Here is a 114068-nt window from a genome sequence, read left to right on the forward strand (position 1 = left end):
TGCGTGTCATAGGCGGTCAGGCCCGCGAACAGCAGCACGCCAAGGCAACTGATGACCAGGTCCATCGCGCTCGATTTCAGGAACAGGTTGATGAGCATCGCGACGAACAGGCCGACGACGCCCATGATGAGGAAAGTGCCGAAGCCCGACAGATCCTTCTTGGTGGTGTAGCCCCACAGGCTCAGGCCCGCGAAAGCCGCCGCCGTCGCGAAGAAGGTCTGCGCGATCGACGTGCCGGTATAGACCAGGAAGATCGACGACAGCGACAGGCCCATCACTGCCGCATAGACCCAGAACAGCCCCTGCGCCGCCGGGGTCGACAGCCGGTTGATGCCAAAGCTCAACACCATCACGAACACCAGAGGCGCGAACATGATGATATATTTGAGAATGCCGGGACCGGCGAGAATCTGCAGCGCCAGACCGCTCGACGCAAACAGCATCGCGACGAGACCGGTCAGCAGCACGCCGCTCGCCATATAATTGTAAACCGACAGCATGTAGCGGCGCAGCCCGGCGTCGAACGCCTCGCCGCGCGCGGCGGTGGCACCGCCAAAGCCCGCTATGTCGGAACGGGGGTCGGACCAGTTGGCCATGAAAATCATCTCCTTCACCAGCATTCCTCGCTGGTGCTGCTATTATCGGCTGATCGCCGTTCGACTTCAAGTCAAACCGGAAAGACCGTGGCAGATCATCCAGACGGGCCTTATATGAAGGCCATGCATCGCCTGTTCGTGGCCGCCCGCCCGCCCGCTCCCATCCGTTCGCAGCTCATGGCGTTGATGACCGGCGTCCCCGGCGCGCGCTGGCAGGATGACGCGCAATTGCACCTGACCCTGCGCTTCATCGGCGAGGTCGACCGGCATCAGGCCAACGACATCGCCGATGCGCTGGCCGCGATCCGCTTCGCCCCCTTCGCCATCAGCCTGTCGGGCGTGGGCAGCTTCGATCGCAAGGGGGCGGTGGACACGCTCTGGGCCGGGGTCCAGCCGCGCGATTCCCTCGCGCTGCTGCACAGGAAGATCGATCGCGCCTGCGTCTCGGCCGGCCTGCCGCCGGAGGGGCGCGCCTATCTGCCGCACATCACGATGGCGCGCTTTGGCCGGTCGGGCGGCATGGTGGACGGCTTCCTCGCCACCCATGCCGGCCTTGCCAGCCCCCCCTTCCCGGTCGAGGGTTTCAGCCTGTTCGAAAGCCGGATGGGGCATGACGGCGCCCGCTACGAAGCGGTCGCCGACTATGGCGGGGCGGGCGCCACCCCTTAGGGCGGATCGACGTTCACGGTTTAGGCACTTCCCAAGCCGTCATGCCGGACTTGATCCGGCATCCAGGGCATAAAGGGCGGCACCTGCGACTCTGGATGCCGGGGCAAGCCCGGCATGACGTTGAAAATGAAGCTGAGCCTTCTGCTTAAACCTGAATGTCGATCCACCTTAAGCCCCCACCCGGTTCCAGGCGCAGCGATCAGCCCGCCTTCAGCACGCCACAGGCGACGCGGCCGCCGGCATTGCCCGTCGGGTCGGTCTTATTGTCATCGGCCTGGGCATGGATCACCACCGCCGCGCCGTCGGCGTCGAGCAGCGGGGTCGCGCCGTCCTTGATGCTGCCATGCGGGACGACATATTCCAGATCGCCCGCGCCGTCCGGCCCGGCGAGCATGTTCGGCATGTCGCCCATATGCATACCGGCGGGATTGTCCTTGCCATGCTGGCGCCCGGTCGGGTTCCAATGGCCGCCCGCGCTGGTGAAGTCGGGACCGGTGCAGGTGCCGGTCGTATGGAGATGCACCGCATGGATGCCCGGCGTCAGTCCCTGCGCCTTGACCAGGACATGCAGCCCGTCGGGCGCTTCGGTCACGGTCGCCTGCCCGCGCGAACTGCCGTCACCGGCGACCAGCTTGGCATGGGCCGTGGGCGCGGCCTTGTCCGAAGCGGCGGTGGCGCAGGATGATGCAAGAAAGCCAAGCGGCAGGACGAGCAGAATGGGCGTGATCTTCATGAATGCTCTCCGGAAAGGGCGCGAAAACATCTGCGCGCCAAGAACTTCTGCGCGAACGCGGCAGACGGGCTTTTGTTGCCGATCCGAATCCATTTGTCACGTCACGGCTGACGGTTCTTCGGTCCTGTGGCAGACCGCCTCGATATTCAACCCGTCGGGATCGAGGATGAAGGCGGCATAATAGGTCGGTCCATAATGGGGCCGCAGGCCCGGCGCGCCCTGATCCGTGCCGCCCGCCGCCAGACCGGCTGCGTGGAAGGCCTGGACCATGGCCCGGTTCTCGACGCGAAAGGCGATATGTGTCCCCTGGCCCACCTGTTCCTTGTCGCCGATCCAGAAACAGGCGTCGCCGTCCCGGCCATAGCCATGCGCCGTCCCGCCGCTGCCATTTTCCGCCGCCGGGATAGTGGCCAATCGCGAGAAGCCGATCGCGCCCAGCAACAAGTCGTAAAACTCACCCGATCGTTCCGCATCGCTGACGGCGAAACCGACATGATCGATCATGACATTTTCTCCTGATCCAGGCCGTCTCAACCATCGACCGGGGCAAGCGTTCCCGCTTGCGCGACTCAGTATGTTCCGTTATTTCTGTTTTTACAGAAAGGAACGTCATGTCACTTCTCGACCATCCCGATGCCAAGGCGTTCCTGCTCCACTGGGGTGAAATGGGTACGCAATGGGGCGTCAACCGGTCGGTCAGCCAGGTTCATGCCCTGCTCTACCTGTCCGACCGGCCCCTGCCCGCCGATGAGATTGTCGACCAGCTTGGCCTTGCCCGTTCCAACGTCTCGACCGCGCTCAAGGAATTGCAGGGCTATGCCATTGTCCGCCGCGTCCATGTCGATGGCGACCGGCGCGACCATTTCGTGGCCGAACTGGACCTGTGGGAAATGCTCACCCGCATCGCGGCCGAGCGCAAGCGGCGGGAGATCGACCCGACCATCGCCCTGCTGGGCGAGCTTGCCCAACGACTGGCGCAGGACAAGAGCGCGCCCGCCCATGTCCGCGACCGGATCGTGCGGATGCATGAATTCATGTCGACGCTGGGCACCTGGTACGAACAGGTGCGCGTCCTGCCCAAGCCCACGCTTGTCACGCTGATGAAGCTGGGCGGCAAGATCGCCCGCTTCCTGCCCGGCGCGAAGGACAAGACCCCGCCCCTGGACTGAAAGGATCAATCCGCCCTATTTTTTTGTGATCTTGAATTTCTGTTTTTACCGAAATTATCGAAACGAAAGGAAATGCACCATGGTCGAATCCGCCTATGCCCTCTATCTGGTCATTACCCTCGCCATCACCATCTGGGTCGCGCGCACCCTGTCCAGAAATGGCGAAGTCTTTCTCATCCAATGTTTCGGCCACAATGCCGAACTGGCGCGCTCGACCAACCATTTGCTGGTCGTCGGCTTCTACCTCGTGAATATCGGCTTCATCACGCTGACGCTCAGCCTGGGCAAGGAACCGGTGACGGTCGCCGACACGATCCGCTTCCTCAGCAGCAAGGTCGGCCTGGCCGTCATCGTGCTGGGCGGGATGCACTTCTTCAACATGGGCGCCATTGCGCATTTCGGGCGCAAGGTGAACGGCTGGCTGACCGATGGTCATGCGCGAGCCGCGTGACCTTTCCTACCATGAGGGTGGTAGCCCCACCCTCCCCCTTTTTCGGGAGGACAGCATGTATTCGTCCCGCTCGACATCCTTCCGTGGCGCAAGCCGGGCAATCCTCTCCGCTGGCCCGGTCTTCGTCGCCGCCACCATGGCCGCATGGCTCTATTTGCAACTGCCCGCTCCTGTCCCGGTCGAAGCCGGAATGCTGATCGCCGTGCCGTTGATTATGTTGTTCGCCCTGATCTTCGGCCCGTTCGTGGCGTGTGTCCCCATCCTGCTCGGAACGGTCATGATGGATTGGCTGTCCTCCCGGTGCTGGCCCTGCGCACCCAGAATAACCTGGCTTGCCGTAGGCGTCGCGATCGGCACTGGCCTCGCCATCCTATTGGGCGCAACAAAGGACTCGCCCGAAATCGCCTTCGCCCTCACGGTCACCTGCGGCCTCAGCGCATGGCTGAGTCATAGCCGCAGCGCAGGCTAATCACCCTGTCCTGCCCGCCCCCTTGGCTATACTCCTTGCTACGAACGACGATATATCCCACTGGCGACCGGAAATCCCCGATCCTCACGGGACAATGCGAAGTTAAGGCGAAGACCATGTCCGATCATCAGGTTCATATCATCGGCGGCGGCCTGGCCGGCACCGAAGCGGCGTGGCAGTTGGCGCAGGCGGGCATCCGCGTCCGCCTGTCCGAAATGCGGGGAACGGGCGACATGACCCCCGCGCACCAGACCGACGGCCTGGCCGAACTGGTCTGTTCCAACAGCTTCCGTTCCGACGATGCCGACAAGAATGCCGTCGGCCTGCTGCATCAGGAAATGCGGCGGCTGGACTCGCTCATCATGGCGCAGGCTGAACCGGCCAAGGTGCCCGCCGGGTCCGCGCTGGCGGTCGACCGCCATGTCTTTTCGGGCGGCGTCACCCGCGCGCTGGCAGACCATCCCAATGTCGAGATCGTGCGTGAGCGGATCGACACGCTGCCGGGCGCGGGCATGACCATCGTCGCCACCGGCCCGCTGACCGCGCCTGCCCTCGCCACCAGCATCGGCGAAGCGGCGGGCATGGAGCATCTCGCCTTCTTCGACGCGATCGCGCCGGTCATCCATTTCGACAGCATCGACATGGACAAATGCTGGATGGCCAATCGCTGGGACAAGATCGGTCCCGCCGGCGGCGAGGGCAAGGATTATATCAACTGCCCGATGAACCGGGAGCAATATGAGGCCTTCGTCCAGGGGCTGCTCGACGGCGAAAAAACCGAATATAAGGAATGGGAGGCGAACACCCCCTATTTCGAGGGCTGTATGCCGATCGAGGTCATGGCGTCACGCGGGCCGGAAACCCTGCGCCACGGGCCGATGAAGCCGATGGGCCTCGACGATCCGCGCACCGGCCGCTGGCCCTATGCGGTCGTGCAGTTGCGGCAGGACAATGCCAGCGGCACGCTCTGGAACATGGTCGGCTTCCAGACCAAGCTGAAACATGGCGCGCAGGTCGAATTGTTCCGCACCATAGCGGGACTGGAAAAGGCCGAGTTCGCGCGGCTGGGCGGCCTGCACCGCAACACCTTCATCCAGTCGCCCAAGCTGCTCGATCCCACGCTGCGCCTGAAAAGCGCGCCGCATATCCGCTTCGCCGGGCAGATGACGGGGTGCGAGGGGTATGTGGAGAGCGCCGCCATCGGCCTGCTCGCCGGGCGCTTCGCGGCGGCCGAACTGCTGGGACATGTCCTGACGCCCCCGCCCGCCGACACCGCGCTCGGTGCGCTGCTGGGGCATGTGACCGGCAATGTCGAGACGGCGGACTATCAGCCGATGAACGTCAATTTCGGCCTGTTCCCGACGCTGGACGATGTGAAGAAGAAACAGCGCAAGGAAGCCTATACCTCCCGCGCGCGCGCATCGCTGGGCGCATGGATGGGGGAAATGGAGATCGCCTGAAATCCGTGCGCCGTGCTCCTGCGAAAGCAGGAGCCCAGAGCGGCAAGGTCATCCGTTCGACCCTGGGTTCCTGCTTTTGCAGGAACACATGACCATTCTAGCATTTGCACTTCGGCTTCACCGTCCGCTTGGGCGCGGTGGTGGCGAATTCCGCCGGGGTCAGCTTGCCGTCCTTGTCGGCGTCCGCCGCGCTGAAACGGTCCGACGTCGCCGCCGCCCATTCCTCGAAAGACAGAAGATTATCGCCATTCTTGTCCAGCGCCTTGAAGGCCTTGGTGCGGCTGCCCATCATCTCGACGCGGGTGATGACCCCATCCCGGTTCCGGTCGTAGCGGGCGAAGCGCTTCTCCTCACGGCTCTGCGGACTGGCCTCGCCGGGCATGGGCGGCGCTTCCCCTACCGCATCAGGATCGCCCTCCGGCAGGCTCTCCACTTCGGGCGGAGGCGGCGGCGCGACGGCCAGTTGCGGCACCGGCGCGGTGTCCGCCCGCCCCTGCCACCAGAACAGGCCGCCCGCAACCAGCAGCAGCGCCGCCATGCCCCCCGCCAGCATTCGCCCCATGATCGCCCCCCTCAGCTTCGGAACGCCAAACCTATCCCGACACGCTAGCGCCCGACAAGCGCGATCCGCAGCAGCCGCAGCGCCAGCCCGCGCGGCATCCCCGCAGGCGCGCCCCGCCCCGCCAGCACATCCGCCCGCGCCAGCGTGAAGGCGATCCGCAGCGGCTTCCATGCCCTCGGCCAGCGCGCGCCCTCGACCTGCGGCAACAGCTCGCGCGCCTGCCCCAGCGCGGCCTGCGCCAGCGCCACATCATCGACATGCCCCGCCAGATCCCACAGCGCCCAGACCTGCCCCGCCGCCGTCAGCCATGCGGGCGCATCCTCCGCATCGGCGAGCGCCCGGAACAGCCCGCCTCCACGCCCCACGGCATAATCGCGCAGGCCCTGCGCATCAATGTCCGGTTCGACCACCAGCACTTCCCAGCCGTCGATGATCGCGACCAGCCCCGGCGCGGCCATCGCCCCGGTCGCGCGCATCGCGTCGACCACCGGCTCGCCGCGTCCCTTGCGGTTGTCCGCGTCGTCGATCACATCATTCCACCAGGCCAGCCGCATCTGGCCGATCGTCCGATCGCTGGTGGTGCGGGCGACCTTCGCAAGCCGCCCGTCAAAGCCCCAGATCGCCCGATGCCGCTCCGCCTGCGCACCGGCATGGGCCGCCAGCAGGATCGCGAGCGGCGGCAAGCCATCCTCCGCCCCACTCATCGCACACCATGGGATATGCCAGGGGCTACGCGGATTATCGGTCCTTTAACCATCTTCCTCATACACATTCTAACCGGTCCGCACGCATAGGGCATGATTGCAACCGGCCCTGTCGAAAGGGCGTCGCGGGGATCGATGGGATAGCTATGGGTTGGGCATCTGACAATCATAAGGGTCTTCTGGCACGGCTGCTGCGAAATGAGGCCGGCAATACCATCGCCATCATCGCAGCGGCCCTGATCCCGCTCGCTGGCATGGTCGGCGGCGCCGTGGACATCAGCCGCGGCTACCTCGCCCAGACGCGCCTGCAACAGGCCTGCGACGCCGGCGTCCTCGCGGGCCGCAAGGCGATGGGGTCGAGCGGCGTGCTGAGCGATTCGGTGACGGGCGAGGTGACAAAATTTGTACGGTTCAACTTCCCCAGCACCTATCTGGGCACGCCGCCCAACATCACCGTCGCGCCCACGCTCGGCGCCAACGACACAATCCAGTTGACGCTGGCCTCCAGCGTGCCGACCGCAGTGATGGGGTTGTTCGGCAAGGCCAATATGGCAATCACCGCAAGCTGCACCGCGCGCAACGACTATAGCAATATCGACATCGTGCTGGTGTTGGACGTGACCGGATCGATGGGCTGCAAGCCGGAGTGGTCCGAACAAACATGCCAAAATAACGCAAAATACGTCACCACAAATATTCCAGGCATGGGCAAGTCCATGCGTTATGTCGAAGAGGTGGTAGAGAACTCCATCAACGTCTCGCGCATACAGGCGTTGCGCACGGCGCTCGCCAGCCTGCAAACGCAGATGGCCACGATCGAAACCCAGTTCAACATGACTGAAGAGGGCAAACGCAAGCGTGTCCGCTGGGCAATCGTACCTTTCGCGCAGATGGTCAATGCCGGCTTCAGCACCGGCAGCGCCGGCACAACGCTCTGGTCACGCCAGCCGAGTTGGTTCAATACCACGGGTACTTACTATAACGACCGCACGCCTGGCACCAGCGTTGGCCATAGCAATACGTGGATGACCAGCACATGGGACGGTTGCGTCGAAGAACGCCGGACGAGCAACACCATCACAAAGACATCGGGGCATTCCATTCCCGACAATCTTCCGAGCACGGCCGACGACCTGAAATTTGATACCAGCCCGACGTCAACCCAAACGCGATGGACGGTGGCTGATCCTGCCAGTTCAGGCAGTGCAGGCAGTACAGGTTATGCCTGCCCCAAGCCGATGCGTGAGTTGGCGCCGATGACAGCGACAGATTTCAACAATTATTTTGCGTTCGACAACGGTTTCATCGCCAATGGCGGCACCTATCTGGACACCGGCCTTCTTTGGGCTGCCCGCCTTCTGTCTAGGACTGGTCTGTGGCGAGACGATAATCCGACCCTTTATCATACCTTCCCCATCTCGCGTTACGTCATCTTCATGACGGACGGCCAAATGCAGACCGGCACCAGCACATATTCCACCAGCTACTCGTCCCATGGGCCGGAACGCTATGCCCTGCGTGTCACCACGAACGGCACGACCAGTCAGAATAACAGCAATCGCACGGCGCGGATGCTGATGACCTGCACGGCGATCAAGAATATGGACGTGAAGATCTATTCCATATCCTTTAGTTCCGGATCTACGCTCAGTTCTGACCTCATAAACTGTTCCTCCTCGACCAATACGATCAATCCGGAATTTGCATACAAGGCAGACAATAGCGCGCAATTAAACAAGGTCTTCCGCGACATCGGGGAGAATATCGGGTCGTTGAGGCTGTCGCAGTGACGATCCTCCCCTCCCGCCTCCGGCTGTTGCTTGGGGATCGGCGCGGCGCATCCGTTCCGGAATTCGCGCTGATCCTCCTGCCGCTCTGCTTCATCCTCTTCGGCGGGCTGGAAATGGGCTATCAGATCTATGTCCGTTCGGTCATGCTGGGCGCGCTGGAGCGCGCTTCCCGCCTTACCACCGTCCAGACCGTCGATAGCACAACGATCGAAAGCGACATCGAAACCACCATCAAGCGCGTCGTGCCCAGCGCTTCGGTCGAAACGACCAAGAGCAGTTTCTACCAGTACAGCAATATCAACGCGATGGAGCGGCTGACCAAGGACGCGAATGGCAATGGCGTGCTCGACAGCGGCGATTGCTGGGAGGATGTCAACAATAACGGGATACGGGACGTGGCGACGACCGGCCTCAACGGCATAGGCGGCGCCGACGACATCGTGCGTTACAATACGGTCGTCACCTATAACCGCATCCTGCCGCTCTTTCGCTTCATCGGCATCGGCAACATAGCGACGCTGACCGCTTCAACGATGATGCGGCGCCAGCCCTACGAAGTGCAGACCATCCCCACACCAAAGTGCAAGGCATGAACAGGATATATAAGAGGCTGCGGCGCAATGCCGATGGCGTGGCCGCGGTCGAATTCGCCCTGGCCCTCCCCGTGCTTGTAGGGCTGACCATGTATGGCATGGAAGCCGCCAACATGGCCTTCACCTCGCAGAAGCTGGGCGACATCGCCACGCTGACGGCGGACAGCGTCTCGCGCATCCGCCTGTCGATCAACAATGGCGACGTGACGGACGCGCTGGGCGGCATCAAGATATTGGGCGACACTATCGACCTGCGCAATCGGGGACGGATAATCGTATCCAGCGTCCAGCCGGTGCTCGACAATTCCGGCAATTTGACGAACCAGAAAGTGCGATGGCAGCGATGTGCCGGCGCGCTGGTCAAGGATTCGCCCTATGCGGTGAACACCAACCTGGGGGCGGAGGGCATCGGCGCCACCAATCGCAAGATTGCCGTGTCCAAGGACAGCGAGATGATCTTCGTCGAGGTTTATTATACCTACAGGCCGCTCGTTTCCTCGGCCTTTTTCGGCACGCCGCAAATGTCCGCGGTCGCCGCGATGAGCGTGCGCGAACGATCCAGCAACGATATCAACACGACCGGCACCAATTCGCCCTGCGGAACGGGAAGCTACGCCGCCTGACGGGCAGGAAGAGGGCGAGCATGGCGTTTGCAAACTCAGGCCCATGAAGCATTCGAGAAGGATCAAGGACGACCCTGAAAATCCTCCCCTGTAAGGGGAGGGGGACCACGAAGTGGTGGAGGGGTGTCACCCTATCGAGAGCGGGACACCCCTCCGTCAGGCGCTTCGCGCCTGCCACCTCCCCTGCCAGGGGAGGATTTTCTTATGGCTCGCCCCCCTATCCATATTTGGGGTGTATGTTTGCAAACGCCATAATCACCAAAAAAAAGGGGCGGTTCCATCGCATGGAACCGCCCTTTTTTCCTGTCGCCAATGAAGCGCCATGTTCGGCGCGTCACGCATCCGCCTTACTTGTAGCAGACCTTCTTCGCCGCCTCGACCACGCGGGCCGCGTCGATCAGCGCCGCCTTTTCAAGGTTGGCGGCATAGGGCAGCGGCACGTCCTCGTTGGTGACGCGCAGCACTGGGGCGTCAAGATCGTCGAAGCCCTTTTCCATGACCACGGCGGCGATTTCGGACGCGATCGAGCAGGTCGGCCAGCCTTCTTCCACCACGACCAGGCGGTTGGTCTTCTTCAGGCTCTCCAGCACCGTCGCCGTGTCGAGCGGGCGCAGCGTGCGCAGGTCGATCACCTCGGCATCGATGCCCTCGCCCGCCAGCCTCTCGGCGGCTTCGAGCGCCAGACCGACGCCGATCGAATAGCTGACCAGGGTCACGTCCTTGCCCGAACGCACGATCCGCGCCTTGCCGATCGGCAGGACATAATCGTCCACCTTGGGCACGTCGAAGCTGCGGCCATAGACCAGCTCGTTCTCAAGGAAGACGACCGGATCGTTGGAGCGGATCGCGGCCTTGAGCAGGCCCTTGGCGTCGGCTGCGTCATAGGGCGCGATGACGATCAGGCCGGGGACGGCCGCATACCAGGGACCATAATTCTGGCTGTGCTGCGCGCCGACGCGGCTGGCCGCGCCGTTGGGGCCACGGAACACGATCGGGCAGCGCATCTGGCCGCCGGACATATAGTTGGTCTTGGCCGCCGAGTTGATGATGTGGTCGATCGCCTGCATGGCGAAGTTGAACGTCATGAACTCGACGATCGGGCGCAGGCCGCCCATGGCCGCGCCCGCACCGATGCCGGCAAAGCCATATTCGGTGATCGGCGTGTCGATGACACGCTTGTCGCCAAACTCGTCGAGCAGGCCCTGAGTCACCTTATAGGCGCCCTGATATTCGGCCACTTCCTCGCCCATGACGAAGACGCGCTCATCCTTGCGCATTTCTTCGGCCATCGCGTCGCGCAGCGCTTCGCGGACGGTCGTCTTCACATATTCGGTGCCTGCCGGAATGGCGGGGTCCTGGACCGACGCCTTCACTTCGGACACCGGCTTAGCCGCGACAGGCGCAGGAGCCGCTTCCACCTTGGGCGCTGCAACTGCTGGCGCGTGAGCAGCTTCGCCGCCCTCGCCCGCCATCTCGGCGATGACGGTGCCGACCTTCACGCCCTCGGTGCCTTCGGCGATGACGATCTTGCCGATCTTGCCTTCATCGACGGCTTCGAATTCCATCGTCGCCTTGTCGGTCTCGATCTCGGCAAGAATGTCGCCGGACTTCACTTCGTCACCTTCCTTCACCAGCCACTTGGCCAGCGTGCCCTCTTCCATCGTCGGCGAGAGCGCCGGCATCTTGATTGCGATACCCATTAATATTGCTCCACCAGCACGTCGGTATAGAGTTCAGCCATCTCAGGTTCGGGCGAGGTTTCGGCGAAATCGGCCGCTTCGGCGACGATCTTGCGGATATCCTGGTCGATCACCTTGATGTCTTCCTCGCTGACGCCGGCCTCGATCAGATATTTCTTCACGCCTTCGATCGGGTCGCTATTGTCGCGCATCGCCTGCACTTCCTCACGCGACCGGTACTTGGCCGGATCGGACATGGAGTGACCGCGATAGCGATAGGTCTTCATTTCCAGCAGGATCGGGCCGTTGCCGTCCTGCACCCATTTCAGCGCCTCTTCGGTCGCGCCGCGTACGGCCAGCACATCCATGCCGTCGACCTGGATGCCGGGGATGCGGAAGCTTTCGCCACGGCGATAGAGCTGGTCTTCCGCCGACGAGCGGTTGACGCTGGTGCCCATGGCATACTGGTTGTTCTCGATCACGAAGATGATCGGAAGCTTCCAAAGCTCGGCCATGTTGAACGATTCGTAGACCTGGCCCTGGTTGGCCGCGCCGTCACCGAAATAGGCGACGCAGACGCCGCCATCATTGTTATACTTGTGCGCGAAGCCCAGGCCTGCGCCCAGCGACACCTGCGCACCGACGATGCCATGGCCGCCGAAGAATTTATGCTCGACGCTGAACATGTGCATCGAACCGCCCTTGCCGCGCGAAATGCCGGCTTCACGGCCGGTCAGTTCGGCCATGATGACCTTGGGATCGATGCCATAGGCAAGCATGTGACCATGATCGCGATAGCCGGTGATAACGCTGTCCTTGCCGGGCTGCAGCGCGGACTGGATGCCGACGGCAACCGCTTCCTGGCCGATATAGAGGTGACAGAAACCACCGATCAGGCCCAGGCCGTACAATTGGCCGGCTTTTTCCTCGAAACGGCGGATGAGGACCATCTGCCGATAAAATTCCAGCAATTCTTCCTTGCTGGCCTTATAGTCGGTGGGCGTTTCGGGGCGAGGCCGATTATGGTCCGCTCCGGCGGGCGCGTCGGCCTTTGCCTTTGCGCGCGAAGGACGCGGCGTCGTTGGTTTCGCCAAGGCTCTTATCCTTTTGCGTGGGTAGGATGGAAGGAAGGCCGATATAGCGGCAGAGTTGCATATATTGCAACTGCGCACGCCGCGGAATCCGGGCAGAAACGATAGATATAGCGCAAATTTAATGGGGCGCGACATGCCGTGCGGAGCGCGCGGCGAACCGGATGTTTCCAAGTTTTTGCCGGAACGCGATTTTTTGCGATCAAACGGATTCGCTCAGTTGAGCGGAACGATCACTTCATCATGGTGGATCACGCCCAGTTGGCGGCGGATCAATTCGTCCGACAGGTCGGGATCGACGCGGCGCGGGTCCAGCAAATCGACCCTGTTGCGCAGTTCCGCGCGGGCTTCCTGAGTCTTCTTGAGTTCGACCTGCGCCTGACGCAATTGGCGGGTATAATCCCCCCAGGCAAGGACGCCGTTCGACCCCAGCACGACATAGCCCGCGAAGAACAGCAGCAGCAAAAGCGCGATCGCCGGACCGAAGGCCGATGCCAATAGCAGTCGAAGTTTCGCGATATGCGCCATAGATCGATGGAATCACAGCAAAAGGCCGGCCGCAAGTGAAAAATCATCAACTTGCGACCGGCTGATCATATTGGCCATCAAGGACCGGGGATTAACGAAAGATCGAGCGCCCCGCATAGACGGCGATATCGCCCAGTTCTTCCTCGATGCGGATGAGCTGGTTATACTTGGCGAGCCGGTCAGAACGGGCCAGCGAACCGGTCTTGATCTGGCCGCAATTGGTGGCGACGGCGAGGTCGGCGATGGTCGCGTCCTCGGTCTCGCCCGAACGGTGCGACATGACGGCGGTGTAGCGCGACCGGTGCGCCAGATCGACGGCGGCGAGCGTCTCGGTCAGCGTGCCGATCTGGTTGACCTTGACCAGCAGTGAGTTGGCCAGCCCCTTCTCGATCCCCATCGCCAGACGCTTGGGATTGGTGACGAACAGGTCGTCGCCGACCAACTGGACCTTGCCGCCGATCTTGTCGGTCAGCGCCTTCCAGCCTTCGAAATCATCCTCGCCCATGCCGTCCTCGATCGACTTGATCGGATAGTCGGCACACAGCGCGGCCAGATAATCGGCCATCTCGACCGGCGAAAGCGACAGGCCCTCGCCCGAAATCTCGTACTTGCCGTTCTTGAAGAATTCGGTCGCAGCGCAATCCAGCGCCAGCACCACGTCGTCACCCGGCGTGTAACCGGCCTTCTCGACCGACTGCATGATGAAATCGAGCGCGTCGCGGGTAGAGGCGAGATTGGGCGCAAAACCGCCTTCGTCGCCGACGGCGGTGGCCAGACCCTTGTCGTGCAGGCCCTTCTTGAGCGTATGGAAGATTTCCGAACCGATGCGCACCGCGTCGGCCAGGCTTTCCGCGCCGACCGGCATGACCATGAATTCCTGGAAATCGATCGGGTTGTCGGCATGTTCGCCGCCGTTGATGATGTTCATCATCGGCACCGGCAGGACATGCGCCGACACGCCGCCGACATAGCGATAGAGCGGCAGGCCGCGCGCATCGGCGGCAGCCTTTGCGGTGGCCAGGCTGACGCCCAGGATCGCGTTGGCACCCAGGCGCGACTTGTTTTCCGTGCCGTCGAGCGCGATCATCGCGGCGTCGACTTCGGCCTGATCCTCGGCGTCGATGCCGATGATCTGCTCGGCAATTTCGGTGTTCACGGCATCGATCGCCGCCAGCACGCCCTTGCCCAGATATTTGCTCTTGTCGCCGTCGCGCTTCTCCACCGCCTCATAGGCGCCGGTCGATGCGCCCGACGGCACGGCGGCGCGCCCGAAGCTGCCATCTTCCAGCATGACATCGACTTCGACGGTGGGGTTGCCACGGCTGTCGAGTATCTGGCGGGCGTGGATATCGAGAATAGCGGTCATGATCGCTCCTGCTATGCGGCCTCACGGTGGCCGGACGCCTGTTTCGCGCCCCGCTTAGCCAGCACCTCCCGCCTTGGCAATGCGGGGGGTTGCCACGACGCAAAAAATGCCGATGCTCAAAATGTAACGGCAACGGAACTGTAGGCCGCCGCGAAGCATTAGGAGCATGACCCCGCCGCGTCCCGCGCGGCCGCCATGCTGGACATGAAAGGGAGATTGAGGACGATGGCCGACACACCGGAAACCCCGCCCGTCAAGCGCGTGAAGAAGACCCCTGCGGCCAAGCCCGCCGCCAAATCCGTAGCCAAATCCGTCGGGGCCAAGCCGGCCAAGGCCAGCGCCGCCGCCGTGAAGGCCGCGCCAGTCAAGAAGGCCGCGACCCGCAAGGCGCCCGCGCCCAAAAAGTCGAGCAATGGCACCGCCGCCGCCCAGGGCTGGACCGCGCAGATCGCCCCGATCAAGGAACAGGCCGAAAAGGCCGCGAAAGCCGCAGCCGACAAGATCCATTCGGTCGACTGGAAGGCGCATATCGACCCGATCAAGGAGCAGGCGGGCAAGACCGCCAAGTCCGCCGCCGGCGTCGCCAAGGACAAGACCGGCACCGCCATGCAAAGCCTGGCAAAGCTGATTTCCGACACCGCCGGCACGGTCGACGCCAAGCTGGGACCGCAATATGGCGACTATGCGCGCCAGGCCGCCGAGCAGGTCGCGGGCGCCGCGAACAAGCTGGAAAGCAAGGATGTCGACCAGTTGATGGGCGAAGCGCGCGATTTCGTGCGCAAAAGCCCCGCCGTCGCCATCGGCGCCGCCGCCGTGGTCGGCTATGTCCTGATGCGCCTTGCCAAGGGGTCCGACGACAAGGCATGAGAGCGGGCTTGAAATCAGGCCCGATTCATCGGACCTGATCGTCGGACACCTGTCCGGTCCCATCCCCACGCACAGGCCCGCTAGGCGGGGCGGAGGGTCGTTTGATTGAGCAGCCAGCGGAAACGGCGGTGACGCCGCACGCCGACGGGCAGGAAGAGGCCGCGCACGACGAATCGGTGCGCGACGCCTTCACGCGTCTTTATGAGGATGCGCGCGCCTATGCGGCCGCCGAAGCGGACAGGCAAAAGCTGCGCGCCGGCATCGTCGCGACGGCGGTGCGCAACGCTGCGATCTTCGGCCTGGTCGCGCTGATCCTGGTGTTCGCCAGCCTGCTCGCCTTACTGGTCGGCCTCATCCTGGCGCTGCAACCCAGCCTCGGCACGCTCGGCGCAACGCTGGCGGTGGTGGGCGGCGGGCTGCTGATCGCCGTCCTGCTGCTGCTGCTGGCCAGAGGTTGCATCGCCCGCATGAAGAAGACGATACTGCCATGAACCAAGAAACGGCCTATCGCGAAGCCTGCGCGCGCGCCGAGGAGCAGCGCGCCCGGCTGATCGACAGCACGCAGGCGGCGGTGGCAAGGGTCGCACCCGACCGGCTGAAGCAGGACGCAATCGGCAAGGCGAAGGCCAGCGCGCTCCAAGGCGTCGCTTTTGTCACCGCCAAGATGCAGAAGCGTCCCGTCGCAATCGGCGCAGCGGCCACCGCCTTCGGCCTCTTCCTCATGCGTCGGCCGCTGGCGGCACTTTTCAGTCGGCTGTACGTTCGCTTCAGGAACAGACAAACCGACCTTACGGAGATTGATTGATGGCTGATATTCGCGCTCAAATCACCCGCGTCCGTGATGCGGCGAACGATGTCGCCGTCACCGCGGCCGACCGGATCAAGGATGGCACCGAAAAAGCGCGCGAAGGCGCGGGTGAACTCATCCAGACGGGTAAGGACAAGGCGACCGACGCCTATGCCGACGCCCGCGACAAGACGCAGCGCGCCGCCGCCCGCGCCAACCAGATCGTGCAGGAGCATCCCGTGATCGCGGTGGCGGGCGCGGTCGCCGCCGGCGCGCTGATCGCCTGGATGTTCCCCAAGAGCCGCCGCGCGATGAAGGCGCTGCCCGGCCTTGCCGCCACGGCGGGCGCCAAAGTGGTGGAGGCCGCCGTCGCCGCGCGCAGCGTCGCAGCCGATGCCGCCAGCACCGCGCGCAATGCCGCGACCGAAGGCGCCGAAACGGTGAAGCAGGGCGCCAGCGACGCGCTTCAAGCTGCCGGCGATGCCGCATCGAACGCCAGGGACAGCGTCGCCTCGTCGGAACTGCCGGCCAAGGCGTCGAAGTTCGCCGATGACCTCGCCACGCTCGTCGCCGGCAGGGTCGATGCGATCGGCAGGGCGATCAAGGCGCGATTGCCGAAAAGCTAATCGCGATTGCGGCATACGCAATCGACGCCTGCCCCTCCTCTCCTTGGCTGATCGTGGACGCGATGCTAAGGCTCCGCGATCAGCCAAGGGAGAAGCATAAGACCATGAGCAAGTTGCATCTGGTGATGGGTGGTCGCGTCACCAACCCGCAAACGCTGGAATTTCAGGACCTGAGCCAGGTCGATCTGGTCGGCGTGTTCCCCGACTATGCCTCAGCCGAAAAAGCCTGGCGCGGCGCGGCGCAGCGCACCGTCGACGACGCCGAAATGCGCTATGTGATCGTCCACCTGCACCGCCTGCTGGAGCCGGAACTGCCGGGCGCCTGAGCAAGCAAACCTTCTGCCCGTTCGGGCTGAGCCTGTCGAAGCCCTGCTCTTCTCTTAAGAAAGAAAGGCCCTTCGACAAGCTCAGGGCGAACGGGAGTTGTGGTCAGTTCACCGCCCGCGGCTTCTTCCGGAACCGCCAGCGCAGCAGTGGGCGCGTCAGTATCAGCCCCGCCAGGAAACCGCCGATATGCGCGGCGATCGCGATCTGGCCCAGGTCGCCAAAGCCACCCGACGTCGCCACCCCGATCATAAGCTGGATCGCGATCCAGCCCGCCGCCAGCCACAACACGCGCACCATATTGGCCGACAGCGGCCCGACCTTGCGCACCTGCTGCTGGCTGTAGAGCAGCGCATAGGTGGCGATGATCGCGGAGATCGCCCCGCTCGCCCCCACCATCGGATTGGTTGACGCGGGGTCGATCGCCCATTGCGCCAGACAGGCCGCATAGGCGCCGACGCCATAGAGCAGCAACGTCCCGCCCCAGCCCAGCACATGTTCCACCTGCCGCCCGCAAAAGAGCAGCATCAGCATGTTGAAAGCGATATGCAGCCAGCCGGCATGGATCAGCGTGCAACTGAGTGGCGTCAGCCAATCGGGCACCGCCGCCATGCCCTGTAGCAGCGCCGGGTCGCCCAGGCGCGCGGGAATGAAGCCGCCGATGATGGCGGCGTCATCGACCCGCCCGGTCAGAGTGAGGATCAGGAAGGCGGCGATACTGATCGCCGCTATCCCGTTGGTGGCGCGACCGGCGGGCAGTCTCACGGCGTCAGATGAACTGGATCTTGTCGACCAGGTAGAATTTGTCGCCCGACGGGACCGACACTTCAACCTCGTCGCCGACTTCACGGCCGATCAGCGCCCGGCCCAGCGGGCTGTTATAGGAGATCATGCCAAGCTTGGCGTCCGCTTCGGCCTGACCGACAATCTGATATTTGATCGGCTTGTCTTCCTCATCCAGCAGCGTGACGGTCGCGCCGAACACGATCTTGTCGCCCGACAGGGTCTTGGGGTCGATCACCTGGGCGCGGGACAATTTGTCCTCCAGGTCGTTGATCGTCGCCTCTACCTGGCCCTGCCGTTCCTTGGCCGCGTGATATTCGGCATTTTCGGACAAGTCGCCATGCGCGCGAGCTTCCTCGATGGCGTCCACGATCAAAGGGCGTTCGGCCTTCAATTCGCGGAGCTGCGCATTGAGCTTGTCATAGCCCATCTGCAGCATCGGCATCTTCTCGACGGTCGCCATTAATGCAAATCCTTCGTCAAAACTTCCCTTTGGCGGCCCCGACCATGGGGCCACCCGCAGCGTGCTTCCTTATGCAGGGGATCAGGCTTGCGACAGAGGATAATAGGACTGGAGCGCGCGCACTTCAAGGGCATGGCCCCGAAGCGCCTCGATCGCGTCCGCCGCGGCCAGGCTCGCGGCCGCCGTGGTGAAGCTGGCGATCTTCGCGCGCAGCGCCGATGTGCGGATCGCCTTGCTGTCCTTCAAGGACTGCCAGCCTTCCGTGGTGTTGAAGATCAACTGCACGTCGCCGTCGGTGATGCGATCGACGATGTGCGGGCGCCCTTCGGCCACCTTGTTCACCGTTTCGACGGCGATGCCCTGTGCTTCCAGATAGGTTGCGGTGCCGCCGGTCGCGATGATAGTGAAGCCCATCCCGGCCAGTTTCTGCACCGCCGGCAGGATCACCGGCTTGTCGCTGTCCTTGACCGACACGAAGACGGTGCCCTGCGTCGGCAGAACCGTGCCCGCTCCAAGCTGCGCCTTGGCAAAGGCGGTCGCGAAATCGCTATCGATTCCCATGACTTCGCCCGTGCTCTTCATTTCCGGCGACAGGACTGGGTCGACGCCGGGGAAGCGCGCGAAGGGGAAGACCGCTTCCTTGACCGCGATGTGCGAAATCGCATGACGGTCGATCTTCGGCAGGTCTTTCAGCTTCTCGCCCGCCATGACGCGGCTGGCGATCTTGGCTATGGGCGTGCCGATCGCCTTGGCGACGAAGGGCACGGTGCGGCTGGCGCGCGGATTGACCTCGATCAGATAGACCGTGCCGTCCTTGACCGCGAACTGGATGTTCATCAGGCCGCGCACCGACAGCGCACGGGCCAGAACTTCGGTCTGCCGTTCGATTTCCGCGATGATATCGTCCGACAGGCTGTAGGGCGGCAGCGAACAGGCGCTGTCGCCCGAATGGACGCCCGCCTCCTCGATATGCTGGAGCACGCCGGCCACGACCACATCGTCGCCGTCGCACAGCGCATCCACGTCCACCTCGATCGCGTCGCGCAGATATTGGTCGATCAGCACCGGCGAGTCGCCCGACACCTGAACGGCGGTGGCGATATATTCCTCCAACTGCGCCTGCCCGTCGACAATCTCCATCGCACGGCCGCCAAGGACATAGGACGGACGCATCAGCACCGGGTAGCCGATGCGGTTGGCGACCGCGATCGCTTCCTCCCGGCTGCGGGCGATGCCATTGTCGGGCTGCTTCAATTTCAGCTTGTCGATCAGCGCGGCGAAGCGTTCGCGATCCTCGGCCAGGTCGATCGCGTCGGGACTGGTCCCCAGGATCGGGATGCCCGCATCCTCCAGCGCCTGCGCCAGCTTGAGCGGCGTCTGGCCACCGAACTGGACGATGACGCCGGCCAGCGTACCGTTCGACATCTCGACGCTCAGGATTTCCAGCACATCCTCGGCCGTCAGCGGCTCGAAATAGAGGCGGTCGGACGTGTCATAATCGGTCGACACCGTTTCCGGGTTGCAGTTGATCATGATCGTCTCATAGCCCACCTCGGCCAGCGCGAAGCAGGCATGGACGCAGCAATAGTCGAACTCGATCCCCTGCCCGATGCGGTTCGGCCCGCCGCCCAGGATGACGACCTTCTTCCGGTCGCTCGGCTGCGCCTCATTCTCCGCCTCGCCGAAGATCGGCGCTTCGTAGGTCGAATACATGTACGGCGTCTTTGCCTCGAACTCGGCGGCGCAGGTGTCGATGCGCTTGAACACCGGACGCACGCCCAGTCTGTGGCGCAGGCTGCGCACCTCATCCTCGGTCACGCCGCCGGTCATCGCCTTCACCGCATCATGGATCAGGCCGCTGCTGCGCGCGATGCCCCGCTCCATGCCGCGCAGATTGGCGGACTTGAGCGCCAGCCAGGCAAGACGCTTGTCGGAAAAGCCCATGGATTTGAGGCGGCGCATCCCGTCCGCGTCCTGCGGCAGGCCATGGGCCAGCACTTCGGCTTCGGCGTCGATGATTTCCTTGATCCGTTCCAGGAACCAGGGGTCGAACTTCGCGATGGCGTGGATTTCCGCGACGGTCAGCCCTTCGCGCAGAGCCTGCGCGGCGACCAGCAGGCGATCGGGGGTCGGCTGGGCCAGGGCGGCGACGATGTCGTCCTTGGGCGCGCCTTCCAGATGATCGACATTGTTGAAGCCGGACAGGCCGGTTTCCAGGCCTCGCAGCGCCTTCTGCATCGATTCATGGATGTTGCGGCCGATCGCCATGACTTCGCCGACGGACTTCATCGCGGTGCCCAGCAGCGGCTCGGAACCCTTGAACTTTTCAAAGGCGAAGCGCGGAATTTTCGTCACGACATAGTCGATGGTCGGTTCGAACGAGGCCGGCGTCGCGCCGGTAATGTCATTCTCGATCTCGTCCAGCGTGTAGCCGACCGCCAGCTTCGCCGCGACCTTGGCGATCGGGAAGCCGGTCGCCTTCGACGCCAGCGCCGAGGAGCGCGACACGCGCGGGTTCATCTCGATCACGATCAGGCGGCCATCCTTCGGATTGACCGAGAATTGCACGTTGGAACCGCCTGTTTCCACGCCGATTTCACGCAGCACCGCGATGCTCGCGTTGCGCATGATCTGATATTCCTTGTCGGTCAGCGTCAGCGCCGGCGCGACAGTGATGCTGTCCCCGGTATGAACGCCCATCGGGTCGACATTCTCGATCGAGCAGATGATGATGGCATTGTCGTTCCGGTCCCGGACGACCTCCATCTCATATTCCTTCCAGCCGAGCAGCGATTCCTCGATCAGCACTTCGGTGGTCGGCGAGGCGTCCAGCCCTTCGCCGACGATCCGCTTGAACTCTTCCCGGTTATAGGCGACGCCACCGCCGGTCCCGCCCAGCGTGAAGCTGGGGCGGATGATCGAGGGCAGGCCGGTGAACTCCAGCGCGTCGAGCGCCTCCTCCATCGTATGGGCAATGCGCGATCGGGCGGATTCCAGCCCGATCTTGTCCATCGCGTCGCGGAATTTCAGCCGGTCCTCCGCCTTGTCGATCGCCTCGGCGTCCGCGCCGATCATCTTGACGCCATATTTCTCCAGCGTGCCGTCATTGAACAGGGCCAGCACCGTGTTCAGCGCCGTCTGCCCGCCCATGGTCGGCAGCACCGCGTCCGGCCGCTCCTTCTCGATGATCTTCGCCACGATTTCGGGCGTGATCGGCTCGACATAGGTCGCGTCGGCAAATTCCGGGTCGGTCATGATGGTGGCCGGGTTGGAGTTCACCAGGATGATGCGATAGCCCTCTTCCTTGAGCGCCTTCACCGCCTGCGTGCCCGAATAATCGAACTCGCACGCCTGGCCGATGATGATCGGACCAGCGCCGATGATGAGGATAGAGGAGATGTCGGTGCGTTTGGGCATTATTTGGACTCTTCTCGATAAAGCTCGTTGCCAACAAAACCCATTTTCATGGGGAGCTTAATGGCTTTAAGTTCGGTAAGCGTGCATTCAACCGCTTGATATTTGGCATCCTGCGGCGGCTGGAATTGCAGTTCATCCTTGCCGTGCAATTTCAGCGCTGATCGCGGGAGACCGCATTTGTCAGCAATCGCATCGAACTGGGATTGGGTCAGTTCAGCCTTGGCAGCACAGCCGGCAAAGAGGATCAGCGAGCAGATCAGTGGCGTGTATTTCAATGCACGCCCCCCGCCTGCGCCTCGCAGCCCCAGCCGTCATATTCGACGCCGCAGAGGATTTCGATCTGGAGGCACTTCCGGGTCAGCGCGCGGATCGAGGCTTCGTCTACCGGCTGCACACATTCCAGGAACAGGAACAGGTCGCCATCCTCATCCTCCTCGCGGTCCAGTTCGACGAAGCCGAACTGGCTGGCGATGGTCAGGACGCGCTCGAAATCCTTCTCGCTGCCCCGGAAGCTCACGTCCACGGGCCGCGCGATGCGCGCCACGTCGCCATTCTCCGCCAGATTGGCGAGGACGGCCTTGTCCGCCTCCCACTCGGCGGCAAGGCGCGCTTCATCGACGGGGGGCAGGTTCTGGCTCATGCCGCGACCGGCTTTTTAATGCCGTCCACGAACCGCTTGAATAGATAGAAACTGTCCTGCGGGCCGGGCGAGGCTTCGGGGTGGTACTGCACCGAAAAGGCGTTCTTATCCATCAGTTCGATGCCGCAATTGCTGCCGTCGAACAGCGACACATGGGTCGAACGCGCATTGGCGGGCAGCGTGTCGACATCCACGGCAAAACCATGGTTCATCGACGTGATCTCGACCAGACCGTCCGACAGGCGCTTGACCGGATGGTTCGCGCCGCGATGGCCCTGATGCATCTTGATCGTCTTCGCGCCCACCGCCAGGCCCAGCAACTGATGCCCCAGGCAGATGCCGAAGATCGGCACGTCCCGCTCCAGCAGCGCGGCGATCACCGGCACGGCATATTCGCCGGTCGCGGCCGGATCGCCTGGACCGTTGGAGAGGAACACGCCGTCCGGCTTCTGCGCCATCACCTGCTCATAGCTGGCGGTGGCGGGCAGCACGGTGACGCGCGCGCCGGCCTGCACCAGATTGCGGAAGATATTATTCTTCGCGCCATAATCGATCGCGACGACATGGGGGCGTGAGGAACCTCCGTTCGTGTCGAGCGAAGTCGAGACACGGCTGGCACCGTCATCCGAAACAGGCTTCTCGATTTCGCTCGAAGCGAACGGTGTGTCTGTTTCGTTCAGGCCATAGCCATGGCCCAGCGTCCACACGCCGTCCTTCCACAGGCGGCTTTCCTTGCCCGTGACTTCGATGGCGAGGTCCATGCCCTCCAGCCCCGGCCAGCCCGCCGCCTTGGCGGCCAGCGCCGCGATGTCGAACTGGCCCTCGGGATCATGGGCGATCACGACATTGGGCGCGCCCTTGATGCGGATCAGGCGGGTCAGCGCGCGGGTGTCGACCCCGGCCAGGCCGATGCGCCCCTTCGCCGACATCCACTGGTCGAACGGTTGAACATTGCGGAAATTGCTGGGCGCGGTGACGTCTTCCCGCACGATGCAGCCCAGCGCGTGCGGCGCGTCGGCCTCCACATCGTCCGGGTTGGTGCCGACATTGCCGATATGGGGGAAGGTGAAGTTGATGATCTGCCCGGCATAGCTGGGATCGGTCATGATCTCCTGATAGCCGGTGATGGACGTGTTGAAGCAAAGCTCGCCCACCGCATCGCCGACAGCGCCGAAGCCCCGGCCGAACACCGCGCTGCCATCGGCGAAAACCACGGCCCCTGTCGCTCCTTTGGGCACGGTAAGGGTCTTGGCGTCTGCCATGGTCGCGGTCCTTTATGCTTTTGCGGGAACCCGTCTCAAGCGGGTTAAACGGCCGGTCAGGTAGGCGCGCATCCTCTCAAGGTCAACGTCTGTTAAAAATCTCTTTTCGCACTATATCTGTCTCTTTCCGCAAGAGACAGGATTCATTCGCCCATGATTCGCGACACGATACAGAGCGCCCAGGTCGTAGCCATGAAGGCCGGCGACAAGGAACGGCTGGCCGCCGTGCGCCTGATCCTGGCGAAGCTGAAGGACCGCGACATCGAACTGCGCACCGCCGCCAACGTGCCGGACGACGACACCGTGGTAGTGGAAGTGCTCCAGAAGATGGTCAAGCAGCGCCGCGAATCGATCGACATGTTCAGGAATGGCGGTCGCGACGAACTGGCCGCCAAGGAACAGGCCGAAGTCGACGTGATCGAAAGCTTCCTCCCCGCGCAGATGAGCGAGGAAGAGACGAAAACCGCGATCGAAGGCATCAAGGCCGAAGTCGGGGCGGCCAGCGTCAAGGACATGGGCAAGGTCATGGCCGTGCTCAAGGACCGCCACGGCAGCGTGATCGACATGAGCAAGGCCAGCGGCCTGGTGAAGGCGGCGTTGGGGTGACATGTCGCCTATAGTCCCCCTCCCGCTTGCGGGAGGGGTCAGGGGAGGGCATGTTGAACCCCGATGGACAAAGGCTACGCCCGCCCCACCGCAAAAGCGCGTGGTCTGCGCAACAATGCGACGGAAGCCGAACGCATCCTGTGGCGCGCCATCAGCGCCCGAAAAGTCTCCGGCATACGTTTCAACCGGCAAGTGCCGATCGGCCCCTTTATCTGCGATTTCGTGGCTAGATCGATCGGCCTGGTGATCGAGGTTGATGGCGGACAGCATAATGAGGAAGCCGATGCCGAACGGACCCGCTATATCGAAGCACAGAAGTTTCGGGTGATCCGCTTTTGGAACAATGATGTTCTTGGCAACATCGAAGGCGTAATTGAGGAAATCGAACGGGTGATTGCAAACATGCCCTCCCCCGACCCCTCCCGCAGGCGGGAGGGGAGCTATTGACCCTCACCCCCCAATGGCTGGACGAACTGCGCGCGCGCACGTCGCTGTCCACCCTCATCGGCAAGACGGTGAAGGTCACGAAGGCGGGCCGCGAATATAAGGCCTGCTGCCCCTTCCATAACGAAAAGACGCCCAGCTTCACGATCAACGACGAGAAGGGCTTCTACCACTGCCTGGCTGGTGAAACGCTGGTCCAGACGCCACAAGGCCGTCTACCTATCGCGGAACTGGCTGGCCGGACCATCGAAATTCTGACGAGCGGCGGCCTTTGGCGTCCCGCCTATTTCGATTCCTACGGCACCCAGCAGCTCTGGCGAATCACCTTGTCGCGCAATGGCGTACGCAAGGAGATTTTCGCCACCAGCGGCCATCGCTGGTTTGTGCGTGGACGCAAATCCGCGCTCGTGACCACCGAATTAAAGGCGGGGCACAGGCTCGCCACCGTCTTGCCGCCCCAAAGGCGCGACTGGACGCTCGATCCTGCCGGTGTGCGGCACGGCATCATGTTCGGTGACGGCACGCTCTATGGAGCGCGCTACGGCACGGTCAATTTCCATGGCGAAAAGGACGCGGCGCTCGCCCAATGGTTTCCCGACCAGAAGCCCGCCTTACGCACGCGCGATAATGGCCAAAGCTATCTGAAAATCTATGGCGGCAAGGCTTTTGCCCACATGAAGGCCCTGCCGCCGATCGACAGCCCGGACGCCTATCTTCTGGGCTTCCTTGCCGGCTATCTGGCGGCCGACGGCCATGTCGCCAAGGATGGCACTGTCATGCTCAACAGCGCAGACGCCCAAACTCTGGAATCGGTGCGCGATATTGCAACCCGCGTGGGGATCGGCACCTATTCGCGCACGTCGGTCAGCCGAAAGGGATATGGCGCCGCAGCCAGCTTGCTGCATCGCATTCATTTTGTGCCCTCCACCCTGTCCAGCGAGATGTTCCTGCTCCGCGAAGCAATGGAACGATTTTCTCAGCATAAGAAGAAGTTCGACCGGTTGCGTTGGACTGTCCTGTCCGTGGAAGCGACGGATCGGCACGAAACCGTCTATTGCGCGGACGTTCCCGAATTTCATGCCTTCGCCATCGACGACAATATCCTGACCGGCAATTGCTTCGGCTGCGGGGCGCATGGCGATGCGATCCGGTGGATGACCGATCAGCGCGGCCTGCCCTTCATGGAGGCGGTGAAGGAACTGGCCGCCACCGCCGGCATGGACGTCCCCGCCCCCGACCCGCGCGCCGCCAAGCGCGCCGAACAGGCAAAGGGGCTGCATGAGGCGATGGCGGCGGCGCAGGGCTTTTTCGAGGAGCAACTGGGCGGCATCGACGGTGGTGAGGCGCGCGCCTATCTGCAAAAGCGTGGCATCAGCGACGCCACCCGCCGTACCTTCGGTTTCGGCTACTCGCCCGACGGACGCGGCCGGCTGAAAACCGCGCTCAACGAATTTGGCGAACCGATGCTGGTCGAGGCCGGCCTGCTGATCGATCCGGACGCGATCGAGCCGGATGGCGGTAAAGCCAAGAAACGCGACAGCTATGACCGCTTCCGCGGCCGCCTGATGCTCCCGATCCGCGACATTCGCGGCCGGGTGATCGCGTTTGGCGGCCGCATCCTGGGGTCCGGCGAGCCCAAATATCTGAACTCCCCCGACACGCCGCTCTTCGACAAGGGCCGCACCCTCTACAATATCGACCGCGCCTCCCCCGCCAGCCGCCAGTCGGGCCGGGTGATCGTGGTCGAAGGCTATATGGACGTGATCGCGCTCGCCCAGGCCGGGTTCGGCGAAGCGGTCGCCCCGCTCGGCACGGCGCTCACCGAGCATCAGATCGAGCGGCTGTGGAAGATGGTCGAGGTGCCCCTGCTCTGCTTCGACGGCGACTCGGCGGGGCAGAAGGCGGCGATCCGCGCCGCCAACCGCGCCCTGCCCCTGCTCCGCCCCGGCCACAGCCTTGCCTTCGCGACGCTTCCGCCTGGCCAGGACCCGGACGACCTGATCCGCGCCAGCGGTCCCCAGGCGATGGAAGCGGTGCTGAACAAGGCCGAACCGCTGATCGAACGGCTCTGGAGCCATGAGATCGCCGCCGCCCCGCTCGACACGCCCGAACAGAAGGCCGCGCTCAAGCAGCGGCTTCGCGCCATTTCGGATGCGATTGCCCATCCCGACGTGCGTGCCCATTACGCCCATGCGTTCCGCGAGCGCTACGACTCGCTCTTCTTTGCCCGGCGCGATTCCGCGCCCAGCCAGTCCCGCCCGCGCGGAAACGACTCGGCGCGCTGGCAACGCGACAAGCGCGGCAACTGGAAAGCACCGATTCCGCCCGCCGGCATCGAAGTACGGGCAATCGGCGCCAGCGGCATGGAGCAGCGCCTGCTCCGCGCGATTCTGGCCGCTTTGCTGCGCCATCCCGAACAAATCGCCCCGCATCGGGAGATGCTGTCGGCCCTGCAAATCGGCGATCCGCTGCTCGCCCGGCTGCTCGCCGCGATGATTGGCGCGTCCTTTCGCAAAGAAACAGTTGAAACGCAGGCCCTCCTTACCATATTGGGGCAAGGTGAAGTGTATAATATGGCTAAGGGGATGCTCCGGGCCGACACGTTCACACTCACCCCCAACAGGATGACCACCGACCCTGATCGCCTTGCTCGCGATCTGGAGGAGGCCGTTCGGGTGATGGCGCAGGGACCGGAGTTGGAAACGGCGCTGGTGGAGGCCACGAGACGGTTCGAGAACGACTTCAGCGAGGAGAATTTCGCTGAGCAGCAGCGCATTCGCGCGCTGAAAGCCGATCATGATCGTCGCCTGGCGGAACTTGCGCAGTCCGAAGATAGTATTTGATCCAGGTCAACCCTTTTAAAAGGGTGACGAAGTAAGGCGAATAAATGGCGACCAAGGCGAACAGCAAAAATGGCAGCGTGGGTGATGGAGAGGATGGCGGCGATGCTCCCCTGCTCGATCTCAACGAAGCCTCGGTCAAGAAGCTTATCGCCCGCGCGAAGAAGCGCGGCTACATCACCTATGACGAGCTGAACGACGCCCTGCCGCAGGACCAGATGTCCTCCGAGCAGATCGAGGACATCATGTCCGCCCTCAACGAGATGGGCGTCAACATCGTCGAGAATGAGGAAGCCAGCGAGGACGGCGACGAGCAGCGCGAGCGTGAGGATGCCGAGGACGCCGAAGATGATTCGGGCGAGGACGATGGCGGCCCCAAGCTCGTCACCGAAAAGAAGAAGGAAACGGTCGATCGCACCGACGATCCCGTTCGCATGTATCTGCGCGAAATGGGCGCCGTCGAACTGCTCAGCCGCGAGGGCGAAATCGCCATCGCCAAGCGGATCGAGGCCGGTCGCGACACGATGATCCTGGGTCTGTGCGAAAGCCCGACCACCTTCAACGCGATCATCGAATGGTCGACCGCGCTCAACAATGGCGAGATGCAGCTGCGCGAGATCCTCGATCTCGACGCCATGCTCTCCAAGGACCCCGCTCCGGAAAACCTGGAAGAGGGCGCCGAAGAGGATGATGGCGAGATCAGCGAGAAGACCGCCGGCCCCAGCTTCAAGGAAGAGGAAGAGCCGGAGGAGGAATCCGCCGACGCCGACGAGGATGAGGACGGCACCCCCCGCCCCCGTCGCAATGAGGAAGAAGAGGAAGAGGACAACACCCTCTCCCTCGCCCAGATGGAAGAGACGCTCAAGCCGATGGCGCTTGAGAAGTTCGCGACCATCACCGAAATCTTCCGCGCCTTTTCCAAGGCGCAGGAATCGCGCATGGTCGCCATGGCCAATGGCGAGACGCTGAGCCAGAAGGCCGAGGACGACTATCAGGCACTGCGCGAAAGCCTGACCGCCGAAGTCGAGAGCGTCCAGTTCCACCAGCAGAAGATCGAATATCTGGTCGATCAGCTTTATGCCTATAACCGGCGCCTGACCGCGCTGGGCGGGCAGATGCTGCGCCTGGCGGAACGGCATAAGGTCAGCCGCAAGGATTTCCTCGACCGCTATGTCGGCAACGAGCTGGACGACGTCTGGCTGGAGAAGGTCCAGGGACTCGACAAGAAATGGGCCGCCTTCGTCGCCGCCGAAGCGCGCGCGGTCGACCGCATCCGCAACGAGGTGAATGAAATCGCGCAAGCGACCGGCATGTCCTTGAGCGAATTCCGCCGCATCGTGAACATGGTGCAGAAGGGCGAGCGAGAAGCGCGCATCGCGAAGAAGGAAATGGTGGAGGCCAACCTGCGCCTCGTCATCTCCATCGCGAAGAAATACACGAACCGCGGTCTGCAATTCCTGGATCTCATCCAGGAAGGCAATATCGGCCTGATGAAGGCGGTCGATAAGTTCGAATATCGTCGCGGCTACAAGTTCAGCACCTATGCGACCTGGTGGATCAGGCAGGCGATCACCCGCTCGATCGCGGATCAGGCGCGGACCATCCGCATCCCGGTCCACATGATCGAGACGATCAATAAGCTGGTCCGCACCAGCCGCCAGTTCCTGCATGAGCAGGGCCGCGAGCCGACCCCGGAGGAAATGGCCGAGCGCCTGTCCATGCCGCTGGAGAAGGTGCGCAAGGTGATGAAGATCGCCAAGGAGCCGATCAGCCTCGAAACGCCGATCGGCGACGAGGAGGACAGCCATCTGGGCGACTTCATCGAGGACAAGAATGCGATCATCCCGGTGGACGCCGCGATCCAGGCGAACCTCAAGGAAACCGTCACCCGCGTCCTCGCCAGCCTCACCCCGCGCGAGGAGCGCGTGCTGCGAATGCGCTTCGGCATCGGCATGAACACTGACCATACGCTGGAGGAAGTGGGCCAGCAGTTCAGCGTGACCCGCGAACGCATCCGCCAGATCGAGGCGAAGGCGCTGCGCAAGCTCAAGCACCCGTCGCGCTCACGCAAGATGCGGTCTTTCCTCGATCAGTAAAATGCAGGTGATTGCAGCCTTTGCAAACCTGCTTCCTGAATGTCCGTGACCGGGTAAAAAAATCCTCCCCTGCAAGGGGAGGGGGACCACGAAGTGGTGGAGGGGTGTCCCGTCATCGATGGAGCGACACCCCTCCGTCAGGCGCTACGCGCCTGCCACCTCCCCTACCAGGGGAGGATGGAGATCCACCTCTGATCCTTCTCGAATGTGCGCGGCCTTGGATTTGCGAACGCCGTGTTCGCCAAAATTAAAGTGGATCGGTAAATATAAATTAACCATCCCTGACGGAAAAGGGCGGCTTTCACGGCCGCCCTTTCTGATTCCGTAAACCGGACGTTTACCCGATTTCCCTATTCTTGGCGTTCTCCCTGCGTGGGCGGGGCATCACAGGGATCTGGAGCATGAGCGAAGCGGCCCCCCGCTATCAATTTGGCGACGTATCGCGCGTTCTTGAAGCGCTGATCGCCGCCGACGGCACGGTCGCCCATGCCTATGCCAATCGCGCCAGCATGGGCATCGCGCGCGAAGGACTGCTCTCGCTTCCCGATCTGGCTGACGCCAGCTTCTATATTTCCCTGCTCCATGGCCGTCATCCCGGCGTCATCGATTATGCCGCGACCCGCTCGGCCGACAATGGCGCGCGCCTCTGGCTGATCGCGGCGGGCGACGCCTTTGCGGCCGAACGCGCCTATATGACTCAAGTGACCGTGGCCGCCGGCGCAGCGCCCAGCACGGCGGGCCAGGCCGATTGCGAAACCGCCGTCAGCCAGCAGCGTCACGCCCTCGACACGCTCGCCCAGTCCGACCGGCGCGGCTGCGCCATGGGCGCGGCGATGGCCTTGATCCTCGACTGGGGCGCCGTGCGCCATGTGCTGGACATGACGGCGATCCGCGCCGGGCTGGAACCGCAACCCTGCGCCTTGCCCGATCGCGCCACCACGCTGGAGGTCGCCCGCGCGATCGGCGGGGACGACATTATCGATCGGGCGATCCAGTTCGGCGCGCGCCAGTTGCTCGCCCAGCATCGCGGCCTGTGGGATTTGCTCAGCGCCCGCGCCGCCGTCCGCGCCAGGACCGCCTGATCCAGCGCATCACCGATCCTTCCCTATTGCATCGCACAAACGCATTGCGCGCGGCCATCGCTATGCCTTAATCCGAAATGAGGCGGGATAGCGGAAGGACCATGATGCGCTTTGAAGGCACGCAGGATTATGTCGCCACCGACGATCTGAAGGTCGCGGTCAACGCCGCCGTGCTGCTGCGCCGCCCGCTGCTGGTGAAGGGCGAGCCAGGCACCGGCAAGACCGTGCTGGCGCAGGAAATCGCCACGGCGCTGGACGCCCCGCTCATCGAATGGAACGTCAAGTCGACGACCAAGGCGCATCAGGGCCTCTATGAATATGACGCCGTCGCCCGCCTGCGCGATGGGCAGCTCGGCGACCCGCGCGTCCACGACATTTCCAACTATATCCGCAAGGGCAAGCTGTGGGAGGCCTTCACCTCACCCCGCCTGCCCGTGCTGCTGATCGACGAGATCGATAAGGCCGACATCGAATTTCCCAACGACCTGTTGCAGGAACTCGATCGCATGGCCTTCCACGTCTATGAAACGGGGGAGACGATCGCGGCGGCCGAACGCCCGGTGGTGGTCATCACCTCCAACAATGAAAAGGAACTGCCCGACGCTTTCCTGCGCCGCTGTTTCTTCCACTATATCAAATTCCCCGACCGCGAGACGATGGAGCAGATCGTCGAGGTGCATTTCCCCGGCATCCAGAAAATCCTGGTCAGCCGGGCGATGGAGATTTTCTACGAGATCCGCGACGTGCCGGGCCTCAAGAAAAAGCCCAGCACCAGCGAACTGCTCGACTGGCTGAAACTGCTGCTGAACGAGGACATGCCCCTCGACGTCCTCCAGAACAACGACCCGACCAAGGCCATTCCCCCGCTCCACGGCGCATTGCTCAAGAATGAGCAGGACGTCATGATGTTCGAACGACTGGCGTTCATGGCGAGAAGGCAAGGGCGTTGAGATAGTCTCCCCTCCCGCTTGCGGGAGGGGCCGGGGGAGGGCATGTTCGATCCATGCCGGACGCCTGGCACCCCTCCCCTAACCCCTCCCTGAAGGGAGGGAAATGTGAAGCAGAAACACCACCCATGCCCCACTCCGCCGGATGCCTCTGCGGCCAGGTCCGCATCACGATCGAAGCCGAACCCATCGCCGCCCGCATGTGCTGGTGCCGTCTCTGCCAATATCTGGGCGGCGGATCGGCCACGGTGAATGTCTGCTTCCCCAGCGAGCATGTGACCACCACGGGCGAGGTGCGCTGGCATGACAGCGTCGCCGACAGCGGCAACGCGATGAAGCGCGGCTTCTGCCCCGAATGCGGCACGCCCCTCTTCAGCATGGCCGAATCGCGTCCGCACCTGACCTTCATCCGCGCCGGCGCGCTTGACGATCCCTCGCTGATCGCCCCGCAGGCGGTGATCTGGACCGACGCCGCGCCCGATTGGGCGCATCATGATCCCGCATTGCCCCATTATCCGGCGCAAATCCCGCCGGTAAGCTGAAAAGGCGCTTGCGCCCGCCCGCCCAGCCTGTAGCTTCCCTGTCATAGTTCAAGGCCGCGCCAAGACGGTCTGGATCTGGAGAGGGATGCTGATGCCCAAATGCGCGTTGTTCCTGTTGTCGGCGGCCCTGTGCCTGGCCGTGCCTTCGCTCGCGCAGGCAACGGAAGATGCGGAGGCATGGACGCCGACGGGCAGCGCCATCCGCGCCAATGCCGCAGGGATCGACCTGCCACAGACCGTGGCCGGCCTCTCGCTCAGCAAGAGCGGCGAAGCCTCCAATGGCGGCCGCGCAGTCGATAACTACGCCCAATATCTGTCCGAGGACGGCGCCGTCCAGGCAACCCTCTATGTCTATATGCCGACCTATGCCGACGCCTCGCTCGCCGCCTATATGACCGACAAGGCGATCATGGAGCGGTTCGGCGCCCGGACCCGCCGCACCGCCTATGCCAGCGCCCCTGCCGCCGGTCAGGCGGGTCGCGCGATCCGCGCCGTCTATGACGATGCCGCCGACGGCGCGCTGACGACGGCGGCGGGCTTCGTCCATGCCGGGCGCTGGATCGTCAAGATTCGCGTGACCGGTCCCACCGAACGCCGCGCAGACGTGCTGGCCGGGCTGGACGGCATGTTGTCGGGCCTGGCCTTCGACGATGCCTCCTTGCTCCTCGCCACCGCCCCCGCCAGTTTCAGCGCCTGTCCGGCCGCCGAGACCGGCGACGCGCGGCTTGCCAAAGCGGACCCGGCCGAACAGGCCGTGCCGCAGGATGTCCGTATCCCGCGCGACGGCAAGGATGCGCTGTGCGTGCGCGGCACCGTGACCACGGCGGATGGCCGCTACGACATGCTCCAGCAGGCCGGGCGCAGCGACGGCCCGATCATCGTGCCGGTGGACGACAGCGGCACCCTGCTCGCCTTCGACCCGGAGGCTGATGCGCAGGGCTATAAGCTGTCCATCCACATGGTCGGCCAGACCGACCTTTACGGCGTCTATGACAAGGTGCCCAGCCCGCGCCAGGTCGCCGCGATCCTGGACGGCAAGGACCCGCAGACCGCCCAGGCCGAAATGACCGCCGCCTACGCCGCCAATGGCGACGTGACGATGCAGTCCGCGCGGGGCCGCTGACAGGACTTCCTTTCCCGCAGAGGCGGCTTTAAGCCGTTGCCATGATCCATAGTCTGGGCGCGACCCGCTTCGCCCGTATCCGCGCGCGGCTGGAGGCGATCCGCATCGCGCCCGGCCCGCAGGCGTGGGCCTTCGAATTTCTCCTCTTCGGCTTCAAGCAGGGCTGGGCCTGCCTGTTCGGCGGATTGATGCTCGCGCTACTGCTGGCGACGCATCTCTTCTATCCTGCCGGCGCGCCGCTCCATCGCTATGATTTCCTGACGCTCGCGGCGCTCGTCATCCAGGCCGGGATGCTCGCCTTCCGCCTCGAAAGTTGGGAGGAGGCAAAGGTCATCTTCGCCTTCCACCTGATCGGCACGGTCATGGAATTGTTCAAGACCCATGCCGGTTCGTGGCTCTATCCCGAAGCCAGCCTGCTCCATGTCGGGCCGGTCCCGCTCTTCTCCGGCTTCATGTATGCGGCGGTGGGCAGCTATATCGCCCGCATCTGGCGCATCTTCGGCTTCCGCTTCACCCGCTACCCGCCGGTCTGGAGCACAGTGCTGCTGGCCTGCGCCATCTACGTCAATTTCTTCGCCCACCACTGGTTGCCCGACATCCGCCTCGCCTTGTTCGCCGCGGCGATCGCGCTGTTCGGGCGAAGCTGGATCGTCTTCACCCCATGGCGCGAACCGCGCCGGATGCCGCTGCTCGTCGGCTTCTTCCTCGTCGCTCTGTTCATCTGGTTCGCAGAGAATATCGGCACCTTCGCCAATGCCTGGACCTATCCCGACCAGCGTCATGGCTGGCAGATGGTCAGCGTCGCCAAGCTCGGTAGCTGGTATCTGCTGATGATCATCTCCTTCGTGCTCGTGTCGCTGATCCACGGCATCCGCGCGAAGGACGGCGATCAGATCAGATAGCCGACCTCATACAGTCCCCAGCGGCGCCCGGCGAACACCAAAGGCACGAACACGCTGCGCAGCGCTCTATAACGACCTTCGCCCAGATCCTGCCGATAGGTGAAGAGGAAAAAGTCCCCCGCCCCGTCCAGCGCTCGGCGGGTCTGGCTGTCCATGAATATCTGCCGGTTGCGGGCATGTTCCATATTCCATGCCCGCGCGTCCGGCCGCTGAGGCTGGCTACGCGCGCTGATATGGGTGGGCAGATAGCCGTTCATGTCGATCAGACAGCAGCCGATGACCGCACTGTCCTCGCCCGTATGCCGGTCCAGCACCGGTCGCAGCACTGTGTCGGCGAACGGCGTGAAGCCGTTCATATATTGCGCCGGGTCCGACCGGTCGATCCGGCGATAGTCCGTGTCGAACAGCGCCTCGACGCTCAACCGCCCTTCGTCCAACGCCCCTTCGATCAGCGCGCGGACCTCCTCCGCCCCTTCCTCGGCCAGCGCGATATAGCGGCTGTTGCGCGTCTTCTGCGGTCCATGCGCCGTGGTGTTGAGCATGGCGTTGGCCATCCCCTCCAGTCCTTCGAGCTGTCCGCGCGCCGCATCGACCCGCGCCGCGCTCTCGTTCGAGGAACGGCTGAAATCGGCCAGCCCATGGCGCAGCGCCGCGACATCGCCGTCGGCCGCATCGGTGCAGGTGACGATCACCTCGGACCGCTCGCCGAACTGCGTCACCAGCGAGGCGATCTCCGCCATGCCGAGCCGTAGCCGGTCGATATGGGTGCCGGCTTCGCGCCCGCGCACGATATTGGCCTCCACCCCGCCGATCAGCCGCCGCGCATCGCGATCCAGTTGGCCCAGCTTGTCGCCCACCGACGCGGCGGACTCTCCCGCCTGCCCGGCCAGCCTCCGGATTTCTTCCGCCACGACGGCGAAGCCCAGCGTCGCCTCGCCGCCGCGCGCCGCCTCGATCGCGGCATTGATGCCCAGCAGGCGCGTCTGCCGCGCGATCGCGCCCAGATCCTCGGAAATGGAACCCACCGCCTCGATCACGGTCAGGAACTGGCGCAGATGCCCTTCCAGCCCGGTCACATGCTCGACCAACCCCGCCACTTCGCCCAGCGACAGGCCGATCACTTCATGCCCATCGGCGATGATCCGTCCGGCGCGGCGGCTGGTCAGGCTCAATTCCTGCGCCGCCGCCACGCTTTCGGCCTGGCTCGCGGCCAGCATGTCCATATTGCGCTCCAGGTCCGTCAGGCGCGCGGCGTCACCCTGGATGCGACGGTTCAACTCGCCCAGAAACCCAGCCGTCTCGCTGCACTGCAATGCTATGTCGCCCGACCGTTCCCCCAGGTCGGCCAACAAGTCCCTGTTTTCCAAGCTCGCCCCACTTGCTGCGCTCATCGATGGATTGTGACGGATTAACCATGCGCCGCAACACTTAAGATTCGGACAATCACCGATCGCCGCCGCGACTTGCATCAGCGCGCGCGCTGCCCGACAAGCATCAGCCATGCTGCTCAACTTTCTCGACGCGCTCCGCGCCGCCGGCATCCCCGCCAGCATCAAGGAGCATCTGCTGCTGCTGGAAGCGCTCGACCGCGACGTCATCGCCCGCCGACCGGAGGATTTCTATTATCTCGCCCGCGCCACCTATGTGAAGGATGAGGGGCTGCTCGACCGCTTCGACCAGGTTTTCGGGCAAGTCTTCAAGGGCGTGCTAGGCCAGGACGGGGTTGAGGCGGACATTCCCGAAGATTGGCTGCGCCTCGTCGCCGAGAAATTTCTCACGCCCGAAGAGATGGAGAAGATCGAGGCGCTGGGCGATTGGGACGAGATCATGGATACGCTCCGCAAAAGGCTGGAGGAGCAGGAGGGCCGGCACCAGGGCGGCAATAAATGGATCGGCACCGGCGGCACTTCCCCCTTCGGCCATGGCGGCTATAATCCGGAGGGGGTGCGGATCGGCGGCGAAAGCCGTCACAAGCGCGCGATCAAGGTCTGGGAAAAGCGCGACTTCGCCAATCTCGACAGCACGAAGCAACTGGGTACCCGCAACATCAAGGTCGCATTGCGTCGCCTGCGCCGCTTCGCACGCGAAGGCGCGGCCGAGGAACTGGACCTGGACGAAACCATCCGGGGGACGGCGCGGCAGGGCTGGCTGGACATAAGGATGCGGCCGGAACGGCATAATGCGGTCAAGCTGCTACTGTTCCTCGACGTGGGCGGATCGATGGACCCGTTCGTCACGCTGTGCGAGGAACTGTTCTCCGCCGCGACCAGCGAATTCAAGAATATGGAATTTTTCTACTTCCATAACTGCCTCTACGAAGGCGTGTGGAAGGATAATCGCCGCCGCTTTTCGGAACGGACCCCGACCTGGGACATCCTCCACAAATATGGCCATGACTATAAGGTGATCTTCGTCGGCGACGCGGCGATGAGCCCCTATGAGATCAGCCATCCCGGCGGTTCGGTCGAACATATGAACGAGGAAGCGGGCGCCGTCTGGCTCCAGCGCATCGCCCACACCTATCCCGCCACCATCTGGCTCAATCCCTCGCCCGAAGCGCATTGGGGCTACAGCCAGTCCACCCGCCTCATCCGCGACCTGATGAACGACCGCATGTACCCGCTGACGATCGAAGGCATTGATGCGGCGATGCGGGAATTGACGCGGAAGCGGTGATCCGTTCCGTCAACGCTGTCCGTCCCCGCTCACCCCAGGATAAACTCCACCCCGGCATTGGCGTGAATGCCGGTGCAGTCGTAGATGGGCAGGACATTGGCCTTCACATCGACAATCAGTTCCAGTTCGGTGCAGGCCAGCACAACCGCCTGCACGTCCTGCTTGGCGATGTCGGTCAGTTCCGACTTCATGTAGCGCTCGGAATCGCGGCTCACCTTGCCCACGGTCAATTCGTCATAGACGATGCGGTCGATCCGTTCGGCCAGTTCCATGTCGGCGGGCAGCAGCGACACGCCATGCGCCACCAGCCGCTGGCGGTAGAATTTCTCGGTCATCACGTTGCGCGTGCCGATCAGCGCCGCTTTCTCGACGCCCTCGGCCTGCATCTTCCTGCCGACCACCTCGGCGATATGGAGGATCGGGATATCGACCGCGCCCTGCACCCGGTCATAGACGCGATACATGGAGTTGGCGCAGATCAGCAGCGCTTCCGCGCCCGCCCCCTCCAGCCGCCGGGCCGCGTCGATCAACTGGACCGCCGCTATATCCCAGTCTTCCTCGGTCGCACAGCCCGCGACGGTGGCGAAGTCCAGGCTCTCGATCAGCAACGGCGCGCTGTGCTGGCCGCCCTTGGCGCGATGCACGGCCTTGTTGATGATCTCATAATAGCGGGCGGTGGACGTCCAGCTTAGACCACCAATCAGGCCGAGTTTGTGCATATCGCTCCGTTACTGGGACGATTTATGAATATACCCAACCCCGTTCGGGCTGAGCCTGTCGAAGCCCCGTCCTTCCCCTATTAAGGAAGAACAGCCCTTCGACAAGCCTGTCCTGCGCTTGTCGAAGGACTCAGGGCGAACGGAAGCTGGATCAATCCGTCGTTTAGTGCGCCAGACCCTTCACGATTTCCTCGACCATCTTCTTGGCGTCGGCCAGCAGCATCATGGTGTTGTCCATGTAGAAGACCTCATTATCGACGCCGGCATAGCCCGCGCCGCCCATGGAGCGCTTCACGAACAGCACCGACTTGGCGTTGGCGACGTCCAGGATCGGCATCCCGTAGATGGGCGACGTCTTGTCGGTCTTGGCCGCCGGGTTGGTCACGTCATTGGCGCCGATGACGAAGGCGACATCGGCCTGGCCGAACTCGCTGTTGATGTCCTCCAGCTCGAACACCTCGTCATAGGGGACGTTCGCTTCGGCCAGCAACACGTTCATATGGCCGGGCATACGCCCCGCGACCGGATGGATCGCATATTTGACGCTGACGCCTTCCTTCTTGAGCAGGTCGGCCATCTCGCGCAGCGCGTGCTGCGCCTGGCTGACCGCCATGCCGTAACCCGGCACGATGATGACGCTGTCCGCCTGTTTCATCAGGAAGGCCGCGTCCTCCGCGCTGCCACGCTTGTAGGGGCGGTCGATCGCCGCCGCGCCGCCGCCGGACGGTCCGGCCTCCGCACCGAAGCCGCCCGCGATCACGCTGATGAAGCTGCGGTTCATCGCCTTGCACATGATGTAGCTCAGGATCGCACCCGAAGACCCTACCAACGCGCCAGTGATAATCATCGCCGTATTGCCCAGGGTGAAGCCCATCGCTGCGGCAGCCCAGCCGGAATAGCTATTCAGCATCGACACGACGACCGGCATGTCCGCGCCGCCGATCGGGATGATGAGCAGGAAACCGATGATGAAGCTCAATGCCGTCACGGTCCAGAATATCCAGGGCGACTGATCCGTCACGAAATAGGCGATCAGCCCCAGGATCGCGGCCAGCATCCCCAGGTTGATGACATGGCGGCCGGGCAGCATGATCGGCTTGCCCGACATATTGCCGTTCAGTTTGAGGAAGGCGATGACCGATCCGGAGAAGGTGATCGCGCCGATCGCGACGCCCAGCCCCATTTCGATCCGGCTGGCATTGTGGATCTCGTCCGTCAGCGGATCGAGAATGCCAAAGGCGCCGGGGTTCAGATAAGCGGCCGCGCCCACCAGCACGGCGGCCATGCCGACCAGGCTGTGGAAGGCCGCGACGAGCTGCGGCATCGCCGTCATCGCGATCCGCCGGGCGATGAGGAAGCCGATGCCGCCGCCCACGATGATGGCGCCGATAATCTCGGGCAGGCTCACTACGTCATGGGTATAGAGCGTCGTGGCGACGGCGATCGCCATGCCCGCCATGCCCATGCGGTTGCCGCGACGGCTGGTGGCGGGACTGGACAGCCCGCGCAACGCCAGGATGAAGAGGATGCCGGCGATCAGATAGGCCAGCGCCACGAAGGGAGAGACAGGAGCAAGCTCGTGCATCACTTGCGCTCCTTCTTCTTGTACATGGCCAACATGCGTTCCGTCACGGCAAAGCCGCCGAAGATGTTGACCGATGCAAAGACCACCGCGACCAGCCCCAGCACCTTGGCCTCGATGCTGCCCGCCTCCGCCGACGCGACCAGCGCGCCGACGATGATGACGGATGAAATGGCGTTGGTGACAGCCATCAACGGCGTATGGAGCGCCGGCGTCACCGACCAGACCACATAATAGCCGACGAAACACGCCAGCACGAAAATCGACAGGATGGCGATGAAGTCCATTCTAGTCCTCCCCCAAAGATTGTTCCGCATCGCGCAGCGCATTGCGATAGCGCAGCACATGCCGTTCATAATGGTCGGCCTCGGCACAAGAACCGGGGCCATCGAGTCGGATGAAGCCGGCTTGTTCCCCGCTCCGCCGCACCAAGGCACGTTCAAGATCCTGATAGCGACGATCCAGCGCCGCCAGTTCAGCTTCTCGACTTGCCTCTCCACAGATGCCGCTTCGCGCGCGCCAGCCTGCTTCATCGGCACGATCGAGCATCAATTTCGCCGGGGACGCACTCGCCGCTAGAGCAAGAGCGATACCCAGCGCGATCATCCCAGCAACCGCTCGTTCACGACCTTCCCGCCCTGCGTCAGGCGGATGGCGTTGCCGATTTCCTCGTCCAGCACGGGCGCATTCTTATCCTTGTCCCAGAAGGCGGACAGGAAATTATACAGGTTGCGCGAGAAGAGCGCCGATGTGTCCGCCGCCAGCCGCGAAGGCACGTTGCGATGGCCGACGATCCTGACGCCGTGGCGCTCGACCACCTCGCCCGCGACCGCGCCCTCGACATTGCCGCCCTGCTCGACCGCCAGGTCGACGATCACGCTGCCCGGCTTCATCGTCGCGACCTGCGCGTCGGTGATGAGGCGCGGCGCGGGACGGCCGGGGATCAAGGCGGTGGTGATGACGATGTCCTGCTTGGCGATATGGCCCGACACCAGTTCCGCCTGCGCGGCCTTATACTCGTCCGACATCTCGGTGGCATAGCCGCCGCTGCCCTCACCCTCGATCCCCGCGACCTTCTCCACGAAGATCGCCTTGGCGCCGAGCGATTCGATCTGCTCCTTCGTCGCGGCCCGCACGTCGGTCGCGCTGACCTGCGCGCCCAGACGGCGCGCGGTGGCGATCGCCTGGAGGCCCGCGACGCCCACGCCCATGACGAAGACCTTGGCCGCCGACACCGTGCCGGCCGCCGTCATCATCATCGGGAAAGCCCTGCCATATTCGGAAGCCGCGTCGAGCACCGCCTTGTAACCGGAGAGGTTCGATTGCGAGGACAGGATATCCATCGACTGGGCGCGGGTGATGCGCGGCATGAACTCCATCGATAGCGCCTCAAACCCGGCAGCAGCATAAGCGTCGATGCGGGCACGATCACCAAATGGGTTAAGTCCTGCCGCGATCCATGCCCCCGACTTCGCTCCAGCCAGGCTTTCCGGGGCAGGCCCCTGCACGCCCAGGATGATGTCCGCGCCCGCCACCGTCGCGCCGCGATCGGCCACCGTCGCGCCGGCCGCCGCATAATCGGCATCGGCAATCGACGCCGTCAGCCCGGCCCCGGCCTCCACCGCCACATCGGCGCCCAATGCCTTGTACTTCTTCACGGTTTCAGGCGTTGCGGCGACCCGTCGTTCGCCTGCCGCCTGTTCCTTCACTATCGCTATTTTCATTCTTGTCGCACCCCCTCCTGATCCTGACTCTCAGCTTTAGCTGGAAATCAGCAGTACGACGATGGCCGCGACGACCACGCTGGCGATGGTGCCCCATTTCATCACGCCGACAAAAGCATGATAGGTTTCGTTCGCGCTTTTTATCTGTCCTTCAGACGACATATTCGCTCCTCTTCCTCTGGTTCTCCGCGGGCCATCTCTTATCCTGTCGCCGCCGCCCCCTCAACCCGCCGGACCACAAGAAAATCTTTCGGAGTTAAGTCCACCTTTACCGCTGCCCATTACCATTGACCGCCGATTGCAATCGAGGGGTAGAAATGGCGCGCGACGGCGTACCGATGCTGATGCTGATCGACGACGAACCGGCGCAACGGCGGCTGGTTTCGGCTCTCGCCGCGCGTGCCGGCTGGCGCACCATCTTCGCGCAGGATGGCGAAACCGCCATAGCGATGCTGGGTACGCAGGACGGAATGCGGCTCGATTCCATCCTGCTCGACCAGTGGAGTCCCGATTATGAGCCGGCTGGCCTGATCCGCGAGATTCGCGCGCGACGCCCGGCGCTCCCCATCCTGATCCTGACTGCCCATAATCATGTGGCGGGCGCGGTCGATGCGATGCGCGCGGGCGCGACGGATTATCTTGCCAAGCCGATCGCCCCGGAACGCCTGCTCGCCGCGCTCAACGCGACGCTGGCGGAAGGCGGTGCGGCAGGCGAACTGCGCCCGCTGACCGAAAAGATCACCGCCCCCCTCTCCTTCGAGGATGTGGTCGGTTCCGCCCCCCGGTTCCGCGCCGCGCTTGCGATCGCGGCCAAGGCGGCCCGCGCCCGCGCGCCCGTCCTGATCGAAGGCGAAAGCGGCGTCGGCAAGGATGTGATCGCCCGCGCCATCCATGCCGCCTCGCCGCGCCACAAGCAGGCGATGGTCACGGTCAATTGCGGCGCCATGCCCGCCAACCTCGTCGAATCGGAACTGTTCGGCCATGAACGGGGCGCCTTCACCGGCGCCTTCGAACGCCATGTCGGCAAATTCGCCAGCGCCGACATGGGCACGATCTTCCTCGACGAGGTCAGCGAAATGCCGCTCGATGCGCAGGTCAAACTGTTGCGCGTCCTGCAGGATGGCGAGGTGCAGCCAATCGGCGCACGCCAACCCGTACATGTCGACGTGCGCGTGATCGCCGCCACCAACAAGCGGCTGATCGACCAGATCGAGGCGGGCCGCTTCCGTGAGGATCTCTATTACCGGCTCAACGTCGTCCAACTGACCATCCCGCCGCTGCGTGAGCGTATGGGCGACATTCCAGCGCTCTGCCGCCATCTGCTCGCCCGCATCGCGACCCAGCCGGGCCTGCGCGGCCTGGGCCTGACCGACGATGCGCTTTCGCTGCTGATGCAGCATCCCTGGCCGGGCAATGTCCGCCAGTTGCAGAACGCCCTGTTCCGCGCCGCCATACTGTGCGAGGGCGACGCGCTGACGCCACAGGATTTCCCGCAGATCGCCGCGCAGATCCGGATCGGGGAAGCCGCCGATCGCATCGCCGCCCGCCCGCGTGTCGTAGGCCAGCCCCATCGCGACGGCGCCGGCATCACCCTGTTCGAAAGCGACGGCCATGTCCGCCAGCTTGCCGAGATCGAGGCCGATGTCATCCGCCTCGCCATCGGCCATTATCGCGGCCGGATGACCGAAGTCGCCCGGCGCCTGGGCATCGGGCGTTCCACCCTCTACCGCAAGCTCGCCGAACTGGGCATCGACAGCGCCGCTTGAACCGGCTGTCGTGCAACCTTGGGCAACAGCGTTGAAATCTGTCCGCGCCTATGCTTTGGACGGATCATGAAACATGCTCCTCTCGCCGTCTGCCTGCCCGTCCTGCTGCTTGCCGCCTGTGGCCGCACCGAACCGGTGGCCGACATGCCAAGCCAGGAGGAACTGGCCGCGGCCGCCAATGCCGCAGCCGCCAACGCAATCGCGAACCAGCAGGCCGACGAAACCCCCGACAGCCGCAACTATGTCAATCTGGCGCACGGCTTTTCAGTCACGCTGCCCGAAGGGTGGGAGAGGGACAAGGCCGCGAGCAATGCCGACGGCGTCGTCTACCAGGACCCCGGCGCCGGTGCCGATGTCCGCATCTTCTGGCAGAAGAATGACCAGAACCAGACGCTCCAGCAGATCGTCAACACGGTCAGCAACGGCGCGGAAGGCGTGGACGGCGATTTCGTCGGCGACAATGAATATCGCGGTACCGCCAATGACGGCGAAGGCAATAATGTCGCCATCCGCCTGCTCCGGCAGCCCGATGGATCGATCGTCACCGCAACCTTCGTCTATCCCGAAATGCTGAGCGAGCAATATCAGGGCATTGCCGAGAAATTGCTGACCAGCCTGCGCGCCTTTGCGCCCCAGGGTCAGGCCGAAAAGGCAGCGGCGGGACCCGCCGAAGCCGCCAACGCTACCGTCCGTCCCTGACCCGCGTCAGCGGACGGCGGCGTCGGTTTCGCGCAATGCGCGCGTTTCGGTAAGGGTTCCGCCGCCCAGCGTTAGGTCGCGGGTCTGATCCTCAACCATGCCGGTCTGCGTGGACAGGCCGTAGCGCACCCGCACCTGCACGCCGTCTCCTGCCAGATTTTCCTCCAGCCGGAACCGTCCACCCTCACGGGCTTCCAGTCGCAGCACGCCTTCGACCTTCACCGGCCGGCCCAGCGGCGATCCGGCCACGGTGCGCACGCCGCGCCCGGCCGCCTCATCCTCCACCTCGCCGCCCGCGAACAGGAACAGCGGCTGATATTCTCCGGCCAGCAGCGCCAACCGTCCCTCCGGGGACAGGCCGGCAAAGAGTGCCTGCACCGCGCTTGCCGCGCGATATTGCGAAGAGCCGGGCGCGAAGCCCTTCATCATCCGCGCCAGCCCTTGGTCGACCGACGCCCAGACCCTGTCCATATCGTCCAGCCCGACGATCTTGCCTGTCGCATCGACACGAAAGCCCATCTCCACGCCGATCAGCGGCGTCAGCGCCGCGCGATAGGATTCGGTCGCGGCCGAAGGCGCGTCGCTGTCGATCGTACGCAGGGCGGCGTGCAGCACATAGCCCCCGCCCGTCCCCTCCGCCCGCTCGAAGCGCAGGCTGCGCGTGGCGCTGAACCGGCTCTGTTGCCCGTCCACGGTGCGATGCTGGTCGATGCGATAGGCGAGGTCGCGGCCGACCGGCGGCGCGAAGGCAATGGGAACAAGTTCGGCGGCGGCGGGCTGCGCCGCCATGGCGAGCAGCATGAGCGGCAGGCTCCACGCCTTCATGACAGGCAATCCCCCTGCGCGAACGGATGGCTCATGCGCGGCGCCGCCCGATGGCGTGGGCGCCCCATGCGGCCGACGCAACCACCAGCGCACCCACCGCCTGGTGCAGCACCGCCAGTGGCAGCGCGATCCCGCTGATGACGGTGGCGATGCCGAGTAGTATCTGCATCCCGACCGTGGCGTTGATCGCGATCGACGGCCCGCGCTGCCTCGCCCGCTTCGCCCGCCGCGCCAGCATCAGCAGCAGCCCGGCCGTCACCCAGGCCCACCAGCGATGGATGAAATGGACCAGATAGGGATCGGAGGAGATGGTCGCCCAGAGCGATCCCGCCCAGCTTATCCCTTCCGGCACCAGATGGTCGTTCATCAACGGCCAGGTGTTGGAGACATAGCCCGCGTCCAGTCCGGCGGTAAATGCGCCGAACAGCAATTGCACGAACAGGACCAGCAGAACGACCAGCGCGAAGGGGCGCAGCCTTGCCGGTCGCGCGGCCCGATAACGCGCCAGCGCCAGCAGGTCGAGCGCGGTCCAGATCAGCCCGCCCATGATGAAGAGGGCCGTCAGCAGATGCACCGCCAGCCGATAATGGCTGACATCGGTACGCACCGACAGACCCGATTCCACCATCCACCAGCCGATTGCGCCCTGCAACCCGCCCAGCGCCAGCAGCGCGGTGAGACGCAATCCATAACCCGCCGGGATCGCGCGCTTCCACGCGAACCAGGTCAACGGCAAGGCGAAGGCGACGCCGATCAACCGCCCCAGCAACCGATGCGCCCATTCCCAGAAGAAGATGAACTGGAAATCGCCGAGGGTCATGCCCCGTTTGATTTCCTTATATTCCGGAATCTGCTGGTAGAGGCGGAACGCCTCCATCCACTGCTCATGGGTCAGCGGCGGGATGGCCCCGCTGATCGGCTTCCATTGGGTGATCGACAGGCCCGATTCGGTCAGGCGGGTAATGCCGCCCACCACCACCATGCAGAAGACCAGGGCCGCCACGGCCAGCAGCCAGCGAGCAATGGCGCGCGGGTTGCCCCCGGCGGACGAACGGAAGGCAGATGCTGTCATCGCCGTTCCATGCGCCGCTGTCCTGCCCGTTTCAAGAGCGCAGATGATGGACAAAAGGTCCATGACGGCGCATCGGCAAAAAATCCCTGCCCGGCATCGGACCATATCGGTTGATGCCGTGGAAAACCGCGCCATGGCCCGACATCCGGCAATGACCGCGATTTTCCTATCTAAGACCTCATGCGTCCTTGAATTTCCATTTGTCTGAGTATATCTGAAGGCCAAGCGCGCGTCATGCGCCCCGCCATTTTCGTCAGGATGCCACAATGAGCGATTCGCCCAAGACTGCCCCGAAGCTGCGCAGCCGCGCCTGGTTCGACAACCCCGACAATATCGATATGACCGCGCTCTATCTTGAGCGTTACCTGAACTTCGGCCTCAGCCTGGACGAACTGCGCAGCGGCAAGCCGATCATCGGCATCGCCCAGACCGGCAGCGACCTCAGCCCATGCAACCGCCATCATATGGTGCTGGCCGAACGCATCCGCGAGGGCATTCGCGAAATGGGCGGCATCGCGCTCGAATTTCCGGTCCATCCGATCCAGGAGACCGGCAAGCGCCCGACCGCCGGCCTTGACCGCAACCTCGCCTATCTGGGCCTGGTCGAAGCAATCTATGGCTACCCCCTCGACGGCGTGGTGCTGACCACGGGCTGCGACAAGACGACCCCGGCGCTGCTGATGGCCGCCGCCACCGTCAACATCCCGGCGATCGCCCTGTCGGTCGGCCCGATGCTCAATGGCTGGCACAAGGGCGAGCGCACCGGTTCGGGCACCATCGTCTGGCACGCGCGCCAGTTGCTGGCCGCCGGCAAGATCGACGATGAAGGCTTCATCAAGCTCGTCGCCTCCTCGGCCCCGTCGACCGGCTATTGCAACACCATGGGCACGGCATCGACCATGAACAGCCTGGCCGAAGCGCTGGGCATGATGCTGCCCGGTTCGGCGGCGATCCCCGCCCCCTATCGCGATCGGCAGGAAGTCGCCTATCTGACCGGCAAGCGCATCGTCGACATGGTCGCCGAAGACCTCAAGCCCTCGGACATCCTGACCCTCGACGCCTTCCACAATGCCATCGTGGTCAACTCGGCGATCGGCGGATCGACCAACGCGCCGATCCACCTGGCCGCCATCGCCCGCCATATCGGCGTCGACCTGCCGCTCAAGGATTGGGAGACGGTCGGGCACAAGGTGCCGCTGCTGGTCAACCTCCAGCCCGCCGGCGAATATCTGGGCGAGGATTATTATCGCGCCGGCGGCGTTCCCGCCGTCGTCAGCCAGCTTATCGAGCAAGGCCTGATCCGCGAAGGCGCGATGACCGTCAACGGCAAGACCATGGGCGAAAATTGCAAGGGCGTGGAGATTGAGGATGAAAAGGTCATCCGTCCCTTCGCCCAGCCGCTGGTCGAGGAAGCCGGCTTCCTGGTCCTGTCGGGCAATCTGTTCGACGCCGCGGTCATGAAGACCAGCGTCATCAGCGACGAGTTCCGCAACCGCTATCTGTCCAACCCCGACGATCCCGAAGCCTTTGAAGGCCCGGCAGTCGTGTTCGACGGCCCGGAGGATTATCACCACCGCATCGACGATCCGGCCACCGGCATCACCGCCGACACGCTGCTGTTCATGCGCGGCGCGGGTCCGATCGGCTATCCCGGCGCGGCCGAGGTCGTGAACATGCGCCCGCCCGCCTATCTCATCACCGAAGGCGTATCCGCCCTGCCCTGCATCGGCGACGGTCGCCAGTCGGGTACGTCGGGCAGCCCGTCGATCCTCAACGCCTCGCCCGAAGCGGCGGCGATGGGCGGCCTGGCGCTGCTGGAAACCGGCGATCGCGTCCGCATGGACCTGAAGGCCGGCACCGTGAACGTCCTCATCCCCGACGCGGAACTGGCCGATCGCCGAGCGAAGCTGGAGGCGGCGGGCGGTTTCCAATATCCCGCATCGCAGACCCCCTGGCAGGAAATCCAGCGCTCGGTCGTGGGCCAGATGAACACCGGCGCCATCCTGGAAGGCGCGGAGAAATATCAGCGCATCGCCCAGACCATGGGCCTGCCGCGCGACAACCACTGATCCACGCACTGCCCATTGAAAGGATGGGGATGGCTATCCATCTCACGGCCTCCCCATCCTCGCCATTTTTGCATCACTTGTGCCGCAAATCGATCAGCTCTTATCGGCGCGATCGTCTAGCCAGACCATTCTGACCCCCTTCAGGAGATAGCCATGTTCAACGGAGCCATCCTTATCGGCGCGAGCGAGCGCAGCGGCGGCGAGCCTTTCTACGCCATCAACCCGGCCACCGGCGGAAAGGGCGACGTCGCCTTTTCCAGCGCCATGCCCGCTGAGGTCGAGGAAGCCGCCGCGCTGGCCGACGCCGCGTTCGAAAGCTTCTCCACCCTGTCGCCCGACGCCCGCGCGACCTTCCTGGAAAATGTCGCCGACAATATCGTCGGCATCGGCGACCTGCTGATCGAAACCGCCATGGCCGAAACCGGCCTGCCCCGCGCCCGGCTGGAGGGCGAGCGTGGCCGCACCGTCGGCCAGCTCCGCCTGTTCGCCTCTTATGTCCGTCTCGGTGACTGGCTCGACGCCACCATCGACAAGGCGCTGCCGGATCGCGCGCCGCTGCCGCGCGCCGACCTGCGCCGCGTCAACCATTCGGTCGGCCCGGTCGCCGTCTTCGGCGCGTCCAACTTCCCGCTCGCCTTCTCGGTCGCGGGCGGTGACACCGCCTCCGCCTTCGCCGCCGGTTCGCCCGTCATCGTCAAGGGCCACAGCGCCCATCCCGGCACCGGCGAACTGGTCGCCCGCGCCATCCAGGCGGCAGTCAAGTCGCTTGGCCTGCATGAGGGCGTCTTCTCCTACCTGCCGGGCGCCAATCGCGCGCTGGGCGGTTCACTGGTCGCCGACCATCGCATCAAGGCCGTCGGCTTCACCGGCTCGCGCGGTGGCGGCACGGCACTGATGAAGATCGCGGCCGAACGCGCCGAACCGATCCCGGTCTATGCCGAAATGTCGTCGATCAACCCGGTCGTGCTGCTGCCCGGCGCGCTGGCGGCGAAGGCCGAAGCACTCGGCACCGCCTTTGTCGGTTCGCTGACCATGGGTTCGGGCCAGTTCTGCACCAACCCCGGCCTGGTCATCGCGCTCGACGGCCCCGATCTCGACACCTTCGTCGCTGCTGCCGCCGCCGCCCTGTCGGGCGCCGCGCCGCAGGTCATGCTGACGCCGGGCATCCACGACGCCTATGAAAAGGGCGTCGCCGCCCTGGTCGGCGCCGATGGCGTCACCACCGTCGCCCGCGGCACCGAGCCGGAAGGCGTCAACCGTGGCCAGGCCGCCTTCTTCGCGACCGACAGCGCGACCTTCTCGTCCAACCCGGTGCTGGCGGAAGAAGTCTTCGGCTCCTCCTCGGTCCTCATCAAATGCTCCAGCATTGAGGAAATCATCGCGACCATCGCGGGCCTGGAAGGTCAGCTTACCGCGACGCTCCAGATCGGCGAAGGCGATGAAGGCGATGCCGCAAAGCTGCTGCCCACCTTGTCCCGCAAGGTCGGCCGCATCCTGACCAACGGCTGGCCGACCGGCGTCGAAGTGACCCATGCCATGGTGCATGGCGGTCCCTTCCCGTCGACCGCCGATGGCCGTTCGACCTCGGTCGGCACGCTGGCGATGATGCGCTTCCTGCGCCCCGTCTGCTATCAGGACGTGCCCGATGCGCTGCTGCCCGCCGCGCTGCAAAACGCCAACCCCTGGAGCCTGACGCGCCGCGTGGAAGGCAAGCTGGAAGTCGCCGCATGACGATCCGGGCCGGTCTCGTCGGCCTCGGCAAGATCGCGCGCGACCAGCACCTGCCCGCGATCGAGAAGATCGACGGCATCGAACTGGTCGCCATCGCCAGCCGCAACGCGCAGGGTGAAGGGGTAAATAATTACCCCGACCTCGGCGCGATGCTGGCGGGCGAAGCCGACATGGATGCCGTCATCCTCTGCCAGCCGCCGCAGGTCCGCTACCAGGCGGCCCGGCAGGCGCTGCTGGCGGGCAAGCATGTCTTCCTGGAAAAGCCGCCGGGCGCGACCGTGTCCGAAGTGGAGGCGCTGACCGCGCTGGCGAAAGCGCAGGGCGTCACGCTCTATGCAAGCTGGCACAGCCGTTACGCCGCCGCCGTCGCCCAGGCCAAGGCGTGGATCGCGCAGCGCAAGGTGGAGCGCATCTCGATCCAGTGGCGCGAGGATGTCCGTCACTGGCATCCCGGCCAGCCCTGGATCTGGGAAGCGGGCGGTTTCGGCGTGTTCGATCCGGGCATCAACGCCCTGTCGATCCTGACCGAAATCGTGCCGGAACCCGTCACCGTCCTGTCAGCCAGCCTTGAGGTGCCGTCCAACAAGGATGCGCCGATCGGCGCGACGCTGGCCATGGCCACCGCATCGGGCGCGCCGATCGACACCGTGTTCGACTGGCGCCAGACCGGCCCCCAGACCTGGGACATCGCGGTCGAAACCGACAAGGGCAGCCTGCTCCTGTCCGAGGGCGGCAATACGCTGCGTCTCGACGGCGAAGTGCAGCTAAAGGCGCCGGACGAGGAATATCCGACCATGTACCGCCGCTTCGTCGGCCTGGTGGCGGACAAGGCTATCGACGCCGACACCGCGCCGCTGCGACTGGTAGCGGACGCCTTCCTTTGTGGGCGACATTGTCCTACGGCTGCATTCGAGGACTGAACATAAGGGGAAGATGATGGGGAGCGAGCGAAAGGACCGGCCGGAACGCAAGTTCGGATCGGACGAAGGCTCGCTCCGCATCCATCAGGCGATCGCCCGCGACCTGGGCACCGCCATCCTGACCGGCAAGCACAAGCCCGGCGACCTGTTCGAAGGGGAGATAGAGGCGGCCGAACGCCTCCATGTCTCCCGCACCGCCTATCGCGAGGCGGTGCGCATCCTGATTGCCAAGGGAATGTTGGAAAGCCGCCCCAAGGCCGGCACCCGCGTCCTGCCCCGCGCGCGCTGGAATGTGCTGGACCCCGAAATGCTTGCCTGGATGTTTGCGGGGGAACCGGACGCCAGTTTCATCCGCGACCTGTTCGAATTGCGCGGCGTGATCGAACCCGCCGCTGCGGAATTCGCCGCCCGCCGCCGCACCGACGAGCAACTGGCGGTGATGGACACGGCGCTCGCCGAAATGGCCCGCTATGGCCTGTCCACGCCCGAAGGCCGCGCCGCCGACCAGCGTTTCCACCACGCCATCCTCGCCGCCGCGCATAATGACGCGCTGGAGGCGCTGGCGAGTTCGGTGGGCGCGGCGGTAAGCTGGACCACCACCTTCAAACATCGCAAGAAGCTGATGCCACGCGACCCCCTGCCCGACCACCAGGCCGTCCACCGCGCCATCGCCGCCCGCGACACAGCCGCCGCGCGCAACAGCATGGCGGAATTGCTGCGCCTGGCGCTGGCGGACATGGACATCGCGCTGTCGGAATAGGGATATACGGAAGGCTTACTATTTCCGTCATCCCCGCCTTCGCGGGGATGACGGTATTTTTGTTATGCTTTCCTACGGCGGATCGACATTCACAGTTTTGGCGCTTCCCAGGCCGTCATGCCGGACCTGATCCGGCATCCAGGGTCACAAAAGGTGTCGCCTGCGACTCTGGATGCCGGATCAAGCCTGCCCTGAGCTTGTCGAAGGGTCCGGCATGACGTTGAAAATGAGGCTGAGGCTTCCGCTTTAACCTGAATGTCCATCAGTCCTAAATCTGCACCAGATGCGCGACATCCTTGGCGCTCTCATCCGCAATGGCGCCCTGGCGAATGATCCGGCCATTCTGCATCGCGCTGTAGCGGTCGGCGAAGCGCCAGACGAAATCGAGATATTGCTCCACCACCAGCACAGTCATGCCCAGTTCGTCGCGGACATGGACCAGCGCCGCCTCGATCTGCTGCACGACATTGGGCTGGATGCCCTCGGTCGGCTCGTCCAGCAGCAGCAGGCTGGGTTCGCCCGCCAGCGCGCGGCCGATGGCCAATTGCTGCTGCTCGCCGCCCGACAGGAAGCCAGCGGCGCGGGCGCGGATATCCCACAGCTTGGGGAAAAGATCGAAGATATGCTGCGGCACCCCGGTTCCGCTTTTGCCACGTCCCGCCAGCGCCGACAGGCCCGTCTCCAGATTTTCCATGACGGTCAGTTGCGGGAAGACATGCCGCCCCTGCGGCACGAAGCCGATGCCCGCGCGCGCCCTTTTATGCGCGGGCAATGTGCTGATGTCGGTCCCGTCGAACCGGATCGTCCCGCCGATCGCGGGGCGTGTTCCCATGATCGCGTGCAGCAAAGTCGTCTTGCCCACGCCATTGCGGCCGATCAGCGCCATGACCTTGCCACGCTCCAGCGACAGGTCGACGTCCCACAGCACCTGGCTCTGGCCATAGGCGCTCGACAGGCCGGTGATGCCGATCAGCGGCGCGCTCATGCGGTGTGGCCCAGATAGACGGCGGCGACTTCGGGGTCGGCGCGCACCTCGGCGATGCTGCCCTGCTTCAGGAATTTGCCCTGGTGCATGACGGTGACGGGGGCGGCAAGCTGTTCGACAAAGCTCATGTCATGATCGATGACGAGGACGGTGCGGCTGGCGCCAAGGCCCAGGATCAGTTGCGCGGTGCGGCTGGTTTCGGCCGGTCCCATGCCCGCGGTCGGCTCGTCCAGCAGCAGCAGTTCCGCGCCGGTCGCCATCACCATCGCGATTTCCAGCCATTGCTTCTCGCCGTGGGAGAGCGTGCCCGCCTCCACATCGGCGCGATGGGTCAGCGCAACCGTCTCCAATGCTTCTTCCACCGCCTCACGCTCGGCGGTCGGGATACCGGTGCCCAGACTCTTCCACCAACGGCGGTCGCGGCGGGCGGCGAGCGCCAGATTGTCGCGCACGCTGAGGGTCGGCAGCACGCCGGGCGCCTGGAACTTGCGGCAGATGCCGCGCGCGACGATCGTCTGTTCGGGCAGGCGCTGGATCTCCTCACCCTTGAAGATTACACGGCCTTCGCTGGGGCGGACGCGGCCGATGATCGTGTCGCACAGGGTCGACTTGCCCGCACCATTGGGGCCGATCACCACGCGGGTTTCGCCGCGATTGAGCGTCATGCTGAAATTGTCGAGCGCCTTGAAGCCGCTATAGTCGATGGTGACGCCATCGACGCTGAGCAGCAGGTCGGAGACGGCTGAACCGCTCATGCCGCCTTTCCTTTCGCAAGGCCGGCGAGGCCCTGTGGCAACAGGGTAACGACGAAGATGAAAAGCGCGCCCATCAGATAGAGCCAGAGTTCGGGGAAGGCGCTGGACACCGCGTCGCGCGCGAAGTTGACCAGCAGCGCGCCGACGATCGCGCCCGCCAGACTGTAGCGCCCGCCGATCGCGACCCACACGACCATCTCGATCGAGGGGACGACACCGATCAAGGCGGGTGAGACGACCCCGGCGTGAAGGGTGAAGAGCGCGCCGCCGATGCCCGCCAGCATCGCGGCTATGGCGAAAGCGACGACCTTGAACGGCGTCGGGCTGTAGCCGAGGAAGCGGACGCGATTCTCGCCGTCGCGCGCGGCGCGCAGCAATATGCCAAAGCGCGAGGCGAGCAGCCAGCGCAGGCCGATGAAGGCCACGCATAGGATCGCCAGCGTCACCCAGTAGAGCACCGGTCCCGTTCCGGGGCTGGAAAGGCCGAAGCCGAAGACGGACGTGAAATCGGTCAGGCCGTTGAAGCCGCCGGTCACGTCCTGCCGACTGATGATGAGGGTGGAGAAGGCGAGCGCCAGCGCCTGTGTAATCAGCGCGAAATAGGTGCCACCGACGCGGCGGTGGAACACGGCCCAGGAAAAGAGCGCGCCCGCCAGCGTCGGCACGATCAGGATCGCCGCGATGGTGAAGGCTGGGCTGGTGAAGGGTTCCCACCAGAGGGGCAGGCTTTCCCGCCCGCTCCACAGCATGAAGTCGGGAATCTGCCCTTGCGGCAGGTCCGCCAGCTTCATATGGATGGCGATGGCATAGCCGCCCAGGCCGAAGAACACGCCCTGCCCCAGGCTCAATATGCCGCCATGCCCCCAGATCAGCACCAGCCCGAGGGCGAGGATGCCCATCGCCATGAAGCGGGCGAGCAGGTTGAGATCATAGGAGGACAGCGCGAAAGGCGCGACCAACCCAAGCGCCAGCAACAGCCAGGGCAGGATCGGTTTCAAAGGGTCAAGGCGGGACAAATCAGGCATCGAGTTGGCGGGTCTTTACGGCGACGACACCCTGCGGGCGCACCTGGATGAAGAGGATGACGAAAACGAGCAGCAGCATCTGGGCGACGCTGACATCGACGAAAATCTGCGCCAGCGCGGCGAAGAGGCCAAGGATGATCGCGGACGCCGTGGTGCCGACGATACTGCCCAGGCCACCCATCACAACGACGAGGAAGGCGGGGATGATATAGCTTTGCCCGACATTGGGGGTGACGGGGCCGAGCAGCGCCAGCATCACGCCCGCCAGCCCCGCGACGCCGGAGCCGAGGCAGAAGACGGTAAAGTCCACCCGCCTGACGCCGACGCCCACGGCCGACGCCATCATCCGGTCCTGGTTCACCGCACGGACCAGCAGGCCGATACGGGTCTTCAGGAGCAGCAGGGCGAGCGCGCCCAGCACCAGCGCGGCGATCAGGATGATGAAGAGGCGCGCCGAAGGCAGGGTGATGCCCGCCAGCGTGAAGCTGCCTGACAGCCATTCGGGCGCGCGCACCTCCACGCCGATCGCGCCGAACAGGTCACGGGCGCCCTGTTGCAGGATCAGGCTGACACCCCAGGTCGCGAGCAAGGTGTCGAGCGGGCGAGCAGACAGGCGGCGGATCAGCGTGGACTGGATAAGCCCCCCCATCGCCGCCGCGCCGATAAAGGCGACCGGGATGGCGAGAATGATGCCCAAAGCGCCCGGCACCACCAGCAACGTCATCCAGGCGAGATAGCCGCCCAGCATCAGCATCTCGCCATGCGCCATGTTGATGACGCGCATCAGGCCAAAGGACAGCGCGAGGCCCAGCGCGGCTAGCAGGTACAGCGAGGCCAGCGAAGCGCCGTTGAAGAGCTGGTTGAGGAAAAGGGCGTCCATAAATCTACCTATTCCCCTCCCTTTCAAGGGAGGGGTTAGGGGTGGGTAGCCTCCGTAGGAGGCTCGCTGCGCTCACCACCCACCCCCGGCCCCTCCCTGGAAGGGAGGGGAGTAAGAAGCGGCCCGCCCTCAAAGCCTGCAACTCTTGCCCGGAAACGCCAGCGCGTCATAAGGCTCCGGCGCGATGTCCTTGCCGCTGTCGGCAATGATCTCGAACTGGCCGTCGGCCTTCAGCTTGCCGATATAGGCCTTCTGCACCAGGCTCTGGTTGGCGGCGAAGCTAACCTTGCCCATCGGCGTGTCGAAACCGCCCAGCGACGCCGCCGCCTTGCGCACGGCATCGGGATCGAAGCTTTTCGCCTTCTCGACCGCCGCCTTCCACGCATAGACGTCGAGATAGCCGTGGACCATCGGGTCGGTGATCGCGGCGTCCTTGCCGAACTTCGCCTTGTAGGCGGCGATGAACTTGCTGTTCGCATCGCTCGGCAGGCTCTGGAAATAGTTCCAGGCGGCGTAACTGCCCTCGACCAGGCCCGCGCCCATCGCCTGCGCTTCCTGCTCGCCGATCGAGAAGGACATGACCGGCAGCGTCTTGGGGCTGATGCCCGCGGCTTGGAGTTGCTTGAAGAAGGCGACGTTGCTGTCGCCGTTCAGCGTGTTGATGATGATGGCGGGCTTGGCTTGGCTGATCTTCGCGATCACGCCGGAAAAGTCGGTGCCGCCCAAAGGCACATAGGCCTCGCCCAGCACCTTCATCCCGTCCTTCTCGATATGCTTTTTCAGGATCAGGTTGGCGGTGCGGGGATAGACGTAATCAGACCCGACCAGGAAATAGCTCTTATAACCCTGCTTCACCGCCCATTCGAGCGCGGGCAGCGCCTGCTGGTTGGGCTGGGCGCCCGAATACATGATGTTGGGCGAACATTCATTGCCCTCGAACTGCACCGGATACCAGAGCAGGTTCTTGGTGCGCTCGAATACCGGCAGCATCGCCTTGCGGCTGGCGGAGGTCCAGCCGCCGAACACGGTCGACACGCCGTCGCTCTCGATCAGCTTCGACGCCTTCTGCGCGAAGGTGGAGGGATCGGATGCGCCATCTTCCACCAGCGCATTGATCTTCTTGCCCATGACTCCGCCGGTCGCGTTGATCTCCTCGATCGCCAGCATTTCGGCATTCTTCACCGTGATTTCGCTGATCGCCATCGTGCCGGTCAGCGACTGGAGCACGCCCACCGACACACTGTCGCCCGTCGGTGTATTCGAACCGCCGCCGCCCGAACAGGCGGTCAGCGCCAGAGCGCAGGAGGCGGTGGCAAGCATAAGCAGCCTGGAACGGATCATGATGTGAAGATCTCCCATGGCAGGCCATGTGGCGGCGCTGCGGCAATTCGGTCGCTCAAAGGCTATGGAAAGCCCGCAAGCCCCCGTATGCGTCATTTGACGTAGGCCAAGGTCAGCCGCTTCCCCGTAAAAATGCCGCATGAACATAGCGGCAGCGACCAGGACCATGATGTCAGGACAGCGCATCCATCCGATGCGGCTGGCGGGCCGGATCGTCCGCGATCCGCTGTTCGCCTTTCTGGCTGTCGGCGTTGCGCTGTTCGGCGGTTATCAGATCGTCCAGCGGCTGGAAAAGCCGCCCATCCTCTTCACGCCGGAGATCGAGCAGGCGCAGGTCGCCGATTTCGAGACGCTGACCGGGCGCAAGGCCACCGCTACCGACCGCGCCAGGCTGAAAGCCGACTATATCGCCGAGGAACTGCTGTTCCGCGAAGCGATCGATCGCAACATGCACCTGACCGATGGCGAGACGCGCAAGCGGCTGGTGGACAAGGTCCGCTACCTGATCGCCGGCGCTCCGCCCGAACCGAGCGAGGAACAGTTGGTCAATCATTATGCGGATCATCTGGACCTCTACCGCGCCGAGCCGCGCACCAGCTTCACCCAGATTTTCCGCCAGCAGGAACCCGCCGATGCGGCGCTGTTGCGCGCGCAACTGAACGCTGGTCAGGCGATCGGCGGCGATGATTTCTGGCTGGGCCGCGATTTCCCCCGCTATGGCGATTCGATGGTGCGCGGCATTTTCGGCCAGCCCTTCGTCGATGCGCTGAAAGACGCGCCCGAAGGCCGCTGGATCGGCCCGATCCAGTCCCCGCGCGGCTGGCATTTCGTCCGGAAGAGCGAACGTATCGCATCCGCCATGATCCCCTTCCCCGCGATCAAGGATCAGGTGCGCCAGGATTATATGATCGCCCACAGCAATGCCGCGATTGAGCAGGCGGTCGGCAAGCTCAAGGAGAAGTTCGATGTGGTGGAAGACTAGGCTCAGTTTCTTGCAGACGGAAGCATGGTGTTCCCCGGCGGAAGCCGGGGTCCAGTTTCGACCGCAGAACTGGACCCCGGCCTTCGCCGGGGAACATGCCAATCAAGACAAGATATGGTCCAGACTCTGCTTTGGACTCGCCTCCCTCCTGCTCGCGCTCGCCATGCTGTTGCCGGGGACGGCGATGGCCGACATCTTCCTGTCCGCCGACTTCGCCCTGACCCGCGGCGAAGACCCGAACACATATGAATTCACCGCCGCCGTGCCGGAAGCCGTCGGCCAGCCCGCGCCGATCACCCTGCCCGACGGCTGCCGCCAGAGCGGCATGAGCCGCCAGACCAGCGGCGGCCGCGCCCAATATGCCTATGAACTGGCCTGCGACCGCCCATTCGCTGCCGGCGACATGATCCAGACGCCTTGGAAGGCGGACGGCGGACGTTTCGTCACCAATGTCATGGGCGCGCAGATCGACCGCAGCCTGACCGGCGACGCCAGGGGCATATCCGTGCCGGTCGGCGAAACCATGGCGCAAGCGCGACCGATCTCCCGCATCGCACCGGAATTTCTGCAACAGGGCGTGCTGCATATCTGGCTGGGCTGGGATCACCTCGCCTTCGTCCTTTGCCTGGCGCTGCTGGCGCGCGGGCGGCAATTGCTCTGGCTGGTGAGCGCCTTCACCGCCGGCCATTCCATCTCGCTGGCCGTCGCCTTCTTCGAACTGGTGCGCGTGCCGGTGCCGCCGGTCGAGGCCGCCATTGCCCTGTCCATCGCCTTCATGGCGCGGGAAGCCCTGCTGGTCGACAAGGGGGAACAGGCCTTCGCCTTCAACCGGCAACTGATCGTCGTGTCGCTGTTCGGCCTGCTCCATGGGCTGGGCTTCGCGACGGCGCTGGGCGAACTGGGCGTGCAGGCGGGCGAGAAGCTGCCGGCGCTGGTCTTCTTCAATATCGGCGTGGAAACGGGGCAATTGCTGTTCGTCGGGGCGATCATGGCGACGCTGGCGGGGTTGCGCGCCGTGTCGCTGGCCACGCCAGTCCGCGCCGCCGCGCTCTACGCCGTGGGCGCGATCGGCTGTTTCTGGATGGTCGAGCGGGTGATGGGGTTCGGGATCGCCTGACCCAGATAGCGGGCGATTTCCGGTCGCCCGCCGCGGGCCAGCAGGCCGCTCATATTCGCGACAGCGAAACTGACACCTTGAAGATTGCGCCGCTGCGGCACACCGGGGATCGGCCGGGGGTGGCCGGAGGCATGGAACAGGCCATCCCGCACTTCATAATGGTCGCGCGGGCAATCCCAGTCCAGCGACACGCCCAGCACCTGGCGCAGGCTGCCCGGATAACAGGGCGCGCCCTCCGCCTCATGCGCAGCGACGATCAGCACGCCTGCCGCCTGCGCCCGGTCGGCCGCTTGCGCAAACAGGTCACGATGCGCCGGGTTCATGCTACCAAGGCTGAGGTTGATAAGATCGACCCGCGCCTCGATCGCCCAGTCGATCGCGCTCACCAGCGCCCGCGCGGTCGTGCGCAGCGCATCATGGAAAACCCGGATCGGCAGGCACAATACGTCCGGCGCCTGGTCCTGGATCGCAGCGGTGACGGCGGTGCCGTGGCCGAGGCGATCGCCGCTGTCCATGTCGTTGACGGAGCCGTCCCCGGCAATGGCGATCCCCGGCAGCAGCCGCGCGGCATCGATATGTGGATGCGCCGGATGCACGCCACTGTCGATGACGGCGATGCGGATGGGGTCAGGCATGAACCACCTCTGCCCGCAGCGTCATTTCCGCTCGCCCCTGCTCCAGCCGGACGATACAGTCCGCCATCTTTGCCAGCATCGGCTTGTGGGTGATGACGATGATCGTCGCATCGGGCAGCGCCCCGCGCAACCGCCCGGCCACAAGCTGTTCGGTCTCGCCATCCAGCGCCGATGTCGGTTCATCGAGGATCAGGATGCTCGGCCGCCGCAGCAGCGCGCGCGCCAGCACGACGCGCTGCCGCTCGCCCGCCGACAGGGCCATGCCGCGTTCACCCGCGCGCGTCTCATAGCCATCCGGTAATTTGGCGATGAAGCCGTCCAGCCCCGCCGCATGGGCCGCCACCTTGATCTGCGCTTGCGTCACGTCCGGCATGGCAAAGCCGATGTTCGCCGCGATCGTATCGTTGAACAGATAGGGCGCCTGATCGACCAGGATGATCTCCCGCCGCAGATCGTCCAGCCGATAGACACGCAGATCGCGGCCGTCGATCAGGATGCGCCCGCTATCGGGATCGAGATAGCGCACCATCAGGTCGGCCATGGTGGATTTGCCCGCGCCGCTGGGACCCAGGATGGCGCACAGGCTGCCCGGTGCGATCGCCAGGTCGACGTCGCGCAGCACCGCGTCGCGATCATAGCGCATCGCGACGCGCTCGAAGCGCAATTCCCCGGCACGCGCCAACGGCACGGCGTCGGCACGCTCCATCACATCGGGCTTTGTGTCGAACAGTTCGAAGATACGCCCCAGCGACACCCGCGCCGACGCCAGTCCCGACGTCAGCCCCATCAGCGTCTGGATCGGCGAGAGCAGCCGCATATGATAGGTCATGAAGGCGACCAGCGTGCCGATGCTCATGCCGTCCTCTATGATCCGCCAGCCGCCATAGAGGATCACCGCCGATGTCGCCGCCGTCATCAGCGTGCCGGGCAGCGCGCCGGTCATGAAGGAGGCGACCTGCATCCGCAGCATCGACGCCACGAAGGCGTCGTTCTTCGCCTTGAACCGTCCCACCTCATGCTCGCCCGCGCGCAGGGAGGCGATGACCCGCATCCCCATCACCGTGTCGACCAGCAGGCTGCCCAGGTCCGCGCCCCGCTCCCGCATGTCGCGGGTCAGCGCGGTCAGGCGGCGCTGATAATAAGCGAAAGTCGCCAGGCTCGCCGGCACCAGCACCACGCTGACCAGGAACAGCCGCCAGTCGAGCCAGAGCATCATCGCGACGCAGCCGACGAAGAACAGCAGGTTGCTGACCACCGACAACAAGGTATCGGACGCGATCCGCTGCACGTCGCTGACGTCACTGTTCATTCGGGAAATGAGGTCGCCCAGCCGGAAGCTGCCATAGAAGCGCGGCGACAGGGTCTGGAGGTGCCGCAGCAAGGCCGCGCGAATGTCATAGAGCATCGCGGCGGAGAGTGCGACATAGCGATAGCTGGCGAGGATGTTGACGCCGAACCCGGCGATGGTGACGCCAATCATGATCGCGGCGATCCGAACCAGCGCCCCCATGTCGCGCTTGAGCAGCGCCTGATCGATCATCAGCTTGGACAGATAAGGTTGCGCCAGCCCCAGCGCGGTCGAAAGCAGGCTGATCGCCAGCACCACCAGCAGCGCGCCGCGATAGGGTTTGAGGAAGGGCGCCAGCCGCCGGTAGGTGCGCCAGTCGGCGACGGGCGGCGGGATTGGAGCGGTCACGCCGCGTCTCTCCCTTCCGAGATAGAGAATGCGCAATTTTCTTTCGTCGTCCCCGCGAAAGCGTGGACCCAATGCGCCATCGGCACGGCAGCCGCGTGTCGAGACATGGGTTCCCGCTTTCGCGGGAATGACGATCTATGGGCGAAGGACGCTCGAAGGCTCACGCCGCCGCCTGCCTTGGCGCCAGGCGAAAACCGTCGAGCCGGAAGCGCGGCTCCGGCAACTTCGCCAGCAGCCCGGTGCACCAGTGATGCCCCGCCATCAGCGCGTCCTGCTGCGCCCGCCACCAGTCACCCTGACCGCCATTGGCGTAGAACTGCGCGCAGAGCAGCAAATGCCGCCGCATCGCCGCGATCAGCATGGACTGATAATGGGTCAGCAACGCAGCCCGGTCGCCGCCCTCGGTTATGGCCGTGACGACCGCCGCCGCCAATATCGCCTCGCGCACCGATTGCGCGATGCCGTCGCCGCAGATCGGGTCGAAGCCCAAAGCCGCCGTGCCGCACGCCAGCCAGTCCGTGCCATGCAGCGGCAGATGCAGGCGCGGCGCGGCGAGGAAAGGCGTGGACGCCGTCCCCACACCATCCACCACCGGCGCGATCAACGCGCTCTGCCCCAGCAGCGCGTCGATCGAACCGCCGACCCCCAGCAGCCAGCCTTCCCCCGCCTCCGCCGGCACCAGGTAGAGCCAGCCGTCTGCCACCGCTTCGATCCGCGCCTCTTCCGCGCAGGCCGGATCGCGCAGCTTCACCTTCGCCGCCACAGCATCCCGCTCGCCGAAGAAGCGCATTTCCCCCAAGGGCAAAGGTGACGCGGTATGGACCGTGAAGTCTGTGGGGCCAACCACCGAATCAGCGACCGCAGGCAAGGCCGCCTGCACGGCTTCTTCCGATGCCAGCGCTGCGCCATGCGGCACGACCACCGGCGGGCCGCCCCAGGCGACCACCCGTCGCTTGACGCGCGGGCGGTCGGAAAAAAGGTCCGGCCGATCGAACACGCCGCGGATCAGGCTCAGGGCCGGATCGCTGAGCATGATGGTCGGCACGGACGGGCGGCGGACTTCCTCGATTGCGACCCGAAGGCCCGCGCTACCCAAGAGATAGGCACATCCTCTGGCGGCTATGCCGCTGCCCCGGATGGCGATGGTCGTCATTCCACCGCAACCATGCCCGCGCCGGTGGTGTCGTTGCCCAGGTCCCAGGTGGCTTCCAGCTTCAGCGTCCTGGCGTCATAGACTTCCACATCATAGCTAGCGCCGTAGATATAGAGCTTGGTCCCATCCATCGACATGCCGAAGCGGAAGCGGGAACGGCAGGGGAACTCGGCCTTGTCCACCACCGCATTGGTCGTCATGTCCATGTGCCAGAATTCGCAGCGCTTGTTGCCCAGCTTGCCGTTGGTGACGACGGTATAGGCCTGTTTGCCGTCCGGCGTCATTTGCAGCCCGGCCATATTGTCCGGCGCGGGGCCGATCGGGGTGAAGTCGAACTGCCGGCTGTTGAGGTCGAAGCGGGCCAGTCCGAACATCTTGTTGTGGATATAGGGGTCGGCCGCGTTGAACAGCGACACGAACTGGCCCGGCGTGCGGATCGTGTCGATCGCGCCGCCGAAACCGACATTCTCCAGCCCCGTGCCCTCCGGCTTGGCCAGGTCGATCCGGTCGATGACCTTGAGGTCGGCAAGGTTCAGGATCAGCACCTTGTCGCCGAACAGGTAGAGATATTTCCCGTCCTGCGACACTTTATAGGCGGCGCGATATCCGCCCCCGGCCTTCTCGTCTTCCTTGTCGATCTCGGCGGTGCGCACGACCTTCTGCAGCTTGAGGTCGATCACGCCGTACATAGGCTTGCTGACCTTGTAGCGGTCCACTTCCTTGTCGAAGCGGGTGATGACCGTATAGAAATAGCGGCCGGTCGGGTCCGCCGCCCCGCCCCAGAAACGATAGCGGGTAACGCCGTCGTTCAGGCTGAACTTGTTGACGACCTTGCGCGTCGCGGTGTCGATCACCTCGATCCCGCTGGTGGTGATGGTGGTGACGTAGATGCGCTTGCCATCGTCGGACAGCAGCATCGACGTGGGCAGGCCGGTGTCGAGCTTGATCTTGCCCGTGACCGCCGCCTTGCCCTCGTCGAAGATCAGCAACTGGTCAGGATAGGACCCCATGAACAGGGTGGCGGCGGACGCCGGAAGCGCAGCCAGAGCGGCAAGCCCGGCGGCGAACAGGGTGCGGAATGTCGGCATGGCGCGCCTCATGGGAAAACGAGGTCGAGGTTGCGCCAGTCCTTGGTGGCCGTGGCGCAGTTGCTGGCCCAGTCGGGCGAATAATTCACATGGTCGGGCACCTGCACCGGCCAGAAGCAGGTGACGTAGCAGTCGTAAATGTCGCGTTCGACCGGCTGACAAAGCCCCGCCGTGCCACCGCCCGCATCGACTTCCCAGCCGGGCGAGAAGGACAGGGTGCAGCCCATCGGCACATGCGGGCGCGGCTGTTGCTGGAGGGCGACGACATCCTCCTCCATGTCCGAGGGCGTTGCAGCCTCGATCTGCGCCACCGCCTCGCCGATCGCGCGCGCCTTTTTATTGATGGCACGAAGATGCTTCATGACAGGCCCTTTCGTTCAGCGAAGCGTTCGAGGAAGCCGGGATTCTGCACCGCCAGCACGCCGTAGATGCGCAGGCAGGTGTCGGTCCATTGCCGTATCCAGTCGCAATAATGGAGGTTCGCATGGCCGGTGTCGCCATAGCGGACGAAGGCTTCATGATGGCATCCCCCCGCGCAGAGCGGCCGCGCCCAGCAGCTCTGGCAATCATATTTCGCCTCGACATGGCCCTTGGCCAGAAACGCGCCCTGCTTGGCGCGGTCTATGCCGCTCGACACATGGCCCATCGTGTGGGTGTCCGCGTCGGTGAAGCGGTGGCAGGGCGACAGGTCGCCCGACGGGCTGACGCCCATAAGGCCCAGCCCCGCACCGCATGGATGCGATTTGTTGACGCCGGAAATCAGTTCACTGATCGTCTCGCTGACATTGGTGAAACCATGGGATTCCCCGCGAAGGGCATATTCCAGCCATTCCTCCGCCAATATGTTGAACTGCGCCAGCACGCTGTCCATGCCATTGTCGTCCAGCGAATAGGCACGCTCCTCGCCCGTCGTCACCGGCGCGAAGCCCACTTCGTGGAAACCCAGATCATCCTTCAAATGGCGGAAGATCCGCACGACATCGGTGACGCCTTCGGTCAGCGTCACGCGCGCAGTGATGGCGCGGGTCTTGTGATGCGCGATCAGCGTGCGCAGGCGCGGCTCGATCACCGCATAGCTGCCCTTGCCATTTTTATAGACGCGATGCTTGTCCTGCACGTCTGGCGGGCCATCCATCGACACAGTGACCCCCACCCGGTTGTCGGACAGGAAGGTGACGATCTCGCTCGTCAGCAAGGTCGCGTTGGTGGTCAGGCTGTAGGTGATCGCCTTCCCCGCCGCCGCCGTCGCTCCGTTGGCATAGCCCACCACGTCGCGCAGCAGCTTGAAGTTCATCAGCGTCTCGCCGCCGAAGAAGGTGATATGCACCGCCTTGCGCCCCACCGCTTCGTTGATGAGCAGGTCGACCGAGGCTTTCGCCGTCTCCAGCGTCATATATTTGGGCTTGCCCGCCGGGGTAGCGATCTTGTCGGCGCCAAATTCATAGCAATAGGTGCAGGCAAGGTTGCACTGGTTGGTGACGTTCAGCACCAATGCCTGGAGCGGGAAATCGGCGGGCGGCGCCTGCGGCATGACCGGGGCCGCCGCGCCAAGCTGGATCAGCCGCGCCGCGCGCAGTTCGCGCACCAGCGCTTCGGCTTCATCCGGGTCGGTGCCATCGCTCGACAACTCCCGCACCAGCGCGGCATGGGTCAGTTGCTGCCCGTCCAGCCGCGCCAGCACCGCGCGCACGTCCGCGTCGATCTCGAAGATCGCGCCCGCGCTCACCAGATAGACGAAGTGGCTGCCGCTCGCCTCAAAGCCATGATATTCGGCCCGTGCGTAAGCGGGCGCCTGCATGACGGTCATCGCGACACCTCCGGTTGATCCCATTTCTGATAGGCGGGCACGGTCACGACCATGTAGGATCGGGCGCTCAGCGCTTTGCCGAACTTGTCCTTCTCATGTCTGGCGGTCGCGACGACCCAGACCTCGCCATAATTGTTGCGGCCGAAACGGCGTTCCGGGTTCGGGCCTTCGGCCGCCGGGGTGAAGAAAGCGGTAGGGCTGAGCGCGCCGACATATTTGGCGTCATCGTCATAATAGACCGACATGAATTCCTGCATCGCCCAGTCGGCCTCGACCGGTCCCACGGCGATGTCGTCCGGCGTATTGGGCTTGCCGTCGAGGCCGTTTTCGTATCCGATCGCCTCGAACTGCTGATAGCCCTTGGGGAATTTCACCCCGCCCAGCCGCGCCAGCGCGGTTTCGGGCGTCGCCTTGATATAGTCGATCTTGTGGAAGACCGGGAAGGCCTGCTCCAGCACCGCCCCGGCAATGGCGACATCGCGCTGCCCCGACGCCGCGCCCGGCGCGACATCGGCGACCAGCACCAGCTCTTTCGGACTGGCCGACACGACCTTCGTGACGGTGACGCCCGCACCCAGATCGATGTCGGCGGCGCTGGGCGATACGGGCAGATTATGGCCCAGGATGCGCAGTTGCACCCCCTTCGTCCCCGCCTTCACCGGCCCCGGCGTCACCGCCAGGATCGCGGGCGCGGCTGTGGCGCGCACCAGCTGCACATCATAGCCGAATTCCTGATAGTCGCCCCAGAACCAGCGACCCTGCGCGCTCTGCTGGTCGGGCGCGAACCACATCGCCTCCCGCGCCGCGCTGCCAAAGTCGTCGGGCTTGGCCGCCGTCGCCCCCTTGGACGAACCGCGCCAGCTATAACCGGCATAGACGATACCCGTGCCGCTGCGGCTGATCGCGCCGCCATCGGTCAGCGACCGGAGCGTCGCGGTTGTGCTGAACTCGTCCGCAGCCTTGCCCGGTGTGACGTTCATCTCACCCACGAACTTGCCCTTGCCCGGCACCGACGCGACCACCAGCCATTCGCCCGCCAGGCGCGGAATGCGCTGCCGCGCGCTCCAGGCGGCCCATTCGGGCGTGTGCAGCCCGGCCACCTTGGGCAGGAAGGTCAGCGCATAGTCGCCGCGCGTCAGCTTGTCCTTGGGATCGCGGCCAGCAGGCTGTTCGCTGTCCTCGGCGGGGCGGCGATATTGGGCGTCGGCCTGCGAATAGAGGGCGACATGCAGATCCTGGAGCGTCTTCCATTCCAGCTTCGACCGCCGCCAGGACATGGGTTGCGCATAGCTGTGGCAGCTTGCGCACGCCCCGCGCATCGTCTCATTGGGAATGATCGTTTCGTCGATGATCCGCTTTTCGGGCAGATACATGACCGTCCGCGCTTCCTCCGGCGCCAGTCCGTGCGAGGCGGAGAGCGACTTGACGATCGACCGGCTTTCCTCCGGCGTGATGGAGAGGCCATTCAGGCGCACCATCCGCTTGATCGCCTGCGCCCAGCCCTCCGGCGTGGTGCGGACCCAGCTAATGCGTGAGAGATTGCCCTTGTCGTCGCCGGTATGGCAGCTTCCGCACTTTTCCTTGACCAGCGGGTCGGCGACAGGGATGCCCGCTTCCGTTTCCTTCATCGTCGCGCCATCGGGGCCGCCATCTGCCTGCGCGAACACGACCGACGCGGAAAACAGCGCCAACAGGCCCAATTTCGAGACGGGAAGCCGCTTCACCCTATATGTCCCCCTTGGCGCCCGGCCTTTTGCCTTGGGCGCGCGTCGAAGCCTAGGCGGACGCTCGCGGCGCGCCATTGCCCAAATGACGTATGGCCTCATGACAATCCGCCATGAGAATCTTGACGACTGTCAGGATTTCTTTTTCGGGCCGTAATAATCGTCCTGCCCATGGTCGGACGACACCGGACTCCAGTAGCGCGGCGGCAGGCCCTTCTTGCGCATGGCGATGCCGGTCAGGCAGGCGTTCAGCAGATAATTGCTGTTGAGCGCGGTCTTGTAACTGGTGTCCAGATAGGGCGCGACTTCGACGATATCGATGCCGGCAATGTCATTCTCCGCGCAGAGCCGCCGCATGATCGGCTGCGCTTCCCGCATCGTCAGGCCACCGGGGACCGGCGTGCCGGTGCCAGGCATGAAGGCCGGATCCAGCACGTCGACGTCGAAGCTGATCCACAGCTTCTTCGCGTTCTGGCGCGCTTCGGCGATGGCGCGGGCCATCACCTTGTTCCAGCCCCATTTCTCGACCTCGACCATCGTGTGGTAGCGCATCCCCTTGTTGCGCATCCATCCGAACGTCTCCAGGTCCGGGCCGCGCGCGCGCAGGCCGACCTGGATATAATCCTGGGGCCGCACATGGCCTTCATGCAGCACGCGATAAACGGGCGAACCGTGCGTGATCCAATGCACCCCGTTGCGGCCGACATCATAATGGCTGTCGAAATGGATGACGCTGACATTGCCCTTGCCATGCACGTCGGCGGCTGCGGCGACATTGGGATATTCCAGGCTGTGATCGCCGCCGATCACGATCGGGATCGCGCCGGTCTGGGCGATCTCCCGCACCATCTCGCGCACATGGGCGACGCTGCGTTCGGTGCTGTTCTGGTCGATGGCGATGTCGCCATAATCGACAATCTCCAGCGCGGAACTGGGGTTTATCATCGCATACATGTCGTTGCCGCCTGCCCCGCCGGTCATCCGCAGCGCACGCGGCCCGTCGATCGCATTGCGCCAGCCCGACCCCATGTCGAGCGGCGCGCCGACGATCGCGACATCCACCTTCCCGGCCTTGAGGTCTTCGGGCGTCATCGCCACCGGCGCGCCCGCGAAGGTGGCGAACCCGCCGCGCCGCCCGCCGATATAGCGGCCCAGGTCCATCGGACCTGCCTCACGCTTGGGGTCCATCACCAGCGGGCGCTTCGCCTTCCAGGCGTTGAACCAGGCCGATCGGGTATCGAGCGGAATGGTCTTGGCGTCGCGCCCTTCCTTATACTCGACCTGCGCATGGAGCGCGGCGATCGCGTCGATATAGGCCGCCAGCTCCACCGCAGGCAGGGTTCGGATGCGATCGAACAGCACATCCTTCTCGACATAGCGACCGGTGCGCCCTTCCTTGATGAGGGCCACCTTCTCCGGCGCGATGCCGGACAGTTTCGCCACGACATCGGCGGGCAACATGATGGGCTTGGGTTCGCCCATGATGTCCGCCTGCGGGATGGACGGCGGCGGGTTGGGCGTGTCGAAGCTATTGCCCGCCACCACCGAAGCGGCCGCAGCCACTGCCGCCATGCTCCACCCGCTTATCGCACTGATCGATGGCATGACGGCCCTCCCTTGTTCAGCGCTTGGCGGTCTGGACCGGCGCCACGCCCGTCTTGCGCATCGCGATGCCGCTGAGGCAGGCGTGCAATATGTAATTGGCGCTCATCCGGCTGACATAGGTCGGGTCCAGGATCGGCGCGGCGTCGAGCAGGTCGAAGCCCACCACCTTGGTCTGCGCGCATAGCTGCCGCACCATCGGGATCGCCTCGCGCATGGTGATGCCGCCCGGCACCGGCCGCCCTGACGCGGGCGCATCGCCCGGATCGAGCACGCTCATATCGAAGGAGATGAAGATATTCTCCGGCCCCGTCTTCAGGCCCGCGATCAGGTCGGTCGTGACCGCCTGCCACCCCTTTTCCTGCACGGCGGCGGTCGGGACGATCTTCGCCCCGGCATCGGTCAACCGCTTCTGTGTCGCAGGCCCGGCGTCGCGCCCGTGCAGGCCGACCAGCGTCACGTCACTGCCGCGCAGCAGATTCTGCTCCAGCAACCGGGTCAGCGTCTGATTGTCCGAAATCAGATGATCGCCATCCAGTTCGGCATCGGCATGGGCGTCGAACTGCACCAGCGCGACCTTGCCCGCGCCATAGGTGTCGACCATCGCCGCCACGTCCGGGAACATGATCGTATGGTCACCGCCGACGATGAAGGGCACCACGCCCACGCTCGCCATTTCGGCGATCATCGCGCGGATATGGTCCAGGCCCCGGTCGGGCGCCATATAGTCGGGGGAAAGGTCGCCATAGTCAGCGATCGAGAGCACCAGCCCCGGATCGATCCCGCCATCGGCATCCGCGCCGACCAGCCCGTCCATGCCGCGCAGCGCCATCGGCGCGTGCTTGGCGTCGCGCCAGCCCGATGAGAAATCAAGCGGCACGCCGACGAAGGCGACCTCCACCTTGCCCGCAACCAGATCCTCCTTGCGGATCGCGATCGGCGCATCGGCGAAGGTCGGGATGCCGCCCTTCTGGAACATGTAACGCTTCAGGCTGAACGGGCCATCATCGCGCTTCCGCTTGTCGAACATCTTGGGCCGCAATGTCGTACCCGCGTTCCAGCCCCGCGCCTGCGGGTTGAGCGCGATTTCGGCCGGGTCGCGACCGGCCTTATATTTGCTGTCCTCGACCACCGCCATCAGTGCGGTCGCATAGGCGTCGACATCCGCCGCCGACCGGCCAGCCAGCGCGACCTGCAATTTCTCCGGCGTCAGGCCGAAGCGTTCCAGCGTTGCAACGTCGGACAGCAACGCCTTCTTCTCCGCCGACAGGCTAGCGAGCGGGTCGCCCTGCGCCAGCGCGGGACCGGACAGGATCGCAAGGGCGAGGCAAGCGGCGGCGCTGCGCGCCAGCAAGGTGGAGCGTGCCATCAATTCTTCTTCCCATAATAGGCGTCCAGGCCGTGATCGACGGACACGGGGTTGAGATAGCCGGGCTTCAGCCCCTTCTTGCGCATGGCGATGCCCGCGAGGCAGGCGTTCAGCAGGAAATTGCTGTTGAGCGCGGTCTTGTAACTGGTGTCCAGATAGGGCGCGACTTCGACGATATCGATGCCGGCAATGTCGTTCTGGGCGCACAGGTTGCGCATGATCGGCTGCGCTTCCCGCATCGTCAGGCCGCCGGGGACCGGCGTACCGGTGCCGGGCATGAAGGCCGGGTCCAGCACATCGACGTCAAAGCTGATCCACAGCTTCTTGGCTTTCTCCCGCGCTTCCTTGAGCGCGCGCGCCATCACCTTGTCCCAGCCCCATTTCTCGACCTCGACCATGGTGTGGTAGCGCATCCCCTTGTTGCGCATCCAGCCGAAGGTTTCGAGGTCGGGACCGCGCGCGCGCAGGCCGACCTGGATATAGTCGCTGCCGCGCACATGGCCTTCGCTGATGACGCGATAGACCGGCTGGCCATGATCGAGCAGATGTACGCGCCCGCGGCCGATGTCATAATGGCTGTCGAAGTGGATGACGCTGACATTGCCCTTGCCATGCACGTCAGCTGCCGCCGCAACATTGGGATATTCCAGGCTGTGGTCGCCGCCGATGACGATCGGGATCGCGCCGGTCCGGGCAATCTCCCCCACCATCTCACGCACATGATCGACGCTACGTTCGGTGCTGTTCTGGTCGATGGCGATATCGCCATAATCCACGATCTTGAGCGCGGCGTTGGGGTTTATCATCGAATACATGTCATTGCCGGCCGCGCCGCCGGTCATGCGCATCGCGCGCGGCCCGTCGATCGCGTTGCGCCAGCCCGACCCCATGTCGAGCGGTGCACCGACGATCGCCACGTCGACCTTCCCGGCCTTCAAATCCTCCGGCGTCATCGCCACCGGTGCGCCCGCGAAGGTGGCGAAACCCCCACCATAGCCACCGATATAGCGGGTCAGTTCGATCGGGCCGGGATCGCGCCTGGGGTCCAGCGCGGCGGATCGCTTCACCTTCCAGGCGTTGAACCAGGGTGATCGCGTGTCGAGCGGGATAGACGCCAGATCGCGCCCGGCCTTGAACTCGACCTGCGCGTGCAGCGCCTGCATCGCGTCGATATAGGCGCTGATCTCCTGCACGCTGCCCTTGCGGATGCGATCGAACAGCGCGTCCTTCTCGACATAGCGGCCGGTGACGCCGCTTTTCAGGAAATCGACCTTCGCCTTGTCCACCCCGGCCAGCTTTGCCTCGACATCCTTGGGCAGGTCCAATGGCTTGGGACGGCCCATATCGTCTTCCAGCGGCGTCTGCATCGCAGGCGTGGCGGCGTTGCGATCGGGCAAGCGGGGCGGCGACACGCCCGCGACTGCGGCGCCGATCGCCGCGACCCCGGCCATGCTCCATCCAGTGATGGCGCTCATTGACGGCATGTCATTCTCCGGCCCGGTGAAGGGGCATAGACGTCAGGAAAGAGGGCAGGAAATCCTGCTGCTTGGAACAGGGGTAAGCGGACGGCGCACCGCACCCCAATGGGGCATTTGACGTAGGACAGGCCCATATCGGGAGAGACGGACAGGCTACGTCAAATGCCCCATGTTTGACCGGCTGCACGGTCCATAGCCTCCCCGCCATGCCAGAAAAATACGAGGCGGCAGCCCATGCCGCCCGCAGCGCCATTGCCGTACCTCAAGGACGGGATGGCCGATCCGGGAGGGGGGGCATGGCTGGGAAGACATTGGAAAAAAGGGGAACACCATGTCGTATCGCGCAAGACTGAAACTGGGGCTATTGTCCGCGACGATCATATCCGGCGCGGCAACCGCCACGCCCGCCTCGGCGCAAACCGCCGCAGCCGAAGCGGAAAGCGACATGATCGTCGTCACCGGCACCCGCCGCAGCACCACGCTGATGGAAACCCCGATCAATATTGCGGCCATCGGCGCGGCGGAACTGGCGGCCGAACGGCTGGACGACGTACGCGACCTGGGCGCCTTCACCCCCGGCATCACCGTCACCGACACCGGACCGCGCGGCGCGGCGACCATCGTCATGCGCGGCCTGTCCGCCGACGATAGCGGCGCGTCCGGCAACAATTACGACAATGCCATCGGCACCTATCTGGGCGAAATTCCGCTCTATCTCGATTTCAAGTTCATCGACATCGAGCGGGTCGAAACGCTGCTGGGGCCGCAGGGCACGCTCTATGGCCTGGGCACGCTGGCGGGCGCCATCCGCTACATCCCGAACCGGCCCGATCCGACGAAGTTCAGCGGCGAAGTCCATGGACGCGCCTATGACGTCGCCCATTCGAAGGGCGTCGGCTATGTCGGCGACGCGACCCTCAACATTCCGATCATCAAGGACGTGTTGGCCTTCCGCACGGCCACCGGCTATTATTATGATCCAGGCTTCATCGACTATCCGTTCCTGGTAAAGACGCCCGGCGTGTCGCTGGCCCAGCCCGGTGGGCTGAACAATCCGACCGGCAGCGATGCGGACAAGGACGCCAATTTCGCCGGCAAGAAGGATCTCAACTGGGAAAAGACCTTCACTACCCGCAACCAGCTCGGCATTTCGGTCGAGAATTTCAACGCTTATCTGACCTACGCCTATCAGAAGACCCGCACCGGCGGCCGTCAGGCCACAGGCGGCGGTGTGATTGGCGAGGGTAAATATGAAGCGCCATGGCGCTATGCCGAACCCTCGACCCGCAGGTCGCAGCTCATCAGCCTGGAAATGGAAGCGCAGTTGGGCGACGTAGCGCAGGCGGTCTGGGCCAGCGCCTTCACCAAGACGAAGAACAATACGGTCGGTGACGTCACCGACCTGTTGCTCGACCTCGACTATGATTATGAACTGTTCCCGGCCTTCGCGGGCTACACGACGGGCATCAACACCCGCAAGCAGTTCAACCAGGAAATCCGCCTGGTTTCCACCCATGGCGGGCCGTTCAGTTGGGTGCTTGGCGGCTTCTACAACAGCATGAAGTTCCGGTCCGACAGCGTGGAACGCCTGCCCGGCTTCGCCGAGTTCGCCGCCTCGCCTACAGGCAGCGATATCTATGGCGGTTTCTACGATGGCCTGGTCCGTCCCGATGGCGCAGAATATGTGTCCTTCACCCGGTCGAAGACCGACGAGCAGGCCGTGTTCGGCGAACTGACCTTCAAACCGATCGAACAATGGCAGATCACGGCGGGCGGCCGCTATTTCCGCTACGACACGTCGATCACCGGCGGGTCGGACACGCCGATGACCCGATCGGGCCGGCGGCGGATGCCCTATCCCAGCCTGACCATCGACCCGTCGCGCGTCCGTAGCGGCCAGGCCGGGGACGATGGCTTCGTCTGGAAATTCAACACGTCGTTCAACTTCACGCCCGATCTCATGGCCTATGCCACTTATAGCAAGGGCTACCGGATCGGCGGCGTGAACCGCGTGGTGCCGTGCATCCAGCCGCTGCCCCCAGGCCAGAATCTCTGCGCCCTGCCTGACGAGCTGACCTTCGGCCCGGACAAGGTGAAAAATCTGGAACTGGGTGTCCGCGCGCAACTGTTCGACCGGCGTCTGTCCACCAGCCTCTCGGTCTTCCAGGTGAAGTGGGATGGCATTCAGTTGGCCAGTCAGACGGTCAACGGCGCCATCGGCATCACCGCCAATGGCGGCAAGGCCAAATCGCAAGGCGTCGATTTCACCTTCAATGCCCGCATCACCGACCAGTTCACCATCCGCGGCAACTATTCCTATCTGGATGCGAAGCTGACCGAAGACGTGCCGGGCCTGCTCTCCACCGCGGATGGCAGCGCCGACCTGTTTTCGGGCGATCGCCTGCCCGGCTCCGCCAAAAATTCGGGTGCGGCCTCGGCCGTCTATATTGTCCCGATGGGTGACAATGATTTGCGCCTGAACTGGACCGCCACCTATACCGGCGGCATCCTGACCCGCCCGGGCGCGCGCGGCGGCGGTGAACGACTGCCTTCCTATGTGATGCACCGTGCATCGGTGACGTACAGCACGGACGTCTGGGAACTCAGCCTGTTCGCCAACAACATCTTCGACAAATATGCCATCACCGGCGTGTCGAACGACCTGACCCGTTACGGCCAGGTCAACGATGGCGTCATCTATCGCGGCTATGCCCGGTCGGTCGCGCAGCCACGCACCATCGGCCTGGAAGGCCGCGTGAAGTTCTGATTGCACGAAGGGAGAAAGAAGGGGCGCCCTCCCGACAGGGAAGGCGGCCCCTCTTTCCTGCCTCGCCTCGACATCGCCCGGCCGTTCGGCCAAAGGCGGCGCTATGTTCGGCCTGCTCGCTTCCATCCTCTTCGTCCTGATCTGGTCCACCGGCTTCATCGTCGCGCGCGCCCTGGTGCCGCACGCGGCGCCGGAACTGGTGCTGGCGATACGCCTCAGCATCACGACGCTGCTGCTGGCGGGCGCAGCCACCTATGCGCGGCAGATCTGGCCGAAGGGGCGGCGGCTGGGCCTGCATCTGGGCGCGGGCGCGATGCTGCATGGCCTGTATCTCACCGTCAGTTGGTGGGCGGTGAGCCATGGGATGCCGGCCGGGATCATGGCGCTGCTGGGGGCGACCCAGCCGCTGATGGTGGCAATCGCAAGCGTCGCGTTGCTGGGCGAAAGGCTGCCGTGGCGGGCCTGGGGCGGCCTTGCCATCGCGATCGCCGGGGTGGCGTGCGTGCTGCTGCCCGCGATCGAACGGAGCGGCGCGGGTGCGGTGCCGATGGTCCCGGCCGTGGCCGGCATCATCGCGATCTTCGCCATGACCGGCGGAACGCTGATCCAGCGAGGCGCGATTGCCGGTGACCCGATCTTGATGTCCGGCGCGGCGCAAAATCTGGGCGGCGCGCTGGTGGCGATCACCGCGACCCTGATCGTCGGGGAATGGCGTTGGGACAATGACCCCGTGCTGTGGATCGGCCTGGGCTGGTCGGTGCTGGGGCTGTCGGCGGCCGGCCTCTCCTTGCTCGTGTGGCTGGTACGGCATCAGGGACCGACCCGCATGTCGATGCTGTTGCTGCTGGTGCCGCCCCTCGCGGCGATCGAGGCATGGCTGCTGTTCGGGGAAAAGCTGGGGCCGGTGCAGTTGGCCGGATTCGCGCTGGCGCTGGGCGGCGTGCTGCTGGGACGGTCGCAGGGCAGGAAGGTTGAGGTGGCGGAACCGGCCTGAACCGTCACATAATCGTCATCGACCGCAACATCCCCGTCATGATGCGGCGCTAGAGGACAGCATGAGCAAGCGTCCACCGCCCCTTCCCGCCCAGGCCGCCGACATGCGGATGCAGATGGCCTTGCGACAGATCGGTTTCGGCGCGGCAGCACCCGCGCCGCCCAGGCCGCAAACCTCCGACGAAGCCCTGGCGCTCAAACGGCGCGACTGGCTGCTCGACGTGATGGAGCGGCAACGGGAGCTTTCCCCCTATGCGTCCGGCTTACTGACCGCGGAAAATCTGTCGGGTGAGGATTTTCTGCACAGCTTCTACGCGCCGGGCCGCCCGGTGCTGATAAAGGGCATGATCGCGGACTGGCCCGCGCTGGCGCGATGGACGCCCGATTATCTGGCCAATGCCATCGGCGACGCCATGATCGAATATCAGGGCGGGCGCAACGGCGCGGGCGATTATGAACTGGCGAAGGATCGGCACAAACATCGGGCGCCGTTCCGCGACTTCATCGCGCTGGCGCGAAGCGGTGGCAATGACGCCTATCTCACCGCCTATAACAGCGCGGCCAACGGCCCGGCGCTCAAACCGCTGGAGGCGGACCTCGGGGCGATCGACGCCTATCTGACGCGCGCGCCGGGAATGCTGTGGATCGGCGGCGAAGGCACGTTCACGCCGCTGCATTTCGACCTCACCAACAATCTGCTGGCGCAAGTGACCGGGACCAAGCGCATCATCCTGGTCCCGCCGTCACAGACGAAACGGCTGGCGCACCGGACCCATGTGTTCAGCGACGTGCGGGACGTGACCGATGCAGCGCAGCTCAAAACCTATCCGCAGGCGCGGGACATATTGCGTTACGAGGTGCTGCTGGCGCCGGGCGACCTGCTCTACATACCCCTGGGCTGGTGGCATCAGGTGCGGTCGGAAAGCTTCTCGACCATGCTGACCTATACCAGCTTCCTCTGGTCCAATGCCGGGCATGAGGGGTATCCGGCGGGATAGGCCACAGGGCCGGTCAGCCTTCCCGCAGCCGTTCGTGGTGGCGGATCACTTCATCGATGATGAAGCGTAGAAATTTCTCGGTGAAGTCCGGGTCCAGATTCGCGTCGAGCGCAAGCTGGCGCAGGCGGGTGATCTGGCGCTCCTCGCGGCTGGGATCGGCGGGCGGCAGGTCGTGAGTCGCTTTATACTCACCCACCGCCTGCGTGACCTTGAACCGCTCGGCCAGCATGAACACCAGCGCCGCGTCGATATTGTCGATGCTTTCACGATAGCGCTTCAATCTCTCGTCCACTTGGGCCTCCGGTTCAGATCGCGCGCTTTTTGCCCTATCCGGGCCTCCACGCAAGCTATTCCCGCTTGCCTTTAGCATTTTGCACCGCCACATGACGCAGGTCATGACAGCCCCCGCCCCCGGTAACGTCCATCCGATCGGCCACGCTTCGAGTGCCTCCGCTCGCGCGCCATCGCTCACGCCCATCATGAGCCTGGTCGCCGATGGCATGAACCAGGTCAACGCCGTCATCGTCGACCGGATGCAGTCGCGCATTCCGCTGATCCCCGAACTGGCCGGCCATCTGATCGCGGGCGGCGGCAAAAGGCTGCGGCCGATGCTGACGCTCGCCTGCGCCGACCTGGTGGGTTATGCGGGAAGCCGTCACTACAAGCTGGCCGCCGCGGTCGAGTTCATCCACACCGCCACGCTGCTGCACGACGATGTGGTCGACGGATCGGGACTGCGCCGGGGCCGCAAGACCGCCAACATCATCTGGGGCAACAGCGCCAGCGTGCTGGTCGGCGACTTCCTCTTCTCCCGCTCCTTCGAACTGATGGTCGAGGCGGAGTCGCTCAAGGTGCTGAAGATCCTGTCCAACGCATCGGCCGTGATCGCCGAGGGCGAGGTGAACCAGCTCACCGCCCAGCGCAAGATCGACACCAGCGAAGAGCAATATCTGGACATTATCGGCGCGAAGACCGCCGCCCTCTTCTCTGCCGCCTGCCGCATTTCCGCCGTGGTCGCCGACCGCGACGAGAGCGAGGAACATGCGCTGGACGTTTATGGCCGCAACCTTGGCATCGCCTTTCAGTTGATCGATGACGCGATCGACTATGAATCGGACGGCGCGACCATGGGCAAGAATGCGGGCGACGATTTCCGCGACGGCAAGGTGACGTTGCCGGTGATCCTGGCCTATGCGCGCGGCAGCGACGAGGATAAGGCATTCTGGAAGGCGGCGATCGCGGGCCACAGGATCAGCGACGAAGATCTGGCCCATGCCACCGGGTTGCTGCGCCACACCGGGGCCATCGCCGACACGCTGGCGCGCGCGCGTCATTATGGCCAGCGGGCGATCGACGCGCTGGGCATGTTCGATGCCGGCAAGGCGAAAGCGGCCCTTACCGAAGCGGTCGAGTTCGCTATAGCGCGGGCTTATTGAGGGGAAGGGCGACTTCGCTCGTTCTCCAGACCGTTCGCCCTGAACGAAGTCGAAGGGCCAAGCCGAGCGCAGCGAGGCACCTCGCTATGTTCGGTGGCGGGCTTCGACTTCGCTCAGCCTGAACGGAATATAATAATTGATCCTGTCCCCCGAAACCATCGCCTTCCTCATGGCCGCCGCGCTGATGGCGGGGTGCGTCGACGCGATGGCGGGCGGTGGCGGCCTCATCACCCTGCCAGCACTGATGGCGGCGGGCGTGCCACCGGTGCAGGCGGTCGCCACCAACAAGCTGCAAAGCTGCTTTGGCACGTTCGGCGCCTGCGTCGCCTATGCGCGGCGGGGGCATATGGACCTCAAAGCCTATAAGTGGCCCGTGCTGGCGGCCTTTGGCGGGTCGGTGGCCGGGGCCTGGCTGTTGCAGCGGGTCGACCCGTCGATCCTGGCCGGGTTGATGCCCGCGCTGCTGATCGCCATGGCCGCCTATTTCACCTTCTCGCCCAAGCTGGGCGACGCCGACCGCCATGCGCGGATCGGCATCGCCGGCCTGTCCGGCCTGATCGGCGTGGTGGGATTTTACGACGGCTTTTTCGGGCCGGGCGCGGGGGCCTTCTACACCACCATCTTCCTGGCGCTGGGCGGCCTGTCGATCCTGCGCGCGACGGCCCAGACCAAGGCGGCCAATTTCGCCAGCAACATTGCGGGCCTGCTCACCATGCTGGCGGGCGGGCATGTGATCTGGATCGCGGGGCTGGCGATGGCGGTCGGTAGCATCACCGGCGGGCAGATCGGGTCGTACCTCGCCATGCGTTTCGGATCGCGGCTCATCAAGCCGCTGCTGATCGTCATGTCGCTGGCGCTGACCACCAAGATGCTGCTGGACCCGAAAAACCCGATCCACATCTATCTGTTCGGCTAGGCGGCGCGCCTTGCACTCCACGCCGATTGGCGCGAGAGGAGCAGCAATGACCGCCCTGCCGATCCATGCCGTGCTGCCCGACCTGCTCGCCGCCTTGCGGGCGGGAAGCAATGCCGTGCTGGTCGCGCCGCCGGGCGCGGGCAAGACGACGGCGGTGGCGCCCGCGTTGCTGGACGAACCCTGGTGCAGCGGACAGGTGCTGCTGCTGTCGCCGCGCAGGTTGGCGGCGCGGGCGGCGGCGGAGCGGATCGCCGAGATGATGGGCGAGCAGCCCGGCGGCACGGTCGGCTACGCGACGCGCATGGACAGCAAGCTTTCGGGCAAGACCCGCCTTCTGGTCCTGACCGAGGGCATTTTCGTGCGGCGCATCCAGGACGATCCGGAACTGGCCGGTGTGTCGGCGGTGCTGTTCGACGAAGTGCATGAGCGCAGCCTGGACAGCGATTTCGGGCTGGCGCTGGCGCTGGACGCACAGGAAGCACTGCGACCGGACCTGCGCATATTGCCGATGTCGGCAACTTTGGATGGCGCGCGATTCGCTTCTCTCCTGAACGGCGCGCCGGTGATCGAGAGCGAGGGACGCATCCAGCCGCTGGAATTGCGCCATGTCGGCCGCGCATCGGAAAAGCGGATCGAGGATGAGATGGCAGCGACGATCCGCCGCGCCCTGACCGAGGAAGCGGAGGGCGACCTGCTCGCCTTCCTGCCCGGTGCGCGCGAGATCGAGCGGACGGCCGAGCGGATCGAGGGCGGTCCCTATGATATCCATATGCTGCATGGGTCACTCGACCCGGCGGCGCAGCGCGCCGCGATCCGCCCCTCGCGCGATGGTCGGCGCAAGGTGATCCTCGCCACCTCTATCGCGGAAACCAGCCTGACCATCGACGGCGTGCGGATCGTGGTGGATAGCGGGCTGGCGCGGCGTCCTCGCTATGACCGGGCGGCGGGCGTCACCCGGCTCGTCACCGAGCGGGCGAGCCAGGCATCGGCGACCCAACGCGCCGGGCGTGCGGCGCGGCAGCGGCCCGGCGTCGCCTATCGGCTTTGGGAAGCGGCGGCGAGTGCGGGAATGCCGCCCTTCGATCCGCCGGAAATATTGGAAAGCGACCTGTCCAGCTTGTTGTTGGACTGCGCGCTCTGGGGCGTGAACGATCCGACGTCGTTGCGCTGGCTGGATGTGCCGCCCGCCGCGGCGGTGGACGAAGCGCGCAAGCGACTGACCGTGCTGGAGGCGCTCGACGCGAACGGACGGATCACGCCGCATGGCAAGGCGCTGGCGAAACTGCCGCTCGCGCCGAGGATAGCCCATATGCTGGTGCGTGCGGGAGAAATGGGGCTGGCGGAAGTCGCGGCCGAGATCGCGGTGTTGCTGGGCGAGCGCGGAATTGGCGGGCAGGATACCGACCTGACCCTGCGCCGGCAGCGCTGGCGGCGGGAAAGCGGCAAGCGCGCGGACACGGCGCGAGGATTGGCGAAGAGGTGGGCGACCCTTCTTAAGCCCCTCCCTTCCAGGGAGGGGTTTGGAGTGGGTGCCTCCGCAGGAGGCTCGCTTCGCTCGCCACCCACCCCCGGCCCCTCCCTGGAAGGGAGGGGAGAAGAAGGGGCCGGCCTCTGCCTCGCCCTCGCCTTCCCGGACCGCGTGGCCAAGCGCCGCTCCGCCGACGGCGCGGACTGGACGAGCGTGGGCGGGCGCGGTTTCCGGCTCGATCCGCTGTCGCCGCTGGCACGGGAAGAATGGCTGGCCGTGGGCGAGGTGCAGGGCAGCGCGGCGGGTGCGCGCATCCTGTCGGCCGCGCCAATCAGCGAAGCCGATGTTGTTGTCCTGTTCGGTGTACGCATCGCGGAGCATCGCACGGTACGCTTCCGTCCCGCCAATGGCGGGATCGAGGCAGTTCGCGAGCGGCGGCTGGGCGCCGTGCGGCTATCCTCCGGGTCGGACGACAAGCCTGATCCCGATGCGGTAACAATGGCGCTGATCGACGGCGTGCGGCAGGGCGGCCTTTCTCTCCTCCCCTGGTCGGAGGCGGCGCAGTCGCTGCGGATGCGCGGCGGGTTCGCCGGTGTCGAGGCCTTGTCGGACGCTGCGCTGATGGAGACGCTCGACCAATGGCTGCCACCCCTGCTCACCGGCAAGCGACGGCTGTCCGATATCGACCGCTCGCAGCTTTCGGGCGTGCTGGAAGGGCTGATCGGCTGGGACGGCAAGAGCCAGCTCGACCGGCTCGCTCCACCCGACTTCCGGTCGCCCGCCGGGAGCAGCCATGCGATCGACTATGCGGCCGAAGGCGGGCCGCGGGTGGAACTGCGCGTCCAGGCGCTGTTCGGCCTCAATCAACATCCGGTCGTGGGCAGCCAGCATATCCCGCTCGTCCTGTCGCTCACCTCGCCGGCCGGGCGGCCGATCCAGACGACGCGCGACCTGCCCGGCTTCTGGGCGGGCAACTGGCGCGATGTCGCCAAGGAAATGCGCGGCCGCTATCCCCGCCATCCCTGGCCCGACGATCCAACCGCCGCCAGTGCCACATTGCGCACCAAAAACGCGGACGCTCGCCGCAACTCTTGACTTAACGGCGATCGCTGGTGCAACGCACAATGACGATTTACCGGAGTCCTATCGCGATGAGCGCGCGCATTTACCAGATCCAGAAGAACGCCCTCCAGTCCGGCAAGGCGCTGACCCACAAATGGGTGCTGGAATATGCGCCAGCCGAGGCGAAGAAGCCCGACCCGCTGACCGGCTGGGCCGGTTCGGGCGACACGCAGCAGCAGTTGAAGCTGAGCTTCCCGTCGCAGGAAAGCGCGGTTGCCTATGCGGAAAAGAAGGGCGTCGCCTATACCGTCATCACGACGCCCCCCAAAACGCTGAAATTGCAGGCCTACGCCGACAATTTCCGCTGATCGGCCCAAATTTCGCGTACATATTCGGGCGCGATGCTGCCCGATTGACGCCTTATTCACTTGCCAAAGAGCAGGTCGAGGCGGCACATGCCGCGCTTTGACGGAAAGATTTTCACGATAATGACGGATCGCACCGAGATTTTCGACATCGTTGCGGCGCAGATCGCCCCCTTCAACAAGAAGGGCGTCGAGCTGTCCGAGGCCACCACCTTCGCAGGCGACCTGGAATGGGACAGCCTGACGGTGATGGACTTCGTCGCGGCCATCGAGGATGAGTTCGACATCATCATCACCATGAACATGCAGGCCGAGATCGAGACGGTCGGCCAGTTGGTGGACGCGGTCGCGAAGCTGAAGGCCGCCTGATTTAGATTTTTGCCGTTCGTCCTGAGCGAAGGCGAAGCAAGGAGCCTCGGCTTCGCTCAGCAACGCCCTTCGACTTCGCTCAGCCCGAACGGTTAAGGGACTTTGGATATTATGACCGACGCCGCCATCGCCACCGAAACCCGCGACCTCTTCTCCAAGTTCGATCCGCTGATCGCCGAGCGCGAGGCGCTGTTGGCGACGGGCGTGCGGGATCCCTATGCGATCGTGATGGATGAGGTGCTCTCGCCCACCCGCGCGATCATCAAGGGCAAGGAAACCATCCTGCTCGGCACCTATAATTATATGGGCATGACCTTCGACCCGGATGTGGTCGCGGCGGGCAAGAAGGCGCTGGACGAGTTCGGCGCGGGCACCACCGGCAGCCGCGTCCTCAACGGCACCTATCAGGGCCACAAGGAAGTCGAGGATGCGCTCAAGGAATTTTACGGCACCAGCGGCGCCATGGTCTTCTCGACCGGCTATCAGGCGAATCTCGGCATCATCTCCACCCTCGCGGGCAAGGGCGACTATGTCGTGCTGGATGCCGACAGCCATGCGTCCATCTATGACGGTTGCGGCCTGGGCAATGCGGAGATCGTCCGCTTCCGCCACAACAGCGTCGAGGATCTGGACAAGCGCCTGGGCCGCCTGCCCGCCGACGCGCTGAAGCTGGTGGTGCTGGAAGGCGTCTATTCGATGCTGGGCGACGTCGCACCCCTGCCCGAAATGGTCGCCGCGATCCGCAAGCATCCCAACTGCATGATCCTGTGCGACGAAGCCCATGGCATGGGCTTTTTCGGTCCCAATGGCCGGGGCGCCTATGAGGAACAGGGCGTCGAGGGCGAGATCGATTTCGTGGTCGGCACCTTCTCCAAGTCGGTCGGCACGGTAGGTGGCTTCTGCGTGTCGAACCATCCCAAGTTCGAAATCCTGCGCCTCGTGTGCCGTCCTTATGTCTTCACCGCGTCGCTGCCCCCCAGCGTCGTCGCCACCGCCGCGACCAGCATCCGCAAGCTGATGCACGCAGGCGAAAAGCGCGCACATCTGTGGAAGAACAGCCAGCGGCTGCACAAGGGCCTCAGCGACCTCGGCTTCAAGCTGGGCAGCGAAACGCCGCAGTCGGCGATCATCGCGGTCATCCTGACCGACCAGACGCAGGCGGTGGCGATGTGGCAGACGCTGCTGGAACTGGGCCTGTACGTCAACATGGCGCGCCCGCCGGCCACCCCGGCCGGCACCTTCCTGCTGCGCTGCTCGCTCTGCGCCGAACATAGCGACGAACAGGTCGGCCAGATCATCGCCATGTTCGAAGCGGCGGGCAAGGCAACCGGTGCGATCGGCTGACCCGTTCACACACCGAGAACGGCCGATCGAGCCTTAACTACGATGGAATGTTGCAGCCACATGGAACTTTCAGTCTGCGATATTCCGCCGTTAATCCTGTTCGTCTAGTGTAGCGCTCAATGGCCGAGGGCGAATTTCAAGATGATCTGAGCAGAGGCTGGCGCACCGTCGCCCGGCGCGCCCTGCCGCTGCTGCTCGTCGCCCTGCTGATCGGGTCGCTGGGCGCGCTGCTCTACACCGCCAGCAACGCCACGCGCGATCATCAGCGCGCGCTTGCCGAACAACAGCGCAGCTTCGAGATTATCACGCTGGCCCGCGGGTTCGAAGCACGCACCGCCCGCGCCGAAGTGACGTTGGCCCGCTATGTCATCAGCCTGGACCCCGACACCGGCCGCCTGTTCCAGGATCAGTGGCGCGGCGCCGCCAGCCAGCTCAAGGCGCTGCATTACGCCACGCGCGGATCACGCTGGCAGCGCGGCAATGTCGAGGCGCTGCAATATGCCTTCGCCCAGCGCGGCAACACGCTGAACGAAATCGGGCTGCGCACCACCTATGACCAGAAGATGGGGGCGCTGGCGCGGTTCCACCAGGCCGGCAAGAGCCAGGACCTGCGCCGCATCACTGCCCTGCTCGACCTGGTCATCAACGCGGAAAATGCGCGGCTGCGCGAACGCAGCCTGGCGGTGACGATCGCCGGCGACCGCAGCGAATGGGTCGGCAAGACGTCGCGGCTGCTGGGCCTGGCCATGCTGGTCTGCATCCTCTTTGCCGCCTGGTTCGCCAATGTCGCCTATGGCGAACGGCGCAAGGCCCGGCGACAGGCGGAGGCCGAGACCGAGCGCGCCGACAGGCTGGAGGATGCTGTTCGCGCCCGTACCGCCGAATTGTCCGACGCCTATGAGCAGTTGAAGCGCGAATCGACCGAGCGCGCGGCGGCAGAGGATAATCTGCGCCAGATGCAGAAGATGGACGCGGTGGGCCAGTTGACCGGCGGCATCGCCCATGACTTCAACAATATGCTGGCCGTCGTCGTCGGCGGGCTGGAACTGGCCAAGCGCAAATTGCGGCTGAAGCCGGAGGAAGCGACCCGCCATCTCGACAATGCGATGGAGGGCGCCAATCGCGCCGCTGCACTGACCCGGCGGCTGCTCGCCTTTGCCCGGTCCGAACCGCTGCTGCCCAGCGCCGTCGACCCCGATGCGCTGTTGTCGGGCATGGCCGACCTGATCGACCGCACGATCGGCGACCAGATCATCGTCTCCTTTGCTCACCAGGCGCAGGGCTGGCGCATTTTCGTCGATCAGCATCAGATGGAAAACGCGATCCTGAACCTGTGCGTCAACGCCCGCGACGCCATGGAGGGACGGGGCAAGCTGACTCTGTCGACCGGCCGTGCGACGCTCAAGGCAGGAGAGATCGGGGAATGCACGGCGGGCGATTATATCGTGCTGACCGTGAGTGACGATGGTTGCGGCATGACGCCCGAAGTTCTGGCGCGCGTGTTCGAACCCTTCTTCACCACAAAGCCGGTCGGCAAGGGCACGGGCCTGGGCCTCAGCCAGATTTTCGGTTTCGTGCGACAGAGCGCGGGCGAGGTGCGGATCGAATCCGAACCGGGCCAGGGCAGCAGCGTGCATCTCTACCTCCCGCGCTCGACCAGGGCAGTGGACGAGACCGAAGCTGATGCGGGCGACTTTGCGCGCGCGCCGGTACAGCATCCGCCCACGCGCATCCTGGTGGTGGAGGATGATCCCCGCGTGCTGAACCAGACGATGGCCGCGCTCAGCGAGCTTGGCCATCTGCCGGTGGCGTGCGAGCATCCGTCGAAGGCAGCCCGACTACTCGCGAACAATGCTGACATCGGCCTTATCATGAGCGACGTGCTGATGCCCGACATGACCGGGCCGGAAATGATTAACAGCCTGCCGCCCCGTTTCCACCATCTGCCGGTGCTGTTCGTCACTGGCTATGCCGGCGACAGCGGCACCCGCGCCGATTTCAAGGGGCATGTGGTGCTCCGCAAGCCATATACGCTGGCGGCATTGGGCCAGACGCTGGCTCAGGCGCTCAACGGATCGCACCACCCCGGAACAGCCGCGGCAGCAGAGTGATCGCGCCGAGCAGCGGCCAGCGCCGCTGCCATGGCTTGATCTCGATCGCGGTGCCGGCGTGGCGATTAATCTTCCAGGCGAGATAGTCGATGCCGCCGGCATAGGTGAAACTGGCCTTGGCCAGGCGGAACAGCGACAAACGCTTGCCGCGCCCTTGCAGACGGCGCCAATGGACGGCCGCATCCGGCGGCGAAGGGGGCAACCCATCGGCCAGCGCGGCCTCGCCGAAACGGCGATAGCGATCGGGATCGGCATCGACGATCGAGAGCGAGCGGCCCTTCTTCTCCGCACGCAATTCGGCATTGTAGGTCAGGGTGAAACCGATCTTCCACAAGGAAAGCGCATCGTCCTGCCCCTCCGCCATAGGCCGGGCGAGCGAGAGCAGGGTCGGCGCGGCCTGCGCCACGGCGGCGATGGCGCGCTGGCGGGCGGGATCGTCGGCGGCCCAGAGCAGGCGTGACGGCTGGGCGAAGCGCGCCCAGACCGAGACATTATCGGCGACAGGGCTGTTGAGCCGGGCGAAGTCGGCTTCGGACAGGACCGCATATTTGGCGATCAGGCCCTGATGCTCGAAGGGGAAAACATTGGGCGGGATCAGGCGGTTGGCGCGGGTCAGCCAGCTTTTGCCATAAGCGGACGGATAGTCCGAGACGATCAGGTAGAAATCCAGCATCAACCCGTCGAGATTTTTCTCCCGCAGGCAGGAGCCGTAGAAGAGCACGGCGCGGGCGGCATCTGGATATTTCGCCGCCAGCGCGCCGGCCATGGCAACGGCGCGCGGGTCGGCGGTCGCGGTCAGTTCGGCGGTGACGAGAGGGAGAAGATGGTTGGGCATGGCACCATTATATAGGACGTGCTCCTGCGAAAGCAGGAGCCTAGGGTGTCAGGTCACTCCCCTTCGCCCTAGGCTCCTGCTTTCGCAGGAGCACGTTGCTCTTTCAATCCCGACGACGGAAGATAAGCGACAGATTGTTCGCGGGCATCTCCACCAGCCGGTCGAACGCCAGCCCCTGCGCATCCGCCGCCGCGATCACATCCTCAAGTCGCCGTAAGCCCCAATGCGGATCACGCGCCTTGAGCGAGGCGTCGAAGGCAAGATTGCCGGGCGCGGTCGCCACGCCTTCGCGCAGATAGGGACCATAGAGATAGAGCAGGCCGCCGGGCGGCAGCGCCTCCCCCGCCCCCTTCAGCAGGCCCTGCGTTGCACCCCATGGACTGATATGGACCATGTTGATGCAAAGGATCGCATCGGCCCGCGCGATCGGCCAGTCGCTTGCGGCATCCAGCAGGCGCGGCGCACGGAGATTGGGAAGGTTCGCTTCGGCACGCCACGCTTCGATCGACGCCAGCGCCGCCGGATCGGGATCGGTCGGTTGCCAGGAGAGATCGGCAAAAGCGTCAGCGAACCGTACAGCATGTTCGCCGCTGCCGCTCGCCACCTCCAGCACCAGGCCGAAGGGGGGCAGTTCGTCCCGCAGGACGGCCACAATGGCGTCGCCGTTGCGCTGCGTCGCGGGGGCGAAACGCTTGCCCGCGATAGCAGGGCCGGAACCCGCTTGCCAGGGTTCCGGCCTGTCCGTCATTCGGCCGCTGCCGCCAGGTCCGGCTCGGTCCAGGCGAGGACCGGCTTGCGCGCGGCCAGCGTCTCGTCGAGGCGGCGCCGCGGGGCGAAATAGGGCGCGCCCTTGAGCGCCTCGTCCCCTGCCTTGGCGCGTCCGGCCAGGCTGCGCAGCGCCAGGATGAACTGGTCGAGCGCGGTCTTGCTTTCCGTTTCGGTCGGTTCGACCAGCATCGCGCCATGGACGACCAGCGGGAAATACATGGTCATCGGGTGGAAGCCTTCGTCGATCAGCCCCTTGGCAATGTCGAGCGTGGTGAAGCCTTCGGCCAGCCCCTTATCGCTGAACAAGGCCTCATGCATACAGGGGCCGCTATGGCCGAAGGGCGCATCCAGCACATCGTCCAGGCTGCGCAGGATATAGTTGGCGTTGAGCACCGCGTCTTCCGCCACCTGGCGCAAGCCGTCCGCGCCGTGGCTGAGAATATAGGTCAACGCACGGGTGAACATGCCCATCTGGCCGTGGAAAGCCGACATGCGACCGAAGCTGTTCGGCATTTCCTCACCGACATTATCCTCCTCGATCAGGTGGATCGTGCCGTCGGCCATGCGCGCCGTGTAGGGCAGCGGGCCGAAGGGAGCGAGCGCTTCGGACAACACCACCGGACCGGAACCGGGACCACCGCCGCCATGGGGAGTGGAGAAGGTCTTGTGCAGGTTGATGTGCATCGCATCGACGCCCAGGTCGCCGGGGCGGACCCGGCCGACGATGGCGTTGAAGTTCGCACCGTCGCAATAGACGAAGGCCCCGGCGGCATGGACCGCATCGGAAATCTTCTTCATGTCGCGCTCGAACAGGCCGCAGGTGTTCGGGTTGGTGATCATCACCGCCGCGACATCCGGCCCCAGGCGTGCCTTGAGCGCCTCCAGGTCGACGCGGCCGTCCGGGGTGGCCGGGATATCCTCCACCTTATAGCCGCAGAAAGCAGCGGTGGCGGGATTGGTGCCATGCGCGCTTTCGGGGACCAGGACGACGCTGCGCGCGTCGCCGCGCGCTTCCAACGCGGCGCGAATGCAGAGCAGGCCGCACAATTCACCATGGGCGCCCGCCTTGGGCGTCATGGCGACGCCATACATGCCCGTCAGGTCGATCAGCCAGAAGGCGAGTTCATTGATGACGCCAAGCGCGCCCTGCACCGTCGATTGCGGTTGAAGGGGGTGAATGTCCGCGAAACCCGGCATCCGCGCAACCTTTTCATTGAGGCGCGGATTATGCTTCATCGTGCAGGAGCCGAGCGGGAACAGACCCAGGTCGATGGCGTAGTTCTGGCGGCTGAGGCGCGTATAATGGCGCACCGTTTCCTGCTCCGACAGGCCGGGCAGGCCGATGCTGTCGGCGCGGGCGAGGCTGCCGAGACGACCGGCGACCTTCGGCGCATCGGCGAAATCGACGCCGGTGGTGTGGCAAGAGCCGATCTCGAAGATCAGCGCTTCCTCCAGCATCAGCGCACGATTGCCCGTGGCGGTTGCGGGGAAGCTGTCCGCTTCGTTGATCGCTTGCGGCGCGGTGGGGCGGCCTTCCTTGAGCATGGTCATTATGCGTCGCCTTCCACAAGCATTTCGTGTTCCTGCGAAAGCAGGAACCCAGGGTTGGTGCAGAGCTTGGTCGCCCTAGGCTCCTGCTTCCGCAGGAGCACAAGATGGAGGAAATGCATCATGCCAGTTCCTCCTCAAGCGCCTTGGCGAAGGTTTCGATATCCTCCGGCGTGACCGTTTCCGTGACGGCGACGACCAGCCCGTGGCCGATCGCCGGCGCGTCCGGGAACAGGCGGCCGAGCGACACGCCGCCCAGCACGCCCCTGTCGGCGAGATTGCGGACGACGTCGCGCGCATCCTTCGTCAGGATCAGCGTAAATTCGTTGAAGAAGCTGTCGTTGAGCAGCGTGACGCCCGGCACCTTGGCAAGGCGATCCGCCGCCTGGACCGCGAACCCATGATTGAGCGCGGCCAGCTCACGCAGGCCCTTCTCCCCCAACAGCGTCATGTGGATGCTGAACGCCAGCGCGCAGAGACCGGAGTTGGTACAGATGTTCGAGGTCGCCTTTTCGCGGCGAATATGCTGCTCGCGGGTCGAAAGGGTCAGCACGAAACCGCGCTTGCCTGCTGCGTCCACCGTCTCGCCGCAGAGGCGGCCCGGCATCTGACGGACATATTTCTGCTTGCACGCGAAAAGGCCGAGATAAGGCCCACCGAACTGGAGGCCGACGCCGATCGACTGGCCTTCGCCCACGACGATGTCCGCGCCCATATCGCCCGGCGCCTTTATCGCACCCAGGGCAACCGGTTCCGTCACCACCGCGACCAGCAGCGCGCCGGCGGCATGGGCGGCTTCGGCGAGCGGGGTCAGGTCGGCGATGCGGCCGAGAATGTCGGGATATTGGACGACAACGCAGCTTGTGTCCTTGTCGATGCCCGCAATCAGCGCGTCGATATCCGTCGCGGCGTCGAGCGTCGGGGCTTCATGCACCAGCGCATCGCCGGTGAACTTCGCCATGGTCTTCGCGACCGAAACATAATGGGGGTGCAGGCCGGAGGACAGGATCGCCTTGCCACGCTTGGTGATGCGCCGCGCCATGCCGATCGCTTCCCAGCAGGCGGTCGAACCGTCATACATGGAGGCGTTGGCGACGTCGCAGCCGAGCAGGCGGGCGACCTGGCTCTGGAATTCGAACAGCACCTGCAACGTGCCCTGCGCGATTTCCGGCTGATAGGGCGTATAGGCGGTCAGGAACTCGCCGCGCTGGATCAGATGATCGACGCTGGCGGGGACATGATGCTTGTAGGCACCAGCGCCCAGGAAGAAGGGCGCCTCCCCCGCCGACAGGTTTTTCCGCGCCAGCGCCGCCATATGGCGCTCGACCGCCAGTTCACTGGCATGATCGGGCAGGCCCGCGATCGTGCCGGAAAGCCGGGCTTCAGCGGGAACGTCCACGAACAGGTCATCGACGCTCGACGCGCCGATGACGGACAGCATCTCCTGCCGGTCGGTGTCGGTAAGGGGTAGGTAGCGCATTTCACATGTCTCCCCCCTCCCTTGAAGGGAGGGGTCGGGGGGTGGGTGCGATTGCGCAGCAATCGCCGGCAACGCTTGAGGTTGGGTAGCAAGGCTCGCTTCGCTCGCCACCCACCCCAACCCCTCCCTTGAAAGGGAGGGGCTATTGTTGGATCAGAGCGCCGCCACGAACTTCTTGTAGGCGGCTTCGGTCATCAGGCCTTCCAGCTCGGATGCATCGGCGATGCGCAGCTTGAAGAACCAGCCATCTTCCTCCGCATCGCTGTTCACCAGCGCAGGCTCATCCTCCAGCGCGCTGTTGGATTCGACCACTTCGCCGGAAATCGGTGCGTAAACGTCGGAAGCGGCCTTGACCGACTCCACGACCGCGGCGTCGTCGCCCTTTTCGAAATTGGTCCCTTCGGCGGGCAGTTCGACGAACACGATGTCGCCCAACTGTTCCTGCGCATAGTCGGTGATGCCGACGGTGGCGATTTCGCCCTCGACATCGATCCATTCATGTTCGTCGGTGAAATAACGGCTCATGATGATACTCCCCGGAATGATTTGCTTGAAAATCATGACCGACAAAAGGTCGGAAAGAAAAACTCAGGCCTTGCGGCGGTAACGGTGCGGCACGAACGGCATCGGCGCCACGGTGGCGGCGATGCGCTTGCCGCGCACTTCTATTTCAAGCGCAGTGTCGACGGCGGCATGGGGCAGGCTGACCCAGCCCATGGCGATCGGCGCGCCCACGGTCGGTGCAAAGCCGCCGGATGTGACTTCGCCCACCTGGCTTGCGCCGGCATAGATGGTCGCGCCTTCGCGGGCGGGCAGACGGCCCTCGATCTTGAGGCCCACGCGCCTGGCAGCAGGACCATCGGCCAATTCCTTCATCACGCGGACATGGCCGATGAAACCACCCTCTTCGCGGCGGCGCTTCTGGATGGCGAAACCCAGGTCCGCGCCGATGGTGCTGACGGCGGGCGTCAGATCATGGCCGTAGAGCGGCAGCCCCGCTTCCAGACGCAGCGAGTCCCGCGCGCCAAGGCCGATGGGCTTCACCTGCGGCAAGGCGCACAGCGCATCGGCCAGCAGCACCACATCCTCGGCAGGAACGCTGATTTCGAAACCATCTTCGCCGGTATAGCCCGACCGACTGATCCACAGTGACACCCCGCGCCAGGTGAACGGGCCGGACTGCATGAAGAGAAGGTCGGCGGTTTCAGGGATCAGGCTGGCCAGCGCCTCACCGGCCTCCGGCCCCTGGAGGGCGAGCAGCGCCTGCTCGTCCATGTGATTCATCACGACCTCATCGGGCAGATGCTCGATCATCCAGCCCATATCGTCATATTTGGTCGCGCCGTTGACCACCATGTAGATGGCAGCGCCATCGAACGCGCCGTCTCCGGGGCGTGAGACCATCAGGTCGTCCAGGATGCCGCCCTCTTCGTCCAGCAGCATCGAATAGCGCTGGCGGAAGGGCTGCAATCCCTTGATGTCGCTGGGCAGCAGATGCTCCAGCGCCTCATCCACGCCTTCGCCGGAGAAGCTGATCTGCCCCATATGGCTGACATCGAACAGGCCCGCATGTTCGCGGGTCCAGCTATGTTCGGCCATGATGCCTTCATACTGGATCGGCATATGATAGCCGGCGAAACCGACCATGCGCGCACCTTTGGCGCGGTGCCAGGTGTCCAGCGGCAGATCCTGCAGCGGCAATTCTTCTTCGATATGGGCGATGTCGTCATTGCCGGACATTGGGGGCGGCCTTTCCGTGCAGGGTTATTGGCGACAAACGCACATGCCCGGAATCGGACCCGTTACGTCTGCCACCCCCTCTGTCACGGAACCTGAGAGCTTTGACCATCGGCCTTGCGGCCACATGGCTTACCCCTTCGGTGGGACGGAAACCCGTCCGCTTTCCAGAGTGCCTTGCGCGCGATGCGGTCCTTTGGCCTGAGAGATTCCGGGGCGGTTGCTCCTTCGGCGACGGGTCGGCCTCAAAGGCTTCCCATGCTCTCCCGCATCATGCCCGACGGACGAATCCGCCGGAGACATATGTGCATTGCGTCAAACGACGGGGCGCGTCAATGCGCTACAAACATCCTCCCCTTACAGGGAAGGAATAACCCCGAAAATCTCCGCATGGCGCTTTTCGGCGAAGCGGTCGGTCATGCCGGCGATGAAGTCGGCGATGTGACGGCTGCGGGTAGGCTCCGCCAGCGCGCAGTCGTCGCGCCATTCCGCGGACATCAACGCCGGATCGGCCTGATAGGCGCGGAACAGGTCGGTGACGATCACCCGCGCCCGATCGGCCGCCGCAAGCTGTTCGGGATGGTGGTAAAGGCTTGCATACATGAAGCGCTTGAGATCACGTTCCTGCGCCGCCAGGTCGGGCGAAAAAGCCACCAGGGTGCGACCGAGGGCGCGAACATCCTCGACCGTCTCGACGCCCGATTCAACGATGTCGCGGCGGCTGGCGGCGATCAGGTCATTGGCCATGACGCCGATCTGCTCGCGCACCAGTTCGCGCAGCAAGCGGTCCTGTGGCACATCGGGATAGCGGGCGCGCACCCGGTCCCAGCAGGTCGCCACGAACGGCACCTCCAGCAACTGCTCCAGCGTCAGCAGCCCGGCGCGCAGGCCATCGTCGATATCGTGATTGTCATAGGCGATGTCGTCGGAAATCGCCGCGAGCTGCGCCTCCAGCGAGGCATGGCTCGTCAGGTCGAGCGGATAGAGCGCATCCAGTTCGCGCATCGCCCAGCCGGGTCGGTCGATCGGGCCATTATGCTTGGCCAGCCCCTCCAGCATCTCCCAACTCAGGTTCAGCCCCCGGAAGCGCGGATAAGGGCTTTCCAGCAGCATCAGCGTGCGCAGCGTATGAGCGTTGTGATCGAAGCCGCCATGATCGTCGAGCGCGGCCTCCAGCGCATCCTCCCCCGCATGGCCGAAGGGCGGATGGCCGATGTCATGGGCAAGGCAAAGCGCTTCGGTCAGGTCTTCGTTGAGGCCCAGCGTGCGCGCGGTGGTGCGGCCGATCTGCGCGACTTCCAGGCTGTGGGTCAGGCGGACGCGGAAATGATCGCCGTCGGGCGAGACGAACACCTGCGTCTTGTGACGCAGGCGGCGGAAGGCGATCGAATGGATGATGCGGTCGCGATCACGCTGGAAGATGTCGCGCGGCCCACGCATTTCGCCGTGCGGCTCCGCATGGAGGCGGCCGCGGCTGTTCGCCGGATGGCAGGCATAGGATGCAAGGATCGTCATGGGACGCCCTCCTACTCGCCCGCCAGCTTCTCGACCACTTCCCCCGCGCCGCTTTTCCAGGCGAACACGTCCGCGCCAGCGGCTTTCAGCTTGTCCTCCAGCTCCTTGGCGCGAGCGAAGCTGGCGAAGGGGCCGACAAGGAGGCGGTTGGTGCGGCCCCAACTCGCGCTCCAGGCATCCTGCGGGGCGAGGCTGCCATATTTCCTGCGTAGCCCCTTCATGGTGAAGTCCAGCGCGGACTTGCTCTGGCCCACGCCCACCTGCAACCAGTTGCGCGACGGATTGTCGGCCAGACGCTTCTTTTCCTCCGCCTCCTTTTTCGCCTTGGCATCAGCTTCCGCCTTGGCCTTGGCGACGGCTTCCTTCTTCGCCTTGTCCGCAGCAGCCTTTGCGGCGGCTTGACGCTCGGCACGACGCCGGGCCTGGAGCGCAGCGACCTCGTTCAGGTCAACGGCGGCGACGCTCGTCTGTCGCTCGGCAGCGGGCACATCGATCGCGCGGATGATGTCGGCCAGAGTGCGCGTCGCCTCCGGGTTGGGCTGCGGTGGCACCGGCGTAATCTGCTGGACGGTGGCCGGTTGCGATGCGGGAGACGATTGGGTCGGCGGTACAGGCGCCGGGGCGGATGCCTGTGCCAGCGTGATCGCATTGAGCTGCGACCCGGCATTGGTGGACGGCGGTGGCGGCGCAGGCCTGTCGATCGCGTCGAAGCCCGGCGCGGGCGGCCCCTGCACCGATGGGGACGATACGACGGGCGGGCGCGCAGGCGACGGAGCGGATACGGCGGGGGGCGTCGATGTCGGCGGAACGGTCTGAACCTGCGGCGATGCTGGGGGTGGCGTGGGCCGGGTCGTTTGCGCCAGCGCAACCTGCGGTTGGCGCGCGGTGGGCAAGGGCGGCCGTTGCGCGGATGTCGCCGCGCGCGCGGCGGCTAGCCCCTCGGTACGCGCAAGGCGGGCAGCGTCGCGACTTTGGCGGCGTTGTTCGGCGCGGCTGAGCGGTTTTGCCTGCTGCGGCGGGCCGGACGGCGCTGCCGCCACCACGGTCGGAACCGCGGTCGGCGGCGTCAGGCCGGGCGCCGGGGGCGTCGGCGTGATGGTAGCGATGGTCGTGCCGATTTGCGCCGGGAACTGACCAAAATGCACCGCCGCCGCCTTCTGCTGCGCGGTCAGATAGGGCATTTTCTGCATATAGGGCGTGATCGCAGCGGCAAGCTGCACCGGCATAGTCTGTTCGGCGACCTTCTTCGCATCGGCCTGCCGGTTGTTCATCGCATAGATGAACGCGCGATAGCGCCAGGCAGCCCGGTCGCTCTTGTAAAGCAGCGGCTCCAGAACCTTGTCCGCTGCCTGGATCTGGCCAGATATGCCCAGAGAAGCGGCATAGCGGCGGATCAGTTCGGGATCATCGGGCGTGCGCCGCAGCGCTGCTTGATAATCGCGCTGCGCCCCGGCCTGGTCGCCGGTCATGTCATGCGCCAGGCCGCGGTCAGCCAGGATAGTCGTGTCGGGATAACCCAGACGCGCCGCCTGATCGAACAGGCGCACGGCTTCGGTGGGATTTTGCAGCTTGAGCATCACCCGCGCCAACCCCGCCTTGATCCGGCCATTGCCGCTTTCGATCGCATCGGCGCGCGCGAAGAAACCGGCGGCGCCATGGGGATCGTCCAACGCAAGCGCCGCCTCCCCCGCCCCGATCAGGGCGGTGACGTCACGCGGATTGGCCGCCAGCCGAGACAGATTGCTGTTGAGGTCGGCGGCACCCAGCGGGCGCGTCATCTGGGCCTGATCGGTCTGGGCTTGGACGGTGCCGGCAAGGAGCAGACCGCCGACGGCGGAGGCGAGAATCCGGGGAAGAGATTTTATCACATTCCTGCCTTAACCGATCCGGCGTGAATGGGAAATTGACGCCATAAAAAAGCGCGTCAGGCCGCGCCGGACGGCCGATGACGCGCTCTTTGCATGGACGGCGCGCGGCACAGGAGCCGCGCGACCGGCCTCTTACTGATTGCTCTGACGATTGAGGAAACGCGGGATATCGACCCCCGGCGCGCCCTCATCCGGACCCGGCGCCTTTTCGCTGCCACGGGTCAGACCCGCCATCCGCTCAAACAGCGTGCCGCCGGTGGCGACGCGCGGCGCGGGTTCCGGCTGGGCCGGGGCGACGGGCACAGGCGCTTCGGCACTGTCAGCGCCCAGCACCAGTTCATCCTGATCCGGGTCTTCGTCCGAGAAGACGGCCGCAGGCTTGGACGGCGACAAGGGCGCTGGCGCGACGAGTTGTTCAACCGGCGCAGGCGCGGGCGCTTCGGGGACGTCCAGTTCCAGCATTTCCGGCTCAGGTGTCGGGGCGGGCTGTGGCGCAGGCGCCGCCGGCTTCGAAGCGGATTGCGGCACGGCGACGGCCGGGCGGCTGGCGAAGCTGAACGGCTGGGTCAGGGGCGCGGCATGATTGCCGACATCGCTGTCGATGCCCGTGGCGACCACGGACACGCGGATCTTGCCGTTCAGATTGTCGTTGAAGGCCGAACCCCAGATGATGTTCGCGTCCGGATCGACCAGTTCGCGGATATGGTTGGCGGCTTCGTCCACTTCCATCAGGCGCATGTCGTCCCCACCGACGATCGAGACGATCACGCCCTTCGCGCCGCGCATCGACACGCCGTCGAGCAGCGGGTTGGCGATCGCCTTTTCCGCCGCCTGGAGCGCACGGCCGTCGCCTTCCGCTTCGCCGGTGCCCATCATCGCCTTGCCCATTTCCCCCATCACCGAACGGACGTCGGCGAAATCGAGGTTGATGAGGCCCGGCATAATCATCAGGTCGGTGATGCTGCGCACGCCCTGCTGCAACACCTCGTCCGCCATCTGGAAGGCTTCCTTGAAGGTGGTGTTGGGATTGGCGATCAGGAAGAGATTCTGGTTCGGGATGACAATGAGGGTATCGACATGCTTCTGCAGTTCCTCAATGCCGCTCTCCGCCGACTTCATGCGGCGGCTGCCCTCGAAGGTGAAGGGCTTGGTCACGACGCCGACGGTCAGGATGCCGCGATCCCGCGCAGCCTTCGCGATGACGGGAGCCGCGCCGGTGCCGGTGCCGCCGCCCATGCCGGCGGTGATGAAACACATATGCGCGCCGTCGAGCGCCTGTTCCACCGAAACGATGGTTTCTTCGGCGGCCGCCTTCCCTATTTCGGGACGCGAGCCAGCGCCCAGGCCTTCGGTAATCTGCGGCCCAAGCTGGATGCGGCGCTCAGCCGGCGAGGAATTGAGCGCCTGTGCATCCGTGTTGGCCACGATGAAGTCGACACCCTCGACCGAGGCCGCGATCATGTTCGCGATGGCATTGCCGCCCGCGCCGCCGACACCGATCACCGCGATGCGCGGCTTCAGTTCGTCCACATGGGGCGGGCTGATCTCAATGCTCATAAATTCTGCTCCCTCAGCTTCCGGATCAGGAAGCAACATCGTCATATATTGTTAACACCAGAAAATAGGGGATTCACCAGCTATTTTCGTCTTCGCCATAATTCATCTCAATAGTTGGTCCGCATGGCGCGCATCATCCGTTGCCACCACAGGGGCGCACCGAGGCGATGCACGGTCTGCGGCGCAGGCGCCATGGTGCGGAGATCAACCGGGTTGGAAGCGCCGTAGAGCGCCAGTCCCGCCAATGTCGCGAAAGCCGGCCCACTATGCGCTTCGGGCATGGCGGACAAGCCCCTTGGCCGCCCGATCCGCACGGCTCGGCCCAAAGCGCCCTGCGCATAGTCGGCAATGCCCTTCATTTCCGCGCCACCGCCGGTCAGCACCACCTGACGGCCCGTGGGTGAGTTGAACCCCATGCCCGCGAGCGCGCCGTTGATTTCGGTCATGATCTGGTTGAGCCGTTCACAGATGACGCCTACCAGAGCGGCGCGAGTGATCTTGCCGCCTTCGGCATTGGGACCGGCGGCTTGCCCCGCCACGGCAATCTCGCCATGAGGCGATGCGATTTCGATCATCTCACGGAAATCGCGCGGATTTTGCATGGCGGAACCATAGAAGCATTTGATCCGTTCCGCTTGGCTGCGACGAATGCCAAAGGCGGACGCGATGTCGTCGGTAATGTCCGCGGCGCCGATCGGGATCGAATGAAGACCCACCAGCATCCCGCCCGCATAAAGCGACACATTGGTCACGCCCGCGCCCAGCTCCACCAGCGCGACGCCCAGGTCCCGTTCCTCTTCCGACAGGCAGGCAAGGCCGGTCGCGATCGGCGAAGCGACGATCGAATTGACGTTCAGATACGCACCGCGCACGCACAGGTCGAGATTGGCGAGCGGCGCGCCATCCGCCAGCACGACATGAATGTCGACGCCCAGCAGGTCGGCGTGCATCCCCAGCGGCTTCTTGACCGGCACCCTGCCGTTGATGGTGAAACAGGTCGGCTGGGCGTGGAGGACGATGCGGCCATCGGGGTCGATGCCCTGCTGCCCGGTAGTCAAGAGATCGTCGATATCGGCCTGCTCGACGCGATAGCCGCCCATGTCGCGCTCGACCGTGACGACATCGCTGACCAGGCTGCCACCGGAAAAGCTGACCCAGACATCCTCGATATTGGTGCCGGCGACGCGCTCGGCCTGCTCCACCGTCTCACGCACAGCCAGTTCGGTGCGCTCCATGTCGGCGATGAAGCCGCGGCGCACGCCCCGGCTCTCGCGCTGGCCTGTACCCAGGATCGCGAGTTCACCGGTGTCGGTGCGTCCCGCGATCAGCGCGGACACCTTCCAGGAGCCAATGTCGATCGCGGTAAAGAGCTTTTCGACCTTGGGCTGCGCCATGGATCTAGCCTTCCTCGCCTTCGGCCGGCGCCTTGGCGCCCAGCAGCTTGCCGGTCGCCGCCGCGTCCGTCGGCTTCTCCTCGACCCGACCCTGCGGCAGGCGCAGGACGAAGCGGTCGGGATCGCGCATGTCGAACTTGACGATGCCCCGGCCAAGCAGCCGGTTAACCCCGTCCATCCGCGCGAAATTCACCAGGGCGGAGGCCGACTCCTTGTCACCTTCCGGCAGAGAGAGCGTTTCCCCCGACTGAAAGCGCAGATCCCAGCGCCGGTTCCCGACCCAGGTCGCACCGGCGAGCATCGGCTTCAGGGCGGGCGCGTTCTCCATCAGCTTGTTGAGGCCGGCGGTCTGGAGGTTGGCGTTGGGACCGACGACCAGCGGAAGATCAGGCACGGCGTTGGCGGCGACCGATTGAAGCACCACGCCCTGTACGTCGATCAGGTGCAACTGGCCGTCATGCTGCCACACCGCGACCGGATCACGCTCGACAATGTCCACGACCAAAGTGTCGGGCAAACGGCGGGAAATGCGGGCGTCCTTGACCCAGCCCAGTTTCAGCATCTCTGTCCGGACCTTGGGCAGGTCGAGCGAGAGCATGGAGCGGTCCACCTGACCCAGCGCGATATTGTAGACGGACTGTTCGTCCATCCGCTCGACGCCGCGCACCTCGACCTTCTCGACCTCGAAACCGGCGCGGGCGGCGATGTCTGCCGCCTGCTGCCGGGCCATGCCGGGCAGGCCCATGAAGATGGCGATGGCGATGGCGACGCCGCCGACGATGGCAACGATGGCCCAGCTCGCCATGCGCTGGAGCGTGGCTTCGCTGACGGGGATCAGTTCGATCAGCCGGTCGACCCAGCTCTGGCGCTTGAGCGCACGGCCGCCCTTGGTCGACCTGCCTCCGCCCGCCTTGCCCCTGGGGCTGCTCAGTCGCGCGGTGCCGCCGCGCCGAATGCGTGCCTCAGCCATGTCCGCCCCCAGAAATTTCCTGGCCTTCGGCGCGGGTCAGCGCCTCCTCGACAATAGTCTCCACCAGCGTCGCATAGTCAATGCCCAGCTTGGCCGCCTGTTCGGGGACAAGGCTGAGCGGCGTCATGCCCGGCTGGGTATTCACCTCCAGCAGATAGAGACCTTCCACGCCCTGATTGTCGTCCCAGCGGAAATCGGAGCGTGATGCGCCTTTGCAACCCAGCAACTGGTGGGCGCGCAACGCGATCGCCTTGCACGCCTCGGTGATTTCGGGCGGGATGTTGGCGGGGCAGACATGCTCCGTCATGCCGTCGGTATATTTGGCGTCAAAATCGTAGAAGCCGCTTTTGGGGCGCAGTTCCGTCACGAGCAGCGCTTCGTCGCCCAGCACGGCGGTGGTGAGTTCCCGCCCGCGAATATAGGGTTCGGCGAGCAGCTCGGGAAATTCCTGCCACGGACCAACGACATCACGACCGATGGGCGAGCCATAATTGCCTTCGGCGGTGACGATGGCCACGCCGACCGAGCTGCCCTCATTCACCGGCTTCAACACATAGGGGCGCGGCAGCGGATCGCCTGCATAAAGGCTTTCGCTTTCCACGATATGGCCACCGGGCATCGGGATGCCATGGGGAACGAGCGCCTGCTTGGTGAGTTGCTTGTCGATCGCGATGACTGAGGTGGCGAGGCCCGAATGGGTATAGGTAAGACCCATCAGGTCCATCATGCCCTGCACCGTGCCGTCCTCTCCAGGGACGCCATGAAGCGCGTTGAACACGACATCGGCCCTGGTCTCCGCCAATCGCAGGGCGACGTTGCGATCCATGTCGATCCGCGTGACCCGATGCCCGCGCGATTCCAGCGCCTTGGCAACGCCCTCGCCCGAAGACAGCGACACCGGCCGCTCCGCCGACCAGCCGCCCATCAGAACAGCGACATGCCAGGGACCACGGGTCATGCGATATGCTCCAGAATATTATCCACCGTCATCCCAGCGAAGGCTGGGATCTCACTGCCTTTTGGCGCAGCGCATGAAGAAAAGAGAGAACCCAGCCTCCGCTGGGATGACGGGGTGAAAGGAGGTGATGTCATTTCGCCACCCCGACCCGCTGAATTTCCCATTCCAGTTCGACGCCGCTCTTTTCCTTCACGCGCCGCCGTACTTCCTCGCCCAACGCTTCGATGTCGGCGCTGGTGGCGTCGCCTAAGTTGAGGAGGAAGTTGGTGTGCTTCTCGCTCACCTGCGCACCGCCCAGAACCAGGCCACGGCACCCGGCTTCATCGACCAAGGCCCAGGCCTTGTGGCCCTCCGGGTTCTTGAAGGTGGAGCCGCCGGTCTTGCTGCGCAGCGGCTGGCTTTCCTCGCGCGCGGCGGCAATGCGATCCATTTCGGCCTGGATCGCGGCGGGTTCGCCGGGATGGCCGCGGAAGGTCGCACTCACTACGACCGCGCCTTCGGGCAGGGTCGAATGGCGATAGGTGTAGCCAAGATCAGCGTTGGAGAGCGTCACCCGCTCGCCCGAACGCAAGACGACGTCGCATTCGATAAGGATGTCGCACGTCTCGCGGCCATAGGCGCCGCCGTTCATCCGCACGAAGCCGCCGACCGTGCCGGGAATGGAACGCAGAAATTCGAGGCCCGCCACGCCCGCATCGCGCGCAGTGGAGGAAACGAGAATCCCCGACGCGCCGCCGCCGCAGACGAGCGTGGTGGCGTCAAGGCTCTCGACCTTCGCGAAGGGCTTGCCCAGCCGCACGACCACGCCCGGCACGCCGCCATCGCGGACGATGAGGTTGGAACCAAGGCCGAGCGCCATGACCGGCACCGACGGATCGAGCTGGCCAAGAAAATCGGAGAGATCTTCGGCATCCTTCGGTTCGAACAACCATTGCGCCGCACCGCCCGCCTTGAACCAGACGAGCGGGGCCAACGGAGCATCCCCCTTGAGCGTGCCGCGAACGAGCGGAAGGGCAAGCGTCACCGTCAACCGCGAACACCCCACAGGCTCATCCAGCTTTTCATCGCCTTCATGCCCGCCTGCCCCGCTTCATGCGCGGCCATGTTGGCCTTCACATTGCGCTGCGCTGCTTCCACCATACCGCGCGCAGCCTCGACACCCTGCATCTGGGCGTCGATCATGCGCTTCTGCATTTCCAGGCCAACGGCGAACAGTTCGAACATCAGACGGCTTCCTTCACCTTGTCGGTAACGGCCGGGGCGAGGCCCGCCGCCCATTTGGTAATGTCGCCAGCACCCAGGCAGATGACCATGTCGTCGGGCTGGATGTCGGCGGCGAGGACCGATGCCAGTTCGTCGGCATCGGCGATGGTCGAGGCGTGGCGATGGCCCCGGCGCTTGAGGCCGGCGACCAGCGCCGCGCTGTCCACACCTTCGATCGGCTGCTCGCCAGCGGTGTAGACCGGGGCGGCATAGACCATGTCGGCGTCGTTGAAGGCCTGCTGAAACTCGTCCATCAGGTCATGGAGACGGGTGAAGCGGTGCGGCTGGACCACGGCGATGACGCGCCCTTTCGCGCCTTCGCGCGCAGCGGCGAGCACGGCGCGGATTTCGACCGGGTGATGGCCATAATCGTCGATGACGGTGGCGATCCCGTCGCCCGTCGCGATCTCGCCGACCTTGGTGAAGCGGCGCTTGACGCCCCCGAACTTCTCGAAACCCGTGCATATGACGCTATGGGGAATGCCAAGCTGCAGGGCCACGCCTATCGCAGCCAAACTATTGGAAACATTATGTTTTCCTGGCATTGGCAGCATGACGTCGTCGATCTTCTCGACCTTGCCGTCGCGATCGCGGATGACGACGTCGAAAATATTGCCGCCGGGCACCGGCCGCACATTTTCCCCGCGAATATCGGCCTGCGCCGAGAAGCCGTAGGTGACGATGCGGCGGTCCTGCACGCGCGGCAATATGGCCTGCACTTCGGGATGGTCGAGGCAGAGCATCGCCGCGCCATAAAAAGGCACGTTGCCGACAAACTCGACGAAGGCGTCCTTCACCCGGTCGAAATTGCCATAATGATCGAGATGCTCCGGATCGATGTTGGTCACGACCGCGATCGTGCCGTCGAGGCGCAGGAAGCTGCCGTCGCTCTCGTCGGCCTCCACCACCATCCAGTCGCTGTTGCCCAGGCGCGCGTTGGAGCCATAGCTGTTGATGATGCCGCCGTTGATGACGGTCGGGTCCACCCCGCCCGCATCCAGCAGCGCCGCGACCATCGAGGTGGTCGTGGTCTTGCCATGGGTGCCCGCGACCGCGACGGTCGACTTCAAGCGCATCAGTTCGGCCAGCATCTCGGCGCGGCGAATGACGGGGATGCGGGTCTCCAGCGCCAGTTCGACCTCCGGATTGCCGCGCTTGATCGCGGTGGAGGTGACGACCACGGCGGCGTCGCCCAGATTTTCGGCCTTGTGGCCGATCATCACCTTGATACCCTTCTTGCGCAGACCTTCCACGACATAGCCTTCGGCAACGTCACTGCCCTGCACGCTATAACCCAGATTATGCATCACCTCGGCAATACCGGACATGCCGATGCCGCCGATGCCGATGAAATGGATCGTGCCGATGTCGGTGCCGACACCCTTCATGCTATTCCTCCCCAATATGGGGAGGGGGACCGCCGCGAAGCGGTGGTGGAGGGGGTTCCCCCCACACGCCGCACCGGGAGGATCGCCCCCTCCGTCAGCCCTTCGGGCTGCCACCTCCCCGTACCGGGGAGGATTTTGAATATAGAAATCACGCCGGAACACCCCGCAAATTGAGCGTGGTCGGGGCCGGGCCGGCCTTGACCGGGTCGTTCATGATCGGCGCCTTGCCGATGCTTTCGAGCAGGTCGGCCATGTCGCGCGCGGCGTCGGGGCGGCCGCAGTTGCGGGCGCGCTTCGCCGCGTTCTGAAGCGCGCCGGGTTCGAGCGCCATCTTCTGCATCTGCTTGGCGAGTTCGACGGCGGTAAAGCGCGCCTGCGCTATGGTGCGCGCGCCGCCCGCCTCGGTCATTTCCTTCGCGTTGGCGGTCTGATGATCGTCCATGGCGCTGGGCAGCGGGATCAGGATCGCCGGGCGGCCCGCGCAGGTCAGTTCCGCCAGCGTCGATGCGCCCGCGCGCGCGATCACCAGATGCGACCAGCCCAGCTTTTCGGGCACATCGTTGAAATAGGTGGCGAGATCGGCGGGGATTTCCATCTCCGCATAGGTTTTGCGCACGCGCTCAATATCCTCGGCGCGGCATTGCTGCGTCACCTGGAGTCGGCGGCGCAGCGCGACCGGGAGCATCGACAGCCCCTCCGGCACGACGCTGGAGAGCACGGTCGCGCCCTGGCTGCCGCCGATCACCAACACGCGGAAGACGCTTTCGTCGGTCAGCGCGGGAAATTCCTCGTCGCGCAGCGCCTTTACTTCCTCGCGCACCGGGTTGCCGATCAGATGCACCTTGGCGGCATATCGCCCTTTGAGACGCTCGACCTGCGGATAGGCGGTGGCGATGGCGTCGACCCGCCCGGCAAGCAGGCGGTTGACCCGGCCCAGCACCGCATTCTGTTCATGAAGAGCGGTCGGGATGCCGTCCGCCAGCGCGCCCAGCAGCGCGGGCATGGCGGGATAGCCGCCAAAGCCGACCACGGCGGTCGGGCGGAATGTCTCGTTCAACCGGCGGGCCATGGCGCGCCCGGCCAGGATCGCCTTGAGCGCGCGGGGCCAGCTCGCCGGATTCCTGGTCATGCGCCCGGCGGGCATGACATGGACCTGCGCCCGATTGTCCGGCGCATGATCGAAGATGCCGGGAATCCTGGCGCCCCGCTCATCGGTGACGAGGGCGACATGATGGCCGCGCGCCATCAGTTCCTCGGCCACGGCATGGGCTGGAATCATATGACCCCCCGTCCCGCCGGCGGCGAGGACGAAGTGACGGGAAATGCTCATCGACCACTCCATTTGACGACCGTGTGCCGACCCATGAAGGGGTTGCGCCGCGTGAATGCGAGCAGCAGGCCGACGCCGATACAAAGCGCCAGCATAGAGGAGCCACCGTAGCTGATAAAGGGCAGCGTCATGCCCTTGGACGGAAATATCTGCGCATTGACGCCCATGTTGATGATCGCCTGCAACCCGAACTGGGTGGTGAGGCCGGCGGCGGCGAGGATGGTGAAATTATCCTCCTCATCCAGCAGGCGCAGCAGCACGCGCACCACGATGGCAAGGTAGACGCAGGCGATGGCGATGCAGGCGAGCAGGCCGAACTCCTCCCCGATCACCGAGAAGATATAGTCGGTATGCGCTTCGGGCAGGCGGAACTTGTTCTGCCCCCCGCCCGGCCCGACGCCGGTGAAGCCGCCATGGGTGATGGTGCGGAAGGCAAGGTCGGTCTGGTCCGGGCCGGTATCCATCTGCACACCGATCCCCAGGAAGTCATTGATGCGCTGACGGCCATTTTCGTAAAACATATAGACCGCGATCAACCCGGCCAGGCCCGCGCCGCCCAGCATGGCGATCCAGCGCATCTCCAGCCCCGACAGCAGCAGCAGGCATCCCCAGCAGGCAAGGAAAATCACCGTCTGGCCGAAATCGGGCTGGCGCATCAGGATCGCGGCGATCAGCAACGTCATGACGCCGGTCAACGGCATCACCGGCAGGCTCTGATCCTTGGTGCGCAGCGACAGCAGCCAGGCAAGCGTCACCACATAAGCCGGTTTCAGAAATTCGGAGGGCTGGAAGCGGAAGCCCGGCAGGTCGATCCAGCGCTTGGCGCCGTTCACCGTCGACCCCAGCAGCGGCACGAACAGCAGCATCAGGAAGAAGAAGGCGCACAGGAAGATCGCCAGCCGCCGCGCCTGCGGCCGGGGCAGCATGGAGATGACCAGCATGATCGGCAGGCCGATGAACACCCACATGAGCTGACGGTAGAAATAGATGAGCGGATTGACCGCGATCTGCGCGGTCGACCGGTCGATCGCGGCGACGGGGGATGCGGCGGCGACGGCGACCAGGCCGATCGCCATCAAGGTGACGATCAACGACAGGAGGACGCGGTCGATTTCCCAGAACCAGATGGCAAGCGCCGTCCGCTCACGCGGAACGGTGCGGGTGCGAAAGCCCTTCACCAGTTCGCCAGCCTTGGACATCCCTGTTCCCTTTCTACCCATCGCGCCGCCCCGAAACCTTCTTCCTTTATTCCAGCGCGTTCACGGCCGCGGCGAAAGCATCGCCGCGCGCCTCGAAATCCCGAAACTGATCGAAGCTGGCGCAAGCCGGCGACAACAGCACCACATCGCCCGGCCGGGCGATACGCGCGGCGCGCCGGACGGCGGCGCTTAGCATCTCGCTGTCATCCACCGCCATAGAGGCACGCAGCAGATCGGCGAACATATGCCCCGCTTCACCGATAGTATAGGCATGGGCGATATTGGCGAAATGCGGGGCGCACTCGTCCAGATTATCGGTCTTGGCGAGACCGCCAACGATCCAGTGGATGCGAGGCTTGCCGTCCCGTGGCGGCCAGGCGGCGAGCGCCGGCGCGGTCGATGCGGGATTGGTCGCCTTGCTGTCGTTGACGTAGAGGACGCCGTTCAGGGTGCGGACCGCCTGCATCCGGTGGGGGAGGCTGGCGTAGCTGGCGAGGGCGCTGGCGATGGTCGCGTCGTCGATGCCCAGCGCCTTTGCTACGGCGATGGCGACCGCCGCATTCTGGGCGTTGTGCGGGCCTTGAAGCGCGGGCCATGTGAGTTGGTCGACGGGGTTGATGTCGGTTGATTGCACCTTCATCACGCCGTGCTCCTGCGAAAGCAGGAGCCCAGGATCGAGCGCTTCGCCAGAGCTTGTGCTCCTGCTTTCGCAGGAGCACAAGCTCTCGGCAATTTTGCGGCTCGGTCCGTCTTCCGCTGCAATCACCGCCACATGCTTTGGCGACTGCATCGCGAACAGCCGGGCCTTCGACGCCACATAGCCCTCAAAGCCATTATAGCGATCCAGATGGTCCGGCGTGATGTTGAGCAGCACCGCGACATCGCAGTCGAGGCTGTGGGTCAGGTCGATCTGGTAGCTGGACAGTTCCAGCACATAGACGCCCACACCATGCAGGTTCGGCTCCAGCGGCGGCTGGCTGAGGATCGGCAGGCCGATATTGCCGCCCATGACCGTGGGATAGCCCGCCTGCCCAACGATATGGTGGATCAGCGCGGTGGTGGTCGACTTGCCGTTGGTGCCGGTGATGCCGACAACCTTGTGCGGCGGCAGCGTGGGCCGGGCGAGCGCGAACAGTTCGATGTCGCCGATGATCGGCACGCCCGCCAGCTTCGCACGCATCGCGATGGGATGTTTGTTGAGCGGCACGCCCGGCGAGACGACGATGCCGTCGAAGCCGGACAGGTCGATCTCCATGGGATCGCCCAGTTCCGCCTTGTCCGCGACCAGCGCGCGCGCTTCCTCCCGGCTGTCCCAGGCGACGACGCGCGCACCGCTCGCCACCAGCGTATCGACCGTGGCGAGGCCAGAGCGCGCCAGGCCCAGCACCGCGTAGCTCTTGCCCCTGAATGCCTCCGAAACGATCATCCGCTTACCTCAGCTTCAGGGTGGCGAGGCCGGCGAGCGCCAGCACGAAGGCGATGATCCAGAAACGGATCACCACGGTCGGCTCGGCCCAGCCAAGCTGTTCGAAATGATGATGGATCGGCGCCATCTTGAACACGCGCTTGCCGGTGCGCTTGTAGAAGAAGACCTGGATGATGACGCTCAGCGCCTCCACCACGAACAGGCCGCCGATGATGCCCAGCACGATTTCATGATGCGCGGTGACGGCGATCACGCCGATCGTGCCGCCCAGCGCCAGGCTGCCGGTGTCGCCCATGAAGACGGCGGCGGGCGGCGCGTTGAACCAGAGGAAGGCAAGGCCCGACCCGATGATCGCGCCGCACAGGATCGTGAGGTTGCCCGCGCCCGGCACATGGGGAATGCCCAGATATTGGGCGAAGTCGGCGCGGCCGACCAGATAGACGATCGCCATGAAGGCCATGCAGGCAATGATGACCGGCATGGTGGCGAGGCCGTCGAGGCCGTCGGTCAGGTTCACGGCATTGCCGAACGCCACGATGACGAAGGCGGCGAAGCAGAAATAGAACGGACCAAGCTCGATCGCGGGGCCGTTGTAGAAGGGGACGTAGAGCGCGGTATTGCCATGCTGGTGGACGATCAACCACGCGGCAAAGCCCGCGATCAGAAATTCGAACAACAGGCGCATCCGGGCCGACAGTCCCTTGTGGCTGGCCTTCGTCACCTTGTCATAATCGTCGAGGAAGCCGATCGCCCCGAAGCCCAGCGTCACGAACAGGCAGGCCCAGACATAGGTGGAGCTGAGGTCCATCCACAGCAGCACCGATATCACCATCGAGGTCAGGATCATCAGGCCGCCCATGGTCGGCGTGCCGCGCTTGGAAAGATGGCTTTGCGGGCCGTCGTCGCGGATCGGCTGTCCCTTGCCCTGGCGCACGCGCAGCCAGCCGATGAACTTGGGACCGATCAACAGGCCGATGATGAGCGCGGTGGCGATCGCCGCGCCCGCACGGAAGGACAGATAGCGGATAAGGTTGAAGACACCTGCAAAGTCCAGGGTTTCGGCCAGCCAGTAGAGCATTAGATTGTGTCTCCGTCGCGCGCGGACTTGGCTAGGGCGGCAACCAGGCGGGACAGCCCGACGCCGTTGGAACCCTTGACCAGGATCGCGTCGCCCGCACGCATTTCGGTTTGGATAAGAGGGATGGCCGTCGCCGTGTCGGGGACATGGGTGTAGGGGATGGCGCCGTCGAGCGCATCGGCCAGCGGCGCCATTTCCGCGCCGACCAATATAGCGAAGTCGACCTGCCCCGCCGCCATCGGATCGGCCAGGCCCGAATGGAGTTCGGCGCTGCGATCGCCCAGTTCGCGCATACCGCCCAATATGGCGATACGCCGGTCCGCGCCTTCGCGGCCCAGTTGCTTGAGCGTCGCGGCCATGGACAGCGGGTTGGCGTTGTAGCTTTCGTCGATCAACAAGGCTTCGCCGCCCAAGACCGGCAGGATGCGGCGCTCGCCCCGCCCCGGCAGGCCGGGCATTTCCGCAAGGGCAAGGCCCGCCGCCGCGAGATCGCCGCCGACCGCCTCGACCGCGGCGAGCACGGCCAGCGCATTGGACACCCAATGATCGCCCGGCGCGGCGATGGTGAAGCAGAGTTCGGCTTCCGGCAGCTTGGCGGTGACGAGCGTACCGCCACCGGGCGCCGCGATCGTCTCCAGCGCGTGAATGTCCGCCTCCGGACTCATGCCGAAGGTCAGGATATGATCGGCATGACGCTCCGCCTTGCTGTAGAGCGCGGCGACATGCGGGCTGTCATAGGGGATGATCGCGGTGCCGCCCGGTTCCAGCCCCTCGAAAATCTCGGCCTTGGCCTCGGCGATCTTCGCCTCGGTGCCGAAAAACTCAATATGGGCGGGCGCGATGGCGGTGATGATCGCGACATGCGGACGCACCTGTCGCGTCAGCGCAGCCAGTTCACCCGCATGGTTCATACCCATTTCGAACACGCCATAGGCCGATCCGCGCGGCATACGCGACAGGCTCAGCGGCACGCCGACATGGTTGTTGTAACTCTTGACCGACCGATGCACCTCACCCGGCGCGGCGCGATCCAGGCCCAAGAACAGGGCTTCCTTGGTGCCGGTCTTGCCGACCGATCCGGTGACGCCGATCACCTTGCCGGTCATGCGGTTGCGGGAGGCCCTTCCCAGGGCTTCGAGCGCGGCGGCGCTGTCTGGGACCAGGATATGGGGATGATCGACGGCGGTGTTGACGATTGCACCCGCCGCGCCCTGCCCGAACGCCTTGTCGACGAATTTATTGCCGTCGGTCGTCTCGCCCTTCATCGCGACGAACAGATCGCCTGGCCCCACTTCGCGGCTGTCGAACGCGACGCCCGAAACGGCGAACGGCGCCGACGCGGCGCCGCCTGTGGCCTGTGCGATTTCTTCCGACGTCCAGAGATCGCTCAACCCGCGCACTCCCGCGCCACGGTGACGTCGTCGAAGGGCAGGACACGATCGCCGATGATCTGGCCCTGTTCATGGCCCTTGCCAGCGAGCAGCACGATGTCGTCGGCGCCGGCCATCTGGATGGCGGCGGTGATCGCCGCGCGGCGGCCGCCGATTTCCTGTGCGTCCGGCGCGCCCGCCAGCACGGCGGCGCGAATGGCGGACGGCTCCTCCGATCGGGGGTTGTCGTCCGTGACGATGACATAATCGGCCAGGTCGGCGGCAACCTTGCCCATTTGCGGGCGCTTGCCGGCATCGCGATCGCCGCCCGCGCCGAACAGGGTGATGAGCTTGCCGCGCGTATGCGGGCGCAACGCCTCGATCGCGGCCTTGAGGCCGTCGGGGGTATGGGCATAATCGACATAGACGGGCGCGCCCGCGCGGCTGATGACCGCACGTTCCAGCCGCCCGCGCACCGGCTGTACCCGGCCGAGCAGTTCCAGCACCTTTGCCGTATCCGCTCCGGTCGCGATCACCAGCCCTGCGGCGGTCAGCGCATTGGCGGCCTGATAGGCGCCGATCAGCGGCAGGTTGACCTTGTAGGATTTGCCGCCATCCTCCCTTGGCGCCACGATCTCCAGCGTCTGACCCAACTGGGTCGGGGTGCGGTTGGCGAGCCGTAAAGCCTGCCCCTGCACCCCGACGCTCAGCACACGAAGCCCCCGCTTCGTAGCCCGCTGGATGACCTTGTCCGACCATGCGTCATCGGCCCAGACGACCGCCGCGCCACCCGGCGCGACCACTTCGTCGAACAGACGCATCTTGGCGTCGAAATAGCTGTCCATGTCGCCATGATAATCGAGATGATCGCGCGACAGGTTGGTGAAGGCGCCGGCGACCACCGGCAGCCCTTCGGTGCGATACTGGTCCAGGCCATGGCTCGACGCCTCGAACGCGGCATGGGTGATCCCCTCGCGCTTCAGGCCCGACATGTTGGCGAGGAAGGTGACGATGTCCGGCGTGGTGAGGCCGGTCGACACCTGATCGACCGAGGTGGTGACGCCCAGCGTGCCGATGGATGCGGACTTGTGACCCAGCATCCGCCAAAGCTGACGCGCGAGTTCGACCGTGCTGGTCTTGCCGTTGGTGCCGGTGACGGCGACGGTAACATCGGGAAAAGGCGCAAAATAGCGCGCAGCCAGCAGCGCGAAGAGGCGGCGCGGATTGGCGTGGGCGATGTGGACCGCGCCTTCGACCTTCGCCTCCGGGCGGGCGACCACGGCGATGGCGCCGGCCTTCACCGCATCGGGGATATAATCCTCCCCATTGACGCGCAGACCCTGGAAGGCGCCGAACACCGTGCCGGGCGCCACCTTGCGATTATCGATCGCGAAACCTGTAATGGACATGTCGAGGCCGCCGGCGGCATTTGCCGTTTGGGCGACCTCGACATCCAGTGCCTCGATAAGCGACCCGAGGCGCATCACTCTTTCTCCTTGTCGCCGTGCAGCAACGGCATCAAATCCGAAATATCCACGTCCCGCCGTTCGTCCGGCATCACGCCCAGCATCGGCCCGGTGCGCTCCACCACGCGCTTGACCACCGGAGCGGCGGTCCAGGCGGCAGTGCGCAGGCCGAAGGCGCCCGTCGCCTCATCCATGATCGCGACCACGACATAGCGGGGATTGTCCATCGGGAAGGCAGAAGCGAAAGTCGTCACCAGCGAAGTCTTGTTATAACGCCCTTCCTGGGGCTTTTCGGCGGAACCCGTCTTGCCGCCCACCCGGAATCCCTTGGCGTCGGCGCTACGCCCTGTACCCGCCGATACGATCATCCGCAACAGTTGCCGCATCCGCGCGCTGGTGGCGGCGGAAAAGACGCGTCGTCCTTCGGGCACTTCGTCGGGTTGCAGCTTGCGGATGGTGGCCGGACGCCACATGCCGCCATTGACCAGCGCGGCATAGGCGGTCGCCAGATGCAGCGGCGTCACCGCGATGCCATGGCCGTAGGACACGGTGAGCGTAGTGATGCGGCCCCAGCTGGACGGCCAGATGCCCTTTGCCCGCTCGTTGAACTCGATCGGCGCACGCTGGTCGAAATCAAGACTACGGAACAGTTTCTGCAACGGCTCGGCGCCCATTTCGTCGGCAATGCGCGCCGTGCCGATGTTGGAACTATGCACCAGGATTTCCGGCACATTCACCCAGCGGCCCAGCGGATGGTCGTCCTTGATGCGGAAGCCGGCGATGGCGATCGGCGCAGTCGCGTCATAGCGCTTGCTCATCGACGTCACCACGCCGCTGTCCATGGCGGCGGCGATCGACAGCGGCTTGAAGGCCGAACCCAGCTCGTAGCGCGCCTGCACCATATGATTGCAGAGCGGCGATTCGCTGCAACGCTTGCCGGCGTAATTTTCCAGCTTGTTGGGATCGAACACGGGGATGGAGGCCATGGCGATCACTTCGCCGGTATTGGCGTCCAGGATGATGCCGCCCGCGCCCTTGGCCCGTTGCGCCACCAACTGGGCATAAAGTTCGCTTTCCAGCGCGCCCTGCACCCGGCTGTCGATCGAGATAGCGAAGGGCTTGCCACGCTGGGCGACCTCGGTCAGCCGATCGTTAAAGGCCGCCTCCACACCCATGCCGCCCGTGCCCTCGCTATTGGGGGCAAAGCCCAGCACATGGGCCGCGAGGGTGCGCTGCGGATAGAGGCGCTCCTTCTCGCGCGGAAATTCGATGCCGATCTCCCCCAGCGCATTCACCGCCGCCACCTGTTCAGGCAGCGCGCGGCGGCGCAGATAGGCCCAGCCCTTGCCGGTCAGCTTCTTGTGGAACGCCGCCTCGCCCTCATCCGGGAAGATTTCGTGCAGCTTGCGCGCCAGTTCCGCAGGATCGCCGATCAGCTTGGACGGGCGCACCGCAATCGAATAGGCGTCCATGGTCCGCGCCAGCGGCACGCCGTTGCGGTCGACAATATCGGCCCGCGCGGGCACGAACGGACCCAGCGCCCCGTCACCGCCCACCCCATGAGCAAAAATGCCGACCCACAGGAGCCGGCCGATCAATATTGTCGTGATTGCCATGAACAGGATGAGCAACAGCATCAGCCGATTATGGGCGATGGCGGTCAGGCTGACCCGCTGCCGCCCCGCCCGCGGCCCGCCCGGCTGGACGATGATCGTCGCCATATCAGCGCGCCCCCTTCCGCCGTTCGCGCGCCGCCTTCGCAGTGAGGTCGCCCAGAGTGCTGTCATCCAGCAATTTGGCGTCGAGCATCGCCATCCGTTCCGCCTTGCGCGCGATCGGATTGGGCGTGGAGACATCGGCATCCGCCTTGGCCTGCTGCACCGGGGTACGCGGCGCGGGCCTGGGCAATTTGTCGATATTGTCGGCCGCGTGCGCCTCACGGATGATCGCGATGTCGCTGCGGATCTGGGTCGCAGCCGGGCTTGCCGGCGCTTTCTGCGGCGCGGAGGGCAAGTCGGCCGGCGTTTCGACCATCGCCACCATCACCGGCGGCGCGACATAATCCGGGCCATTGGGCTGTACCCCGTCCAGTTGCGCCAGGGCACGCTCGCCCCCCAGATATTGCTGGGCGGTCGGCGTGGCATAGAGAAAGTCATGCTGGTTCCAGCTTTCGAGCTGGCGCATCGAGGCGCGCGCGCTGAATTCCGTTTCCAGATAGCGCATGTCCGCCTTCGTCGCTGCGATCTGCGCGCGCACCCGCATCAGGTCGTTGCGTTCGGTCGCGACTTTCAGCGACACCATATAGGCGCCGAGCGCGCCCAGCGCGACGAGGATCACCCAGATCAGGCTCTGCAACCTCTTGACGGCGATCATGACCGGGAACTCCGAGAGGGCGAGGAAACGGGAGCGGATGTGCGGACGGCGCTGCGCAGCGTGGCCGACCGGGCGCGGGGATTGCGCGCCAGTTCCGCTTCGCCGGGTCGTACCGCCTTGGCAGGCTTGGCGAAAGTCGGCGCGGCGTCGGCCGCGCGTTCGGGCAGATGCCTGGACCCCGCGCCTTCGCCGCCGCTGCGCTTACGCAGATATTGTTTGACGATGCGGTCCTCCAGACTGTGGAAGGTGACGATCGCCAGGCGACCGCCCTCCTCCAGCAGCGCCTCGGCCGCTTCGAGACCGCGCTCCAGCTCCTCCAGTTCGCGATTCACATGGATGCGGATCGCCTGGAAGGTGCGGGTCGCCGGGTCTTTCTTGTCATGCGGCTTGTAGCCCAGCGCGCGGCGGACCACGGCGGCGAGCTGGCCGGTGCGCTCCAGCGGGCGCGCCTCCACGATCGCTCGGGCGACCCGGCGCGAGCGCGGCTCCTCGCCATAGCGATAGATGACGTCGGCGATCTCCTCCTCCGGGGCGGTGTTGAGGAAATCGGCGGCGCTCATGCCGTCCTGGCTCATCGTCATGGTGAGCGGACCGTCCGACTGGAAGGAAAAGCCGCGATCCGGCCGGTCGAGCTGCATCGAGGACACGCCGATGTCGAGCGTCACGCCCGCCACCTTGTCGATGCCGTGATCGGCCAGCAGTTCCGCCATCCGCGAAAATTCGCCGGGGATAAGGGTGATGCCATGCGCATCGGCGACGGCCTGCCCTTCACGGATCGCATCGGGATCACGATCGAAGGCGAAGATGCGCGCGCCCGCGCGCGCCATGGCGCTGCTATAGCCGCCCGCACCGAAAGTGCCGTCGACATGAATCTCGCCAGGGACAATGGCGAGCGCGTCGAGCACTTCGTCGATCAGGACGGGGATATGAGGGGCGGTGACGGCGGCGCTCATTGGCCGCCCTCCGCCGCACGGCTTTCCAGCCAGCGCTTCACCTTGTTGCGGATCAGCGCCGGGCGATCGGGGCTTTCGACGAGCGCCTGCGGATGCCAGATCTGGAAATAGCGGCCGACGCCATAAAAGAAGACCGCATCGGTGATCCCGGCCTCTTCCTTGATATCGGGGTGCAGGAAGAACCGGCCGCCATCGTCGAAATTGACGTCCTCGATCGTGCCGAGGCGATTCTCGCGCTCCAGATCGGCGTTGAAGTCGCGCCCCGACTCATAAGCCTGGCGCTCCAGCTTCTCGACTTCATCGAACAGGAACTGCTTGTGCGACAGGCCGAAACCGGTGGCGCAGCCATTGTCGAAATGAACCGACAGGCACAGACGATTTTCGCCGCCGCTGGCCTGCTTCACCAGCTTGCGCATCTCCAGGGGCAGCACGAAACGGCCTTTGCCGTCCGCGACGCTGAATGCGTTGCCCGAATAGAGAATAACGTCCGACACGTTGAAAACAGGCCCTCTTTATCCGGGGCGCAGGCCGCCCTCCGCCGGAATCGCGAGAAGACCATCCGGCGCACAGGACTGCACAAAGCCTGACGAACCCCAATGCTGTAATATCTACCAAGCATGGGGCCGACTGGAAAGGGAAAAGTCGGGAATCGATGGGAAAAGCCGGTTAAAAATGGGTTGAACTGCTTTTTTGGCTCCTTTTGGGCTTATTTTCACTTTTTGTTCCAGATTTTTTTGCGACGAATTGCGCGTGCAGCAGCATCGCACCCAATATTGCCCAGCCTGTCCCAGCCAGAATCGCCCAGCGCAGCCCCGCAATCACATCCGCCGGCGCGCGCATCCAATGCCGTTCGCCGGGGATGGACGCACCAAGCCAATGGCTCACCAAAGCCGGTGTATCGGCCACCCAGGCGCGCGGATCGAGCGGGCGCGCAGGATCGGCAAGCCAGAGCCGATCATCGATCAGGTCAGCATCGCCCAGCAGCAGCACCTCGCCCCGGCCGATCCGTTTGCGCAGCGGCAGGGCATCAGCGGGCGAAAAGAGGCCGGCGTCGGACAGGGTGACAAGATGCCCATCGGGCAGGAAATGACGGATCTCTCCGGCAACGAGCGAGCCGGGCGTGAAACCCCAATGGGCGAGCAAGGGCGCCAGCAGACTGGCAGAAGGCACGCGGCGGCGGTCGCCCAGCGGAAGGGCGGAGGGCCAACACAACAACGGGTCTGCCAGCACCAGCGCCGTGCCGCCCATCCTGACCCAGTGGTCGAGCGCGACGAGTTGCTGGGGCGCCAAAGCGCGGGGCTGCGCGACAAGCAGCCTGCGCACATCCGAGCGGGCGAGACGCAGGGGAT

At 64.8% G+C, this 114068-nt stretch carries 107 protein-coding genes and 1 riboswitch (2 of these 108 only partly in view); of the genes, 41 read left to right on the top strand and 66 right to left on the bottom strand.

Annotated elements, in window-relative coordinates:
- Nucleotides 1–596: the 5' portion of a Bax inhibitor-1/YccA family protein gene (locus tag MOK15_RS07600; protein ID WP_242932679.1), read on the bottom strand. Its footprint begins 139 nt before the window's first position; only the first 596 of its 735 coding nucleotides appear in the window; its start codon is at nt 594–596; its stop codon lies beyond the left edge, outside the window.
- A 123-nt stretch (nt 597–719) separates the two neighbouring features.
- Here MOK15_RS07600 and thpR point away from each other — a divergent pair, with 123 nt between their 5' ends.
- Nucleotides 720–1265, top strand: a complete 546-nt coding sequence (gene thpR, locus MOK15_RS07605; protein WP_242932680.1) for an RNA 2',3'-cyclic phosphodiesterase — start codon at nt 720–722, stop codon at nt 1263–1265.
- A 199-nt stretch (nt 1266–1464) separates the two neighbouring features.
- On the opposite strand, the gene MOK15_RS07610 is transcribed toward thpR, so the two are convergent.
- Nucleotides 1465–1998: a superoxide dismutase family protein gene (locus MOK15_RS07610; RefSeq protein WP_242931042.1), complete on the bottom strand. Its 534-nt coding sequence runs from the start codon at nt 1996–1998 to the stop codon at nt 1465–1467.
- Nucleotides 1999–2094: 96 nt separating this feature from the next.
- Nucleotides 2095–2502: a VOC family protein gene (locus tag MOK15_RS07615; RefSeq protein ID WP_242931043.1), complete on the bottom strand. Its 408-nt coding sequence runs from the start codon at nt 2500–2502 to the stop codon at nt 2095–2097.
- Nucleotides 2503–2609: 107 nt separating this feature from the next.
- Between MOK15_RS07615 and MOK15_RS07620 the strand changes: the two genes are divergently transcribed.
- The 4 genes from MOK15_RS07620 (at nt 2610) to trmFO (ending at nt 5547) form a co-directional block, all read left to right on the top strand.
- Nucleotides 2610–3167: a MarR family transcriptional regulator gene (locus MOK15_RS07620; protein WP_242931044.1), complete on the top strand. Its 558-nt coding sequence runs from the start codon at nt 2610–2612 to the stop codon at nt 3165–3167.
- Nucleotides 3168–3246: 79 nt separating this feature from the next.
- Nucleotides 3247–3618, top strand: a complete 372-nt coding sequence (locus MOK15_RS07625; RefSeq protein WP_242931045.1) for a hypothetical protein — start codon at nt 3247–3249, stop codon at nt 3616–3618.
- A 55-nt stretch (nt 3619–3673) separates the two neighbouring features.
- Complete coding sequence (locus MOK15_RS07630; RefSeq protein WP_242931046.1) at nt 3674–4087, top strand: hypothetical protein; 414 nt, start codon at nt 3674–3676, stop codon at nt 4085–4087.
- A gap of 116 nt (nt 4088–4203) precedes the next feature.
- Nucleotides 4204–5547 carry a methylenetetrahydrofolate--tRNA-(uracil(54)-C(5))-methyltransferase (FADH(2)-oxidizing) TrmFO gene (gene trmFO / locus MOK15_RS07635; RefSeq protein ID WP_242931047.1) on the top strand — a complete coding sequence of 448 codons (1344 nt, stop codon included), beginning with the start codon at nt 4204–4206 and terminating at the stop codon, nt 5545–5547.
- Nucleotides 5548–5644: 97 nt separating this feature from the next.
- On the opposite strand, the gene MOK15_RS07640 is transcribed toward trmFO, so the two are convergent.
- Nucleotides 5645–6109, bottom strand: coding sequence for an EF-hand domain-containing protein (locus tag MOK15_RS07640; protein WP_242931048.1), 465 nt, complete (start codon nt 6107–6109; stop codon nt 5645–5647).
- A gap of 44 nt (nt 6110–6153) precedes the next feature.
- Complete coding sequence (locus MOK15_RS07645) at nt 6154–6813, bottom strand: hypothetical protein (protein ID WP_242931049.1); 660 nt, start codon at nt 6811–6813, stop codon at nt 6154–6156.
- Between the two features lie 146 nt (nt 6814–6959).
- Between MOK15_RS07645 and MOK15_RS07650 the strand changes: the two genes are divergently transcribed.
- From MOK15_RS07650 to MOK15_RS07660, 3 genes are read left to right on the top strand one after another with little or no spacing between them, the layout of a single operon-like run.
- Nucleotides 6960–8603 carry a Tad domain-containing protein gene (locus MOK15_RS07650; protein WP_278254225.1) on the top strand — a complete coding sequence of 548 codons (1644 nt, stop codon included), beginning with the start codon at nt 6960–6962 and terminating at the stop codon, nt 8601–8603.
- Nucleotides 8600–9196: a TadE family protein gene (locus tag MOK15_RS07655; RefSeq protein ID WP_242931051.1), complete on the top strand. Its 597-nt coding sequence runs from the start codon at nt 8600–8602 to the stop codon at nt 9194–9196. The genes MOK15_RS07650 and MOK15_RS07655 overlap by 4 nt, the downstream gene beginning before the upstream one ends.
- Nucleotides 9193–9819 carry a TadE/TadG family type IV pilus assembly protein gene (locus MOK15_RS07660; RefSeq protein ID WP_242931052.1) on the top strand — a complete coding sequence of 209 codons (627 nt, stop codon included), beginning with the start codon at nt 9193–9195 and terminating at the stop codon, nt 9817–9819. Before MOK15_RS07655 ends, MOK15_RS07660 begins: the two co-directional genes overlap by 4 nt.
- A 347-nt stretch (nt 9820–10166) precedes the next feature.
- Here MOK15_RS07660 and MOK15_RS07665 read toward each other — a convergent pair whose 3' ends face one another.
- From MOK15_RS07665 to eno, 4 genes are all read right to left on the bottom strand, one after another.
- Nucleotides 10167–11519 (bottom strand): pyruvate dehydrogenase complex E1 component subunit beta, encoded by a 1353-nt coding sequence (locus MOK15_RS07665; protein ID WP_242931053.1) that lies wholly within the window; start codon nt 11517–11519, stop codon nt 10167–10169.
- Nucleotides 11519–12592: a pyruvate dehydrogenase (acetyl-transferring) E1 component subunit alpha gene (gene pdhA / locus MOK15_RS07670; protein WP_242931054.1), complete on the bottom strand. Its 1074-nt coding sequence runs from the start codon at nt 12590–12592 to the stop codon at nt 11519–11521. The genes MOK15_RS07665 and pdhA overlap by 1 nt, the downstream gene beginning before the upstream one ends.
- A gap of 213 nt (nt 12593–12805) precedes the next feature.
- A complete protein-coding gene (locus MOK15_RS07675) occupies nt 12806–13117 on the bottom strand; it encodes a septum formation initiator family protein (RefSeq protein WP_242931055.1) in 312 nt (103 codons plus the stop codon).
- 91 nt (nt 13118–13208) lie between these two features.
- Nucleotides 13209–14483 (bottom strand): phosphopyruvate hydratase, encoded by a 1275-nt coding sequence (gene eno, locus MOK15_RS07680; RefSeq protein ID WP_242931056.1) that lies wholly within the window; start codon nt 14481–14483, stop codon nt 13209–13211.
- A gap of 225 nt (nt 14484–14708) precedes the next feature.
- Between eno and MOK15_RS07685 the strand changes: the two genes are divergently transcribed.
- The 5 genes from MOK15_RS07685 (at nt 14709) to MOK15_RS07705 (ending at nt 17089) form a co-directional block, all read left to right on the top strand.
- A complete protein-coding gene (locus MOK15_RS07685; RefSeq protein ID WP_242931057.1) occupies nt 14709–15350 on the top strand; it encodes a hypothetical protein in 642 nt (213 codons plus the stop codon).
- Nucleotides 15351–15451: 101 nt separating this feature from the next.
- The gene (locus tag MOK15_RS07690) at nt 15452–15841 is read left to right on the top strand and encodes a hypothetical protein (protein WP_242931058.1); all 390 of its coding nucleotides are present in this window, start codon (nt 15452–15454) and stop codon (nt 15839–15841) included.
- Nucleotides 15838–16155 carry a hypothetical protein gene (locus MOK15_RS07695; RefSeq protein ID WP_242931059.1) on the top strand — a complete coding sequence of 106 codons (318 nt, stop codon included), beginning with the start codon at nt 15838–15840 and terminating at the stop codon, nt 16153–16155. Before MOK15_RS07690 ends, MOK15_RS07695 begins: the two co-directional genes overlap by 4 nt.
- Complete coding sequence (locus MOK15_RS07700; RefSeq protein ID WP_242931060.1) at nt 16155–16763, top strand: hypothetical protein; 609 nt, start codon at nt 16155–16157, stop codon at nt 16761–16763. Before MOK15_RS07695 ends, MOK15_RS07700 begins: the two co-directional genes overlap by 1 nt.
- A 104-nt stretch (nt 16764–16867) precedes the next feature.
- A complete protein-coding gene (locus tag MOK15_RS07705) occupies nt 16868–17089 on the top strand; it encodes a DUF4170 domain-containing protein (RefSeq protein WP_242931061.1) in 222 nt (73 codons plus the stop codon).
- Nucleotides 17090–17192: 103 nt separating this feature from the next.
- Here MOK15_RS07705 and MOK15_RS07710 read toward each other — a convergent pair whose 3' ends face one another.
- From MOK15_RS07710 to carA, 6 genes are all read right to left on the bottom strand, one after another.
- Nucleotides 17193–17852 (bottom strand): rhomboid family intramembrane serine protease, encoded by a 660-nt coding sequence (locus MOK15_RS07710; protein ID WP_242931062.1) that lies wholly within the window; start codon nt 17850–17852, stop codon nt 17193–17195.
- A gap of 4 nt (nt 17853–17856) precedes the next feature.
- Nucleotides 17857–18333, bottom strand: coding sequence for a transcription elongation factor GreA (gene greA / locus MOK15_RS07715; protein WP_242931063.1), 477 nt, complete (start codon nt 18331–18333; stop codon nt 17857–17859).
- An 81-nt stretch (nt 18334–18414) separates the two neighbouring features.
- On the bottom strand, nt 18415–21750 hold the full coding sequence (gene carB, locus MOK15_RS07720) for a carbamoyl-phosphate synthase large subunit (protein ID WP_242931064.1): 3336 nt from the start codon (nt 21748–21750) through the stop codon (nt 18415–18417).
- On the bottom strand, nt 21750–22025 hold the full coding sequence (locus MOK15_RS07725) for a hypothetical protein (RefSeq protein WP_242931065.1): 276 nt from the start codon (nt 22023–22025) through the stop codon (nt 21750–21752). Before MOK15_RS07725 ends, carB begins: the two co-directional genes overlap by 1 nt.
- Nucleotides 22022–22390, bottom strand: a complete 369-nt coding sequence (locus MOK15_RS07730; RefSeq protein ID WP_242931066.1) for a ribonuclease E inhibitor RraB — start codon at nt 22388–22390, stop codon at nt 22022–22024. The genes MOK15_RS07725 and MOK15_RS07730 overlap by 4 nt, the downstream gene beginning before the upstream one ends.
- Nucleotides 22387–23652 carry a glutamine-hydrolyzing carbamoyl-phosphate synthase small subunit gene (gene carA / locus MOK15_RS07735; protein ID WP_242931067.1) on the bottom strand — a complete coding sequence of 422 codons (1266 nt, stop codon included), beginning with the start codon at nt 23650–23652 and terminating at the stop codon, nt 22387–22389. The genes MOK15_RS07730 and carA overlap by 4 nt, the downstream gene beginning before the upstream one ends.
- A gap of 153 nt (nt 23653–23805) precedes the next feature.
- On the opposite strand from carA, the gene MOK15_RS07740 reads away from it, so the two are divergent.
- From MOK15_RS07740 to MOK15_RS07780, 9 genes are all read left to right on the top strand, one after another.
- On the top strand, nt 23806–24258 hold the full coding sequence (locus tag MOK15_RS07740) for a GatB/YqeY domain-containing protein (protein WP_242931068.1): 453 nt from the start codon (nt 23806–23808) through the stop codon (nt 24256–24258).
- Between the two features lie 63 nt (nt 24259–24321).
- Nucleotides 24322–24705, top strand: a complete 384-nt coding sequence (locus MOK15_RS07745; protein WP_242931069.1) for a DUF559 domain-containing protein — start codon at nt 24322–24324, stop codon at nt 24703–24705.
- Nucleotides 24702–27545 (top strand): DNA primase, encoded by a 2844-nt coding sequence (gene dnaG, locus MOK15_RS07750; protein ID WP_242931070.1) that lies wholly within the window; start codon nt 24702–24704, stop codon nt 27543–27545. The genes MOK15_RS07745 and dnaG overlap by 4 nt, the downstream gene beginning before the upstream one ends.
- 44 nt (nt 27546–27589) lie before the next feature.
- Entirely contained in the window at nt 27590–29638 is a 2049-nt protein-coding gene (gene rpoD / locus MOK15_RS07755) for an RNA polymerase sigma factor RpoD (RefSeq protein WP_242931071.1), read from the top strand.
- 401 nt (nt 29639–30039) lie between these two features.
- Nucleotides 30040–30720 carry a hypothetical protein gene (locus MOK15_RS07760; protein WP_242931072.1) on the top strand — a complete coding sequence of 227 codons (681 nt, stop codon included), beginning with the start codon at nt 30040–30042 and terminating at the stop codon, nt 30718–30720.
- A 104-nt stretch (nt 30721–30824) separates the two neighbouring features.
- Nucleotides 30825–31670, top strand: coding sequence for a MoxR family ATPase (locus MOK15_RS07765; RefSeq protein ID WP_242932681.1), 846 nt, complete (start codon nt 30825–30827; stop codon nt 31668–31670).
- Nucleotides 31671–31795: 125 nt separating this feature from the next.
- A complete protein-coding gene (locus MOK15_RS07770; RefSeq protein ID WP_242931073.1) occupies nt 31796–32209 on the top strand; it encodes a GFA family protein in 414 nt (137 codons plus the stop codon).
- Between the two features lie 91 nt (nt 32210–32300).
- Nucleotides 32301–33332 (top strand): hypothetical protein, encoded by a 1032-nt coding sequence (locus MOK15_RS07775; protein WP_242932682.1) that lies wholly within the window; start codon nt 32301–32303, stop codon nt 33330–33332.
- 41 nt (nt 33333–33373) lie between these two features.
- On the top strand, nt 33374–34234 hold the full coding sequence (locus tag MOK15_RS07780; RefSeq protein WP_242931074.1) for a DUF817 domain-containing protein: 861 nt from the start codon (nt 33374–33376) through the stop codon (nt 34232–34234).
- On the opposite strand, the gene MOK15_RS07785 is transcribed toward MOK15_RS07780, so the two are convergent.
- Nucleotides 34222–35586, bottom strand: coding sequence for a methyl-accepting chemotaxis protein (locus MOK15_RS07785; RefSeq protein WP_242931075.1), 1365 nt, complete (start codon nt 35584–35586; stop codon nt 34222–34224). The genes MOK15_RS07780 and MOK15_RS07785 overlap by 13 nt on opposite strands.
- A 148-nt stretch (nt 35587–35734) precedes the next feature.
- Between MOK15_RS07785 and MOK15_RS07790 the strand changes: the two genes are divergently transcribed.
- Complete coding sequence (locus tag MOK15_RS07790; protein ID WP_242931076.1) at nt 35735–36910, top strand: VWA domain-containing protein; 1176 nt, start codon at nt 35735–35737, stop codon at nt 36908–36910.
- Nucleotides 36911–36939: 29 nt separating this feature from the next.
- Here MOK15_RS07790 and MOK15_RS07795 read toward each other — a convergent pair whose 3' ends face one another.
- The 6 genes from MOK15_RS07795 to MOK15_RS07820 form a co-directional block, all read right to left on the bottom strand.
- Entirely contained in the window at nt 36940–37629 is a 690-nt protein-coding gene (locus MOK15_RS07795; RefSeq protein WP_242931077.1) for an amino acid racemase, read from the bottom strand.
- A gap of 163 nt (nt 37630–37792) precedes the next feature.
- Nucleotides 37793–39214, bottom strand: coding sequence for an NAD(P)(+) transhydrogenase (Re/Si-specific) subunit beta (locus tag MOK15_RS07800; RefSeq protein WP_242931078.1), 1422 nt, complete (start codon nt 39212–39214; stop codon nt 37793–37795).
- Complete coding sequence (locus MOK15_RS07805) at nt 39214–39498, bottom strand: NAD(P) transhydrogenase subunit alpha (RefSeq protein ID WP_242931079.1); 285 nt, start codon at nt 39496–39498, stop codon at nt 39214–39216. The genes MOK15_RS07800 and MOK15_RS07805 overlap by 1 nt, the downstream gene beginning before the upstream one ends.
- A gap of 1 nt (nt 39499) precedes the next feature.
- Nucleotides 39500–39760 carry a hypothetical protein gene (locus tag MOK15_RS07810; RefSeq protein ID WP_242931080.1) on the bottom strand — a complete coding sequence of 87 codons (261 nt, stop codon included), beginning with the start codon at nt 39758–39760 and terminating at the stop codon, nt 39500–39502.
- 53 nt (nt 39761–39813) lie between these two features.
- Complete coding sequence (locus MOK15_RS07815; RefSeq protein WP_242931081.1) at nt 39814–40935, bottom strand: NAD(P) transhydrogenase subunit alpha; 1122 nt, start codon at nt 40933–40935, stop codon at nt 39814–39816.
- Nucleotides 40936–40971: 36 nt separating this feature from the next.
- Nucleotides 40972–41097, bottom strand: coding sequence for an aa3-type cytochrome c oxidase subunit IV (locus tag MOK15_RS07820; RefSeq protein WP_242931082.1), 126 nt, complete (start codon nt 41095–41097; stop codon nt 40972–40974).
- Between the two features lie 155 nt (nt 41098–41252).
- Between MOK15_RS07820 and MOK15_RS07825 the strand changes: the two genes are divergently transcribed.
- Nucleotides 41253–42701 carry a sigma-54 dependent transcriptional regulator gene (locus tag MOK15_RS07825; RefSeq protein ID WP_242931083.1) on the top strand — a complete coding sequence of 483 codons (1449 nt, stop codon included), beginning with the start codon at nt 41253–41255 and terminating at the stop codon, nt 42699–42701.
- Nucleotides 42702–42767: 66 nt separating this feature from the next.
- Entirely contained in the window at nt 42768–43400 is a 633-nt protein-coding gene (locus MOK15_RS07830; RefSeq protein WP_242931084.1) for a hypothetical protein, read from the top strand.
- Nucleotides 43401–43406: 6 nt separating this feature from the next.
- Here the strand turns inward: MOK15_RS07830 and MOK15_RS07835 are convergent, their stop codons facing one another.
- A complete protein-coding gene (locus tag MOK15_RS07835; RefSeq protein ID WP_242931085.1) occupies nt 43407–44225 on the bottom strand; it encodes a hypothetical protein in 819 nt (272 codons plus the stop codon).
- 31 nt (nt 44226–44256) lie between these two features.
- On the bottom strand, nt 44257–45297 hold the full coding sequence (locus tag MOK15_RS07840) for a COX15/CtaA family protein (RefSeq protein ID WP_242931086.1): 1041 nt from the start codon (nt 45295–45297) through the stop codon (nt 44257–44259).
- Between the two features lie 266 nt (nt 45298–45563).
- Between MOK15_RS07840 and MOK15_RS07845 the strand changes: the two genes are divergently transcribed.
- From MOK15_RS07845 to MOK15_RS07860, 4 genes are all read left to right on the top strand, one after another.
- On the top strand, nt 45564–47366 hold the full coding sequence (locus MOK15_RS07845; RefSeq protein ID WP_242931087.1) for an IlvD/Edd family dehydratase: 1803 nt from the start codon (nt 45564–45566) through the stop codon (nt 47364–47366).
- A 153-nt stretch (nt 47367–47519) separates the two neighbouring features.
- Complete coding sequence (locus MOK15_RS07850; RefSeq protein WP_242931088.1) at nt 47520–49097, top strand: aldehyde dehydrogenase (NADP(+)); 1578 nt, start codon at nt 47520–47522, stop codon at nt 49095–49097.
- A complete protein-coding gene (locus MOK15_RS07855; RefSeq protein WP_242931089.1) occupies nt 49094–50017 on the top strand; it encodes a Gfo/Idh/MocA family oxidoreductase in 924 nt (307 codons plus the stop codon). Before MOK15_RS07850 ends, MOK15_RS07855 begins: the two co-directional genes overlap by 4 nt.
- Before the next feature lie 16 nt (nt 50018–50033).
- On the top strand, nt 50034–50777 hold the full coding sequence (locus MOK15_RS07860; protein ID WP_242932683.1) for an FCD domain-containing protein: 744 nt from the start codon (nt 50034–50036) through the stop codon (nt 50775–50777).
- 268 nt (nt 50778–51045) lie between these two features.
- On the opposite strand, the gene urtE is transcribed toward MOK15_RS07860, so the two are convergent.
- The 5 genes from urtE to urtA form a co-directional block, all read right to left on the bottom strand.
- Nucleotides 51046–51762, bottom strand: a complete 717-nt coding sequence (gene urtE, locus MOK15_RS07865; protein WP_242931090.1) for an urea ABC transporter ATP-binding subunit UrtE — start codon at nt 51760–51762, stop codon at nt 51046–51048.
- Nucleotides 51759–52517: an urea ABC transporter ATP-binding protein UrtD gene (gene urtD / locus MOK15_RS07870; protein WP_242931091.1), complete on the bottom strand. Its 759-nt coding sequence runs from the start codon at nt 52515–52517 to the stop codon at nt 51759–51761. The genes urtE and urtD overlap by 4 nt, the downstream gene beginning before the upstream one ends.
- Entirely contained in the window at nt 52514–53542 is a 1029-nt protein-coding gene (urtC, locus tag MOK15_RS07875; protein WP_242931092.1) for an urea ABC transporter permease subunit UrtC, read from the bottom strand. Before urtC ends, urtD begins: the two co-directional genes overlap by 4 nt.
- Nucleotides 53535–54422: an urea ABC transporter permease subunit UrtB gene (urtB, locus tag MOK15_RS07880; protein WP_242931093.1), complete on the bottom strand. Its 888-nt coding sequence runs from the start codon at nt 54420–54422 to the stop codon at nt 53535–53537. Before urtB ends, urtC begins: the two co-directional genes overlap by 8 nt.
- 129 nt (nt 54423–54551) lie before the next feature.
- Nucleotides 54552–55763, bottom strand: coding sequence for an urea ABC transporter substrate-binding protein (urtA, locus tag MOK15_RS07885; RefSeq protein WP_242931094.1), 1212 nt, complete (start codon nt 55761–55763; stop codon nt 54552–54554).
- A gap of 166 nt (nt 55764–55929) precedes the next feature.
- Here urtA and MOK15_RS07890 point away from each other — a divergent pair, with 166 nt between their 5' ends.
- The gene (locus MOK15_RS07890) at nt 55930–56745 is read left to right on the top strand and encodes a peptidylprolyl isomerase (protein ID WP_242931095.1); all 816 of its coding nucleotides are present in this window, start codon (nt 55930–55932) and stop codon (nt 56743–56745) included.
- A complete protein-coding gene (locus tag MOK15_RS07895; protein WP_242931096.1) occupies nt 56729–57862 on the top strand; it encodes a HupE/UreJ family protein in 1134 nt (377 codons plus the stop codon). The genes MOK15_RS07890 and MOK15_RS07895 overlap by 17 nt, the downstream gene beginning before the upstream one ends.
- Here MOK15_RS07895 and MOK15_RS07900 read toward each other — a convergent pair.
- The 10 genes from MOK15_RS07900 to MOK15_RS07945 all read right to left on the bottom strand — a co-directional run bounded on the left by MOK15_RS07900 (nt 57796) and on the right by MOK15_RS07945 (nt 70420).
- Complete coding sequence (locus MOK15_RS07900; RefSeq protein WP_242931097.1) at nt 57796–58497, bottom strand: S8 family serine peptidase; 702 nt, start codon at nt 58495–58497, stop codon at nt 57796–57798. The genes MOK15_RS07895 and MOK15_RS07900 overlap by 67 nt on opposite strands.
- A complete protein-coding gene (locus MOK15_RS07905) occupies nt 58490–60193 on the bottom strand; it encodes an ABC transporter ATP-binding protein (protein WP_242931098.1) in 1704 nt (567 codons plus the stop codon). Before MOK15_RS07905 ends, MOK15_RS07900 begins: the two co-directional genes overlap by 8 nt.
- A gap of 160 nt (nt 60194–60353) precedes the next feature.
- Nucleotides 60354–61346, bottom strand: coding sequence for a hypothetical protein (locus MOK15_RS07910; protein ID WP_242931099.1), 993 nt, complete (start codon nt 61344–61346; stop codon nt 60354–60356).
- Nucleotides 61343–62434, bottom strand: a complete 1092-nt coding sequence (locus MOK15_RS07915; protein WP_242931100.1) for a hypothetical protein — start codon at nt 62432–62434, stop codon at nt 61343–61345. The genes MOK15_RS07910 and MOK15_RS07915 overlap by 4 nt, the downstream gene beginning before the upstream one ends.
- 8 nt (nt 62435–62442) lie before the next feature.
- Nucleotides 62443–62796, bottom strand: coding sequence for a quinohemoprotein amine dehydrogenase subunit gamma (qhpC, locus tag MOK15_RS07920; protein WP_242931101.1), 354 nt, complete (start codon nt 62794–62796; stop codon nt 62443–62445).
- A complete protein-coding gene (peaB, locus tag MOK15_RS07925; RefSeq protein ID WP_242931102.1) occupies nt 62793–64241 on the bottom strand; it encodes a quinohemoprotein amine dehydrogenase maturation protein in 1449 nt (482 codons plus the stop codon). The genes qhpC and peaB overlap by 4 nt, the downstream gene beginning before the upstream one ends.
- Nucleotides 64238–65965 (bottom strand): quinohemoprotein amine dehydrogenase subunit alpha, encoded by a 1728-nt coding sequence (gene peaA, locus MOK15_RS07930; RefSeq protein WP_242931103.1) that lies wholly within the window; start codon nt 65963–65965, stop codon nt 64238–64240. The genes peaB and peaA overlap by 4 nt, the downstream gene beginning before the upstream one ends.
- 132 nt (nt 65966–66097) lie before the next feature.
- The gene (locus MOK15_RS07935) at nt 66098–67570 is read right to left on the bottom strand and encodes an agmatinase family protein (protein ID WP_242931104.1); all 1473 of its coding nucleotides are present in this window, start codon (nt 67568–67570) and stop codon (nt 66098–66100) included.
- A 16-nt stretch (nt 67571–67586) separates the two neighbouring features.
- Complete coding sequence (locus MOK15_RS07940) at nt 67587–68936, bottom strand: agmatinase family protein (RefSeq protein WP_242931105.1); 1350 nt, start codon at nt 68934–68936, stop codon at nt 67587–67589.
- Nucleotides 68936–70420, bottom strand: coding sequence for an agmatinase family protein (locus MOK15_RS07945; protein ID WP_242931106.1), 1485 nt, complete (start codon nt 70418–70420; stop codon nt 68936–68938). The genes MOK15_RS07940 and MOK15_RS07945 overlap by 1 nt, the downstream gene beginning before the upstream one ends.
- A 325-nt stretch (nt 70421–70745) precedes the next feature.
- Here MOK15_RS07945 and MOK15_RS07950 point away from each other — a divergent pair, with 325 nt between their 5' ends.
- From MOK15_RS07950 to MOK15_RS07960, 3 genes are all read left to right on the top strand, one after another.
- Nucleotides 70746–73181: a TonB-dependent receptor gene (locus MOK15_RS07950; RefSeq protein ID WP_242931107.1), complete on the top strand. Its 2436-nt coding sequence runs from the start codon at nt 70746–70748 to the stop codon at nt 73179–73181.
- A gap of 103 nt (nt 73182–73284) precedes the next feature.
- On the top strand, nt 73285–74175 hold the full coding sequence (locus MOK15_RS07955; RefSeq protein ID WP_242931108.1) for a DMT family transporter: 891 nt from the start codon (nt 73285–73287) through the stop codon (nt 74173–74175).
- A 61-nt stretch (nt 74176–74236) separates the two neighbouring features.
- Nucleotides 74237–75172, top strand: a complete 936-nt coding sequence (locus MOK15_RS07960) for a cupin-like domain-containing protein (RefSeq protein ID WP_242931109.1) — start codon at nt 74237–74239, stop codon at nt 75170–75172.
- 13 nt (nt 75173–75185) lie between these two features.
- Here the strand turns inward: MOK15_RS07960 and MOK15_RS07965 are convergent, their stop codons facing one another.
- Nucleotides 75186–75674 carry a chorismate mutase gene (locus MOK15_RS07965; protein ID WP_347567185.1) on the bottom strand — a complete coding sequence of 163 codons (489 nt, stop codon included), beginning with the start codon at nt 75672–75674 and terminating at the stop codon, nt 75186–75188.
- On the opposite strand from MOK15_RS07965, the gene MOK15_RS07970 reads away from it, so the two are divergent.
- The 7 genes from MOK15_RS07970 to MOK15_RS08000 all read left to right on the top strand — a co-directional run bounded on the left by MOK15_RS07970 (nt 75568) and on the right by MOK15_RS08000 (nt 84243).
- Nucleotides 75568–76608 carry a polyprenyl synthetase family protein gene (locus MOK15_RS07970; protein WP_242931111.1) on the top strand — a complete coding sequence of 347 codons (1041 nt, stop codon included), beginning with the start codon at nt 75568–75570 and terminating at the stop codon, nt 76606–76608. The genes MOK15_RS07965 and MOK15_RS07970 overlap by 107 nt on opposite strands.
- A gap of 136 nt (nt 76609–76744) precedes the next feature.
- On the top strand, nt 76745–77524 hold the full coding sequence (locus MOK15_RS07975) for a TSUP family transporter (RefSeq protein WP_242931112.1): 780 nt from the start codon (nt 76745–76747) through the stop codon (nt 77522–77524).
- A gap of 46 nt (nt 77525–77570) precedes the next feature.
- Nucleotides 77571–80087: an ATP-dependent helicase HrpB gene (gene hrpB, locus MOK15_RS07980; protein ID WP_242931113.1), complete on the top strand. Its 2517-nt coding sequence runs from the start codon at nt 77571–77573 to the stop codon at nt 80085–80087.
- Nucleotides 80088–80143: 56 nt separating this feature from the next.
- Nucleotides 80144–80422, top strand: coding sequence for an ETC complex I subunit (locus tag MOK15_RS07985; RefSeq protein WP_242931114.1), 279 nt, complete (start codon nt 80144–80146; stop codon nt 80420–80422).
- Nucleotides 80423–80542: 120 nt separating this feature from the next.
- The gene (locus MOK15_RS07990; protein ID WP_242931115.1) at nt 80543–80788 is read left to right on the top strand and encodes an acyl carrier protein; all 246 of its coding nucleotides are present in this window, start codon (nt 80543–80545) and stop codon (nt 80786–80788) included.
- Nucleotides 80789–80899: 111 nt separating this feature from the next.
- Nucleotides 80900–82132 (top strand): aminotransferase class I/II-fold pyridoxal phosphate-dependent enzyme, encoded by a 1233-nt coding sequence (locus MOK15_RS07995; protein ID WP_242931116.1) that lies wholly within the window; start codon nt 80900–80902, stop codon nt 82130–82132.
- Nucleotides 82133–82251: 119 nt separating this feature from the next.
- Nucleotides 82252–84243 carry an ATP-binding protein gene (locus MOK15_RS08000; RefSeq protein ID WP_242931117.1) on the top strand — a complete coding sequence of 664 codons (1992 nt, stop codon included), beginning with the start codon at nt 82252–82254 and terminating at the stop codon, nt 84241–84243.
- Here MOK15_RS08000 and MOK15_RS08005 read toward each other — a convergent pair.
- The 26 genes from MOK15_RS08005 to MOK15_RS08130 all read right to left on the bottom strand — a co-directional run.
- On the bottom strand, nt 84200–85078 hold the full coding sequence (locus MOK15_RS08005) for a hypothetical protein (protein ID WP_242931118.1): 879 nt from the start codon (nt 85076–85078) through the stop codon (nt 84200–84202). The genes MOK15_RS08000 and MOK15_RS08005 overlap by 44 nt on opposite strands.
- A 103-nt stretch (nt 85079–85181) precedes the next feature.
- Nucleotides 85182–85826 (bottom strand): DUF938 domain-containing protein, encoded by a 645-nt coding sequence (locus tag MOK15_RS08010; protein ID WP_242931119.1) that lies wholly within the window; start codon nt 85824–85826, stop codon nt 85182–85184.
- Nucleotides 85823–87397 (bottom strand): aminomethyl-transferring glycine dehydrogenase subunit GcvPB, encoded by a 1575-nt coding sequence (gene gcvPB / locus MOK15_RS08015; protein WP_242931120.1) that lies wholly within the window; start codon nt 87395–87397, stop codon nt 85823–85825. Before gcvPB ends, MOK15_RS08010 begins: the two co-directional genes overlap by 4 nt.
- 118 nt (nt 87398–87515) lie before the next feature.
- Nucleotides 87516–88874, bottom strand: a complete 1359-nt coding sequence (gene gcvPA, locus MOK15_RS08020) for an aminomethyl-transferring glycine dehydrogenase subunit GcvPA (protein ID WP_242931121.1) — start codon at nt 88872–88874, stop codon at nt 87516–87518.
- A 153-nt stretch (nt 88875–89027) separates the two neighbouring features.
- On the bottom strand, nt 89028–89399 hold the full coding sequence (gcvH, locus tag MOK15_RS08025) for a glycine cleavage system protein GcvH (RefSeq protein ID WP_242931122.1): 372 nt from the start codon (nt 89397–89399) through the stop codon (nt 89028–89030).
- A 63-nt stretch (nt 89400–89462) separates the two neighbouring features.
- Complete coding sequence (gene gcvT / locus MOK15_RS08030; protein WP_242931123.1) at nt 89463–90614, bottom strand: glycine cleavage system aminomethyltransferase GcvT; 1152 nt, start codon at nt 90612–90614, stop codon at nt 89463–89465.
- Between the two features lie 176 nt (nt 90615–90790).
- Nucleotides 90791–90890, bottom strand: a riboswitch (glycine riboswitch).
- 78 nt (nt 90891–90968) lie between these two features.
- Nucleotides 90969–92126 (bottom strand): deoxyguanosinetriphosphate triphosphohydrolase, encoded by a 1158-nt coding sequence (locus MOK15_RS08035; RefSeq protein ID WP_242931124.1) that lies wholly within the window; start codon nt 92124–92126, stop codon nt 90969–90971.
- Between the two features lie 11 nt (nt 92127–92137).
- Nucleotides 92138–93904, bottom strand: coding sequence for a tetratricopeptide repeat protein (locus tag MOK15_RS08040; RefSeq protein ID WP_242932684.1), 1767 nt, complete (start codon nt 93902–93904; stop codon nt 92138–92140).
- Between the two features lie 222 nt (nt 93905–94126).
- The gene (gene ftsZ / locus MOK15_RS08045) at nt 94127–95551 is read right to left on the bottom strand and encodes a cell division protein FtsZ (protein ID WP_242931125.1); all 1425 of its coding nucleotides are present in this window, start codon (nt 95549–95551) and stop codon (nt 94127–94129) included.
- Between the two features lie 107 nt (nt 95552–95658).
- Nucleotides 95659–96945: a cell division protein FtsA gene (gene ftsA, locus MOK15_RS08050; protein WP_242931126.1), complete on the bottom strand. Its 1287-nt coding sequence runs from the start codon at nt 96943–96945 to the stop codon at nt 95659–95661.
- A 4-nt stretch (nt 96946–96949) separates the two neighbouring features.
- Nucleotides 96950–97915, bottom strand: coding sequence for a cell division protein FtsQ/DivIB (locus MOK15_RS08055; protein WP_242931127.1), 966 nt, complete (start codon nt 97913–97915; stop codon nt 96950–96952).
- Entirely contained in the window at nt 97908–98873 is a 966-nt protein-coding gene (locus tag MOK15_RS08060) for a D-alanine--D-alanine ligase (protein WP_242931128.1), read from the bottom strand. Before MOK15_RS08060 ends, MOK15_RS08055 begins: the two co-directional genes overlap by 8 nt.
- Before the next feature lie 130 nt (nt 98874–99003).
- The gene (gene murB, locus MOK15_RS08065) at nt 99004–99903 is read right to left on the bottom strand and encodes a UDP-N-acetylmuramate dehydrogenase (RefSeq protein ID WP_242931129.1); all 900 of its coding nucleotides are present in this window, start codon (nt 99901–99903) and stop codon (nt 99004–99006) included.
- A complete protein-coding gene (locus MOK15_RS08070) occupies nt 99900–100097 on the bottom strand; it encodes a hypothetical protein (protein WP_242931130.1) in 198 nt (65 codons plus the stop codon). Before MOK15_RS08070 ends, murB begins: the two co-directional genes overlap by 4 nt.
- Nucleotides 100097–101524, bottom strand: coding sequence for a UDP-N-acetylmuramate--L-alanine ligase (gene murC, locus MOK15_RS08075; protein ID WP_242931131.1), 1428 nt, complete (start codon nt 101522–101524; stop codon nt 100097–100099). Before murC ends, MOK15_RS08070 begins: the two co-directional genes overlap by 1 nt.
- Before the next feature lie 148 nt (nt 101525–101672).
- Nucleotides 101673–102854 carry an undecaprenyldiphospho-muramoylpentapeptide beta-N-acetylglucosaminyltransferase gene (gene murG, locus MOK15_RS08080; RefSeq protein ID WP_242931132.1) on the bottom strand — a complete coding sequence of 394 codons (1182 nt, stop codon included), beginning with the start codon at nt 102852–102854 and terminating at the stop codon, nt 101673–101675.
- The gene (gene ftsW / locus MOK15_RS08085) at nt 102851–104053 is read right to left on the bottom strand and encodes a putative lipid II flippase FtsW (protein WP_242931133.1); all 1203 of its coding nucleotides are present in this window, start codon (nt 104051–104053) and stop codon (nt 102851–102853) included. Before ftsW ends, murG begins: the two co-directional genes overlap by 4 nt.
- Before the next feature lie 46 nt (nt 104054–104099).
- Nucleotides 104100–105479: a UDP-N-acetylmuramoyl-L-alanine--D-glutamate ligase gene (gene murD, locus MOK15_RS08090; RefSeq protein ID WP_242931134.1), complete on the bottom strand. Its 1380-nt coding sequence runs from the start codon at nt 105477–105479 to the stop codon at nt 104100–104102.
- A 4-nt stretch (nt 105480–105483) separates the two neighbouring features.
- Entirely contained in the window at nt 105484–106557 is a 1074-nt protein-coding gene (gene mraY, locus MOK15_RS08095; protein ID WP_242931135.1) for a phospho-N-acetylmuramoyl-pentapeptide-transferase, read from the bottom strand.
- Nucleotides 106557–107948, bottom strand: coding sequence for a UDP-N-acetylmuramoyl-tripeptide--D-alanyl-D-alanine ligase (murF, locus tag MOK15_RS08100; RefSeq protein WP_242931136.1), 1392 nt, complete (start codon nt 107946–107948; stop codon nt 106557–106559). The genes mraY and murF overlap by 1 nt, the downstream gene beginning before the upstream one ends.
- Nucleotides 107945–109411 (bottom strand): UDP-N-acetylmuramoyl-L-alanyl-D-glutamate--2,6-diaminopimelate ligase, encoded by a 1467-nt coding sequence (locus MOK15_RS08105; RefSeq protein WP_242931137.1) that lies wholly within the window; start codon nt 109409–109411, stop codon nt 107945–107947. Before MOK15_RS08105 ends, murF begins: the two co-directional genes overlap by 4 nt.
- Entirely contained in the window at nt 109411–111114 is a 1704-nt protein-coding gene (locus MOK15_RS08110) for a penicillin-binding protein 2 (RefSeq protein ID WP_242931138.1), read from the bottom strand. The genes MOK15_RS08105 and MOK15_RS08110 overlap by 1 nt, the downstream gene beginning before the upstream one ends.
- A gap of 1 nt (nt 111115) precedes the next feature.
- Nucleotides 111116–111766 (bottom strand): colicin transporter, encoded by a 651-nt coding sequence (locus MOK15_RS08115; protein ID WP_242931139.1) that lies wholly within the window; start codon nt 111764–111766, stop codon nt 111116–111118.
- On the bottom strand, nt 111763–112719 hold the full coding sequence (rsmH, locus tag MOK15_RS08120) for a 16S rRNA (cytosine(1402)-N(4))-methyltransferase RsmH (RefSeq protein WP_242931140.1): 957 nt from the start codon (nt 112717–112719) through the stop codon (nt 111763–111765). Before rsmH ends, MOK15_RS08115 begins: the two co-directional genes overlap by 4 nt.
- The gene (locus tag MOK15_RS08125) at nt 112716–113213 is read right to left on the bottom strand and encodes a division/cell wall cluster transcriptional repressor MraZ (protein ID WP_242931141.1); all 498 of its coding nucleotides are present in this window, start codon (nt 113211–113213) and stop codon (nt 112716–112718) included. The genes rsmH and MOK15_RS08125 overlap by 4 nt, the downstream gene beginning before the upstream one ends.
- 172 nt (nt 113214–113385) lie before the next feature.
- A protein-coding gene (locus MOK15_RS08130; RefSeq protein ID WP_242931142.1) for a GldG family protein crosses the window boundary here: on the bottom strand, nt 113386–114068 show its 3' portion. It continues 574 nt past the right edge of the window; only the last 683 of its 1257 coding nucleotides appear in the window; its start codon lies off the right edge, out of view — the gene reads right to left on this strand; its stop codon occupies nt 113386–113388.

It is taken from the genome of Sphingobium sp. BYY-5 (assembly GCF_022758885.1).
Classification (GTDB): domain Bacteria; phylum Pseudomonadota; class Alphaproteobacteria; order Sphingomonadales; family Sphingomonadaceae; genus Sphingobium.

Excerpts from the sequence above, each read along its gene's own strand:
- thpR (WP_242932680.1), top strand. The coding sequence starts at position 720 with ATGCATCGCCTGTTCGTGGCCGCCCGCCCGCCCGCTCCCATCCGTTCG.
- MOK15_RS07610 (WP_242931042.1), bottom strand. The coding sequence starts at position 1,998 with ATGAAGATCACGCCCATTCTGCTCGTCCTGCCGCTTGGCTTTCTTGCA.
- MOK15_RS07615 (WP_242931043.1), bottom strand. The coding sequence starts at position 2,502 with ATGATCGATCATGTCGGTTTCGCCGTCAGCGATGCGGAACGATCGGGT.
- MOK15_RS07620 (WP_242931044.1), top strand. The coding sequence starts at position 2,610 with ATGTCACTTCTCGACCATCCCGATGCCAAGGCGTTCCTGCTCCACTGG.
- MOK15_RS07625 (WP_242931045.1), top strand. The coding sequence starts at position 3,247 with ATGGTCGAATCCGCCTATGCCCTCTATCTGGTCATTACCCTCGCCATC.
- MOK15_RS07630 (WP_242931046.1), top strand. The coding sequence starts at position 3,674 with ATGTATTCGTCCCGCTCGACATCCTTCCGTGGCGCAAGCCGGGCAATC.
- trmFO (WP_242931047.1), top strand. The coding sequence starts at position 4,204 with ATGTCCGATCATCAGGTTCATATCATCGGCGGCGGCCTGGCCGGCACC.
- MOK15_RS07640 (WP_242931048.1), bottom strand. The coding sequence starts at position 6,109 with ATGGGGCGAATGCTGGCGGGGGGCATGGCGGCGCTGCTGCTGGTTGCG.
- MOK15_RS07645 (WP_242931049.1), bottom strand. The coding sequence starts at position 6,813 with ATGAGTGGGGCGGAGGATGGCTTGCCGCCGCTCGCGATCCTGCTGGCG.
- MOK15_RS07650 (WP_278254225.1), top strand. The coding sequence starts at position 6,960 with ATGGGTTGGGCATCTGACAATCATAAGGGTCTTCTGGCACGGCTGCTG.
- MOK15_RS07660 (WP_242931052.1), top strand. The coding sequence starts at position 9,193 with ATGAACAGGATATATAAGAGGCTGCGGCGCAATGCCGATGGCGTGGCC.
- MOK15_RS07665 (WP_242931053.1), bottom strand. The coding sequence starts at position 11,519 with ATGGGTATCGCAATCAAGATGCCGGCGCTCTCGCCGACGATGGAAGAG.
- MOK15_RS07675 (WP_242931055.1), bottom strand. The coding sequence starts at position 13,117 with ATGGCGCATATCGCGAAACTTCGACTGCTATTGGCATCGGCCTTCGGT.
- eno (WP_242931056.1), bottom strand. The coding sequence starts at position 14,483 with ATGACCGCTATTCTCGATATCCACGCCCGCCAGATACTCGACAGCCGT.
- MOK15_RS07685 (WP_242931057.1), top strand. The coding sequence starts at position 14,709 with ATGGCCGACACACCGGAAACCCCGCCCGTCAAGCGCGTGAAGAAGACC.
- MOK15_RS07695 (WP_242931059.1), top strand. The coding sequence starts at position 15,838 with ATGAACCAAGAAACGGCCTATCGCGAAGCCTGCGCGCGCGCCGAGGAG.
- MOK15_RS07700 (WP_242931060.1), top strand. The coding sequence starts at position 16,155 with ATGGCTGATATTCGCGCTCAAATCACCCGCGTCCGTGATGCGGCGAAC.
- MOK15_RS07705 (WP_242931061.1), top strand. The coding sequence starts at position 16,868 with ATGAGCAAGTTGCATCTGGTGATGGGTGGTCGCGTCACCAACCCGCAA.
- greA (WP_242931063.1), bottom strand. The coding sequence starts at position 18,333 with ATGGCGACCGTCGAGAAGATGCCGATGCTGCAGATGGGCTATGACAAG.
- carB (WP_242931064.1), bottom strand. The coding sequence starts at position 21,750 with ATGCCCAAACGCACCGACATCTCCTCTATCCTCATCATCGGCGCTGGT.
- MOK15_RS07730 (WP_242931066.1), bottom strand. The coding sequence starts at position 22,390 with ATGAGCCAGAACCTGCCCCCCGTCGATGAAGCGCGCCTTGCCGCCGAG.
- carA (WP_242931067.1), bottom strand. The coding sequence starts at position 23,652 with ATGGCAGACGCCAAGACCCTTACCGTGCCCAAAGGAGCGACAGGGGCC.
- MOK15_RS07740 (WP_242931068.1), top strand. The coding sequence starts at position 23,806 with ATGATTCGCGACACGATACAGAGCGCCCAGGTCGTAGCCATGAAGGCC.
- MOK15_RS07745 (WP_242931069.1), top strand. The coding sequence starts at position 24,322 with ATGGACAAAGGCTACGCCCGCCCCACCGCAAAAGCGCGTGGTCTGCGC.
- rpoD (WP_242931071.1), top strand. The coding sequence starts at position 27,590 with ATGGCGACCAAGGCGAACAGCAAAAATGGCAGCGTGGGTGATGGAGAG.
- MOK15_RS07760 (WP_242931072.1), top strand. The coding sequence starts at position 30,040 with ATGAGCGAAGCGGCCCCCCGCTATCAATTTGGCGACGTATCGCGCGTT.
- MOK15_RS07765 (WP_242932681.1), top strand. The coding sequence starts at position 30,825 with ATGCGCTTTGAAGGCACGCAGGATTATGTCGCCACCGACGATCTGAAG.
- MOK15_RS07770 (WP_242931073.1), top strand. The coding sequence starts at position 31,796 with ATGCCCCACTCCGCCGGATGCCTCTGCGGCCAGGTCCGCATCACGATC.
- MOK15_RS07775 (WP_242932682.1), top strand. The coding sequence starts at position 32,301 with ATGCCCAAATGCGCGTTGTTCCTGTTGTCGGCGGCCCTGTGCCTGGCC.
- MOK15_RS07780 (WP_242931074.1), top strand. The coding sequence starts at position 33,374 with ATGATCCATAGTCTGGGCGCGACCCGCTTCGCCCGTATCCGCGCGCGG.
- MOK15_RS07790 (WP_242931076.1), top strand. The coding sequence starts at position 35,735 with ATGCTGCTCAACTTTCTCGACGCGCTCCGCGCCGCCGGCATCCCCGCC.
- MOK15_RS07795 (WP_242931077.1), bottom strand. The coding sequence starts at position 37,629 with ATGCACAAACTCGGCCTGATTGGTGGTCTAAGCTGGACGTCCACCGCC.
- MOK15_RS07800 (WP_242931078.1), bottom strand. The coding sequence starts at position 39,214 with ATGCACGAGCTTGCTCCTGTCTCTCCCTTCGTGGCGCTGGCCTATCTG.
- MOK15_RS07805 (WP_242931079.1), bottom strand. The coding sequence starts at position 39,498 with ATGGACTTCATCGCCATCCTGTCGATTTTCGTGCTGGCGTGTTTCGTC.
- MOK15_RS07810 (WP_242931080.1), bottom strand. The coding sequence starts at position 39,760 with ATGCTCGATCGTGCCGATGAAGCAGGCTGGCGCGCGCGAAGCGGCATC.
- MOK15_RS07815 (WP_242931081.1), bottom strand. The coding sequence starts at position 40,935 with ATGAAAATAGCGATAGTGAAGGAACAGGCGGCAGGCGAACGACGGGTC.
- MOK15_RS07820 (WP_242931082.1), bottom strand. The coding sequence starts at position 41,097 with ATGTCGTCTGAAGGACAGATAAAAAGCGCGAACGAAACCTATCATGCT.
- MOK15_RS07825 (WP_242931083.1), top strand. The coding sequence starts at position 41,253 with ATGGCGCGCGACGGCGTACCGATGCTGATGCTGATCGACGACGAACCG.
- MOK15_RS07830 (WP_242931084.1), top strand. The coding sequence starts at position 42,768 with ATGAAACATGCTCCTCTCGCCGTCTGCCTGCCCGTCCTGCTGCTTGCC.
- MOK15_RS07835 (WP_242931085.1), bottom strand. The coding sequence starts at position 44,225 with ATGAAGGCGTGGAGCCTGCCGCTCATGCTGCTCGCCATGGCGGCGCAG.
- MOK15_RS07840 (WP_242931086.1), bottom strand. The coding sequence starts at position 45,297 with ATGACAGCATCTGCCTTCCGTTCGTCCGCCGGGGGCAACCCGCGCGCC.
- MOK15_RS07845 (WP_242931087.1), top strand. The coding sequence starts at position 45,564 with ATGAGCGATTCGCCCAAGACTGCCCCGAAGCTGCGCAGCCGCGCCTGG.
- MOK15_RS07850 (WP_242931088.1), top strand. The coding sequence starts at position 47,520 with ATGTTCAACGGAGCCATCCTTATCGGCGCGAGCGAGCGCAGCGGCGGC.
- MOK15_RS07855 (WP_242931089.1), top strand. The coding sequence starts at position 49,094 with ATGACGATCCGGGCCGGTCTCGTCGGCCTCGGCAAGATCGCGCGCGAC.
- MOK15_RS07860 (WP_242932683.1), top strand. The coding sequence starts at position 50,034 with ATGGGGAGCGAGCGAAAGGACCGGCCGGAACGCAAGTTCGGATCGGAC.
- urtE (WP_242931090.1), bottom strand. The coding sequence starts at position 51,762 with ATGAGCGCGCCGCTGATCGGCATCACCGGCCTGTCGAGCGCCTATGGC.
- urtD (WP_242931091.1), bottom strand. The coding sequence starts at position 52,517 with ATGAGCGGTTCAGCCGTCTCCGACCTGCTGCTCAGCGTCGATGGCGTC.
- urtC (WP_242931092.1), bottom strand. The coding sequence starts at position 53,542 with ATGCCTGATTTGTCCCGCCTTGACCCTTTGAAACCGATCCTGCCCTGG.
- urtB (WP_242931093.1), bottom strand. The coding sequence starts at position 54,422 with ATGGACGCCCTTTTCCTCAACCAGCTCTTCAACGGCGCTTCGCTGGCC.
- urtA (WP_242931094.1), bottom strand. The coding sequence starts at position 55,763 with ATGATCCGTTCCAGGCTGCTTATGCTTGCCACCGCCTCCTGCGCTCTG.
- MOK15_RS07890 (WP_242931095.1), top strand. The coding sequence starts at position 55,930 with ATGATGTCAGGACAGCGCATCCATCCGATGCGGCTGGCGGGCCGGATC.
- MOK15_RS07895 (WP_242931096.1), top strand. The coding sequence starts at position 56,729 with ATGTGGTGGAAGACTAGGCTCAGTTTCTTGCAGACGGAAGCATGGTGT.
- MOK15_RS07900 (WP_242931097.1), bottom strand. The coding sequence starts at position 58,497 with ATGCCTGACCCCATCCGCATCGCCGTCATCGACAGTGGCGTGCATCCG.
- MOK15_RS07910 (WP_242931099.1), bottom strand. The coding sequence starts at position 61,346 with ATGACGACCATCGCCATCCGGGGCAGCGGCATAGCCGCCAGAGGATGT.
- MOK15_RS07915 (WP_242931100.1), bottom strand. The coding sequence starts at position 62,434 with ATGCCGACATTCCGCACCCTGTTCGCCGCCGGGCTTGCCGCTCTGGCT.
- qhpC (WP_242931101.1), bottom strand. The coding sequence starts at position 62,796 with ATGAAGCATCTTCGTGCCATCAATAAAAAGGCGCGCGCGATCGGCGAG.
- peaB (WP_242931102.1), bottom strand. The coding sequence starts at position 64,241 with ATGACCGTCATGCAGGCGCCCGCTTACGCACGGGCCGAATATCATGGC.
- MOK15_RS07935 (WP_242931104.1), bottom strand. The coding sequence starts at position 67,570 with ATGCCATCGATCAGTGCGATAAGCGGGTGGAGCATGGCGGCAGTGGCT.
- MOK15_RS07940 (WP_242931105.1), bottom strand. The coding sequence starts at position 68,936 with ATGGCACGCTCCACCTTGCTGGCGCGCAGCGCCGCCGCTTGCCTCGCC.
- MOK15_RS07945 (WP_242931106.1), bottom strand. The coding sequence starts at position 70,420 with ATGCCGTCAATGAGCGCCATCACTGGATGGAGCATGGCCGGGGTCGCG.
- MOK15_RS07950 (WP_242931107.1), top strand. The coding sequence starts at position 70,746 with ATGTCGTATCGCGCAAGACTGAAACTGGGGCTATTGTCCGCGACGATC.
- MOK15_RS07955 (WP_242931108.1), top strand. The coding sequence starts at position 73,285 with ATGTTCGGCCTGCTCGCTTCCATCCTCTTCGTCCTGATCTGGTCCACC.
- MOK15_RS07960 (WP_242931109.1), top strand. The coding sequence starts at position 74,237 with ATGAGCAAGCGTCCACCGCCCCTTCCCGCCCAGGCCGCCGACATGCGG.
- MOK15_RS07970 (WP_242931111.1), top strand. The coding sequence starts at position 75,568 with ATGACAGCCCCCGCCCCCGGTAACGTCCATCCGATCGGCCACGCTTCG.
- MOK15_RS07965 (WP_347567185.1), bottom strand. The coding sequence starts at position 75,674 with ATGCCATCGGCGACCAGGCTCATGATGGGCGTGAGCGATGGCGCGCGA.
- hrpB (WP_242931113.1), top strand. The coding sequence starts at position 77,571 with ATGACCGCCCTGCCGATCCATGCCGTGCTGCCCGACCTGCTCGCCGCC.
- MOK15_RS07985 (WP_242931114.1), top strand. The coding sequence starts at position 80,144 with ATGAGCGCGCGCATTTACCAGATCCAGAAGAACGCCCTCCAGTCCGGC.
- MOK15_RS07990 (WP_242931115.1), top strand. The coding sequence starts at position 80,543 with ATGACGGATCGCACCGAGATTTTCGACATCGTTGCGGCGCAGATCGCC.
- MOK15_RS07995 (WP_242931116.1), top strand. The coding sequence starts at position 80,900 with ATGACCGACGCCGCCATCGCCACCGAAACCCGCGACCTCTTCTCCAAG.
- MOK15_RS08000 (WP_242931117.1), top strand. The coding sequence starts at position 82,252 with ATGGCCGAGGGCGAATTTCAAGATGATCTGAGCAGAGGCTGGCGCACC.
- MOK15_RS08005 (WP_242931118.1), bottom strand. The coding sequence starts at position 85,078 with ATGCCCAACCATCTTCTCCCTCTCGTCACCGCCGAACTGACCGCGACC.
- MOK15_RS08010 (WP_242931119.1), bottom strand. The coding sequence starts at position 85,826 with ATGACGGACAGGCCGGAACCCTGGCAAGCGGGTTCCGGCCCTGCTATC.
- gcvPB (WP_242931120.1), bottom strand. The coding sequence starts at position 87,397 with ATGACCATGCTCAAGGAAGGCCGCCCCACCGCGCCGCAAGCGATCAAC.
- gcvPA (WP_242931121.1), bottom strand. The coding sequence starts at position 88,874 with ATGCGCTACCTACCCCTTACCGACACCGACCGGCAGGAGATGCTGTCC.
- gcvH (WP_242931122.1), bottom strand. The coding sequence starts at position 89,399 with ATGAGCCGTTATTTCACCGACGAACATGAATGGATCGATGTCGAGGGC.
- gcvT (WP_242931123.1), bottom strand. The coding sequence starts at position 90,614 with ATGTCCGGCAATGACGACATCGCCCATATCGAAGAAGAATTGCCGCTG.
- MOK15_RS08035 (WP_242931124.1), bottom strand. The coding sequence starts at position 92,126 with ATGACGATCCTTGCATCCTATGCCTGCCATCCGGCGAACAGCCGCGGC.
- MOK15_RS08040 (WP_242932684.1), bottom strand. The coding sequence starts at position 93,904 with ATGACGCGCCCGCTGGGTGCCGCCGACCTCAACAGCAATCTGTCTCGG.
- ftsZ (WP_242931125.1), bottom strand. The coding sequence starts at position 95,551 with ATGAGCATTGAGATCAGCCCGCCCCATGTGGACGAACTGAAGCCGCGC.
- ftsA (WP_242931126.1), bottom strand. The coding sequence starts at position 96,945 with ATGGCGCAGCCCAAGGTCGAAAAGCTCTTTACCGCGATCGACATTGGC.
- MOK15_RS08055 (WP_242931127.1), bottom strand. The coding sequence starts at position 97,915 with ATGGCTGAGGCACGCATTCGGCGCGGCGGCACCGCGCGACTGAGCAGC.
- MOK15_RS08060 (WP_242931128.1), bottom strand. The coding sequence starts at position 98,873 with ATGACCCGTGGTCCCTGGCATGTCGCTGTTCTGATGGGCGGCTGGTCG.
- MOK15_RS08070 (WP_242931130.1), bottom strand. The coding sequence starts at position 100,097 with ATGTTCGAACTGTTCGCCGTTGGCCTGGAAATGCAGAAGCGCATGATC.
- murC (WP_242931131.1), bottom strand. The coding sequence starts at position 101,524 with ATGAAGGGTGTCGGCACCGACATCGGCACGATCCATTTCATCGGCATC.
- murG (WP_242931132.1), bottom strand. The coding sequence starts at position 102,854 with ATGAGCATTTCCCGTCACTTCGTCCTCGCCGCCGGCGGGACGGGGGGT.
- ftsW (WP_242931133.1), bottom strand. The coding sequence starts at position 104,053 with ATGTCCAAGGCTGGCGAACTGGTGAAGGGCTTTCGCACCCGCACCGTT.
- murD (WP_242931134.1), bottom strand. The coding sequence starts at position 105,479 with ATGATCGTTTCGGAGGCATTCAGGGGCAAGAGCTACGCGGTGCTGGGC.
- mraY (WP_242931135.1), bottom strand. The coding sequence starts at position 106,557 with ATGCTCTACTGGCTGGCCGAAACCCTGGACTTTGCAGGTGTCTTCAAC.
- MOK15_RS08105 (WP_242931137.1), bottom strand. The coding sequence starts at position 109,411 with ATGCGCCTCGGGTCGCTTATCGAGGCACTGGATGTCGAGGTCGCCCAA.
- MOK15_RS08110 (WP_242931138.1), bottom strand. The coding sequence starts at position 111,114 with ATGGCGACGATCATCGTCCAGCCGGGCGGGCCGCGGGCGGGGCGGCAG.
- MOK15_RS08115 (WP_242931139.1), bottom strand. The coding sequence starts at position 111,766 with ATGATCGCCGTCAAGAGGTTGCAGAGCCTGATCTGGGTGATCCTCGTC.
- rsmH (WP_242931140.1), bottom strand. The coding sequence starts at position 112,719 with ATGAGCGCCGCCGTCACCGCCCCTCATATCCCCGTCCTGATCGACGAA.